We start from the raw sequence: 115,343 nt of genomic DNA, 5'->3' as shown, positions 1-115,343 counted from the left end.
TTGCGGACGGGGCTTTGTTTTCCGGGGATCAGGCGTGCGCGTGCAGTAGACATGCCCACCATCGTAGCGCTGCCCACCGGCACCACGACGGACAGGTTGCCGGTGCACCGAACTTTCCTGCGATTCCGCGTACTGACATCGTTCTTGAGCGGGGTCTAGAGGTACGGAGGAAGCATCGCCGCCGAAGCACCGTCAGACTGAGTCGGGGCAGCGTGCTCCGGAACCACTGACTCGGCCCCGGCAAGCGGGCGATTACGAACCTGCGGGCCGGGCGCATCCTTGGATGGCAGGAGCGATGGATCGTCAAGGGACCGGAAGAAGTGGTCTGTGATGGCCACCGATGTCTCCGATCCACCCCCACGGACCACGAGGGTGGCGAAGGCGATGTCATCATCACGGAATCCGGCGAACCACGCGTGCGAACCGTCGGCGGTCTCAGCTTCACCGGTTTTGCCGTGGATTGCTCCCCCAGCCTGCATCCCGCGGGCAGTACCGGTGAGGACGACCTGGCGCATCATGCGCTGAAGTCCCTCAATGGCGACTCGGGTGGGTGGATCGACGTGTTCACTGACGGTGGTTTCCCGTCCGTTGATGAGCACCGGAAGGGGGGTGCGTCCGGTGGCCGCGGTGGCCGCGACTAGTGCCATACCGAAGGGGCTGGCGAGGTCCTTGCCCTGGCCGAATCCAGCTTCGGTACGGTCGACCAGTTCATCACCATGCGGGATGGATCCGGTCACGGTACCGAGCCCCTCGATGGTGTAGTCGAGGCCGAGTCCGAACTGTTTACCGACCTGCTCAAGCTCCCCGGGTTTCAGCCGGGCGGAAATGTCCGCGAAGCTGGTGTTACAGGAGGCAGCGAATGCCCGCTCCAGCGGTACAGATCCCAGGGAGAAACCATTGTAGTTGGTGACGATACGATGTCCGATCTCCATCGCACCGGGGCACGGGACGATGCTGTCGGGTGTCAGCCCCTCATCCATCATCCCCGCGGATGCGGTGATGATCTTGAACGTCGATCCCGGCGGGTACTGCCCCATGAGAGCCACCGCACCTTCACGATCCGCCTCCGCAGTCTGGGCGATGGCCAGTATCTCACCTGTTGATGGACGCATTACCACCATCATCGCCTTCATGTCCGCACGAAGGTCAACCGCCGCCTGAGCGGCGCGCTGGGCATTGGTGTCGAGGCTTAAGCGTACCGCCGGAGCCGGTGTCGGCGCATGGGTCTCCAGAGTGTCAATCTGTGCACCGTAGGAGTTAACCACGGCGATCTGCCAACCCCGCTCACCGTCGAGGTCATCGTTGACGATTCTTTCGACCCGCGAGATGATGTCCGGCGCGAAACTCTTGTCGGTCCGAACCATCGCAGCCTCCCGGTTCACCGTGACGGCCTCAACGCCGTCGAGTGCCTCCATAACCTTCGGTCCTTCGATGGAGTTAACCAGGGACACAGAGTACATACCTTTGGCCTGGAGCAGGTGTGCAGCGAGTTCGTTCGCGTTGACGGCGGACACGCTGCGGTCCCTGTTGTGGGCCTCATCAAGTACACGGGCGACGGTCCGTGCGGTCTCATCAGGATCCCGTAGATTCTCCGTGTTGACGAGTACCCGGTAGCTCGTACCCGGCACCAGGAGCGCCACCCCGTCATTGCTTATCACCCGCGCACGCTCCGCATTGATCGCCCTGAGCTCGAGATGCTGGTTCGCTCCGAGCCTGGGGTGCAGGAGATTCGGTCGCCAGCGGACGAGCCATTTTCCCCCGACCATACTCAGGGACATCCGTGACGGATAGCTCAATTCCCGATCGCGAGGCAAGGACCAGTCGACGTTGAAGTTTACGGTGGCGGAGTTTTCTCCGGTGACGAGCTCGTTGAGCTGTACGCCCAATTGTACGGCCTGCAGGCCCTCAAAGGACTCCCGGAGCATTTCAGCGGCAACAGTGGGCGAATCGGTGAGTTCACCCGCCTCCTCGAAATCCCCGTCAGAGACCGCGCTGAAGAACGTTCTGACGGCATCATCCACAGGCGGTGGCTTCGGTGTGCAACCCACCAATCCCACGGCGCCCATCATGATCGCCGTGAACAGCGCCGATGTCTTCTTCATGGCGTTCAAGTTAGCAACCAGAAACGGGTTGCGATAGCAACCAAACGGTGCGGCGTGTCCGTACTTGCCAAGTTGTGACGGATGAGACTGATGGGACCACTGTCAGCGCCACTCCCCAGCATGCCGATACTCGGGAAAACGTCGACACGCATCGATCCCGTGTGAAGGTCAGCTCGTGACCTTCACTTCAGGGGATCCGCTGACACTACCTTCTTCGAGGCCCAACTCATCCGCAATTTTCATCGCCTCCTCAATCAGCGTCTCCACGATCTGCGACTCAGGTACAGTCTTGATGACCTCACCCTTGACGAAGATCTGCCCCTTACCATTTCCAGAGGCCACGCCGATATCCGCATCACGGGCTTCACCGGGGCCGTTGACGACACATCCCATGACCGCGACCCGTAGCGGGAACTCCATGCCGTCCAAAGCAGCGGTAACCTCCTCCGCGAGCTTGTACACGTCAACTTGGGCACGCCCACAGGAGGGACAGGACACGATCTCCAACTTGCGGGGCCGCAGATTCAGCGACTGGAGGATCATGTCACCGACCTTGATCTCCTCCTCCGGCGGCGCGGACAGCGACACCCGGATGGTGTCACCGATCCCCTCCGAAAGCAGCGCGGAAAAAGCCACCGCAGATTTGATCGTGCCCTGGAACATCGGGCCGGCCTCAGTCACACCGAGATGCAGGGGATAGTCACACTGGGCGGCAAGCTGCCGGTACGCCTCAACCGTGATGACCGGGTCGTGGTGCTTGACCGAGATCTTGATATCCCCGAAACCGTGCTCCTCGAAAAGACTGGCCTCCCAGAGTGCCGACTCGACGAGAGCCTCCGGAGTGGCTTTGCCGTATTTCTCCATGATCCGCTTGTCCAATGAACCTGCATTGACACCGATACGGATGGGAATCCCCGCGGAACCTGCGGCGAGCGCAACCTCCTTGACCCGGCCATCGAATTCCTTGATGTTACCTGGGTTCACACGGACAGCCGCACAGCCGGCATCAATCGCCGCGAAGATGTACTTGGGCTGGAAGTGGATGTCGGCGATCACAGGAATCGGAGACTTCTTCGCGATGATTGGCAGTGCTTCAGCGTCGATCGGTTTCGGGCACGCCACGCGCACAATGTCGCAGCCCGTGGCTGTGAGCTGAGCGATCTGTTGCAGGGTGGCATTGATGTCGTGGGTCTTCGTGTTCGTCATCGACTGCACCGAAATCGGATGATCCGATCCGACACCAACGCCACCGACCATAAACTGCCTGGTCTTGCGCCTCGGGGCGAGCACCGGCGGCGGTGCCTCTGGCATGCCGAGTCCGATGGGGATAGTCACAGTGAAAATACTCCTTGTCACACACCGTCTGCAGGTCGGTGCTCATGGGTCAGATAAGGGTGGGTCGTCGGGGTCGATGGTAGCACCGGCCCGGGGAGGTGTCCGACCAAGCAAATCTCACCGGGTGATCCGTCAGCCGGGCAACCGAATCGGATTGACCACGTCGGCAGCGATGACGACCATCCCAACCGTCAGCAGGACAGCCGCCACGGCATAGGTCAACGGCATCAGTCCACGGTAGTCCGCCGGCCCCCCAGGAGGGAGCCCACGAAGGCGAAGAATGCTATCTCGGAGCTTCTCCCACAGGACAACAGCGATATGCCCACCGTCAAGTGGCGGCAGGGGAACGACATTGAACAGCGCAAGGAAGAAATTCAGACTGGCGAGCATCATCAGGAATGTTGCCCATTCGCTACGTTCCGCAAGTTCACCACCAAGCCGGGTCGCCCCCACGACACTGACGGGCGAATCCTGGGCACGTTCGCCCCCCACCACGGCCGCAGCAACACCGGGGATCTTCGACGGGAATGACTTCAACCCCTCAAAGGTTCCGGAGAACATCAACCCCGCGAACCGGAGTGAAGCACCGACTCCTTCGACCGGACCGTAGCTGCGGAAAACGTTTGTCACCGGGGCACGGGAAACGCCGATGGCACCGACGGCAACGTTCTCACCGGCGGCGTTGATCCGTGTGACCTCAGCTACAGTGAGCACCACCTCACGTGTCCCCCCATCTCGCTCGACAGTGAGCTTCACCGTCTCACCGGGACGAGCCATGAGGGTCTCCCGTAACTGGATGAAGTTGTGCATACGAATACCGTCGACGGCGACGATCCGGTCGCCCGTGACGATCCCCGCCTCCGCGGCAGGCCCGGTACCAAAACAAGGCGCAAGAGTTCCGTCCGCATTCTGAGTAGGTGCGACACAGGCGGTCCCGTCAACCGTCGGGGTGAGATCCACATCCGGATCCGGGATACCCGCACTGATAGCGACGGTGTAGATGAGGATGAGCCCGACGAAGAGGTTCATCACCACACCACCGGCGAGCACGGCGATACGCTGCCATGCGGGACGCCGCCACATCGCGAGCGGTTCTTCCTCGGGTGTCAGCGAATCGTTCGCCGTCATCCCAGCGATGTCGCAGAAACCACCAAGCGGCACAGCCTTGAGACCGTAGGTGGTGTGCCCCCGCTTGAACTGAGCGATGGTCGGCCCGAAGCCGATGAAGTAGCGCCGGACCCGCATACCGAACATCCGGGCGACCCCCATGTGGCCAGCCTCGTGCAGTGCGATGGTCAACGCGATACCAAGGGCGAAAAGCATGACGCCCAGCAGATAACCCACGGTGAGGTCACTCCCCTTGCATGTCTGTCAATGTATCCCGGTTTCCGGGATGGATGGCCTGTCCGGCGGGCTCAAGTCTCGCACACCCTCGCCCGGTTCACCGTTTTTCGAGGATGAGCGCCCCCGCCAGACGCCGGGCGTGTGCCTCCACGGCGAGTACCTCGGCCACAGTGTCGGCGGGGCAGGCGAATTCTGATGCCCGGTCAAGAACCTCAGACACGGTATCGACGATCTCCGGGAAGCGAATATCGCCAGCGAGGAATGCGGCGACAGCCTCCTCATTGGCGGCGTTGTAGACAGCGGGCCAGGTCCCTGCGGCTTCAGCAACCTGCGCCGCAAGCCGGACAGCGGGGAAAGCGGCATGGTCAACCGGTTCAAAATTCCAGGAGAACGCGCCAGAGAAATCCAGCGCTACCTGCGCATGCGGCACGCGTCTGGGCCAGTCCAGAGCCATGGAGATCGGGAGCTTCATCGACGGTGGGGACGCCTGCGCGATAGTCGCCCCATCGACAAAGGTCACCATCGAGTGCACGATCGACTGCGGGTGAACGACGACGTCGATCCGGTCACCGGGAATGCCGAAAAGCAACGACGCCTCGATGAATTCGAGCCCCTTATTCACCAGAGTTGCGGAGTTCAGGGTATTCATCTGCCCCATGGACCACGTCGGATGAGCCGCCGCCTGCCGCGGGGTGACACTCATCATCCGTTCACGGGACCATCCACGGAACGGTCCTCCGGACGCGGTGAGAACGAGCCTGGACACCTCGTACCCGCTCCCCGACATCAGGCACTGCGCCATGGCGGAATGCTCGGAATCAACGGGAACAAGCTGGCCAGGTTTCGCGGCACGAAGAACGAGATCACCTCCCGCGACCAGAGATTCCTTGTTGGCCAGGGCAAGGACTGCACCGGATTCCAGTGTCGCGAGTGTCGCCGCCAACCCCATCGACCCGACGAGTGCGTTGAGAACAGTGTCCGCCTCCACATCACCAACCAGCTCCCGTGCCGCGTCCGCGCCACTGATCACCGGGCCTCCGAGTTCACGGGAAACCTCGGCAGCGGCGGTGATATCCGCCACCGCCACCCGGCCCGGGGCGAGACGCAGGTTCCGTGCCTGCGCGATGATCTGCGCGGGATCGGAACCTCCGGCGGCGATTCCAACAACCTCAAAAGCGCCGGGGTTGTCATTGATGACCTCGATGGCCTGGGTTCCGATGGAACCCGTACTTCCCAGAATAAGAACGCGTTTGCTCACCTGCCCCATTGTTCCATTGATCACGCTGATTACGCTCGGAGGGACGCCCGGGGCTCAGATATCGCCCCCCAACCTTTTACTACACCCGAAAGGGGCGATGTTGCGTGTCGCCATTCACGCAAAGTTCTCCGAAACCGCGTAGAAACCATGTTTCTGAGCCGATTTTTCCCCGTATTTGTCACTTCCCGCCGCCAGACTAGTGGGTTCAGGTCGCTGTCAGTGACACGATATGAGATGATGGCGTCAACAGAATGCGATTTCGGTACGTGTGCTTTATCCCATAAGGAGTTTGACGTGTCTGGTTCCGACCACAACGTTCCCCAGATCCACAACGGAGTGTCGACCCTCGACGAGCCCTCGGCTGCCTGGGGCTGGCACGGTCTGAGCCGTAACGCCATCCAGATCTCCGGCTGGATCTCGGTGGCTTTCCTCCTCGCCTACCACTTCGGTAATCACACCGGCCACGTCGAAACCATCTGGCTGTTCACCATCACAGGGTTGCTGGTCATCGGTCTTCTGATCAACCTGTTCCAGCCCAAACTCAACCAGGTCCGCACGGTAACCGCCCGCAACAAACCGATCGGACATGTCGAACCCGACTGGGCACACGATCAGCACAACCTCACCGGCGCTTACGCTGAGCTGACCGATTCGCAACTGCGGTCCCTGAACATCGATCCGGCTACCATCCCCGGCCGCTCCTCCGGTAGACACGCCATCGACACCTAGACGCTCTCGACGACTCTGATAAAACCGCGATCCGTAGCCCGGATCGCGGTTTTTTCGTATCCCCATATCTTTCGAAGTCGCGTGACGCTTGCACCAAATCCGCAGTACCATCAGTTTTCTACCCCCACCATTACAGCTTGATATATATCAGATAAAACCCTTTTACCTGCATATTCACGACAGTTGAGGCCTTTTTGGATGGATTGATACGATGATTTTTCACCCCCACTGCCGAACACTTGCAACGTGATGTTCACTTCCCTGTAACCGACCCTATATTGTGGCGTCAGACACACCATGACAGTCCACCACCCGATTCACCCTCTCATCGGAACAACACCCCTGCCGCCGAAACGGGTGACGTCGAACAAGGAACTCCTCACATGATCAAGTACCTGCTGAAGAAGACCGTGAGCTGGATCGGCATGATCTTCATCGCCGTCAACATCACCTACTTCCTGGCATCCGGGTTCCTGAACCCCCGATCCAACTATGCGGAACGCCGCCCCCCGGTTCCGGAAGAGCGCGTCGATGCGATCCTCACCCCGTTAAATCTCAACGACAAAACACCCATTCTGGAACGATGGTGGACGTGGCTCACCGACATCCTGCTCCACTGGAACTGGGGTTCATCCCCCATCGGAGACGCCGTCAATGAGCAGATCGCCTACCGCGTGTGGGTGTCCGCGCGTCTGATGCTGCTGGCAACCGCACTCTCGGTGATCATCGGAATCTCCATCGGCGTGTACACCGCCTCACGCCAGTACAAGACCGGTGACCGGTTCTGGCAATTCACCTCGATCTTCACGATGAACATCCATATCGTCGTCGCTTCCCTGATCGTCGTCTGGGCCGCGATCAAGATCAACCACATTGCGGGTGACAACATCTTCTACGTCACCGGTTCCTCATCAATCGGTGTGGAAGGCTTCTGGCCTTCACTCATAGATCTCGCGCAGCACCTTGTCCTCCCGACGGTCTCCCTGGTGATCATCTCCTACGCCGGCTACCACTTCCTCCAGCGCTCATTACTCCTGGACAACATCAACGCCGACTACGTCCGCACCGCACGGGCGAAAGGTCTCACCCGTGGGCAAGCAGTCCGTCGACACGCTCTGCGCACATCAATCATTCCGGTTGCAACAACCGTCGCATTCTCCATCCCGGGGATTTTCACGGGAGCCGTCATGACGGAGACGATCTTCGGATGGCAAGGCATGGGCCAGTACTTCATCCAGACGATCTCCAGAAATGACGTTCACGGCGTTGTCGCCGTCGCCGCGTTCGGCGCCGCAATGACCGCGATCGGCGCCATCCTGTCCGATGTCTTCGTGGTCTTCCTCGATCCCCGAGTGAGGGTGAGCTGATGTACAAGAAATATCGCAACAACGGAAACGACGAGACCGAGAACCTCGGTGGTAGCGTCGGCCCCACCGCTGACATGACCATCTCATCCCAACCTTTCGCTCAATCGGCGACAATCGCCGAGGCACAGGCCGACGGCGAGGAACACCATCCACGACTCAAGGGACTGGATCCCGATGTACCTGCCGGAACCACGCCCGGCAGCACTAAGCCGATGAGCAAGACCAGGCTCTACGTCCGGCGGTTCGCCCGTAACAAGATGGCCGTGATCGGACTGATCATCTTCGTCGGACTCGTGTTCCTGGCTGTCATCGGCCCCTTCACCACGAACTGGGCCTATGACGACCCAGATTTCCTCGCGCTGTCGACACCCCCCAGTTCCGAACATTGGTTCGGGACAAACTCATCGGGCAACGATCTCTATGCGATGACGGTCCACGGCCTCGGCCGCTCCCTGACCATCGCTCTCCTGGTCTCCATCGGCACAACGATCATCTCCGCGTTCGTCGGAACTGCGGCGGCGTTATTCGGTGGCAATGCAGAAAAGGCCATCCTCGGGCTGATTCACTTTCTCCTGGTCATCCCCTCTTTCCTGGTCATCGCGCTCTTGGTCTCCGGATCCGGTGGGGACTGGAAACTGCTCACCATCGTCCTGATCGCATTCGGCTGGACGTACTTCGCCCGGGTGATCTGGTCCATGGCACTGTCACTGCGTGAACGTGAATACGTCCGTGCCGCCCGCTACATGGGTGTGAGCTCGGGCCGGATCATCATCCGCCACATGATCCCGAACATCGGCTCACTCCTCATCATCAACCTCACCCTCGGTGTCGTGTCCACCGTCATGAGCGAAACCGGCCTTTCCTTCCTCGGACTCGGTGTGAAGATCCCCGATGTGTCACTCGGCACGTTACTGTCCACGGGCGCCAACGCCCTCGAATCATCTCCGTGGGAGTTCTATTTCCCAGCAGCCGTCCTCTCCATGCTCACCGTCTCCATGGCGTTCATCGCCGACGGTCTACGTGACGCCCTCGACCCCAACTCCGCCGCAGGAGGCACCGCATGAGTCAGTCCCCCGTACTCACCGTCCGCGATCTCAGCGTCTCCTTCCCCTCCGAGGCCGGAACAGTCGAGGCTGTCCGTGGCGTCGATTTCGATCTGTACCCGGGAAAAACACTCGGTATCGTCGGCGAATCAGGGTCGGGAAAGTCCGTCACCTCCATGGCGGTCATGGGACTGCTTCCGACATACGCCGCGATCAGTGGTTCCGTCCGTCTCGATGATCGGGAGATCCTGGGTCTGTCCGATGCGAAGATGTCCGAGATCCGGGGCAACGACATCGGCATGATCTTCCAGGATCCGCTCTCAGCACTAACCCCCGTCTTCGACATCGGAACTCAGATCGTCGAGGCCATCCAGGCACACCGTGACCTGCCGAGAAAGAAAGCCTGGGCGGAAGCCGTGGAACTCCTCGATCTCGTCGGAATACCTGATCCCGCTGCCCGGGCCAAAGCGTTTCCCCACGAGTTCTCCGGTGGCATGCGGCAGCGTGTGGTCATCGCCATCGCAATCGCCAACAAACCCAAGGTGCTCATCGCGGATGAGCCGACCACAGCCCTGGACGTGACGATCCAGGCTCAGATCCTTGACCTCATCAAACTCGCGCAGAAGGAAACCAACGCCGCGACAATCATGATCACCCACGACATGGGTGTCGTGGCAGGAACCGCAGATGATGTCCTCGTGATGTACGCCGGAAGACCGGTGGAAAAAACCGACGTCCACACACTCTTCTACAACCCGAAGATGCCCTACACCGTCGGCCTCCTCGGTTCCATACCGTCCCTCGTCGCCACCGAGAAGACCGCGCTGACGACTATCGAGGGCTCACCGCCAGTGGTGGTCAACCTCCCCGATGCCTGCACATTCGCACCACGCTGCCCCATCGCGATACCAGCCTGCCTCGACCGCGAACCGGTCCTCACTGAAGTAAGTCCAGGCCAGCACGCCGCCTGCATTCGCAGTTCCCACATCTCCGAACGAACCCTGGACGGAGAAACAATCTTCCCGGTGCCACCCCGCCCGGAGGAGATTCTGGGCGACGTCCCGAGGGAGGAACGAAAAACGGTTCTCGAGGTCAAGAACCTCGTCAAAACCTATCCTCTGATGAAGGGCGCACTGCTCAAGCGCCGGGTCGGCTGGGTTGAGGCCGTCAAGGGACTCACCTTCGACATCAAAGCCGGCGAATGTTTCGCGGTCGTCGGAGAATCCGGTTGCGGTAAGACCACGACACTGCTCGAGTTGATGGAACTGAACCCAAACGAAGAAACCACCATCATCCTCAACGGCACAGACACCTCAAAGATCTCCCGCCGTGAACGACGGCTCCTGCGCAAGGACATCCAGATCGTCTTCCAGGATCCGATGGGTGCCCTCGATCCACGACTCACCGTCTCCGAGATTCTCAGGGAACCCCTCGACGCCCTCGGCTGGGATGGCGACAAGGATGATCGGGTCTCCGAACTCATGTCTCTCGTCGGACTCAACCCGGAACACGTCGACCGATTCCCAGGTCACTTCTCCGGCGGCCAACGGCAACGTATCAGTCTCGCCCGGGCACTCGCGGCAAACCCCAGTCTCATCGTACTGGATGAGCCCGTCTCCGCTCTCGATGTCTCCATCCAGGCTGGCATGCTCAACCTTCTTGATGAGCTCAAAGCCCGACTCGGAATCTCCTATCTTTTCGTCGCACATGACCTGTCCGTCATCCGGCACATCTCCGACAGAGCCGCCGTGATGTACAAGGGGACCTTCGTCGAGCACGGCCCGACCGATGAACTCTTCGACAACCCCCAACACCCCTACACACAGGCGCTCATGTCGGCTATTCCCATTCCTGATCCCACAATTGAGCGCAACCGGACCCGTATCAAACTCGACGAGGCCTACTCACAGATCACCACGTAACCGGCCCCTAAATCACACAGCGAATAAAACGGGTGGCGGGGTCTCGGAGCGGAGCAACCCGCTCCACAGGCCGACCGATCTCCCACGCTACGTGTTCAGAACAGCCCTCAGCGTTCTTCCGCAGCCAACTGACCACACGCGGCGGCGATCTCCTGGCCCCGGGTATCACGGACAGTGCAGGCGACCCCCTGTGCCACGACCCGACGCACGAACTCCGCCTGCCGATCCTTCGGGGACGCGTCCCACTTCGACCCCGGGGTGGGATTCAACGGAATCAGATTCACATGGACCCTGGCCCCCAGAGCGTTGCGGAGCTTTTTTCCGAGCATGTCCGCTCGCCAGTCCTGATCGTTGATGTCCCGGATTAACGCGTACTCGATGGAAACCCGCCGTCCCGTCTGGTCCGCGTAATAACGCGCAGCATCCAAGACTTCATCGACGGACCACCGGTTGTTCACCGGAACGAGAGAGTCTCGCAGCTCATCATCTGGCGTGTGCAGGGACACGGCGAGGGTGACCGACAGTCCCTCATCCGCGAGTCTGCGGATCGCGGGAGCGAGTCCCACCGTGGACACCGTGACGTTTCGCTGGGAGATACCGAAACCGCGCGGGTTCGGTTCCGTAATTTGTTTCACCGCGTGCACCACACGCTTGTAGTTGGCCAACGGCTCCCCCATACCCATGAAAACGACGTTAGACAATCTGCGCCCCTCATCGCGCATGGTGGCGGCTGCAGCCCGTACCTGATCCACGATCTCACCGGTGGAGAGGTTGCGGTCCAGCCCTCCCTGCCCCGTGGCACAGAACGGACACGCCATACCGCATCCCGCCTGGGACGAGATGCACAACGTAGCTCGATCCGGGTAGCGCATCAGTACGGATTCGAGAAGTGTGCCGTCATGCAGTCGCCAAAGCGTTTTACTGGTCTGCCCTTCATCACAACTGATGCTCCGAATGCAGGTCATCATATCGGGGAACAACGCATCCCGGACCGTGTCACGTTGCGCTGCCGGGAGGTCCGTCATCGTACGCGGATCCGCTTCCAACCGGCCATAGTAGTGGCGGGCGAGCTGGTCGGCACGGAATCGCGGTAACCCGAGGTCGGAGAGGGCAGCGATGCGACGTTCTCCATCGAGATCAGCGAAATGGGTGGGCGGCATACCCCTTTTGGGGGCCGCGAAAACCAGGGGTAATTCCTTTGTCATAGTTCCCCCATCATTGCACGACAGACAACGATTCATGGAACCGGTGGGTTGTGTATCCCACCGTAAAGCCGTTGAATGGGGTCATGACCCGAAACACAGAGGCCTCCGACGCCGACTCCACGGAACTGACATCTGACGCTCCCACCCCAGTTACCGGATACCCGGCCAACGATGTTCCAGCAACCCAAAACACGAAAGCCCGCACGGTCGCCGGTAGCACTTGGGTCGCCTTGATCATCGGAGCACTACTGCTGATCCTGCTGCTCGTCTTCATCATGCAGAACCAGCAGCACGTCGATCTCACTCTCTTCGCCTGGGAGTTCAGTGTTCCCGCGGGTGTCGGGGTTCTACTCGCAGTGATCACCGGAGCATTGATCATGGCTCTCGTGGGAGGCATGCGGATGCTCGAACTCCGACGGGAACTGAAGAAGTACCGCTGAACAGTATCCCTGACAGATGAGGGTCCCGTTCCGGCTCTCTTGTCCGGAACGGGACCCTCTCATGCTCCTGCTTCTTCGTCTCTGGATCAGGTCTGAAGGAAACTCAGAACCAACCAGGTGACCATCGCTGACGGTAGTAAACCGTCCAGCCGGTCCATCAGGCCACCGTGTCCGGGGAGAAGAGTTGACATGTCCTTGATACCGAGTTCCCGCTTGAACTGGCTCTCCACCAGATCACCGAGTGTCGCACACACGACGAGGCCGGGCCCCAGGATCAGGCCCCGCCACCAGATATCATCGAGAAGGAAGTGCACGAGGAGAACACCGGACACCGTTCCGAGCAGCATGGAGCCAGCGAACCCCTCCCATGACTTCTTCGGACTGACGGCAGGCGCCATCGGATGAGCACCGAAGATGACTCCGAAGACGAAACCACCGATGTCCGAGGCAATCACGCACACCATGAAGGTGACGATGAACATCTGCCCCGGCACGCCTTCCCGATTGATCAGTGAAAGCATCGCCGCGAACGACGCGAACAGCGGTATCCAGGTCAGTACAAAGATCCCGAGTGAGGTATCACGGAGATAGTTCTGGGGAGCGGTATTCGGTCCATGATGGAAAAGACGCCCGAACATGAGCGCAAGTACACTCACCACGAAGCCAGCCACCAGGCCTTTCGTCCCGAACGGCCACGATAACCAGAGCATCATCTGTCCACCGGCAAAGAGAATCACCCTGGGGATGACATAACCCTTTTCCTTCAACCGGGAATGCACTTCCCAGGTGGCGACACCAACCGCAGCGGCAACGGCCGGATACCAGCCGAACGGGACGACGAAGATCATCAGCAGAACGATCGTTCCGAGTCCGACACCGACTCCGATGGCTTTCTTCAGGTCCCGCCCGGCGGAATTACGGGGTTTCGGGAGGTGGTCGAGGCCGAGGGCACGCAATGATTCAGCAACATCGGCGCTTCCTCCGCGCAGACCACCGGAGAACAGTCCGCGTACCGGGTCGTCGGAGTCGGTACTCTCCGTATCGGCAATCACAGCACCGTCGAGTACCGACGGATCGGGAAGCCCCGCGTAGTGGGCGGTCGAATCATCGCGATTCTGGGGCGTGGTGTGGTTTTCAGACATGACAGATCCGCAGCGGAGGTCTCCCGGCTAATACCTGATAAAAGCCCTCGAAGTACGCCCTCGGGGCTTCGGCACGCACGGGAAACTGTCTACCGGATTCGATGGTGGCCATCTAGACCTCCATCAACTCCTTCTCCTTCTTCTCCACAAGCTCATCGACCTGCGCAACATACTTCTGGGTCGTCTTGTCCAATTCCTTCTCTGCGGCGATCACCTCATCCTCGCCCGCATCTCCGTCCTTCTGGATCTTCTTCAGAATCTCCATATGCTTACGACGCACATTGCGGATGGCGATCTTCGCGTCCTCACCCTTCGATTTGGCCAACTTGACCATGTCCCGACGGCGTTCCTCGGTGAGCTGAGGAACAGTGACACGCAGTACCTGACCGTCATTCGTCGGATTAACACCGAGATCGGAGTTGCGGATCGCATTTTCGATCACGTTCATCACGTTCTGCTCGTAGGGGCGGATGATGAGCATCCGTGGCTCCGGCACCGAGATCGTCGCCATCTGCGTGATCGGGGTCGGTACACCGTAATACTCTGCGACGATACCGTTAAACATGCCTGGGTTAGCTCGACCTGTCCGGATGGTGGTGAGATCCTCTCGGGCGTGCTCGACAGAATTGGTCATTCGTTCCTCAGCTTCGAGGAGAGTGTCATCGATCATGATTTTTCGCTTGTTCCTTCGGACTCGGCCGACCGACGCCTCCCCCGGTACCACGTGTATCAGCGGAGCATTGTCGTGGCCAGGGCAGACAGCGGAATGGGGCTGGACTGGTTTGGTTTTCTATTTCTCCCGATTAATCTATCAGGACTGCACGAGGGTTCCGATGCCCTCGCCGGTGACGGCGCGTGCGATATTTCCCTCAGTGAGCAGATTGAACACCAAAATCGGCATATTGTTGTCCATGCACAGGGAGAACGCGGTAGCGTCCGCGACCTTCAACCCCTTCTCGATGCAGTCCCGGGGGGTGATCTGATCGAAAAGCTGGGCATCGGGATTCGTCCTGGGATCAGAATCGTAGACACCATCGACGCCCTTCGCCATAAGCAACACCTCACAGTCGATCTCCAGGGCACGCTGCGCGGCCGTCGTATCCGTCGAGAAGTAAGGCATACCCATCCCGGCACCGAAGATGACGACACGTCCCTTCTCCAGATGACGCTTTGCCCGCAGCGGAAGGTACGGCTCCGCGACCTGGGCCATGTTGATCGCGGTCTGAACACGGCAGTCAATACCGAGCTGAACGAGGAAATCCTGGAGCGCGAGGCAGTTCATCACGGTGCCGAGCATGCCCATGTAGTCCGAGCGGGCACGGTCCATGCCACGCTGCTGAAGCTGCGCGCCACGGAAGAAGTTTCCCCCACCGATGACAACCGCAACCTCGGTTCCATTGTTGACCACCGCAGCGATCTGACGGGCGACATTCTCCACCACATCCGGGTCAATGCCGACCTTGCCTCCGCCGAACATCTCCCCCCCGAGCTTCAACATCACCCGTTTGAATCCCTGGCGTTTGGTGCTCGCTTCATCGGCCATGCCGCAGTGTCCTTCCATTGTGGATCTCGTGGTTTGATCGCGGTTCTACATATCTTCGGTGTCTTCCTCTACCATCAGGCGATCTTACCCGAGTCCCGGATCACCTCCCGATGGCACAGCCAAATGGCACTGTCACTCGTGGATCTCACACGTCCTCGGCTCAGGGCTAGCGAGACAAAAGCGGGCGACCCGAGCCATAGGAAAATTTCAGCAACCCATTATTTTTTCCCAACAGAACTATCTAAGGCAAGGTTGGTCTGTACCCGACCTAAAGGAACATTGCATGAGGCCCTTATACCCACCGGGACCGGAAAGGGGACATCATCGCCGAGTTTGTCACGGACCTTCCATCTCTCCCGCCGCTACCGCCGTTGACACCGCAGTTGGTTCAGATTCTCGGCGCACTCGGAGTCGGACTGTCATAAGCCTAATCGCCATGATCTTCGGCACGGACAACCGGCGAAGAACCCGCTAACCAGACCCCGTAACCTGAACGCGGTGCAACCCGGAAACCGACGCCCAAACCCCAACCGAAACGCACGTCGAAAATCATCGCGAACGTTCGGCTCATTTCTGGACAGCAACTCACTTCAGAGAACGGCGTATATTTCGCCGCGATGTAGAGCGACGGCAATTTCGTGATCCGGCACACCAGGGATCTGGGTGACAGGAACCTAAAAAGTCGCCGGAAACGATGCGTACATGCGTATGCAGAAGGACGGGAACCTCGTGTTCTACTGCCAGTGGCAGAGCACCGTCTGCATCGAACACCGCAAACACAGTGGCCCGTATTCTGGAACGCGGCAACGACGGTGTTCTCCGGGGCAAAGGAGAGAACGGCCATGTCTTCTGGATGCATCCGGAGCACAAAACAGACACTTCCACCAAAACAAGCAAAGCGATGGACCGTCTGACCTCTCAGACACGGGGCAAGCAGGACAATCACTGCGCGAACCAGTGCGTAGCCCTCTTCAACCACTACAACGAGAACATCCTCGGACATCGTTTCATTCCCGCGTACTACGCCAGGGATCTGTACGCGGCCGCCCCCCCGGGGCGCACTGGGAGAAACTGCCTGCGAATGCGAAGCCACGCCGCGGTGATGTCGCTGTCTGGGGCCGAGGCTGGCCGTGGGCCCCAGAGGCAGGCCACGTGGCCATGGTCACCTCAGACAGTGGCTCGCATGTCAAGGTGTGGACCCAGAACCCCGGAGCCGCGCACGAAGCACAATTCACCAAATCCCATCTCATTGGCTATCTGAGGCCCAAGCTCTGATCACTGTCCTCAGGTAACCACGATGGCGGAACCACCATCTAAGTTGTTCCGCCACAGACAGAACACCGGAAGCGCCCTCCCCGTTCATGGAGAGGGCGCTTCCGGTGTTTCTATCCCGAAAAAGAGCTAGGCCTAGTGCTGGCCGACCTCGTAACGGACGAACCCGCTGAGGGTGACACCGGCCTCTTCCATGATGGCTTTGACGGTCTTCTTGTTGTCCGTCACAGAAGCCTGCTCGTTGAGGCAGACATCCTTGAAGAAACCGTTGAGACGCCCTTCGACGATCTTGGGCAGGGCCTTCTCCGGCTTGCCCTCCTCACGGGAGATGGTCTCCGCGATGTTACGCTCCTTCTCCACGATCTCGGCGGGGACGTCATCCCGGTTGAGGTAGCTTGCCTTCATCGCGGCGACCTGCATCGCTGCCACTCGGGCAGCTTCAGCAGCCTGCTCGCCTTCACCCGTGTAGGCCACGAGCACACCGACTGACGGGGGCAGGTCGGCGGCACGGTGGTGCAGGTAAACAGCGACGTTGTCACCCTCGACGGTGACTGCGCGACGCAGTTCCAACTTCTCGCCGATCTTGGCGGAGAGCTGCTGGATCGCTTCTTCGGCAGTAGCACCATCGACCGGTGCGTTCTTCAGATCCTCCGGGGAATTCGCCTTCACGGAGGCGGCCGCCTCGGCGATCTTCGCGGCAAAAGCCTTGAACTCGTCATTCTTGGCGACGAAGTCAGTCTCGGAGTTGATCTCGACCATGGTGTTCCCGGAGACGGCGATCAAGCCCTCAGCGGCGGTGCGCTCAGCGCGCTTACCGACATCCTTCGCACCCTTGATACGCAGGAACTCAATGGCCTTGTCGAAGTCGCCGTCATGCTCGGCCAGTGCCTTCTTACAGGCCATCATGCCGGAACCCGTGATATCACGGAGCTTCTTTACGTCTGCAGCAGTGTAGTTCGCCATTAGGGGGCGATCCTCCTTGTTGGGTTATTAAAACAGAAATCTGTGCGTGGGATACGTCGTCGACGAGCCTAGCCGGACAGCAAAACCGTGGGAACCGGTTGCCAGACATCCTCGACGCCCGGAATCCTCCCGGATACCGAGTGTGTCCGATCTCATCCGGGCCTGCAGGGTACCCGCAGATCCGGGGGTACCCTTGCGACACGAAACCCCCGCGCCTTGATCCTCCCCGGCCCCCATCCACTGACCGTGGATGGTTGGTGGTGTGGTGGCTGGGTCGCGGCGAGGGGGTGTGAGATCAGACGGAGGCGTTGACTACTCCGCGGCAGCGGTAGCTTCGGTGGTCTTTTCCTCGGCGGGCTGCTCTGCGGCGACCTCTTCCTTCGGAGCGGACTCAGCGACGGCCTCGGTGGCTTCGACCTTTGCGGCGACCTCGACCTTGGCGGTCTCGTCAGTGGCCTCAGCCTTGCTCTCGCCTGCGTTTTCCTTGGCTGCGGCCAGTTCGCGATCGGAGCGGGCCTTCTTGCCTGCCTCAACAGCGGAGGAGATGATACGGCTCAGAACGGAGATGGAGCGGATCGCATCATCGTTGCCGGGAATCGGGAAGTTGACGACATCGGGGTCGCAGTTCGTATCCAGCACGGCGACGACCGGGATGTTCAGCTTGTGAGCCTCACTGACGGCGATGTGCTCCTTGTTGGTGTCGACGATCCACAGTGCGGAGGGCACGCGGGTCATGTCGGAGATACCACCCAGGACGCGCTCGAGTTTGGTGCGCTCGCGGGTCAACATGAGGATTTCCTTCTTGGTGCGGCCATCATAGCCGTCCTCAGCCGCGTCCATGGCCTGCAGTTCCTTCATGCGGTGCAGGCGCTTGGAGACGGTCTGGAAGTTGGTGAGCATGCCACCCAACCAACGGTGATTGACGTACGGCATACCGACGCGGTCAGCCTCGGTGGCGACAGCTTCCTGCGCCTGCTTCTTCGTGCCGACGAAGAGGATGGTTCCACCGTGGGCGACGGTCTCCTTGACGAATTCGTAGGCCTGGTCGATGTAGGTCAGCGTCTGCTGCAGATCGATGATATAGATGCCGTTACGGTCGGTGAAAATGAAGCGCTTCATTTTCGGGTTCCAACGGCGGGTCTGGTGTCCGAAGTGGACACCGGCGTCGAGAAGCTCGCGCATGGTCACAACTGCCATGGTGATGCTCCCTTTCTGTGCTCGGAGTTTCGGTTCTTGATTGTGCGGGTTTTTATCCCGCACCCTGGCGACCAACACCCGACTTCCCACCCAGGCGACACCAACCAAACAACAGCGGTGAAATCCGGGACCACGGGAAGTCTGTTCAGGTTTCCGGAAGCGGGCCAGATCGCCCAGAATCCCCTCAAAAAGAGACCCGGCAACCAGGTGCGTCCGGCATGTGGCCGCGCGTAGTCAGCACACCCGGGAACGGGCACACTGCTAACCAGCAATTCTAGCCTCATAATCGCCGCGAAGCCAAAAGAATCTGCCATAACCATCCGGAACCGATGACCCCTGTGCATCAACGGCCACAGGCATCACAGCACTCACAGCATCCGGATGTTACGGTCCCTGGAGATCCATGCCCCGGGCACTATAAACACCCATGATTCACCGACTCCGACGCGGCAGTTGTCGCGGAACCGCTCTCATTCCCGTGCTCGGGTTCCTCATGCTCATCATCCCGTCGACGCATCCCGACACCACGACACCCGCACACGCGTGGGTGTCACCCAGTACCGGCAAAGAGAGCCCGGGCACGGTCCTCCGTCCGTTCGACCCTCCGGAGCAAGATTGGTTACCGGGACACCGGGGCGTTGATCTCGAGCTGTCTCCCGGCGCTCCGGTGCACGCCGCGGGGGGCGGCACGGTCCGATTCTCGGGTTCCGTTGCAGGCATCGGAACCGTCTCCATCGACCACCCAGACGGAACCAGAACGACCTACCAGCCTGTCGTCGCGACAGTGTCCACCGGTGACACCGTCACGGAGGGACAGATCATAGGCAGGCTGGGATCAGATCCACGCGGTTGGCCCGGGATCAGTTGGGGCGCACTACAGGAAGATTCCTCTTATATAAATCCTCTGAGCCTTCTCCCGAGGCCACTCATTCGACTCAAGCCCGTGGATGAGCCTGTCTGAACGCCTCCCCCAAACGCGCGGTCGACACATGCGTGTAGATCTGCGTGGTCTGCAGAGAGGAATGGCCAAGTAACTCCTGCACCTCCCGGATATCCGCACCACCGTCAAGCAGATGCGTCGCGGCACTGTGCCGGATCCCGTGCGGAGTGAGTCCATCCGTGCCCGCAGTCACAGCCGCAGCCTGCACGATACGACGAACCTGACGAGGGTTGATGCGACCACCGCGAACCCCGACGAACAACGCGTTTTCGGTAGCACACGCGAGATGTCCGCGTCCGGTGTCCAACCAGGCACCGACGGCAGCGGCCGCCGTCGGCCCGAAAGGAAGTACCCGCTGTTTCCCGCCTTTGCCCGTCACCCGTGCCATGCGCGTGGACAGGTCCACGTCAGACACATCGAGACCGCACAGCTCAGAGATCCGGACCGCACTGGCATACAGGAATTCGAGCATCGCCCGGTCCCGGAGCTGCTCGGGCTCTGTGTCTGCATCCACCGATTCGAGCACACACGCGGCCTCATCAATCCGTAGTACCCGAGGAAGATGGCGGGTCGTTTTCGGACTCGCGAGCCGGGCCGCGACATCGGCTGGCAAATAACCCTGCCGGACCGCCCAGGCGCTGAAGGATCGAACGGCCGCGGTACGCCGAGCGAGAGTGGCACGTGAAAGCCCGTCGCGGTGGGCGTCCGCCAGCCACGCTCGCAGCGCCGACTGAGTGAACTCACCCCATTGACCCATGGATTCAAAAAGGGGCGACAGATCACTACGGTAAGCACGAACCGTCGCAGCCGAACGGTTCTCCACCAGAAGAAGATGTTCACAGAAGTCTTCCAGCGCCTCCGGCAGAGGCCCTGCGGAAACAGGCACCTTCTCGTCAGCAGTCACATACACCACCTTCCGGCAGCGGGAGTCGGCGATGGAGCAGGAGTAAACGAAATCGAGAATCAGAGATGATCCTACTCGGACATGCGGAAGGCGGCACGATCATCCCTGACCGTGCCGCCTTCGCATCTGACTCACCCATATGCATAACCCTAGCGCCTTCATCAGCCTCATCCAGGACTTGGAGGTGCGGACACCGCCCGGTGCGTGAGAAGCTTCAGAGGCAGTTGCGACAAGGAACCAGCCCGAACCTTGAAGCAGTAACTTAGGCTTGCCTCTGTAACTTTAGGGTTGGCTCTGCAATCGTGCAACCCTTTGGTTGAAGTTTCTTCAGCCGATCGTTTCCAGCTCGCGCCGCCAGCCAGAACGGTCTCTTCGGACCAATCCCTTCTGCTGCAGGTCAACAAGGATATGAACGGTCAACGGCACTGTGATCCCGGCAGCTTCGGCGATCGCTTCTGTGACACAGGTCTCAAAAGATGTAGCATCGTAGACCTTCAGTTCCGTGTGACTGAGTAACTGAGCCGCATTGGCGGGAAAAGCCAATTCGTACTGTTCCTTCACATCGAGAGTTCCCAGAGGCTCGATCAGCTCCCTGATCTCGTCAGCAGACGTCACCATCTGGGCGTCGCCATTCCGAATCCTCTCGTGACAGCCGAGTGAAGCGCGACTCGTCACCGGGCCAGGTACAGCCATCGCCACAGAGCCCAATTTCGCCGCCCAGGTGAGAGTGTTGAGCGCTCCTGAACGCCACGCAGCCTCCACAACAACGGTGCCCTGAGCCAATGCCGCGACAAGCCTGTTTCTCGTGAGAAAGCGGTGCCGCGCCGGATGGACACCCGGTGGATACTCTGTGATGACAGCCCCGCGAACATCATCGCCCGATACCCGGTCGAACAAGGCGGCGTTGCGTGCCGGATAGCAGCGTCCCATTCCGCACGCCGCAACGACCACCGTCGGGATCCCGTTCTCCACCGCGGTCTCATGCGCAACAGTGTCAACACCGAGTGCTCCGCCAGATACAACAGTCCACTGGGATGCCGCCAGCCCTTCGACGAGCATGCGGGTCGCCTCCCACCCGTAGCGGGTGATGGCGCGGGTCCCGACCACGGCAACCGCCCTCTCCGACAATTGCGCCAGAGCATCTCCCCGCACCCACAGCGCATGCGGAGCGACGGCATCCTTCCCACCTGACCTGCCTGCGTGATCCCGTGCTGAGTCAGCGAACGCGAAAGCCCGATCAAACTGCTCCGTCGGCCACTCATCATCATCCGGGGTGATCAGCCTGGCCCCCTCCCGATCCGCAGTGATGAGATCAGCCGCAGCCCGGTCGACCAGGTATCGGCTGGCCGTCTGTTCCAGGAGCGGACCGATCCACTTTTCCCGCGCACGAATTCCAGCCGCGATCGCCTCCACGTCGTGTCCCTCCGACAGTAGATGTTGCAGGGGAGCCGATGGCCCCTCGATAACCCGTGAGAGGTAGGCCCACGCATGTCGGCGACGCGACCACCGTGAACTGAATTCAATCCGGTCAGTCATCAGCGGGCTCCATTCCACCGGAGACGGAGTATTCCAACGCGCGGGCAATGTGATCCAGATCCGGACGATTCCGCTGTTCCAGGTCAGCCAATGTCCACGCGAGACGGAGAGTCCGGTCGACCCGTCTCTGACTGATTCGTCCACGTGCCGTATGACTGGCAAGGAACGCCATGGCCGCGTCCTCCGCAGCATGATCCCGACGGAGCACAGCCCCGGAGATATCCGCGGTGAGCACCGCTTCCCCACCCGCATGCCGCCACCTGTATGACGCCCGTTCCCGGGCCACCGCCACCCGTTCAGCCATAACCACCGACGATTCCTCACTGCCCGGTGTCACCACAGCGCCACGGGCCCGTGTCGTTACGTGCAGGTCGATTCGGTCCCGCAACGGTCCGGACAGATTGGAGAGGTGACGTGCCCGTTCCCCGGAGCGACACCGGCACCGGCGTGCACTCTCCGCGGCGCAACGACAGGGATTGGCGGCGAGTACGAGCTGGAATCTGGCGGGGAACGTCACATCCCTCCGCGACCGGAGCACCCGCACCATTCCGGTGTCCAGGGGTGTGCGGAGGCTGTCGAGTGTCCCCGCAGGAATCTCACTCACCTCATCGAGGAACAACACGCCATGGTGAGCCAGGCTCACAGCCCCGGGAAGCGGCGAACCCGCCCCTCCCCCCAACAGAGCGGCACGGGTGATGCTGTGGTGGGGTGCAACGAACGGTGCCCGGAGCACCGGCCCCGTGAAGGTCCTCCCCGCAACCGAATGCACCGCAGTCACTTCCAGACGTTGCCTTTCCGACAACGACGGGAGAATACCCGGAAGCCGGGCCGCGATCATGGACTTACCGGACCCGGGAGGACCGGTCATCAGCATGTGATGACCTCCTGCGGCGGCGATCTCCGCAGCCAAACGGGCCTCGGGTTGTCCGAGTACGTCGGAGAAATCAGGGACGGCTTCCTCCAGCTTCACCCCACACGCCACCTCAGACACCGAAGCAAGCTCTCCACGACCGACAGCCCACCGAAACGCCTGATCGAGAGTGTCAACAATGAACACCGGAAAAGAAGGAACCAAGGCGGCTTCCGCCGCATTAGCCCTCGGTACGACGGCTCGACCAAGTCCCGCATCACGGGCCGCCAGCAGTGCAGGCAGTACACCGGTGACCGGGCGAACCGCACCATCAAGACCGATTTCACCGAGAATCAGTGTCGAATCCAGGACACCGACACCTTCAGACTGATCCCCCGCGGTGAGAACAGCCAAGGCCATCGCCAGATCGAAACCGGAACCAGATTTAGGCAGTGACGCCGGGGAGAGACTGACCACGATGCGCGTCCTGGGCCACGGCAGGGACGAGTTCAAACACGCGGTACGAATCCGGTCCCGTGCTTCACTGACGGCGGTATCCCCCAACCCGAGCACATGAATGCCAGGTAGTCCACGCCCCACACTGGCCTCGACATCAACGATGCTGGCGGCTATTCCCGTGACCGCCGCCGTACGTGTACTACCGAGTGCCACCGTCGAAATCCTCCCAGCACTCGATCCCCCAATTGTCCCCACGCGGCAGAATGAGAACCGCGTCAAAACGCACGGCAGGTGCCGGGTGATCCGACAACCACAATGCCGCCGCCCGTCTCATCCTGGACACCTTGCGGCACGAGACGGCCTCAATACCACCAAACGCAGCGGTGGACCGGGTCTTCACCTCGACAAAGACGACGGTTCCGTCACGGGTTTCCGCAATCAGATCGATCTCCCCCACCGGATACGAGACATTTCTGGCGAGGATACGGTGACCTGTGCTCCGGTAATGGTGTGCAGCGATATCCTCGCCGACGCGTCCGATTTCAGGCGATGTGAGGGTAGGCATGAAGATGTCTCCTAAGAATGGGCGATAAGGTTCCCCACCCCAGTCCCCGGGACACCGGTGGTGGTGACTCCACCGTCCCCCGAAACGCAAAATCGGGTGCCCGGTCCCCGCACACTCTGTGCACAACACGGCAGAATCAACAGTTGTCCACCGGTCCATCCTGTTTCCGGCCCCGCAAATGATCACTACCGATTCATCAGGTTGAACGACGCCCACAGTCCCGACCCCCGTCACCGGAGCACGGCGCTTCTGGACCTGAACGAAAAGCTGCCCACAGCGCGGCGTGGAGCCGGTTCCCGAGTCCTCCCGCAGAGCCGACCGTACGGTCACGGAGTGAAAGCACGCTGTCGAACATCCATCCTCCGAAATTGCGATTCCCTACCGCGGGGCGATGCAGCCGCAGCGACGTCACCACGCATCGAAGCAGCGGCAACGAACACATGGATGCCGCAACCGAGATTCCACCATTGAGTCGAACGAATCCCCCACAATCCCGGCCCGGGACTACGCCCACCCGGAGCACCGACAGTCATCGGCGCCGAGGCTGACCCACGCTTTTCGAGCGCCCGGCAGTCCCTCGACCCAAAAGCACCCGTGACGAGACAGCCGAAATCCGGCTCGCACTCTGCACCGCCACAGTCTTCTTCACCCACCACATGGTGTTCCGCATGCTCGGGGTGATCTTCGTCTGCAGTCCATCACGCCAGGAGCGGCGCATTTCGGTGGCCATGTCGGCGTCCTACCTCCTGACGACGGCATCGACTCTGGTGTCGGTTTTGCCCATCTCCCGACACACGGTTGCATTCCACTCACCAGTGTGGGAACACTGGGCGTTGTGACGATGAATGCAGGCACCGGACCTGACGTGCGCGACAGACCGTGCACCGGCCAGGCGGGCGGGGCACGAACCCCGGTCGAGGTCACGATTCGGTGGGATCACGCATGACGAGCAGCGTCACACTCTCTGAACTGGAACGGGTAGCACGCGCACATTTCGTCGCAGCCGACCTACCCGGAGCCGTCCTCCATGTCGTCACGTCCGACGGGCCGCTGCTCACCGTTGAACACGGTGAACTCTCGGTGAGGACCCCGGTGATGCTGGGATCGACCAGCAAGTCAATGACTGCTGCACTGCTCTTACAGCACGTCGACGAAGGACTGCTCAGGTTGGATGACCCGGCGACACGATACCTGACAGAGGCGGATCTCCCGGAGGACATCACCCTCAGCGACCTCGCCTGCCACGTCAGTGGCCTGCGCACAGACGCCACTCCCGGGCGCCTCACCCGACGACGCGAACAGAGCTTCAGCTACGCCAACCAGAACTACAACCTGCTCGGGCAGGTCCTCAGCACGGCCTCAGGGGTCCCGTTCGGACGCCTGCTGTCCGCTCGGATACTGGAGCCACTGGGGATGCGACACAGTGGGTCCGCGCCTGAGGTCATCGGCACGCGCGGCCGGACAAACGTCTTCGGAAAGAACTGCCCGGCTATGCGGGCCGACTTCGGTCCAGAATCATGGATCCAGGGGCCGTCCGGGGGCGTCGTTGCCTCATCTGAGGATGCAGGCCGGTTCCTGTCGATGATCCTGTCGGGCGGCACATTCTGCGGTCGACAGATACTCTCACAGTGCGCGATCGACACGATGCTGAATTCCGGTGTCACCGTGCGACGCAGCCCAGCAGTCAGCGACACCTTCGGTGACTCCGGCTTGTACGGCTTCGGATGGGTGAAGAAGGACATCGCGGGTCATGCCGTCTACACGCACAGTGGTAAAGTCCCGCAATCCTCGAGCGTCTTCGGCCTCGTACCTGATCTGGGCATCGCGTTCGTTCTGGTAACCAACCTCGGTGACTTCCTGGTGCGTACGCCACTGCTCGAAGACTTGGTCGGGGACATCATTCGTGTGCTGCTCAACCTGCCCATCAAGGAGCTCCCGGACAAGCGGAAGGCACGAATACGACAGAGCATCCTGAATCTGGCCTATGCCGCATTCCTGACGGTCGGAGTCTTCGGCTGGCACTCGCGCACGCGACCCCGACGACTGGAGGAATCGCTGCTGTACCACGCCGTACTACCAACGGCCCTTATGCTCGGTATCCGTCAGGCGTCCGGGACGCCGTGGCCGTGGCTGTTCCGCTTCGCCCCCGACGCAATCGGCGTCCTGACGGTCGGCTGCCTCAGCATGCTCACCAGTGGACTGGTACGCATGGCGACCGCAAAGCGAAAGCACGGCCCGCCCGGCACCGCGTGATAGACCCGGCGATCAACCGACTCACCTTGATTCTCATTCACAAGACTCGGAACCGAACCCGGGACAGTTCAGCCGGGGTTCCATGACACACCTCTCGCGTCGAGGGCTCGCGCTGACGAGGCGAAATCGTCACCGAATGAAACCACCCTCACTGTTGATCACCTGACCGGTGACCCACCTGCCATCGTCCGACACCAGCCAGTCGATCAGGCGCGCCGGATCATCAGGCTCGCCCCACCGACCGAACGGGAAGCGATCAGCCAGCATCTGGCGGAGTTCTTCGGTCACATAGGAGTCCGTATCGACCGGTCCCGGATTGACACAATTGACCGTGATACCGCGCGGAGCGAGCTCGTGCGCCACGGTCGCGAGAATGCCAACCAAGGCAGCTTTGGCGGCCCCGTAGGCAACCTCGCCGGGCATGGGCCCGAGGTTCTGGCCTGATGTCATCATGACGATTCGACCGCCCGGACGACCGTCGTGCTGGGCCGCGAACTCCTTGCAGAGCAGAAGAACGGAACGGGCGTTGACGGCCCAATGTTCATCCAGGGACGCAGACGTTTGCTCAAGCAGGGGACCATCGCCGCCGGAGCGAGCATGGTTGGCGACCAGGACGTCGACATGACCAAATGCGGTCCGCGCCTCGCCGACCAGACGAGCTGGCGCATCGGGTTCAGCAAGATCGCCACCGAACGCCTCAACTCGCCGCCCGGGCTCCAGCCGATCGCGAATGGCTGACACCACTGCGTCAACATCATCCGCACCCCACGGTTGATCGGCATCGTGCGGCGCGTGATGGGCGAGAACAAGATCGAACCCACGCGCCGCCAATCGTGAAGCAACGGCGAAGCCTATTCCACCACGCCGAGAGACACCGGTGATGAGGGCGACCCTTGACTGGTCCATACCTCATTGAACCACACCCATGGGCAGATCCTGCCTCGTGACCACGAGTCGGACACCGGTCGAGCGCGGGCAGCCCACGCCCGGTCCTCACCTCCACATCAATGACGGCGGCCGTGACACCCCTGACCGCTGCGGTGCGGGTCCTACCGAGCGCCACGGTCGATGTCCTCCCAGCACTCGACCGACCAGTGACCCGCGTGCGGGGCCACCAGAACCGCATCAAAACGCACCGAATGCCCGGGATACTCCGCTAACCAGACAGCCACAGTCCTCCTGATCATGGAGGACTTGCGGGGCGAGATCGCCTCGATCCCACCGAAACTAGGCGTGGAGCGGGTCTTCACCTCGACGAAGACGACGGTTCCGTCAGCAGCCTCGACGATCAGGTCAATCTCCCCGTGAGGGCAGGACATATTCCTGACGAGGATGCGGTCGCCCTTGGACGTGTAGTGCCGGGCGGCGGCTTCCTCACCGGCACGACCTAGTTCAGCAGGTGTGGGAATGGGCATTCGGGTAACTCCCGGAGGATCGATGATGTGGTTTCCTCCCCCGTCTTATACAACGTCGGTGGATGACCTCACCGTCCTCGAAACACGTGCGTCGGACATTCCTCATGGCCAGTCGCTGTGCACAACACGCCGGAACCGGTGGTTGTCCACCGGTGTTCGGGAACCACCTGAAAGGCCCGATGCCGGGATGGGTACATCCGCAATGACTAGCCCGGTGGAGTTGGTTGGAAGGGGCGGCGTGCCCGGTCTCTACGTGGCGGCTAGATAAAAGACCATTTCGGCTCTATCTTGGCATCGGTCTTTTTTGATATCGATGCGGCTTAGGTTCAGTATGCATTTCCTGTGGTGATCACCTGTTTTTGCGATTCACGGCCTCGCCAGAGCAGGTACCCTATGGGCCCCGCAACCGGAACGTAAAGCACGATGAGTCCAAAGAAAATGGTGTGGATAAGATCCCGGCGATCGCGAAGGAGAATTATAAGGATACGAGGTGGGCGGCGATCATGGTGAATGCCAAAGCACCCATGATTCCATCAATCAACGAAGGTGCTAACGGTGACTGCCCGTCCAGGTACATACTGGTATACCTCCTGATTGCGTGTGCGGTGACTGTCGTCCACAGTAGTGAGCGTCGGATGCAGGGGCAGGTGACACTCGACACGGCTAGCCCCTGTGACCCGCGTTTACCCATCGCCTACCCAGGTACCGGACACGGGAAACCGAGAGTACTTCAGAGCGAATGCGCGAGAATCTGGTCAGCCTTGACGTCCAACTCGATCCAACTTCACTGAGAAGGTCGGGCACCTCCACTATCACGGCCTCCACCTAACGCCAATGGCTCAGCTCCGGACGTGAGTAATTAACCGGCACCGGTCCATCTGATTAGCTACCAGAGACGGTGTCCCACGAGCTGCACGCGGACGGTTCCCTTTGGCGAGTTAATCACCGGAAACCCGATCACGCGGTCTGGTAACCGCCACCGGTTCCCAGATCAGAACCGAACGATGACCGGATACAACGCGTGGGGACGAAGCAAAGAGATTCGTGACCGTGCAACGAATATCCGCTATCGGAGTCGGGAAACAAAACGACGTTCCGGCTCCCTGAAAAGAGCCGACCCGACGGGTACCACGGTACGAAGTCACCGACGAACCTGTCGGGATGTGATTTGGATGCCGAAACCTCGCGGGGCACGGCCCCCCGAAGTCGCTGTACCCCCGAATCACTCCGGGATGATCATCTCCGGTTTGTCGAGTTCCTCGATGTTGACGTCCTTGAAGGTGATCACCCGGACGAAGCGCACGAAACGCGCGGAGCGGTACATGTCCCAGACCCAGGCGTCGGACATGCGTACCTCGTAGTACACCTCGCCGTTGGCGTTGCGTGGGATGAGTTCCACGGCGTTGGCGAGGTAGAAACGGCGCTCGGTCTCGACGACGTAAGAGAACTGGCTGACGATGTCCCGGTACTCGCGGTACAGCGACAGTTCAACCTCTGCCTCGTAGTTCTCCAGTTCCTCGGCGCTCATTTGTGCCAGACCTCCTCGGGGCCGCATGTGACGGGTGCTGCCGCCCCGGCACACCACTGTCGGTGTGCCGTGGCCACATTGGCGTAAGTGTAGCGGTGGACGGGGCTTGCGCCGTGGCGGCGCACCGCGTCCATGTGCGCGGAAGTTCCGTATCCCTTGTGTGCGGCGAAGCCGTATCCGGGGTGTGTGCGGTCGAGTTCGACCATGATCTCGTCGCGGGTCTGTTTCGCCAGGACGCTGGCTGCGGCGATGCACCGGGCTGCGGCGTCGCCGCCGATGATGGGCAGGCTGGGTGTGCCGAAGCCGGGGACCCGCATGGCGTCGGTGAGGACGTATCCGGGCGGGGTGCCGAGCTGGGCTACCGCGCGGCGCATTCCGGAGATGTTGGCGTGCTGGATGCCCCAGCGGTCGATGTCGTCGGCGTCGATGAGCACGACCGACCACGCGAGTGCGGTGTCCTTGATCAGGGGTGCGAGGCGGGCGCGGAGCGCGGGGCTGAGCTTCTTCGAGTCGGTGAGGCGTTCCAGCTCCGGGATGGGCCGGTCCGGGAGCATGCAGGCCGCGATGGAGATCGGTCCGGCGCAGGCGCCCCGCCCGGCTTCATCGACTCCGGCGACGGGGCCGAGGCCGTGTTTGTCGAGGGCATGTTCGAGGGTCCGGGCATGGGGCATCCGCCGGACCCGGACTTGGCGCACGACGTTCGCCATCACGGTGGTCAGTTCTGGATGTCGGGATCGTCGACGAGGCCGATGCGGCTGATCGGCAGGATGATGGCCTGTACCTTGCCACGGATGTTCTCCTCGGGGATGGTGCCCTGGAACTGGTCACCCAGGTGGTAGCGGGAGTCCGCGGAGTTGGTGCGGTTGTCGCCCATCACGAAGATGTTTCCTTCAGGGACGGTGATGGGGCCGAAATATGTACCGCCGCATTCGACGGATCCGGTGCGTTCGTCGACGGGGTAGGTCGGGGGTTGCTGGATGAAGGAGTCGTCGACCTTTTTGCCGTCGACCATGACACCGGGGTCGCCCGCCTGGCATTCGATGGTTTGCCCACCGGTGGCGATGATCCGTTTGACCAGTGTGTTCTCGTCGGGTGCGACGAGCCCGACGTAGGAGCCGAGGTTCTGCAGACCACGGATGGCGGGGTTTGCGGAGCGGTGCGTGGTGAACTGGGCGTTCCAGGAGTCGGTTCCCTTGAACACGACGACGTCGCCGGCTTTCGGTTCGCTGAAACGGTAGGTCAGCTTGTCGACGGCGATCCGGTCACCGGTACACCCCTCGCATCCGTGCAGGGTTGGTTCCATGGATTGCGAGGGGATGAGGTAGATCCGCCCGACGAAAAGCTGCATGATGGCCACCATGATCAGTGTGAGCACCACGACGACGGGGATTTCGACGTACCACGGGTAGGAACCCTTCTTGTCCTCACGGGATTCTTCGCTGGAGTTTCGTTCAAGAGGCACCGATCCGGTGCCCCGGGCCTCGTTGGGGGCCCGGTCTGCTGCGGGGCTTGGATTCGTCGATTCACTCACGCCCGCTCACGTTACCAGCAGTCGTATCCCTGTCACCGCCGCAGCGAACCATGCACGGGATCAACCCCGGCACAAGAAAACCACCCTGCTCCCCGGCCTGTGGCGAGGGAGCAGGGTGGTCACCGGAGTGCCTGTTCCGTCAACGGGTGCGAAAACACCCGCTGGGGTGGGATCAGCGCTTCTCCTTGATCTTGGCTGCCTTGCCGCGCAGGTTGCGCAGGTAGTACAGCTTGGCACGACGCACGTCACCGCGGGTCAGTACCTCGATGTGGTCGATGTTCGGGGAGTGGACCGGGAAGGTACGCTCCACACCGATACCGAAGGAGACCTTGCGGACGGTGAAGGTCTCGCGGATGCCACCGTTCTGGCGGCGGATGACGACGCCCTTGAAGACCTGGATACGGGACTTTTCGCCCTCGATGACCTTGACGTGCACGTTGACCGTGTCGCCGGCGCGGAATGCCGGGACGTCGTCGCGCAACTGTGCTGCATCGACCTTGTCGAGAATGTTCATGTGTTGATTCCTTAGATTCTGGTGCATGGACAGAGGACCCTGGCGGCGTCTCCCGGTGTCGGGCGCTCGGCCGGTTCGTGCCCGGTACATGTGCGTCGCCCCCGGACTTGGCCCGATATGACAACTGCTCAAGTATGCCACCGGGAAAACCAGGACACAAGCCATCTCCCGTTCTGGAGGACTTGCATCGTGCACTCTCCTCCGTGGACCGATTCCCGGAGCGGCGCTACCCTTCAGACAGAGGGATCGTGCATTATCTGTATCCATGAAGAAGATCACGTGTTTCCTGTCCCTCAGTATGATCCTCCTGGCATCCTGCGCCGGAGATACCGACGATTCCGGGGCAACCATCTCGGGGAGTGAAACTACTGTCACCGCAACCACAGGTACGGAAACCTCCACAACCCCCATCACCGAGGCCGAAGGGGGTGACGATTCCACCAGTTCGGTCCCGAAGACGCCCTCGGAGGTCCCCGAGTTCGACGGGTCCCATGTCTCTCCTGCCGAGTTCGCTGCGGCGATCAACAATGGTGCGATGGTTCTTGATGTGGGTACCGCAGATGAATACCGGGAGAGCCACATCCCGGGCGCCGTTCTCCTCGATGTCACCGCAGATGACTTCGACGCACTCGCCGGACATCTGAACAAAAGCCGGAACTACGCCGTCTACTGCCGCAGCGACGATAGTCGCTCCGAGGAGGCTATCGAGCGTCTACGGGAAGCTGGAATTGATTCCGCCGTTGGACTCGACGGCGGAATCTCGGCATGGGAAGGAGACGTGACTGGGGAGAAGAGCTAGAACTCTACCCACCTCACTTCCCGAAGCCGGCCTTTTTCAGCGCGTCCGCGAGTGACCCACCGGGGGCGGGCCTGCCGTTGGCATTGCTGCGGGTGCCGTCTCCCCCGCCGCGTCCCTTCCGGCCGCCACGGTTGCCACCACTTCGGTTGCCGCTACCCGCACCGCCACGCTGTGGTTTCGGGGCGGGTGCACCTGGTTCGTCGTCGAGCCGCAGGGAGAGCCCGATGCGTTTGCGGTCGACATCGGCCTCTATCACCTTGACCTTGACGACCTGTCCGGAGCGGACGACGGTGTGCGGGTCCTCGACGAACTTTGTGGACATGGCGGAGACGTGGACGAGTCCATCCTGGTGGACGCCGACGTCGACGAATGCGCCGAAGGCCGCGACGTTGGTGACGGTGCCCTCGAGGATCATGCCCGGGGTCAGGTCGGAGATCTTCTCCACGCCCTCCTTGAATGTCGCCGTGGTGAACTCGGGCCGGGGGTCGCGGCCCGGTTTGTCGAGTTCGGCGATGATGTCGGTGACGGTGGGCAGGCCGAACTTCTCGTCGGTGAAGTCGGCCGGGTTCAGGGTGCCGAGGACCCGGGAGTTACCGATGAGGTCGGCGACGCCGAGTCCGGTCGCTTTCGCGATGCGACGGACGACGGGGTAGGCCTCGGGGTGGACGGCGGAGGCGTCGAGGGGGTCCTCGCCACCGGTGATGCGGAGGAAGCCGGCGCACTGCTGGAAGGCCTTGGGGCCAAGCCTGGGCACGTCCTTGAGGGCGCGGCGGGAGGGGAAGCGGCCGTGCTCGTCGCGCCAGCCGACGATGTTGTCGGCCAGCGTGGAGCTGATTCCGGCGACGCGGGTGAGCAGCGGCGCGGAGGCGGTGTTGAGGTCCACGCCGACGGCGTTGACGGCGTCCTCGACGACTCCGTCGAGGGTGCGGGCGAGCTGCGTCTGGTTGACGTCGTGCTGGTACTGGCCGACACCGATGGATTTGGGGTCGATCTTGACGAGCTCGGCGAGCGGGTCCTGGAGCCTGCGGGCGATCGACACCGCGCCACGCAGGGAGACGTCCATGTCGGGGAACTCGGCGGCGGCGAGGCTGCTCGCGGAGTAGACGGAGGCGCCTGATTCGCTGACGACGACGGTGGTGGGTTTGCGCCCACCGGCCCTGGACAGGAGGTCCGCGACCTGGTGGGAGAGTTTCTCGGTCTCCCGGCTGGCGGTGCCGTTGCCGACGGCGATGAGTTCGACGCCGTGGGTGGCGCACAGGTCGGCAAGTTCGCGCACGGCGCTGTCCCACCGGTTCTGTGGCTGGTGCGGGTGGATAATGGTGGTGGCCAGGACCTTTCCGGTGGGGTCCACGACAGCGGTCTTCACACCGTTGCGGTAGCCTGGGTCGAGGCCGAGGGTGGCGCGTTGGCCGGCGGGCGCGGCGAGCAGGACGTCGCGGAGGTTGATGGCGAAGACGTCGAGGGCCCCAGCTTCGGCGTGCTCCTTGAGGCGCATGCGGACGTCGAGTCCGGAGGAGACGTAGAGCTTGGTGCGCCAGCCCCAGCGGACGGCATCGGCGAGCCAGGTGGAGGCGGTGACGTCGAGATCGAAGCGGTCGGCGATGAGTCCCTGGTAGAACTCGTCGTCGCCGGCGTCGAGGTCGAGGTGCAGCACGCCCTCCTTCTCCCCGCGCAGCAGGGCGAGGATCCGGTGGCTGGGCAGCCGGGTGAAGGGTTCGGAGAACTCGAAGTAGTCCTTGAACTTCGCTCCCTCCTGTTCCTTGCCCTCGACGACGGTGGCGGACATGCGTCCGCGGCGGTACATCTCCTCGCGGACCTCGCCGACGAGGTCGGCGTCGGTGGCGAACCTGTCGATGAGGATGGCGCGCGCCCCGTCGAGCACTTTCTTCGTGTCCTCGAAGCCCTCACAGATGTAGCCGGCGGCGGCTGTCTCGACGTCGGTGCCCTGTTCGGTGGTGAGCGTGTCGACGAGGGGTCCGAGGCCGGCTTCCCGCGCGGTGTCGGCCTTGGTCTTGCGGCGCTTCTTGAACGGCAGGTAGAGGTCCTCGAGGCGGGCCTTGGATTCGCAGGCGGTGATGAGCGCCCGGAGGTCGTCGGTGAGTTTCCCCTGCTCCTCGATGGCGGCGAGGATGGCGGCCTTGCGGTCCTCAAGCTCGCGCAGGTAGCCGAGCCGCTCCTCCAGTTGCCGGAGCTGGGTGTCGTCCAGGCCGCCGGTGGCCTCCTTCCGGTAGCGGGCGATGAAGGGGACGGTGTTGCCTTCGTCGAGGAGGACGACGGTGGCCCGGACGTGGGCCTCCGGGACTCCGAGTTCACGGGCGATGGTGGAGATGATCATTCGCCTCAGTCTAGTGGCCGGCGCCGGGCCCCTTGACACCCCGTCACATAATGCTAGTTTAATTAGCACTATCAATTCTTTACCATTCGGGAGGTCCCCGTGCTGATCACCCTCGACACCTCGTCACCGGTGCCCGTCTACACCCAGCTCGTCGCGGCACTGACCCGGTCGATCACCGACGGGGAGACACCCGCGGGTGCAAGGCTGCCGTCGGCCGGGGAGCTCGCCGAGGCACTCGATCTCAACCGGAACACGGTGCTGCGCGCCTACCGCCAGCTCCGCGACCAGGGACTGGTGGAGCTGCGCCGGGGAAAGGGCGCCACGGTGCTCCGGCCACCCGAACGGACCACCGCCGTGGAGAACACCCTGGACACTCTCGCCCGCCTCGCCCGGGAATCGGGGATCTCCCTCGACCAGCTCACCGCGTCCCTCGCCGCACGCGGCGTCACCGGATGACCCTGAAACGGAGCCCATCCATGAAGCCAACGACACGCTTCCGTACCCTGGCCCTCGGAATACCGCTGCTCATCGCCGTCGCCCTCACCGGGGTCGCCGCCGTCATGGTGCGGGGACACCGGGGCGAACTCGCTACGCACTTCGCCCTCGATGGAACCCCCGACGGCTTCGACTCCCCCACCGCGTTCCTCCTAGTCGTCGGCGGCATGGCCATCGGAACCACAGCGCTGATGGGCGCCCTGGCCGGAACCCGCCAGCGGTTCCTCGCGGGCTGCGCGGGCTTCGCCGCGACCTTCCTGGGCGCACTGGAGATCTGGACCGTCCACGTCAATCTCGTGGCCCCCTCACCTCAGGATGTCCGACTGCGCACGGTCTCGGTCCTGCTTTTCCTGGCACTGTCTGTGGCGGTCGGGGCGCTGCTGGCCCGGGCGGCGACGCCCGTGCCGAAGGAATCCGACGGGGAGCGGGTTGCCGCGGTGGTGCCGGTCTCCGCGTCCCGGCGCGCCGTGTGGTTCGGGCACGCGACAGCCCGCCCGTGGCTGATCGCGGTGACGGTGGGCATCGGCGCCGTGTTCACCGCCATCGGCCTGCTGTTCCCGGACGACACCGGTGGCGCGGACCGGGTGATGATCGGCTCAGGCCTCGTTCTCGCCGTCGTCGGACTGATGTTCACCCGGGTCCGGGTGCGCGTCGACAACCGTGGCCTAACCTGGTCCCTGTGGCCGGGACTCATCCGTTCCACGATCCCCCACGAGAAGATCACCGGGGTCCGCGCGATCGACCTCGACCCTCGTGAATGGGGCGGCTGGGGCTGGCGCCTGAGCGCACGCGGTACCGCCCTCGTCCTGCGCGGTGGGCCGGCGATCGTGCTCTCCCGCCGGAACGCTACCGATTTCGCCGTCACCGTCGATGACGCCGACACCGGGGCGGGGCTCGTCCAGGGATACCTCGACGCTCTCCGGGATGAGGGGAAGAGCTAGGGCCTCCAGGCGCAGGCGGCACCCGAGCCGGGCTCGGTGTGTCCCTCCTTGGAAGTCCCGTACCAGTAGCTACCTTCCGGTAGTTGGGCGATGACGGCCTTCGTGACGGCCCGGAGATCGAGGGCCGAGACCCCGTTGACGATCACGCGGTGCAGCACCTCGGAGGTCGGTGCATGCCCCTCGGCCTGCATGAACTGGGCGACTAGCATGTTCTCCGGCTCGCAGGACAGCGAGATCTCCTCGGCGTGCACGGTGGCTTCGAGATACCCGGCGCGCTCCAGTCCGCGACCCAGCTTCTTCGAAATCTTCCGCCATTCACCGGGAGTGATCAGCAGGTTCAGGTCAGTGGACACGGCGCGTGGGGTGGCGTCCGCGAGGATCTTCTCGTCGTTGGTGCTCAAAGCGTTCTCCAGTCGTAGTTTTTCGATGAGTTCGGGACGTCGCGCAGCGGTACGGAGCAGTGACTGTTCCCTCCGCCAGGCGTCGATGTGGGCGTGGTTGCCGCTGATCAGCACCTCCGGGACCTCGAAGCCGCGCCACTCGCGGGGTTTCGTGTAGCTCGGGCCCTCGAGCAGCCCGTCGGAGAAGCTGTCGTCCACGTGGCTCGCTGCGTTGCCGAGGACCCCGGGGATCAGCCGGACGATGGCCTCCGCGATGACGAGGACCGCGACCTCACCGCCGATGAGCACGTAGTCACCGATGGAGACCTCGCGCACCCGGTAGCGGTGGGCGGCATCGTCGACCACGCGCTGGTCTATGCCCTCGTACCTGCCGCAGGCGAAGACGATGTGGTCCTCGTGGGACCAGGCGCGAGCCATCTCCTGCGTGAAGGGCACACCGGCCGGGGTTGGGACGATGAGCAGCGGGGCGCTCCCGTCCTCCTCAGCGCGGATGTCGCGCCGGGTGTCGTATCCGGCAAAGCCCGCACCCGCCAGATCGTCGTGCCGGGGGCGATCGACGTGGGGCTGTGCCGAGTCGAGTCTGTCGGCGACCGCGGCAGGGCCGGTTCCGGCCGAAATGTCGTCGAGTGCCGGACCCCACACAGTGGGTTTCATCACCATTCCGGGGCCACCGCCGTAGGGCGGGCCGTCGACCGAGCGGTGCACGTCCGTGGCCCAGTCACGCAGATCGTGGACACCGACGGAGAGAATGCCACGCTCGATGGCCTTCCCAAGCAGGGCGTGCCGCAGTGGATCAAGGTACGCGGGGAAAATCGTCGCGACGTCGATGCGCAGCCCGCTCACAGGTCCAGCAGTCCTTCCGGCGGGGTGATCGTGGCGGTACCCGCCCCGAGGTCGATATCGGGGACGATGGCGTGGACGAAGGGGATGAGCACATCCTTCCCGGTGTCCAGGCGGACCTCGAGTGTCTCCCCGGCCGGCCCGTGCAGAACGCCGGTGACCTCTCCAATCTCAGTACCGTCCTGCACGATGCGCAGGCCCTCGAGCTCGTGATCGTAGAAGCCCTCCTCCCCGGGCTCCGATTCTCGAGGTTCCCCGAAGAACCGGGTACCGCGCAGGGAATCGGCGGCGTTCCGGTCGGCGATCTCCGCAAACTTGATCAGCAACCGGTTCTGGTGCCCGCGCACCGAGTCGATGGTCAGGTTGTGCTCGCGCCCACCCTGACGCCCGGTGAGCACCTCACCAACAACGAAGCGGGCCTCGGGTTCATCGGTGGTCACCTCCACCGAGACCTCACCCCTGATTCCGTGGGACTTCACCACACGGCCGACCAACAACTCCACATTCTCCATGGGACCGATCCTAATCGACAACGTATCGACGTCCGTGTCCACAAGAAATCCAATGTTCTTTGATTAGGCTTGGTTGTGTACGCCCCCTTTCGATCATCAGGAGAACGCCATGTCCCAGAAGCCGCAGAATTCGCATCCTCTCCCAGCCAGCGACCGGGAACCCGGCAAAGCCCCCGGGCACTGGTTACTCGCCCGGGTTGGGAAGAAGGTTCTGCGCCCCGGTGGACGGGAAACCACGGAATGGGTGATCAACCACCTGCCCGTCGAGGGCCACGCGGTCGTGGAGTTTGCCCCGGGCCTCGGGGTAACGGCCGCTGAGCTGCTGGCCAGGAAGCCGTCGAGTTATATCGGTGTCGACGCGGACGCTGAGGCCTGCGCTATCACCGGGGCCAAGCTCCCGCAGAATAACCCCAACTTCCGGATGCAGCTCGGTTCCGCGAAGGAGACAAACCTCGACGACGAGTCGGCCGATGTCGTCATCGGCGAAGCGATGCTGACGATGCAGACCGACAAGCACAAGCTGGAGATCATGCGGGAGGCGCACCGGATCCTCCGCCCCGGTGGACGCTACGGTATCCACGAGCTCGGGCTGCACCCGGACAACCTGGATCCGGTGATCAAGAACCGCATCCAGAAGGACCTCGCCCGCGCCATCAAGGTCAACGCCCGGCCCCTGACGACGGCGGAGTGGACCGAGCTGGCGGAGGAGGCCGGCTTCCGCGTCGTGGACGTCTACCACGCGCCGATGGCACTGCTCGAACCGAAGCGTATGGTCGCTGATGAGGGCCTGCCACGGACCCTGAAGATCATCTTCAACGTGCTCCGGCAGCCCGAGATCCGTAAGCGGGTGATGACGATGCGCCGCACGTTCACCACCTACGCCGACAACCTGAACGCCATCGGTATGGTGCTCGAGAGGAAGTGACAGGAACATGGAGATCCCGGTCAACCAGCCGGACACCTTCGGTAAGCCCGAGCGCGAGTCAACCGGAACGATGACCGTGCTGGACCTCATCGGGGAGGCCGCGGACGCCAATCCGGACCGCAGAGTCCCGGCCGTGAAGCGGATTCTCGAGGGCAACGGGGCGAACATCATCACCTTCAGCTTCGCCCCGGGTCAGCGACTCAATGACCATAAGGCCGCACATCCCATTACCGTGCAATGTCTCCGTGGAACCCTGGACTTCATCTGCGAGGACACCACGGTCCGCATGACTCCGGGGACAGTCCTCCATCTTGACCCCTATGTGATGCACCGAGTGCAGTGTCCGGACGATACCGCGGAGGAACAGTCGATCCTTCTCCTTCACATGCTCACCGGAGAAACCCCCTAACCTAGCCATCCTCCGTAACCTGACCGGCGGCGACGGTGAGTACTCGCGTCGCCCGGAAACCATCGCGCATCCGTCGATCATGTGTCACCAGTAGCACAGTACCGCTGAACCGATCCGTGGCTTCCTCCAATTGTTCGATGGCAGGCAGATCCAAATGATTGGTGGGTTCGTCAAGAACCAATACATTTGTTCCTCGTACCTGCAAAAGCGCTAACGCGGCACGCGTGCGCTCCCCCGGCGACAGTGCGGCACATGGTCGGGTCACGTGATCGTCGCGGAGACCGAACTTCGCCACCACGGTACGCAACTCGGAGGGAGAAAGATCGGGCAGTTCGGAGCTGAGCGCGTCGAGAAGCGTCCGCTCCCCGCTCACCACCGCGCGTGCTTGATCGACTTCCCCCACACGCACGCCAGCCCCCAGATTGTCCGGGTCCAGCATGAGACGTAGCAGCATCGATTTTCCTGCACCATTTGCCCCGTTGATCAGCACCCGGTCCCCGTAGTTGATCTGTAGCGTCACCGGACCGAGCTGAAAGTCACCGGCACATACCACCGCGTCACGCACACTGGATACCACTGTGCCGGAACGGGGTGCCGCCGCAATATCCATCTGCAATATCCATTCCTTACGCGGCTCAGCCACCTCCTCCACGCGTTTCATAGCGCGCTGCGACTGCGCGATCTTTGCCGCTTGTTTTTCACTGCGTTGCCCAGCCCGGTGCCGAATGTGTTTGTCATTATCCGGGACGCGTCGAATAGCGTTCTTTGTCCCCCGATCCAACCACGTCTTTTGGGTCTGCACGCGCTCCTTTAACCCGGCGATCTTCGCGGCGTATTCCTCATAGTCGGCTCGTGCCTGTGCCCGCGCACGAGCGCGCTCAACCAAATAAGATTCCCATCCGCCTTCATACACAGTGATCTGTTGCTGTGCAGAATCAAGTTCCACCACCCCGGTGACCGTGCACGCCAGAAACTCACGATCATGGCTCACGATCATCATGGGCCGATGATCGGACAGAACAAACGCTTCAAGGATCTCCAGTCCTTCAAGGTCAAGATCATTAGTTGGTTCATCCAAAAGCAATACGTCATGACTCGACAGCAAAATGACAGCAAGATTGACACGAGCGGCCTGTCCACCGGACAACGCACTCATCGGCAGTGCCTCATCCACCGTCAGCCCCAGTCGCGCGGCAACGTGAGCATAGCGCTCTTCAAAGTCCGCGCCGCCGAGCGCCAACCAGGTATTCAGCGCATCGCTATAAGCGTCATCCACGGTGTCGTCCCCCGCCGCCATCGCGGCCGCATACCGTTCCATATCGTGTTGTGCGGCGGCCACCCCAGTACGACGCGCGATGAACTCACTGACGCTTTCCACACGGCGTTGAATCTCCTGATGGAGGAACCCCACTGTCATATCGTGCGGTGAGCGCCGTATCGTACCGCGTATTTCCGCGGCACCGGGCACCCCCGCTAACGCCGAGAGAACAGTGGATTTTCCCGCGCCATTCGGTCCAGTCAAACCCCAACGATGCCCCGAATCTATCACCAGATTTAGGCCATCAAATAAGGTGCGCGCCCCATAGTGGGCACTCAACGAGGTGACCGTGATCGTACTCATGCCGCGATAGTACCCGCGGTATTTTTAATGCCCAATAATGCAGAAATAGCACACCTGCTTTGTGGTGTCCGACACATTCCATAACTTTGTCGGAACAAAATCTTTCCCCCGCCAGCCACGTGAACATAGGATAGCCTCACCTTAAGCGTGTCGTGTATCTATTATTTCCTTACGCGCTCATGGTTCCCCATTCAATAAACACATATGGAGACTTCCATGGCTTTGCCTTCTCGTTCCACCCGCGCCGGTCGGCACGCTCTCGCAGCGCTTGCATCTACGGCCCTTATCTTCGCGATCGTCCCTGCGGTAGCACCCACCGCCTACGCCCAAACCACGCACAACGACGCAGCAAGCGACACCGCCACGGCACCGACCGCAGCGGTCACGAGTTCGTACACCTACGTGACGAGCTTCGGCCGCATTGATGCCGGTTACTTCGTCACGGTCACCGGACTTACCCCCGGAGTGCCCCTCACCGCAACCGTTGACGGCAAGCCCGTTAGTTTTTGGTTTGAAGGGGACGAACTGAAGCCGACCAGGACCATCGACTCCGCGGAGAGCGCTTCTGTGGAAATCACCGGCAAGGCCGGCGAGATCTTCGGTGGTATCGAGCACACCATCGCAATCACCGACGGCACGCACACGGCTACGACCACCGCAATGCTCGACCCGCTATTTAATCTGGGCAGCCCTGATGCCCCTACCTTGGCAAACACCGCTATCGGCACCACGAACTTGCAAGTCAAGGTGCAGAACCTCGCCGCGGGCAGCAAGATCACCGCAGTCGGTGTCGATGGTGCCAACTGGCTTACCCCCAACGCCACGTACGTCACCGATTCGGCGGGCAATCTCACCATCCCCGACGTACACATCCCCAACGATCCATCGCTGATCAATAAGACCGTCAAGGTGTCTTATCTCGCCCCCGGCGAAACCACGCCCCGTGAGTACGACACTGACGAGGAGATCCAACCGCCGTCGCCGGTGCTCAACCCCGGCGCCAACGAGATCGTGTCCACCGTATTGGGTCGTGGTCTCTATCAGAGCGCCTACGCACCGACGATGAACAAGCTGTTTGTCACCCGCGCATCCCGCGATAGCGACAATGCGGGCACCATCTACGTCATTAACCCCGACACGCTTGCGTTGGAAAAGAGCTTCGATACTATCGACCGCAACGGAAAGAAGAACACCACCGAATCACAGCCGCACGGCATTGCTATCGATGAGGTGCACAACAATATCTGGGTGAGCAACAGCCACGGCGACTCCGTGAGTATCTACGACGCCACCACGGGTGCACTCAAGCACATCAGCGCTCCGGGTGAGGTCAATCACCCGCGTAGCTTCGCCATCGACACCGCCGCCAACCGCGTGTACGTGTCCGAGCCGCTCCAGCACGACCAGGAGAGCATCTCCGTTTTCGATGCAACGACCTTCGCCAAGCTCGATTCCCTGCCGACACCGGGTTACGCCGGCACGATGCAGTTCGTCTTGGATCCAGCGACGCATAGCCTCTACACCAACAACTGGAAGGGGACGAGCGCCGCACGGATCAACACGGAAACCGGAAAGATGGACCTCTTTACGCTGCCGGGTGATGGTGAATCACGACGCGGCTATTCAGCTCTTGACCTGAAGCGCAACCGTCTCTACGTTGCCAGCCAGTTCCCGTCCGCTGTGTACGCGATCGATCTGAACACCGGGGCCGTTGTCAATAGCGTCGAGGTCGGCGGGCAAACCCTTGGTGTCGCATATGACCCGTCCATCGACACGATCGGTGTGGTCAGTCGAACATCGGGTACATTCACCACCATCAACCCCGACACCTTCGCCATCGAATCCAACCAGGCCGTAGGCCCTTTGGCTAACGATGTCTCCACCGATGGTGCAGGGCACTTCTTTGTCACCACTGCCCCCAGCCGTGCCCAACTCCAGGGCGGCGACACGCTGCTGCGTATCAGCCCGAAGAAGACTCAGGATAACGGCAGCACCCCCGGCTCGACATCGAGCAGCGCCGGACTCCTTGGTATCTTTGCCGCTATCGCAGCTCTCTTGGGCGGCCTGGCGTGGATCTTCCATTACCCCGCACAGCAGTTGCTGGGTGCTATCCACCTTCCGCAGCTCCCCCAGCTCCCCCGTTTCTAATCTCGGGTGAGTTATAGCAGCGCCACGCTGGGCCCCTGACGGGTCGTCCAACGCGGCGCTGCTTGAACCTTAAAGCAAAAGACGTAAGCAACAATAAACCCCAGGACGCTCATGCGTACCTGGGGTTTATTGTGTGCACCGGATAACCGGAATCACTGATACTGACTACTCAGCAGCGGCTTCCTCGGAAGCGGCAGCCTCTTCAGCAGCGTCCTCAGCCTTGACCTCGTCCGCGGCGTCCTTCTTTGCTGCCTCTTCCTTCTCGGCGCGGGACTTGCGCGTCTTCTCCGTGATGGCCTCGGCGGAGGGGCCCTCGTTGGCCTCGGCGAGCGCGGCGTTGAACAGGCCCAGCTTGCTGGGCTTCGGCTCGGCGACGCGCAGGATGCCCCTGGGCCCCTGCAGGCCCTTGAACTTCTGCCAGTCGCCGGTCACGTTGGTTCCGCGCACCTGCAGCAGTGCGCGAGGGCGGCGCGGGTCCGCTCCCCCGGTGAGAGGGAGTCGCAGACGCGGTGGACGTGGTCCCCGGTGAAACCGAACTCACGAGCAGGGGCCGTAGCTCCACGGTGGCGAGATCGGGTTTCTCCGCACCGAACACGTCGACGAGCGGTTCGGAACCATGGAATACCTCGCGTGCCTGGTCGATGCGCCCGAGACGGACACCGGACCCCAGAACCGAAGGATCGGTCAGCATTCCGAGAAGCGTGGATTTACCGGAACCGTTGACACCGATGACCCAAATCCCCATCACCCCTTCAAATTACCCCCAAAGGTAGCATCTGAGAGATTTTTTAGTGCTGAACTCCGACGTTTTTACCGAGGTAAAAGGGGCCCACTCAATCAATATCGTGATGGGAATTACGGCGTCGGGTGACTGACATCACCCGAAATCCAAACGTGTGATGAAAAACGGGTTAAGCTACGGGAAATTTCGGCGTCTGGGATCAGCCGGTCCCTGTATGCCACCCCGCTCACTCAGAGAAGGACCTCGCATACCGTGAAACCCAACAAGTTCGTCCTCCAACTGACGGCCGCCCTCGCCGCCGGCGCCCTCATGCTCGCCGGTTGCTCGGGAGACAGTGGTTCGTCGAGTTCCTCCAAGTCCGGTTCCGCGTCGAGTACTGACGCCGTCAAGGTCGCTGCCTCAGACTACGCACCAACGGAACGCGACGACATCAAGGACGGTGGTGAACTGGTCACCTCCATCTACGAGATCCCCGAGCAGCAGAACCGATTCCACGCTGACGCCTCCGCACCCGTCGTGACGCTCTGGAACTGGTACAACCCCCAGATCGCCCTGTTCGACGGCGAGGGCAACTACACCGCGAACCCGAGCTACATTTCCGAGGTCACGGACGAACTCGTCGACGGCAACACCATCGTCACGTTCACCATCGTCGATGACGCGAAGTGGAACGACGGCTCCGACATCGACTGGTCCGCCTTTGAGACGACCTGGAAGATCAATAACGGCGAGTCCGACGACTACACCCCGAGTGCAACCGACGGCTACGAGCGCATCACTTCCGTGAAAGCGGGCGACACCCCGAAACAGGCCGTCATCACCTTCGACGGTGTGTACCCATGGTGGGAGGGTCTGTTCAACCAGATCGCCCACCCCGCACTCGCTGACCCGGCGAACTACAACTCCTACCTGAAGGAAGTTCACCCGGAGTGGGGTGCAGGTCCCTACACCGTCGAGAACATCGACTTCAACAAGGGTGAGGCGGTCTTCGTGCGCAATGACAAGTGGTGGGGGCCGAAGGGGAAACTTGATCGCCGCATCTACCGCCAGATGGAAAACCAGGCCTCGATCAACGCCTTCAAGAACGGTGAAATCGATGTAGTCGGCGCCAGCAGCCGCGAGAGCTATGCAACCGTCGAGAACATGGACGGCATCGATCTTCGCATGGCGACCCGCACCGCCAATGCACTCATCACCCTCAACTCCGAAGCCGGCGCACTTGGTGACATCAAGGTCCGTGAAGCCATCGCACGCGGCCTCGACCGCGAGCTGCTGGGGCAGATCCGCTTCAACGGAACCCCGTACTCGGAGACCCCTCCCGGCTCTCTGACCATCTACCCGTTCCAGGAGAATTACCAGGACAACTTCTCCGAGGCGGCAACCTTTGATCCCGAAGCCGCCAAGGCACTTCTGGAAGAGGCGGGATGGACCGAAGGATCCTCCGGAATCCGGGAGAAGGACGGCGAGAGCCTGCACCTGACGTACACCCTCATCGGCGACAATGAGGCATCGAAGGCACAGGCCACAGCCACGCAGAAGATGATGAAGGACATCGGCATCGATCTCGAGATCAAGCAGCGGCCGTCCTCGGAGTTCTCCGATGTCTACACCAACCGGGATTTCGAGATCTTCCCGATGGGATTCAACTCCTCAGATCCCTACGGAGTCGCCTACTTCGGCCAGACCTATCTGTCGAACTCTCAACTGAATCTGTCCGGTACCGGTACTCCCGAGCTGGATGAGAAGATCAAGGAACTGCAGGAACTACCGACCGCCAAGGAACAGATCAAGCGCGCGAATGAACTCGAAGTCGATGCGTTCAAACGTTATGGCCTGATTCCGACCAGCAACGGTGCGGACATCTACGCTGTCAAGGATGGTCTGGTCAACACTGGTGCTCTCGGCTTCGCGGTCCTCCCCGTCGAGAACATCGGCTGGAAAAAGGACTGACAGCCATCCCTCATGACCCGGATGGTTCACGGACCAGTGCGTAACCGGGCCTGAGTAGACACACCGAGGCATCCTCTCGTGGACGGGAACCAACAACCTGTCCCGAGAGGATGTCTCTTGTTGTCCTGACAGCCGGATGATCCGTTCGACGGCACGACGCCGAAGACAGCCGGACGCGTCTCTCGCGCAAACATCGAACCGCCGATGCCCTGAGAGAAGCAGAGTGTGCTCACCTCACCGATGGGAAAATCGCGGATGCCGTTCCCCCTCATATCGGAAGACCATCCCGATCCCGGTATCCAGTTCAATCAGAAATGCTGGGGATTACTCAACGGAGCTGAATACGAAAAAGCCCGTGGCGCACCGTATAGGGTGTACCACGGGCTTTGTGTCTACCCGCCCCGGAGAGAGTGAAGCGGACAACCACGGCAGATTTATTCTGCGGCCTTCTCTTCAGCCTCGTCCTCGGCCTTGACCTCGTCAGCGGCAGCCTTCTTGGCGGCCTCTTCCTTCTCAGCGCGGGACTTGCGCTTCTTCTCGGTAATGGCCTCAGCGCTCGGGCCTTCGTTCGCCTCGGCCAGAGCCTTGTTGAACAGGTCAAGCTTGCTGGGCTTCTCCTCAGCGACACGCAAGGTACCCTCGGCACCCGGCAGGCCCTTGAACTTCTGCCAGTCTCCGGTCACCTTGAGCAGGGCGAGAACCGGATCGGTCGGCTGTGCACCGACGGACAGCCAGTGCTGTGCGCGCTCGGAATCGATCTTGATGACGGACGGATCGGCCTTCGGCTCATAGATACCGATGTTCTCGATAACCTTGCCGGAGCGGCGGGTGCGGGCGTCGGCGACGACGATACGGTAGTGCGGGGTACGGATCTTACCGAGACGCTGAAGCTTGATCTTGACGGCCATGTGGGGCTCCTTCTTGTTGAACGGTCACTGGGCAGTACGGACACCCGCCGGATCGGCGAGCCGGTTCAGCCCTTGGATTTAACCTGCGCGTGACCACCGTTCGACCGGGGTCGGGGACGGTGTAACGCAGGAAAGTCAGTTGTCGGTTGCCATGCTCATTCCCAAATCTGCCCATTATGCACGGGTAGGGGGAGCAAACTGCGAACACCAAGATATGATGCTGCGACAACCTTTGACATGATACCAGTTACTGGAAGCTAGTGCCAACGCCGCTGCCCGTGTGCGTGCCTTTCCCGAAGTGGCACAGCACTCTGGCAGAGTTGAGCCACATGAACACAAGTGAACGTGTGGCTCGGGATCTGCTGCGGGTTCAGCGAGCCAGCATAGAAGAAGCCGAAGCCAGAGAACGTCTCCGGAACGCCGTCACCAGAGCATCTGCTTCGGGCGCAACCTGGGCGCAGATCGCCACCCACCTGGGGGTCACTGAGCGGGCAGCGAGACGCCGTTTCGGTTCTCCGCCCACACCGGAAGGTCAGACCACCTTGTTCTGACCTTCATGGGGTTGACGCCCTATTTCTTCCCACCCTGGCCGAAATCCAGGTTGTCCAGGTCGATGTTCTCCATCCCCTTGGGCATCTTCGGCATACCAGGGAGTTTACCCAGCCCGCCGAGCCCGGGTAGCTTCCCACCGCCGCCCATCTGCTCCTGGAGTGCCTGCAGCTCCTCCATACTCGGCATGCCTGCGCCACCCATCCCGGGCATTCCCGGCATGCCACCGGGCATACCGCCCGGCATCTGCGGCTGCGAGGGTCCCTTCTTCGGGGGCTTGCGCTTGCCGTTCTTCTTCCTCCGGCCCTTGGGCTTCTTCTTCGTCGCCTTCCGACTCATCCCAGGCATACCGAACTGGCCAGCCATCTGCCCCATCATCTTCTTGGCCTCGAAAAATCGCTCGACCAACTGATTCACATCAGAAACGGTGACACCGGAACCAGCGGCGATACGCTTGCGTCGTGAGGCATTGAGAATCTTGGGATCGGCCCGCTCCGCCGGAGTCATACCCCGGATAATGGCCTGAATACGGTCGAGCTGCTTCTCATCGACCATGTCGGCCATCTCGTTCATCTGCTTGCCGCCGGGCAGCATCTTCAGCAGATTGCCGATTGGCCCCATGCGACGGATCATCAGCATTTGGTCGAGGAAGTCCTCCAGGGTAAGTTCCCCGGACCCGAGCTTCGCGGCCGTGGCCTCCGCCTTGGAGTGGTCGAGCATGGACTCGGCCTGCTCGATGAGGGTGAGCATGTCACCCATACCGAGGATTCGGCTCGCCATGCGCTCGGGGTGGAAGACATCGAAGTCCTCCAGCTTCTCACCCGTGGAGGCGAACATGATGGGCTTGCCGGTGACCTCACGGATGGAGAGCGCCGCACCGCCACGCGCATCACCGTCGAGCTTCGTGAGCACGACACCGGTGAAGTCCACCCCGTCACGGAACGCCTCCGCGGTCTGGACGGCATCCTGACCGATCATTGAGTCAATGACGAAGAGAACCTCATCCGGATCTACGGCGTCCCGGATGTTCCGTGCCTGGGTCATCAACGTGTCATCGATACCCAGACGTCCGGCGGTGTCCACGATCACGACGTCGTGCTGCTTCGCCCGTGCTTCCTCGATACCGCGGCGGGCAACATCGACGGGATCACCGTGGGAGGTGCCCATCTCATGATCGGAGGAATCCACGGCGGTCCCGGGATCCGGTGCGAAGCACGGCACCCCGGCCCGCTCGGCGACGATCTGAAGCTGTTGGACGGCACCCGGCCGCTGCAGGTCACAGGCGACGAGCATCGGGGTATGTCCCTGCTTGCCCAAATGATGGGCTAACTTACCAGCGAGCGTGGTCTTACCCGCGCCCTGAAGGCCCGCCAGCATGATAACGGTCGGCGGAGTCTTCGCCAGTCGGATACGACGGGTCTCCCCGCCGAGGATACCGACGAGTTCCTCGTTGACGATCTTGATGACCTGTTGCGCAGGATTAAGTGCCTCGGAAACCTCCGCACCCGCTGCACGCTCCTTGATGCGCTTGACGAAACCACGTACGACGGGCAGGGAGACGTCAGCCTCAAGCAGAGCCAGCCGGATCTCGCGCGCGGTAGCGGCGATGTCGGCTTCGCTCAGTTTGCCCTTGCCCCGCAAGCCCTTCAGGGCTCCGGTCAACCGGTCAGACAGAGACTCAAACACGTTCCACTCCCCTATTGGGCGGCTCGACAACACTGGTAATTCCACCATGGTATCCCACCGAGGCACAGCACCCTATCTGCAGGTGGCCGACACTCCCGCCACGCTAAGCAGCGTTGAGTACCCGATTGACATCCCGTTCGATACGCGCACGATCCGCAGTTCCGCCCCGCAACCGGAACCGGGCGACCATCGTGGCTCCGGGCGTAGCTGCCTCCATCCAGTCGATCTCGGGCAAAACGCTCATCACCGCTCCGATGACCCCAGGACGGTCGACAGTACGGACTTCCAGCGTACGGCCAGTCCAGGCCGTCGCTGTGGCCGCTGGACGGACCTCCGGAAGCGTAGAGAACACGCCTGACGCGTAGGCCTGGATAAACGCCCCCTCATCAATGTCCGCCGGGCGCTTCACAGCACGCGGTCGAACGTCGAACTCCGCCCGACAACTTCCGTCAGCGGGATCACTCACCATCCGTGATCCCTGAATGTTCCACCCCTTTGCCGCGATGAGGGCGAGGATACGGACGATTTCACGCTGATAGCCGCCCCGCCAGTGCACCCGGAGTTCTCCGTTCTCCCGGGGCATCAGTCCGAGGGGCGTGGGAGCTGTGACGAACGGGCGGGTGGCTACAACAGCGGTAAGCGCCCGCCTGGCTCCCTCAGCGAGACAGTTCACAGCTTGTGCCACGCGGGGCGTCCATACCCCTGGACCCGTCGAGAGGGCATCCGCACGGGTGAGCTGCTGCAGCAGGTCGAGGGTCAGGAGGTCGTAGCCGACGGCGTCGAGAAGCGCGCGGACCGTCTCCGGATCCGTCGGATCCCTGCGCAACGCGAACGCCATCAGCGTTGTGTGCTGTGCAACAAGGTTCTGGGCACAGCAGCGATCCCGAAATCCGAGCCCCATGCGCGCCGTCATCCGGGCGATGATCTCCGCCCCCACCTGAGAATGTGGTCGCCGCGTTCCTTTACCGATGTCATGGAGCAGTGCGGCGAGGAGCAGCAGGTCCGGGCGGGCCACCGTCACCGTGGTTTCCGCGCAGCTACGGACGGTGGCAATCAGATGGCGGTCAATGGTGTGCACGTGACTGCGTTCGCGGGGCATGAGTCCACGGATCCGGGACCATTCGGGCACCAGGGGTGTCCAGAGGCCATGCCTGTCCATCCCATCAATGATCGTCTCGGTGTGCTCCGGGGATGCCAGTAGCGCCACGAAATCGTCAGCCGCATGAGCCGGCCACGGGTCGGGAAGTGCGGGAACACGGGTCAATCGCTGCCAGACCGCGTCGGGTACCTGAAGCCCCGTCCGTGCGGCTGCTGCTGCAACTCTCAGCACGAGGCACGGGTCATCCATGTCAGGATCACGGGACAGTGTGATGTATCCGCCCCCGTCAACGACGTCGACGTCGAGAGGACGCCGGGGGGTACGCCGGATACCGCCCGGCGTCGGGAGGATCGAACGTGCGGTAGCCAACGCCGAGGTCAGGGCGTCATCGGTCGCCCGAGCTGCGCGGGCAATCGCACGGGCGAGCTCGTAGCGGTCCGGATAGCCGAGTCGTAGGGCTATGTCGTGGGCGAACTCAGGGTCGAGAACATCCCGGGGACGGCGAGCCTCGTCATGCAGCAGGGTCCGGATGTCAAGCAGCAGGCCACGCTGTTCCGCAAGTGGTGGCGCGTCGCACAGATTCCCCAGAGCAAGTGCATTGATCAGTTCCCCGTCCCGAAGTCCACCTCGGCCATGTTTGAGATCGGGGTGGGTCATCGCGACGACGGACCCTGATCTGCGCCACCTCTCGATAGCTGTGTCGGTGATGTGGTTGAAACGTTTGGGTAGTGTGCGCCGCCACTGGTTCAGAACCCGGTGGCGGGCGTCGGCGAGGAGATCCTCATCCCCGGCGAGATGACACAAATCCAGTAACCCGAGCGCCGCGGTGGTGTCCTCGGCAACGATACTCACGCAGTCATCCGGAGTCCGTACCGAATGATCGAGCCGGATGTGGGCATCCCACACCGGATACCAAATCTCCGCAGCTTCAGGTGGCGGAGAGCCGGTGTGCAGGAGCATCAGGTCGATATCCGACTGTGGCGTAAGCTCTCCACGGGCCAAAGATCCGGTGGCCGCCAGGGCACAACCGGCTGGAACATCGATGTTTCCGATGATTCCCAGCGCCCGGGTGAACGCCTTTTCCCGGAGCTCCGGCGCGCTGGGTTGCACCGGACGTTCCACAGGCATGTCCTGCACCACTGCTTCCTAGATCGCGTCAGTTCCGCGTTCACCCGTACGGACGCGGATGATCTCATCGACCGGAGTGACCCAGACCTTTCCGTCACCGATTTTACCGGTCCGGGCAGCTTCAACGATGGCCGTGACGGCATCCTCGGTGCGGTCCTCGGTGGTGACGATCTCAATTCGGATCTTCGGTACGAAGTCAACGGCGTATTCCGCTCCACGGTAGACCTCAGTATGCCCCTTCTGCTGGCCGAAGCCCTGCGTCTCGGTCACGGTCATTCCGTGGACGCCGATCTGTTCGAGAGCGTTCTTGATGTCATTGAGTGTGAAGGGTTTGACAATGGCGGTGACGAGTTTCATCTGATTCTCCTGGGGAAATCGCTGTGGGAAGCGTTGCTGGAGGTCCGGGCGCTGGTTCTCCCGGACACTCTACCGCCCGTGGCAGGCGGGTCGGACAGACTCAGCGGACGTGTCCACCGGCCTGCTCATACGCGGATTCGCCATGGAGGGCGAAGTCGATGCCGTTATGCTCATCCTCCGGGTCGATACGCCAACCGATGGTGGCCTTGATAGCGACGGCGATGACTACCGTGACGAGCCCGGAGAGCACCATCGCAGCGAGCGCAACGAGGATCTGGATGATGAACAACTGGAATCCTGCCCATCCGCCTCCGGTAAACCAGCCGACATCGGTAGCGAGGAGACCGACACCAACCGTCCCCCAGAGACCTGCAACGAGGTGGACACCGACGACATCAAGTGAGTCATCGAACTTGAAGCGGTACTTGAGCCCGACCCCGAGTGCGGCCAGTCCGCCGCCCACGACCCCCAGGATCAGTGAAGTCACCGGGGTGAGAGCACCAGCAGCCGGAGTGATGGCAACCAACCCGGCAACGACACCCGAAGCGGCTCCGAGGGAGGTCGCCCGACCATCCCGAATGCGCTCCACAATCAACCAGCCACCGATACCGGCCGCTGCAGCGGCCGTGGTGTTGAGCCAGGCCAGACCCGCTGTACCGTCTGCGGCAAAAGCGGATCCCGCGTTAAATCCGAACCAGCCGAACCACAGAAGGCCTGCACCCATCATCACCATGGGTAGGTTGTGAGGACGCTGCACACTCTTCAGGAAGGTGCGCCGGTGTCCGACGATGATCGCAAGTACCAGCGCTGCGGTACCTGCCGAAATGTGGACGACGGTGCCCCCCGCGAAGTCGATGGGGGCAATTCGGGCGATCTTCTCACCGTCGTCAATAACGGTTCCGAAGAGTCGGGCGGACAGGCTGCCGTCATGGTGACTGAGCAGGCCGCCACCCCACACCATGTGAGCGAGTGGGAAGTAGGCGAAGGTTGCCCACAACGCGGTGAAGATCAGCCACGGGGTGAACTTCACGCGATCAGCCAATGCACCGGAGATGAGGGCACAGGAGATTACGGCGAAGGTGAGCTGGAATCCGATATCAAGCACGTTCGCATATCCATTGGCGCCCTCAATGTAGCTTCCATCAGGGGTGACGATCGAATCCTTCAGACCGAAGTACTGGAACGGATTCGCGACGAAACCACCAAGCGACTGGGTTCCGTAGGACATCGACCACCCGATGAGGACGTACATGACGGTGACTACCGCGAGCGAACCGAAGGACATCATCATCATGTTGAGCACGGACTTCTGGCTTGACATGCCACCGTAAAACAGTGACAGGGCCGGGGTCATGAGCAAGACGAGAGACGCGGAGATAAGGATCCACGAGGCATTTCCTGATGCTGCCATTGTCATGTCTGGGGTCACGGGGGCCTCCTGGTCAGACGCGGGTCGGCATGGCGGTACCGACCCCTGCGTGTAGTCGATTGTGACGGCGGACATCCGCGGCACAACCCTAACTATAGCTCGACAGGTTTAGCTTTCTATAACTGGACAGGTTTTACCCCCGTCCGACCGGTCGGCCCCCGTGCGACACAGGAAACATGACATCGACAGGCCCAACCCCTCCCACAAAGGTTGCCGCACACTTGCAACAACACAGTGGTGGAATTACCTTGACTTAAGTTAGGTGAGGCTCTGTACATCACTTGCCTGCAGCATGTCCGTTCATTTCCTACCTCTGGAGTCCCCCTTGGCCCACACACTGAACCACACCACGCTCGGACGTCGTGCCATCGCGGCGCTCGCAACCGCCGCGCTCCTCTCCACCGGCATCACCACAGTCACCGCGCCGCAGGTCATCGCGGCAGAAACCGACGCTTCCACGGCTGCGGTAACAATTAGGTATTCCTACACCTACCCCGCCGGAAACATCACCGCCGCCGTCTTCGAGGTCACCGCGACGAACCTCACCCCCGGTGCCACGCTGACAGCGCTGATCGACGGTGAACCCGTCGGGTTCCACGCGGGTGGCCTGAATATCGCACCCACCGCAACAGTCAACGAGGACGGTACCTACACCGGCCGCGTCGTCGGAATGGCGCCCGCTGTCGCAGGTGGCGTCCAGCACACGGTCACTCTCTCTGACGGCACGAACACGGTCAGCGCGGATGAACAGCTCGACCCACAGATCACCTTCGGTAGCACAGAAGCCCCCGAAGTGGAGAACACCGCCATCGGTACCACGGATCTCGCCATCCACATTCTCAACCTCAAGCCCGGTTCCGTCATCACCCGCGTCAGCGCCGGCGATCTCAACCTGCTCGCCGACGGTGTCACACACACCGTCGATGACAGCGGCAACCTCACGATCCCCGGGCTCTCCATCCCGAATGACCCCGCGCTGATCGGGCAGGAATTGTCCGTCACAGCCAGAGTCTCCGGGTCCGAGACGGAGACCACCTTCGATGACACCGCGACGATCTCCCCCGCTTCCCCACTGAAAAACACCGACGGATTCGCCGTCACCTCAAAGGAACTGGGCCCCGGCCTCTATCAGGTCGCCTACTCCGCCAAACAGAACGCACTGTTCGTCACCCGCTCCCAGTTCTTCGGATCAGAGAATCCCACCTCGATCTACAAGGTCAACGCCGACACCCTCGACATCGAGGCCACTTACACCCCAGTCACCGCCGACGGCACAACGGGAACGGATGCCGCCAAGGTCTTCGGACTCGCCATCGATGACGCTCGCGACATCCTCTGGGTGACCAACACCCTCAACGACTCCGTCAGCGCATACTCCGCCACTTCCGGTGAACTACTGAAGGAATTCCCCGCGGGATCCGTACCCCATCCGCGCGCCATCGCCGTTGACGAAGCCACCGGACGTGCATACGTCTCCACCCCAACCTCCTCCGAGGAATCTATCGCGGTATTCGATGGAAACACCCTCACTCAGATGGATTCCCTCGCGACCCCCGGATTCTCAGGAGCGATGGAACTGCGCTTCGACTCCGAGGCGCAGGTTATCTACACGGTCGGATTCAAGAACGGCAAGGCCGCCCGCATCTCGATCTCTGACGGCGCCACCACCGTCTACGATCTCCCCGGCGATGACACCCCCAGAGGCGGCGGAGTCGCCTTAGACACCAAACGCAACCACCTGTTCGTCGCCAACCAGAACCCCTCCACCGTCGATGTCATCGACCTTTCCGACGGTTCCGTCATCTCTACCATCGTCACCGGCGCAAACCCTCTCGACGCCATCTACGATCCCGCCAGCGACCGTGTCTTCGTAGTCAACCGCGGCAGCGGCACCGTCACTGTCCTCAATGCAGAAACCTTGGAGATCACCGGAAATCTGGACGTCGGCTTCTATCCGAATGATCTCGCGACCAACGATAAGGGCACCATCTACGGGGTGAACAAGCCGACCAGCGGCAACTACGGCACTGCTGACTCCATCTTCAAGATCGAACCGATCACCGAAACCCCGATCCCCGGAAGCACCGGTAGTTCCACGCCAGCGGGCTCCATGGCCGGATCCGTCGCCGGATCCACCGCAGGATCGACAGTGGGCGTCATCGCGATCCTGGGAGCCCTTGCCGCAGTCCTCGGCAGCTTGTTCCATCTCATCACCTCAGCCACCCTCCCCACCGAGATCACCAACCTCATTCCCTGGCTGAAGAAGTAATCGCCACGCCCGACCGCTAGCACGAACCAGCACCGACGGGCGGGTGTACACATCCCATCACCTCCCTCCTCCAGCACCACCGGAGGAGGGAGGTTTCACCATGTCAGAAACACCCAGACCGAACACGGGAGGGACAAGAGAGAGCAGCCACGGTTGTCCCCAGTTCCGAGGCATTGCCAGACCGGGGGAAGAACGCTACATTTCCCCTAACGTCTTTAGATAGGGATGCCTTCCCTAAATTAGACAGTCATTTATCCTTACCCCCTCGAGCCTTGGAGTTATCTGTGTCCCTATCCACCCACCGTCTCATCGGCCGCCGCAGCATCGCGGCGATCACCACCGCCGCACTGCTCTCCGCAGGCATGGCGGTCGTAACCCCGAATGCACTGGCCCAGGAGGCGGAATCCACTCCCACCAGTGAAGCCGTCAACGAGTCACGTGCAGCCGCAGAAGAGAATCCGGCACCGGCGAACCTGGAAACCACAGCGGAGGCTGCCGTTTCTGTTTCCCGTACCTTTATCACCGCCCGGAACGGAATCGTCGCCAGTGTCTTCGAGGTCAAGGCGACCGGATTCGCCCCCGGTGCGACGCTGACCGCCGGGATCGACGACACCGAGGCCGGATTCCACGCGGGCGGTTCCACGGTGGTCTCAACCGCCACCGCAGATGAGAATGGTGAATATAAGGGCCGCGTTGTGGGCCCCGCAGACACGTTCTTCGGTGGAACCGAGCATACGGTGACCCTCACCGCTGGAGAAACGAAAGCTGCAGCCTCCGCGTACCTCGAACCGGCTGTTTCCTTCGGCAGTACAGACGCCCCTGATGTGGAAAACCTCTCCGTGGGGGCCACGGACCTCGCAGTCACGGTCCGCACCCTGAAGCCCGGCTCCACCATCACCGCCATCGGAGTCGACGGCGCCAACTGGCTTCCCGCAGGAACTACCTTCACCGTTCCGGAAAGCGGCACGATCACCGTTCCCGACCTGAGCATCCCCGCAGATGATTCACTCATCGGCAAGAAGATCGCGGTGACCGTCCGCGTCGCCGGGTCCGACGCTGACGTCACACTGGCCAAGACCGGGACCATCGCCCCCGGACTAGGACTGTTTGGTTCCGACCAGTACAACGTCTCCTCCCGCGAACTCGGCCCCGGCCTCTACCAGATGGCCTACTCCGCAAAGCAGCATGCCGTGTTCGTTACCCGCAACAACTTCGGCGACCAGACCTCCTCCATCTTCAAGGTCAATCCTGAAACCCTGGAGCCCGAGAAGGAATTCGCCACCGTCGATGCGCAGGGTATGAGCTCCCCCGCGGCAGGTGTGTTCGGCGTCGCAGTCGATGATGTGCGTGATCGCCTGTGGGTCACCAACACCCTCAATGACTCGGTCTCCGTGTACTCCACCGTCACAGGTGAACTACTCAAGGCATTCGATAAAGGCCTCGCCCCCCACCCGCGCGCCGTCGCCGTCGATGAGAGCACCGGCTACGCATACGTATCCATTCCCACCAGCGGTAAAGAAGAGATCGTCGTATTCGGCGGCGACTCACTGGACGTTCGCAGCCCGCTGCAGACTCCCGGATTCTCCGGTCACATGGAACTGCGCTTCGATGCCGCAACCAAATCCATCTACACCGTGAGCTTCAAGACGGGCAAGGCCGCCAAGATCAGCGTCGAAACCGGCCAGGCCGACATCGTCAACCTCCCGAACGCCGAGGCCTATCGTGGTGGCGGCGTGGGCCTCGACACCAGGCGTGGTCATCTGTTCGTCGCCAGCCAGATCCCGTCCTCCGTCGATGTCTTCGACATCAACACCGGCGCACTGTTGAAGACCATCCGCACCGGCGCAGGCTCTCTGGACGCACTCTACGACGCGGTGACTGACCGCGTCTACGTGATCAACCGGGGCAGCCGGAGCGCGACCGTCATCAATGCCAAGACCTTTGAGGTCGTCGCCAACCTGGATGTTGGTTTTAATCCGAACCATCTGGCGACCGACGGCAAGGGCACCGTCTATGTCGTGAACAAGCCCGCCATCGGCAACGCAGCCGACAAGGACTCCATCGTCAAACTCACCCCGAAGAACCTCATCCACATCCCGCCGATGTCCGGTGGCGAGACCAGCTCCGGTAAATCGGACGGGTCAACGATCTTCTCGGGTTCCACGTCCACCGGTTCGACGTTCACGGGAATCTTCTCCTTCCTCGGCGTCATGGTGACCATCTTCGGCAGCTTGTTCCACTTCCTCACCTCCACGGTTCTTCCGCCGCAGATCGCCAAGTTGATCCCCGGTGGTTCCTCCGCCCGCTGATCAACCCCCACATCAACCGTGTGCTAGCGCGGTTTGAGTGCAAGACGCCCCGGGAAGCAGGTGCTTCCCGGGGCGTCTCTCTACCCCATCATTCAACTCTGTCCCGAGTTGCCCATGCGCTTCTAGCCGAGCAGGGCGTCGACGAAGCTCTCCGGCTCGAACGGCGCCAGGTGGTCCGCGCCCTCACCGAGTCCGACGAGCTTGACCGGAACACCGAGTTCCTCCTGGACCTGGAACACGATGCCGCCCTTGGCGGTACCGTCCAGCTTCGTCAGAACCACACCGGTAATGTCGACGACGTCGCGGAAAATACGGGCCTGGGTCAGGCCGTTCTGCCCGACCGTCGCGTCCAGCACGAGCAGGACCTCGTCGACGTGGGTCTTCTTCTCCACGACGCGCTTGACCTTGCCGAGCTGGTCCATCAGACCGGTGGAGGTGTGCAGGCGACCGGCCGTGTCGATGAGCACCACGTCGACGCCCTCATCGACGCCACGGGCGACGGCGTCGAAGGCGACGGACGCCGGGTCCGCGCCTTCCTTACCGCGCACCGTCTGCGCGCCAACCCGGCGACCCCAAGTCTCGAGCTGGTCGGCGGCGGCGGCACGGAAGGTATCGGCGGCGCCGAGCAGCACGTTGTGCCCCATCGACACGAGCACCCGGGCGAGCTTGCCGGTCGTGGTGGTCTTACCCGTGCCGTTGACGCCGACGACGAGAACCACGGCGGGCTTGCCGTCTGCCGGCATCGCACGGATCGAGCGGTCCAGTTCGGGCTTACATGCCTTGATTAGGGTCTCACGCAGCATGGCACGGGCCTCCGCCTCGCTGGACACACCGCGCGCTGCGATCTTGTCCCGGAGCTGGTCGACGACCCGCATCGTCGTCGGCGTGCCGAGGTCCGCCATGAGCAGCGTGTCCTCGATCTCCTCCCACGCGTCCTCATCCAGGTCACCGGCAGAGAGGATGCCGAGCACGCCCTGACCGATGACGTTCTGCGACCGGGCCAGCTTTCCCCGCAACTTGCCGAGCCTGCCCTCCGCGGGGGCTATCTCGTCGATGTTGCGCTGCGTGGCGGCATCCACCGATTCCGGCTGTGCGGGTTCTACGGGGGCGGGCGTCTCGACGAGCGCGGCCTCCGCAGCCTCGGCGGCGGCCTGCGCGGACTCGGCCGCTGCGGCGGCCTCGATCACGCGCGGATCGTCGTCGGTGGCTTCCTCGACGCTCTCCGGTTCCTCCGCGGTGTCGGCTTTGTCGTCCTCGTCGGCGAAGGTGTCGGCGTCGACCGCCTCGGTGTCATCTGCGAGATCCCTGAAGATCAGGGCTGCGGGTTCAGCGTCGGACGGCTCGTCGGTGGTGTCGGCTTTTCGCTCGATCGTCTCGTTCTGAGCCGGGGCCGGAATTGGCGTCACTGACTCACCGGATGCCAACCGGTGGACCGGGATCTCCCCCGCTTCAGAGGACTGTCCCGGGACCTGGGGATCAGAGACGGGTGCCGCGTCCGTCGGCGGTGCCGGGGTGCGCTGCGGTTCGGAGTGCTGCTGTGGTTCAGGTGCGGGCTCCGGCTCGGGTTCACACACCGGCTGTGCTTCCGGGGATGGGGCGGGAATCGGCGTGACCTGCGGTGCTTGTTCCTCGGCTACCGGGTTCGACGGGGCCGGAGTCTGTTCGCGATCCCGATCCGGAAGGGGCGCGGCGGCCTCAGCCTGCGACGTAGCAGGCTTCTCCGGCGTCGCGGCGCTACTGCGCTGCACCGGCTGCGGCTCCGCCTTCTTCTCCTTCACCGCAGGGGCGAAGTTGAAGCCGCCCTGCGGGGTGTAGTTACCCGATTTCTCCGCCTGGGTGAGCTCCTTCGGCTCCTCGGCCTCCTCCTCACCGAAGCTGATCGTCTTGGCTTTCTTGCGTTTCAGGCCCCAGACGATGAGAAGTATGAGGATGAGCAGCACCAGCACGACGCCGGCGATGATCTGGTAGGTCGGGTTCGTGGCGAACTGATCCATCACGTTCTGCAGGTTGTCCATGCGTACATGGTTTCACATCCGGGAGACGTGCGCTCGTGACGCCTCGCCGGAGAGATGTCGACCGATCACAGTCGCCGATCATCTGATTCTGCGGATGGGTGGGAACGGCCCCTCCCGAATGCTTCAAACATCTCCCCGAAAGCACGTTCACAGCTCTATACTCTGCAAGGTGAGTACACATGTACCCAGCAGGGGCGACATTTACGACGCACTGCGAACGGGCAAAGCGCTGATCTGTACACCCGGCGAGAAACCCGATGTTGGGGCCTGGCTCGACTTCACCACAGCCCTGCTCGAGGTGCTCCGCGATCCCGACATCACACCCCACCCCGATGGGTTGACGATCCAGGGCGCCTATTTCGCAGGCGGGCTGAAGCTGAACAACTACACGATAAACCATGACGTCAGGTTCGAGGACTGCACGTTTCCACTCCCCGTGGAGGCGGAGTACGCGAACTTCCATTCCCTTTATTTCAGCGAATGCACAGCACCATCAATCAGCCTGGAACTTTCCTGCATCGATGGTTCATTCATCATTGAGAAAACCAACATCAATAGCGCAATCGAACCAGCACTCAATTTGGCTGGCGCGAAGATAACAAAAGGACTACGCGCTTCAAATCTTCATATCTCCGGCGGGTTTCTTGCATACCGGGCCGAAATTGACTGCTTTTTTATTGTCAAGCACTCAACATTAAGCAACCCATTGTGGCGCGCCCTCACACTCGACGGCGCCACCATCACCGGCGGCCTATTCGCCAGAAAGCTCAAAGCCGAAGGCGAAGTCCGCGCCCCTGACGCCACCATCAACGGACAACTCAACCTCACCGACACAACACTAACCAACCCACACGGCCACGCCCTCACACTCGACGGCGCCACCATCACTGGCAGCCTGTTCGCTGAAAAGCTCGAAGCCAAAGGCGAAGTCCGCGCCCCAAGCGCCACCATCAACGGACAACTCAACCTCACCGACACAACACTGACAAACCCCGAAGGCCTCGCCCTCACACTCAACGGCGCCACCATCACCGATCTGCTCGCCAGAAAGCTCGAAGCCGAAGGCGAAGTCCGCGCCCTTGGCGCCACCATCAACGGACAACTCGTCCTCACCGACGCAACACTGACAAACCCCGAAGGCCCAGCCCTCACACTCGACAGCGCCACCATCACCGGCAACCTGTTCGCTGAGAAACTCGAAGCCGAAGGCGAAGTCCGCGCCCTTGGCGCCACCATCAACGGACAACTCGACCTCACCGACGCAACACTGACAAACCCCGAAGGCCCAGCCCTCACACTCGACAGCGCCACCATCACCGGCAACCTGTTCGCTGAGAAACTCGAAGCCGAAGGCGAAGTCTGCGCCCTTGGCGCCACCATCAACGGACAACTCGACCTCACCGACGCAACACTGACAAACCCCGAAGGCCCAGCCCTCACACTCGACAGCGCCACCATCACCGATCTGCTCGCCGAAAAGCTCGAAGCCGAAGGCGAAGTCCGCGCCCTTGGCGCCACCATCAACGGACAACTCGACCTCACCGACGCAACACTGACAAACCCCGAAGGCCACGCCCTCACACTCGACAGCGCCACCATCACCGGCGGCCTATTCGCCAGAAAGCTCGAAGCCGAAGGCGAAGTCCGCGCCCCAAGCGCCACCATCAACGGACAACTCAACCTCACCGACGCAACACTGACAAACCCCGAAGGCCCAGCCCTCACACTCGACAGCGCCACCATCACCGATCTGCTCGCCAAAAATCTCGAAGCCAAAGGCGAAGTCCGCGCCCCTGACGCCACCATCAACGGACAACTCAACCTCACCGACACAACACTAACCAACCCACACGGCCACGCCCTCACACTCAACGGCGCCACCATCACCGATCTGCTCGCCAAAAATCTCGAAGCCAAAGGCGAAGTCCGCGCCCTTGGCGCCACCATCAACGGACAACTCAACCTCACCGATGCAACACTGACAAACCCCGAAGGCCACGCCCTCACACTCGACAGCGCCACCATCACCCATCTATTCCTTAACTACAAGACCGTTGATCGGAAAATCAGCCTGGCGAATACCAGGATTTCATACCTTCGAACCCCAGACGTGATTGAACCCAGGCATGGAAAAATTCTGGCGACCGGCTGGAAGGTGAATTCAATAGAAGGATCTCTACACTCTAATCCGGAGACCGCCAAGAAGTGGCTCGCCACAACACCGGACAATGAGTTCTCCCCCCAACCGTTCATGGAGTTGGCGCGGTATTTCGATCGTGTTGGTCTCCCCCATCATTCGCGTCATCTTCGGGTGTATTCGCACAGTCAGGTGACGAACAATATGCCGCTCAAGTCCCGGCCGGGGCGGTGGATGCTGCATGTGACGAGTGGATACGGCGAACGTCCCTGGTACGCACTGGTATGGATCGTGCTTCTGTTCGGGTTGACGTGGCTACTGACGCGGTGGCAGGCCGACCACTTGGAGGCTGCGGATCAGGTGTGGGACGTCTGCCGGGACGGATGGCGGATCACCGAATACGCGGGAAAGAACGCGATCCCGAGTTTCCCCGGGGCGACAACCAAATGTTCGCTGGCTGATGACACCCCGATCTGGCTGCGCCTGAGTCTTGCGTTCACCGCCGGGCTTTCCTGGATCTTGCTCACGATCTTCCTGGCCGGTGTCGCGGGCATCCTGCGCAAACCGGCGGATTCTTCCACGTCCTGACCGTGCACGAAGTGGTGGCGGTCAACCATCGACCGCCACCACCGACGCAGATGGACCTCCCTCCCCTAGTCCCCGATCCCGGGGTTCGTGACGGCGAGGACCATCGCCTCGGCGGCGATGAGGTCGCCGGTGACGAGGTCCGGGGTGAGGTCGGCGAGGCGGCTCCATCCGGGGGTCGCCGCGGTGAGTAGTTTGGATTTACCCATCAGCCCGTGGGCGTGCATGCGGGCGGCGAGTGCGAAGACGAGGGACACGACGGGGGCGAGTGCCCAGGTGTTCGCGCCGGAGTCGGTGTCCACGCCCTCCAGTTTGTCGAAGCGCACCCGGGCCGAGGAGTACAGACGCCGGTTCGCACCTCGCATCGCCTTCATCAGGGCCGCGGCGGAGGTGACCATCTCACGGTCGGCGAGCAAGGCGTTGAGTTCGTGGCGTTTGTTGAACGTCTCGAACACGGCGAGGAGCCGGGCGCTGTCGTCCATGATGGGGCCGGGGACGATCTCGGCCTGGGCGAAGAACATCTTGAGCAGTGATTCCTGCTGGGCCTCGTCCATCTGGGCGATCTGGACGGTGGACTGGTCGATGCACGCGGTGTCGAGGGTGGCGTCGCGTCCCGTGGACAGGGTCTCCACGAGCCGCTTTCCGGCGACCTCCGCCAGCCGGTCGAGCAGGGCGCGGAGTCGGGCACGCGGTTCGCCCTCTTCGACTGCGGTGTGGACGGCGGGGAGCTGCGCCAGGAGTTCGAGGGTTCCGATCCACGCGGTTCGGTGGATGGCGACGTCCGTGTCCTGCGCATCGTCTGCGTCGGCGTCGGCTGCGTCGGCATCCGTGCCATCGTCTGCGTCGGCGTCGGCTGCGTCGGCATCCGTGCCATCGTCTGCGTCGGCGGCGGGTGCTGCGAAGGGGCCGTGGACGAGCCCGGAGACGACGACCTTTCCGGGTTGCGCTTCGCTGGGAACGAGGGATGCGGAGAGTCCGGCGAGCGCGGCCGCCGGGTTCGCCGCGAGTGCGGTGCTGACCGCCCTGCGGAGTTGGATGGCTGCGTTTGCCGCTTCGTTTTCCGGATCGGTGGGCGCCGTGACCTCGGGTGTAAATCCGGCGAGGAAGTCCCAGAGTACGGGCATGACGGAGGTGTCGGTGGGGGCTGTGTCGGAGTCTCCGGAGAGGAACGCGGAGAGTTCGTTCAGTGGTTCGCTGCTTCCCGTGTAGTGCCCGGACTGGGCCACGGTGAATGCGGTGGATCCGGGGACGATGGGCGCGCGGAGAACGGAGAACGGGTCGGCGGAGTGGAGTTGGACGGTGAGATCGCCCGCGTCCACGAGGTCAGCCGGTAGTTCGGTGCGCTGGCCGGTGACGGGGATGGTGCGGCCGAACACCCACGGCGCGGCTGCCGGCCACACCCAGGCCGCGAGATTCCGGTCGCGGGCGAGCCCCTCGAACACCAGGTGACCGTCCTCCACCGTGACGCCGGTGGCGTGCGGGGTGGAATCGATGAGGGCGAGGTTGACGGAGACCCGCCGGTCGCTGCGGGGGTCGGTCCACTCGAACTCCATGCGCCCGCCGGGTAGAACGGCGGTAGACGCGGCGAGCTGCGTCATGGGCGCGGTGTAGGTGCGACCGTCCTCTGCGGTGAGCCGCACGGTGCGCAGTGGTGCGCCGTGGTGGTTGCGGACGGTGACCTTCGGATCGCCGAGTTCCCCGGTGGCCCGGATTCGGAGGGTACCGTCTGCGTCGAACTGGCGGGCACCACAGATGAGGCGGGTGGTGCGCCACATCGGCGGCTGGGTGGTCAGGGGCACCTCGAAAGTCAGGCGGGGCGGGGTGAACCGCAGGGGCATCGCATCGCCTTCGTCGGTGGTGATGACGGTGCCGCCGCCGGCTTCCTCCGGGTCGACGTGGATGGTGCGGGGCTGCGCGGTGAACGGTTTGGCCCCTGCGCGGACGGTGCAGCTCGCTTCGCTGAGGCCTCCCGCGGCCGGGATGCGGACGGAACGGCAGGCTCCGTGGATGTCGGTGGAGGCGTTCAGGCCTTCCACGATGGCGTATTCATGGCGGAAGGATTCATTGCGGGGGCCGCGTAGTCGGACGAGGTATTCCCCGACCCAGGGTGCGTCGTAGAGTTCGGGGTCGAAGATGTCGAAGACGCCACCTTCGGCGGGGATGATGAGCGGTTCGGCGGGTGCGACCTCATCGCCGGCGTGCCCGGTTCCCGCGTATGCGGAGATGGACAGCCACCAGGTTTCCTCGGCCCCGGAAACCGTGGGCGGGAACTCGGCGAGGAGTGACGCGGAGTGGATGGGCAGTCCGCCGAGGCTGCGGAGGTCGGCCACCGGTGCGGCGGGGTCGCGGAACATGACCCGCTGACGGGGGTCGACGCAGCGCACGTTGTGCATCGGTGAGGGGGTCTGGCCCGGCCGTAGCACCTGGAGTGACGCGGCCTGGGAGGTGTCCACGCGGCGCGCGGTCCAGCCGGCCCAGCCGTCGACGGTCCCGGATGAGATGACCGGGATGTCGTCGCCGGTGACGACATCGACGAGTCGGGAGTCATCGGGGGTGACGACGATGAGTTCGGGGTGGTGCAGGGAGGCGAGTTCGGTGAGGTTCTGTCCCTTCACCGAGAACACGAGGACGGGATCCTCGGAGTCGACGACCGGCACGACCCAGGTCGTCTCGTTGGTGATGTCCGCCACGGTGAGTTCACGGAGCTGACGTTCAACGTGGAGATCGAGCAGCTCGGAGTATCCTCCGGTTTCGCCCCAGCTTCGGCCGGTCCGGTAGATCCGGGTCGTGCCGTCGACCGATACGCGCCACTGGACCTCGGCGTCCTGTCCTTCAGGCAGCGCCTGCTCCGGAAGCCGGAGACACACCTTGCCGCGTACTGCGTCGAAGATGATGCGGGGGGTGTGTTCGCGGGTGGCCACGCCGACGGCGGACCCCCGGTTCTCCGTCCCGACGGGGCGTTCCCGAAGCTCTGCGGCGAGCGCTCCCCGCAGGAGGACGGGGAGTGATCCGTTGTTCCGGCTGTCCCGCCCGGTGTCCAGCGCACGCCATCCGAGGGGATCGGTCCGGGTCAGTTCGCGCAGGTCGATGACCCGGGTGATGACATCGGTGAGCATCTCGGGTGCCGCTGCGGCGACACCGGCGGTGACCGGAAGAAGCTCCCCGTCGGATTCCTCGTCCTCGGCGGGCAAGGATTCCACGTAACTGCCGTCCGCGAGCATGTCCACGATGCCTGCACCGGTGAGTTCATGCCCTGCGTCCTGCAGGACGTCGAGAAGCTCCAGCAGCCCCGGAACCTCATTACCCGTGATCCCGGCGTGCGCGGAGAGCAGCAGCACCGGGTCATCCAGCTTCTCGGGAACCACCAGCCCGACCCTGCGGACAAGGTCAATCGTCATTCCCGAGAGCTCTTCGTCGAGTCCGTTCGCCGGGGCGAGCCCGAGACCGTGGAGGTACTCGGCGAAGAAATTGGTCTGGTCGGTCATCCGTGCCGCCCGGGAAACGAGCGTGACGACGGCGACTGTCGGAGTGACATCCATCAGGGCGTCGAGTGTCGCACCCGCCGCCATCTGCCGCGACAGGAACGTGCCGTAGAAGCGTTCGATGCACTCGATGTCATCGGACTTCAGCCCTGTTCCGGTGACCCGGTCCCGGTCAGCGAGGACCTGTGCAAGTTTCAGTTCGGTCTGGGAGGCCCAGCCGAGGAGGGAATCGTTCAGGTCCGCGATCGGATTGGCGCTGCCGCTCATAACGTGGTGTGTGCCCCTTGGAATGTGTGGCGGTTGATGTGTGCCTGCGGCGAGCAGGCCAGTTGATTCTAGCGCCCGCGTCCATGTCGCGTGCGGGCACCATCGAAACCGCGGATCAACTGCACTGATCGGCTGGTTTTGTTGCTCAGGTGGAGGTGTCGGCGGGTTCGGTGGCGCCGTCCCGTGCACGCGTGGTGGGCGACATGCGCTGGCTGATCACCCGCGTCACTCCGTCGCCGCGCATGGTCACCCCGTAGAGCACGTTGGCGACATCCATCGTGGGCTTCTGGTGGGTGATCACGATGAGCTGGCTGGATTCACGCAGTTCCTCGAAGAGGTTGATCAGGCGGCGCAGGTTCACGTCGTCGAGGGCGGCCTCGACCTCGTCCATCACGTAGAAGGGACTGGGCCGGGCGCGGAAGATCGCGACGAGCATCGCCAGCGCAGTGAGGGACTTCTCCCCGCCGGACAGCAGAGAGAGGCGTTTGACCCGTTTCCCGGGTGGTCGGGCCTCCACCTCGATGCCGGTGGTGAGCATGTCGTCGGGGTCGGTGAGCACCAGCCGCCCCTCCCCGCCGGGGAAGAGAGTTGCGAAGACGCGGGGGAACTCGTCCTCAACGTCGCGCCAGGCGTCGGTGAACAGTTGGAGGATCTTGGCGTCCACCTCCTCGATCACACCGGTCAGGTCACGGCGAGCCTGTTCGACATCGGAGAGTTGCGTGGAGAGGTACTCGTAGCGTTCCTCCAGGGCCTTGAACTCCTCGAGGGCGAGCGGGTTGACCTTGCCGAGGGACGCCAGATCCTTCTCCGCCTGTTTGAGCCGTTTCTGTTCGGCGGCGCGGTCGAAGTCCTCCCCCGGGGTGTAGTCGGCAAGGATCACGTCGACGGTGAGGCCGAGCTGCCCGGTGATCTGTTCCTCGGCCTGTTCCATGCGCACCTGCGCCTGGCTGCGGGCGATGTCGGAGGCGTGCGCGGTGTCGGTGAGCCGGTTGAGGTGCATCCGGGCGGCGTTGACCTCGTCCTTGGCCCGGGCGAGGCGTGTGCTGATACCCGCCCGCGCCGAGTTGAGCTCATCCCGCTGGGCTGCAGCCCGCGCGGTGGCGTCCGCGGTGCGGTCCGCGACCTCACGGGCACCGCGTTCCACGGCGGCAGCGAGTTCGGCCGCCGCCCGGCGGGCAGCCATCGCCTTCTCGTGACGGGCCTTCGCCTGCCGTTCGTGCTCCGCCTGACGGCGCAGCGCATCGCCTTTCCCGCGCACCTGCCCGGTGCGTTCCTCGGCGGTGCGGAGCGCGAGACGGGCCTCGACCTCCATCGCCTTGATCTGGGCGAGGGCGGATGCCGCCTCGTCGCGGGCTGCGGTGGAGGGTTCGTCGGGTTCGTCGGTGTCCTCGACGCGGGCCAGGCGGTCGAGGGTTTCCTCGAGCTGTTCGGCGAGTTCGTTCCGGCGGAGTTCTGCTGCGGTGACGCGCGAGGCCATGCGCTGGTGTTCGGCCCGAGCCGCGTCGTGGCTCTTGGCCAGTCGTGCCGCATCCCGGTTGAGGGTCTCGAGGTCCCGGTCGTGTTCGCGGAGGGCGGCTTTCGCGGCGGCCGCGTCGACGCGGGCCTCCTCCGCGGCTGTTGCGGCGCCGGAGAGTGTCCCGGCGAGTTCAGCGAGTTCGGCCTCGGCGGTGGCGAGTTCCGCGCGGGCGGCATCGATCTGCGCGGTGATCTCCACGGCGGTTCCGGTTCCCTGGCCGAGGGTCAGCCAGCCGTGTCCGCGGAGTGTTCCGTCACGGGTGACGGCCTTCAGTCTGGGGTCGTCGCTGATCGCCTGCCGTGCCGCCACCTCATCATCGGTGAGCACGACGTCAACGAGGAGCCTCACGACGGCTGCGCGGACACCGGGATCGAGTTCCAGGTGGTCGAGGAGCCAGGAGCATCCGGGCGGCAGATCGGTGTCGAGGCGCCAATCCCCGCTTCCGGTGCCGGTCGTGTCGATGAGCGTGGTCCGGGGGATGTTCGCGTCGGACAGGCGGCGGAGGACGCTCTCTTCGAGGTCTCCGGCGACGGCTTCGGCAACGGTCCCGAGGGCCGCGGCGACGGCTTTCTCCGTTCCCGCAGCCGGGTGGATGAGGGCGGCGAGGGGTGCGAAGCCGTCACCGAGTAGCTCGGCTGCGTCGACGGTGGGCACGGTGGATTCGAGGGTGTCGATCCGGGAGGTCAGCGAGGACACCCGACGTTCCAGGGTGCGTTCGGCGTCCCGTAACTGGTTGAGGCGCGCGTCGGCGGCCTGTGCCTCTGCGGACGCTCGGGTGTGCGCCTGTTCCAGTGGTTCGCGGTCGCCGGTCGTCTCGTTGATGCGGGACGCGATCGCCTCGGCCTCGGCCCGGGCTGCATCGGCCCGCCCGAGGGTCTCCTCGAGTTGCTCGGTGAGCCGCTCGATGTCGGCATCGGCAGCCTCGATCTGGCTGCGCTGGGATTCCTCGGCGGCGAGGAGCCTGACCACGCCCTCACGACGATCCGCGATGGCCCGCATCTGCGCGAGGTGCTCGCGTTCGAGTTCCCGGGCGGTCTGTTCGCGTTCCTCGACCTCCCCGCGGATGGATTCGAGGCGCTCGGTGGCCATCTCGACGGCCTCCTCGAGACCAGCGAGTTCCTCATCGGCGCGGTCCGCGCGCCGGGCGAGATCATCGGGGTCCGGGCCGGAGTAGCTGATGTCCGAAACCTGGTTCGCGGCGCGGTCGGCGGCGATGCGTACCGTCGCGGACACCCGTTCGGCCAGCGCGGACAGGGTGAACCACAGGTTCTGGGCGGCCTCGACCTCGGGCGTGATGCGGGCGAGTTCCTCGTCCAGCTCGAGCTGCCTGCCGGTGGCTTCCTCAAGCTGTTCGGTGACGCTGCGGACCTGGGCGGCGAGCAGCTCCGCCTTTGCCTCGGCATCCTCGGCGTCGGCGCGCAACCGCACCAGGCGGTCACCGGCGAGCCGGAGCCGGGCGTCACGGAGTTCGGCCTGCACCGTCGCAGCGCGCTTCGCGGCCTCGGCCTGCCTGGCCAGCGGCTTCAACTGACGTTTGAGCTCACCGGTGAGATCGGTGAGCCGGTCGAGGTTCGCCTGCATGCCGACGAGTTTCCGGTGCGCCTTCTCTTTACGTCTCCGGTGCTTGAGCACACCGGCGGCTTCCTCGATGAAGGCGCGCCGCTCCTCCGGTTTGGCTTCGAGGATCTGGGCGAGGCGCCCCTGCCCGACGATAACGTGCATCTCCCGGCCGATGCCCGAGTCGGACAGCAGCTCCTGGATGTCCATCAGTCGGGCTTTCGTCCCGTTGATCTCGTACTCGCTCGCGCCGTCGCGGAACATCCGGCGGGTGACTGAGACCTCGGAGTAGTCGATGTCGAGGGCACCGTCGGCGTTGTCTATGGTGAGGGTGACCTCGGCGCGGCCCAACGGTTTACGGTCGCCAGCCCCGGCGAAAATGACGTCCTCCATCTTCCCGCCGCGCAGGGTTTTCGCGCCCTGCTCCCCCATAACCCACGCCAGCGCGTCGACGACGTTGGATTTACCCGACCCGTTCGGGCCGACGACGGCGCAGATGCCCGGTTCGAATTTCAGGGTCGTCGCAGACGCGAAGGACTTGAATCCCTTGAGCGTCAGCGATTTCAGATGCACCGGAAAATAGTAGCACCGGCCCCGGTCAGCGGTTTCGGGTGAGTTCCCCCGGTTCCAGCTCGTCGAGGAGCACGATCTCCCGGTCCCCCAGATCACGGGAGAGCGGGACATCGACGGCGGCGAAGCGCGCCTCCTCGGTACAGGGGCCGTCCGTACCCGGAAGGGTTCCGGCGACGAGCGCGAGCCGAACCTCGTTGTCGGTCTCGTCCACGACGGGTCGGACTCCGAAACACCGCGCGGTGCCCGTCATCCCGGCGATCCGGATGGTCCGCTGATCGATGACCGCATGGTCCTCGATGCGGGCGATGTGTTCATCGCGCATCCTGTCGGGTGCCCTGTCCACCGGATACTCTGCGAGGGGCACCACACCGGTTCCCGCATCATCGCCTTCGTCCGGGATCTCCGCAGTTGAAGCGGTCGATGATACGGGTCGTGCTGGATCGGTGTCAGCACCCTGCGGCGAGCATCCCGCGAGCATCGCGACAACCGCAACCGAAGCGAGAATCAGCGGGCGCATCAGTATCCTCATCGTTCGGTGAATCCCGATTCGCCCCGGGGCTCGGACCACTGGTCGATCACCTTGTCGACCCGCCCGGGGCGTCGGGTGGTGCTGGGCTGCTCGGCGAGCCGATCGAGGAGCGCGACGCACGCCCGCTCATCCCCTTCCGCGACGACGAGCACACGCCCGTCCGGATAGTTGGTCGCGGAACCGGCGAGCCCGAGTTCCTTCGCCTGGCAGCGGGTCCACCAACGGAACCCGACCCCTTGGACGTGTCCGTGCACCCATGCCGTGAGCCTCGTCGTATCCCCTGCACCCATCGTTTCCAGTCCTCCGTGATCATCAGCGTGGTGAAGATCTGTCCTGCCGTTCACTGTACCGAGGAATAGACACGCGGAACGGGGCACCACCCGGCATACCGGATGGTGCCCCGTTGACGGAGATCGCTGCGCCTACTTCACACGGCGCGAGACCTCGTCGTAACGCTCATCACGCTGGAGGATGGCATCGGTGCCGTCCCAGCACTCCATGTTCTCCCAGCCACGGAGCTTGGGCAGATCGTCCCGGTGGAACACGGGATTGAGGCCTTTCGCCCGCTGCTCCGAGAAGTGCCTGAGCAGCGCAACGGCCACGCCACCCAGCGGGATGATGGCGATGAGGTTAGCTGTGGCCATCAGGCCGGAGAAGGTGTCGGCCAGTGCCCAGACGAGCGGGACGGAACCGAGCGCGCCCGCGAAGACGCAGAGAACCACGAGGCCACGGAAACCGTTGAGGACCGACTTGGACCCGGTCAGGAACTCGATGTTGGCCTCGCCGTAGTAGTAGTTGCCGATCACGGAAGAGAACGCGAGGAAAATGATGATCACGGTGAGGAAGTGGATTCCCCACGTGCCGACGCTGTCCGCGAGAGCGTTCTGCGTGAGTTCCATGCCGCCGTGTCCCTCGCCGTACTCGGGCTTGGACAGCAGGATGATGAACGCGGTGACGGAGCAGACGACGACGGTGTCGAAGTAGACACCCAGTGTCTGGATGAGGCCCTGCTTCGCCGGGTGCGAGACCGTTGCGGTCGCCGCAGCGTTAGGAACGGAACCCATACCGGCTTCGTTGGAGAACAGGCCCCGGCGGACGCCGTTCATGATGACGGTGCCGATCGCGGCACCGGAGACCGACCGGAAGCCGAAGGCCTCGGCCCAGATGTTGCCGATCATCGCCGGAACCTCGCCGATGTGGATGAAGACCACGATGAATCCGACGATGATGTAGGCCACCGCCATGATGGGAACGATGATCTGGGTGACGGCACCGATCCGCTGGATACCACCGAAGATCACGGCTGCGGTGACCAGAGCGAGGACGGCGCCGACGATGACCTTGACGACGGTCGGGTTGGACGCCTCGAAGGAGGTGCTCATCGACGCGGCGATGGAGTTCGACTGCACGGCGTTGAATACGAAGCCATAGGTGAGGGTGATCAGCACCGCGAAGGTGACGGCCAACCAGCGCCAACCGAGCGCCTTGGTGATGTAGTAGGCGGGGCCACCACGGAACGAGTCCTTGTCCCGCACCTTGTACACCTGGGCGAGCGTTGACTCCACGAATGAGGTCGCACCGCCGATGACAGCGAGCATCCACATCCAGAACACCGCTCCGGGACCACCCACGGCGATGGCGATGGCGACACCGGCGACGTTGCCGGTACCGACACGGGACGCCGCCGAGACGGTGAACGCCTTGAAGGCCGAGATATTCTTCTGCCCCTTCTCAGCGGGGGCCCGCTCGACGATCGAACGGAACATGTCCGGGATGAACCGCAGTTGGACCACGAGGGTGGTCCAACAGAAGTAGAGCCCCGCGCCGACGAGCAGAACGAGGACCAGTTGCCAGTATGTGTCGTTGAACTTGCCGATGAAGTTCTGAAGTTGTTCCATGCGGAGAAACGTTAACCTAAAACTAGGCAAAAAGTCAGTATCTTCGTTGACAATTTCCGCAGAAATGACTGGACCGGTTCATGAACTGCTCACGAGTCACGGGAAAACCGCAGCGCACACAGTCCCTCCCGGTTCTACCGTAGACATTGAGCGAACGGTCAAAATATCCTGAGTCACCGTTCACGTTCACGTACAGGGCATCAAACGACGTCCCACCCTGCCGGAGTGCATCACGCATCACGTCAGCCCCCGCCGTCAACAGGTGTGTGATCCGCGTCAGAGACATGCGGGAGGTGCGCTGTCTGGGATGTATCCGCGCCCGCCACAGCATCTCGTCGGCGTAGATGTTCCCGATCCCTGAGACGATCTCCTGCGTCAGCAGCAGCCGCTTGACCTCAGTATCCCTCGATTTGAGGACGCCCGAAACGGCCGTGAGATCAAGATCCGGTTCCAGCAGATCAGGCGCGATGTGGGCCACACGCTGCGGCACCTTTCTCGGCACGGTTCCGGCGACAGTCACACGTCCGTCGACGAGTGGCCCCACACACCAGTATCCGAAGGTCCGTTGATCGACGAACCAGACCTCCCGGCCGTCATCCAGAATCGCCTGAGCACGCAGATGTCTCCGGACCGGATCAGATCGACCGGTTCCCGGATCTTTGATGAGCATCTGTCCGCTCATACCGAGGTGCACCAGAAGCGCGGAACCTCCCGGGGAGAGCACGATCCAGAGGAATTTTCCTCGACGCTCCACAGACATGACCGTGCGGCCCCGGAGAACCTCGGATACCTCTTCGGGGCCACCCTGGTTGTTCCGCGCGGCACGCGGATGGAACACCTCGACGTGATCGAACCGGGCACCGGTGATCTGGCCGGCGAGCCCGGAACGGACGGTCTCGACTTCGGGAAGTTCAGGCATCGTCCCGGATCAGGATCGCTTGCGGCCCGATGCAATGTCCCGCGCGATCGTCTCCGCGGAATCGGGACCGAAGTCAAGTTCATCACGCAGCCGGTCGTAAGCTACCGCCGCGGCATCCTGTTCCGCGGTCTTCTTACTCGTCCCGCGACCTGTCCCCAATTCACGTCCCGCGACAGTCACCGTCGCAGTGAACTGCCGGTCATGATCCGGCCCCTCAGAGGTGACGGAATACTCGGGCATCGGCAGTTTCCGCTCTGCGAGCCGCTCCTGGAGTGACGTCTTCCAGTCATTGTGCATACCTGTCGCGGCAGCGGTTTCGATGAGATGTGAGAAGAGCCGGAGCACCACCGCACGCGCCACCTCGAAACCGTGCTCCAGGTAGATCGCCCCGAGCAGAGCCTCGGTGGTGTCCGCAAGGATGGAATCTTTGTCACTGCCGCCGCTACTGGTCTCCCCCTTACCCAGGAGGATATATCGACCGAGACCGATGTCCCGGGCAACTTCAGCGAGACCGTAACGGCTCACGATGGAGGCACGCATCTTCGAGATGTCACTCTCCGAGCGTGTGGGGTGCAACTGATAGAGCCGCGCGGCAACCGAGAGGCCGAGTACCGAGTCCCCCAGGAACTCGAGGCGCTCATTGTTCGGCAGGTGCCCGTTCTCATTGGCGAATGAGCGGTGGGTCAACGCGAGACGCAGCAGATCAGTCGGCAGCTCGACACCGAAACTGGCGAGCAGCGGAGCGTGTTCGATGGAATCGAAAGCCTTGGTGAGCGCCACCATACCTGTAGGACGTTGTTTCCGGGCGCTCACAGGAACTTCTCCAGACCGGCCCACCGAGGATCAGGAAGCTTCTTCTCATCTTCTCCCGAAACACCGTCCGGCGCCGGGGTCTGCTCCGAATCACATGCTCCTAACCCGAAATAGGCGCAGGTCGGGGAGAACGGCAGGGCCAGTCCAACGGCATCAATCAACACCTGCTGAATGTCCAGTTCGGTGCCCTCGATGCGTGGTGGGTTCTCGTCGGCCTCGTCGTCTGCGGCATCACCGTGGATGAAGTCATCGGAGGCGGCGAACACCTCATGAACCTGGAAGGGGTGCTCAACATCGAGGGGACGCAGGCAACGGGCACATTCACCGGAGAGTGTGGCGGTGACGGTCGCATCCACGAGCACTGCATCCCCCAGAGGCGAGAGGAAGGCATCAACCGTGACAGGAGCACCTTCCTCGATCGCGACCAGCGGGAGACCGATCCTCAATGGACTGGGGCCTGTCTGGGTGCACTGGGTAGGGGTTGCCGAGGAGCGCAACAGGGCTGAGACATCAAATACAAATGGTGAGTTCATGACGCTCCACAGCCTACCCTCTGGCACGGTCACCGCCCAGACAGCGGAATCCGGGCCGACATCAACCGCCGAACCTAGTCCGCGTAACCGCGAGCGGAATAGCGGGTTCCTCGCTCGGGGCGATCCCTTAGTTCCGCGCGTTCAATACGATCACCGCGACCGGCGGCCCCTGCGCCACGGCGGAGCGCCGCACGATCCTTGGAGACGCTGCGCAGCGTCGAGGACAACGACTCCTCAAACTCCGCAAGCTTGGAATCAACGAAAGCATCACACTCACTGCGGAGCCGATTGGAATCGGCGTGTGCGGCATCGACGATCCGATGCGCCTCCTCATCCGCGCGTCGGACAACCTCGGAATCACTGACGAGGCGGTGCTGCTCGGCGAGCCCCTCATCGACACTCCGCTGGTAGGTCTCATTGCCCTTGGCAACGAGCCGTTCGGCCTCGGCGGTGGCGCGATTCACCGTGGATTCTGCTTCACGGCGCGCCTCGGAGACGAGGCGCTCGGCCTCCTCCTCAGCACGCGCGACAAGAAGATTCGCGTGGTTCTCCGCGTCAGCCACCATCGCATCGGCGTCGGAACGTGCGGTGGACACGATTGCGGAGGCCTCGTTCTCGGCTTCAGTGACCAGATATTCAGCCTGCTCCTCCGCTCCGCGGATTAATTCATCCCGCTTATCCAGGACATCCTGGGCATCGTCCATCTCCTGGGGCAGAGCTTCCCGGAGATCATCGAGGAGCCGGAGCATGTCCGTCCGGGGAACGAGGCAGTTCGAGGACATCGGAACACCGTAGGCCTGCTCGACGGTTGCGTTGAGCTCATCAAGGGATTCAAATACGCGGTACATGCCCTTTACGGTACCCAACAAAGACGGCTCCGTGGTGAGGACACAGTACTGAATCTGCAGCATGGGCCAGATGTGACACAACAACGACCCCGTTTCCGGACTCCGCACCAGCAAGGTGACGGGGGGAAACGGGGTCGTCGATTCAGTCACGTGAGTGACGGTGACACAGCTCAGACTAGATGACGCCCTGAGCGATCATCGCGTCGGCAACCTTCTTGAAGCCGGCGATGTTGGCGCCGATGACATAGTCGCCCTCATGGCCGTACTCGCGTGCGGTGTCATCACAGATCTTGAAAATGTTGCTCATGATCTCATGCAGACGCTTGTCGGTGTACTCAAAGGTCCAGGAGTCACGGCAGGCGTTCTGCTGCATCTCCAGTGCCGAGGTGGCGACACCACCAGCGTTGGCCGCCTTACCGGGACCGAAGTGGACACCGCGCTCGCGGTAGACCTCGACGGCGTCCGCGGTGGAGGGCATGTTGGCACCCTCAGCAACGAACTTACAGCCGTTGTCCGCCAGCTTCTTGGCGTGCTCACCATCGAGCTCATTCTGGGTGGCGCAGGGAAGAGCCACGTCACAGGAAAGATCCCAGATGGAACCGTCGGTGTGCAGGGTTGCGCCCTCGACCTCATCGACGTAGGCGGAGATACGCTCGCGACGAACTTCCTTGACATCCTTCAACTTAGCGACATCGACACCGTTGGGGGTCTCGACCCAGCCGGAGGAATCCGAGAACGCAATAACGGTCGCGCCGAGCTCCTGAGCCTTCTCGATGGCGTAGATGGCGACATTTCCGGAACCGGAGACGATGACCTTCTTACCGTCGAAGGTCTCACCGTGGGCGGCGAGCATCTCCTTGGTGAAGTAGACCAAGCCGTAGCCGGTGGCCTCGGTACGAACGAGCGAACCGCCCCAGGTCAGCCCCTTGCCGGTGAGGACACCGGACTCGTGCTGGTTCGCGAGACGACGGTACTGGCCGAAGAGGTAACCGATCTCGCGGCCACCGACTCCGATGTCACCGGCGGGAACGTCGCGGTACTCGCCGATGTGGCGGTGCAGCTCGGTCATGAACGACTGACAGAAGCGCATGATCTCAGCGTCCGACTTACCCTTGGGATCGAAATCCGAGCCACCCTTGCCGCCACCGATAGGCAGACCCGTCAGGGAGTTCTTGAAGATCTGCTCGAAGCCGAGGAACTTGATGATGCCGACGTTAACCGACGGATGGAAACGCAGGCCACCCTTGTACGGGCCGAGTGCGGAGTTGAACTGGACACGGAAACCGCGGTTGACACGGACCTTGCCCTCGTCATCGGTCCACGGCACCCGGAAGATGAGCTGACGCTCGGGCTCGCAGAGCCGCTCGATGAGACCTTCCGCAGCGTAGTGCGGATCCTTCTCGAGGATGATCTTCAGCGAGTCGAGCACCTCGGCGACGGCCTGGTGGAACTCGGCCTCGCCGGGGTTCCGGTTGAGCACCGTGTTGTAGTACTGGGAGACCTTTTCGTCAACATTCATGTGGCTTAGATTCCTTGTCTCCGCGACCCGGCTACGACGCGGGACGAACTGTGTCGTCCCGAGACCGGCAACCCAGTTCCGCACTGGACGGACCGGGAAATCTCCGGGACCCCGTGGGCCGCGGTGGGTGCGATGGGGTTTACCCCAGTCTTGACCGGTAATACCTGTCGCGCAACTCAAAATTAGGTGACGTAGATCACACCCAGACGTTCAGGTGGCCTACCCTGCAGTTTTCCGATGTTCGTCTCCACAACGACAGGCCCGATCGCCGCACCCAACGGCATCGAAACACAGTGAACCTCCCCCTCCCCACCCCCGGCCTGCCAATCGACCAACAGGTATTTGATGAGTTCCACCACCGTGGGGTTGTAGGGCATCAACATGTGTCCACCGAGATTCACGGGGCAGATGTCCTGCAGCACAATGTTGCGTACCCGGTCCCCGTGAATCGGCTCCAGGTCCCGTCGCCAGTTCATCTCGTCGAATCTCGTTGAGACCGTTACGTAAGCCGGCCCCGGGACGGTCTCACCCACAGAATTCAACGCCTCCAAAAACCGCGACCCCACCAACAGATCCTGCAATGCAGGCGAGAGCAGCCTTTCCCGAAGCGGCGGTGGCACCAGTTCAAGTAGCCCGACGAGACCATCGGGACCGCCTCCCCGCGTCGGGGAGGCAAGCCCGATCCAGGTCGCGGTGTGCACACCACGATCGATGATGTTCGTCCAATACCGTGCGACGGTCGCGCCCTGGGAGAACCCGACCAGGGACACCTGCCGGGCCCCTGACGAACGCAACGCCGCACGGACAGTGACGTCCATCTCCGCAGCAGAATCCGCCACCGGACGCCATCCGAATCCATCATCTGGCTCCGGGCCCCGGCCATAGTCCATCCCGAATACACACCACCCCTCCCTGACCAGTTCCGCGCCGAGCAGAGAATAGTCGGCGTAAAGCGTCGAATCCGTGCCGTGCACGAGGACCACGGCCTGCTCCCGCCCCGGACGCACCCGGCACCCCGGATCATTGACCCCCTGGGGAACCAGTGGCCGATATCCCATCATGCGTTCCACCTTCCGGGCCCCGGACAGATCGGTGTTCGGCGGCCCGGGGATATCGTCGCCGACGAACCCGGCAGTAGCCGTGGATGCATCGCCCGGCACCGCACCCACTACACTGATCACACCAGCAGCCACCGCAGCAATGACGCGAGACACAGGTTTTCCCCAACCGATTCGCATGGGCCCCACAGTAGCGTCCGGTAGCTCCGGCCCGGACCGACCCGAAAAGGAAGAGACCGTGACCAATCCGAACACCGCCGCCGGTTCCACCCTCGCCGCACCAACAGTGGTTCTGGCACCGGACTCCTTCAAGGGCACCGCCACCGGAATGCAGGCCGCAGAATGGATCGGGTCCGGGTTCACCGACGTCTGCCCCGACGCGACCGTCATCCTGGTTCCGATGGCCGACGGCGGTGAAGGCACCGCATCCTGTTTTAGCGGCGAAATCTGTACTCTCCCCACAGTCACCGCTGCGGGTCGGCTCACCGAAGCCTCTTATGTATTCGACCGCACCGGCGGAGGAACCGGGGTACCACAGGCGTACATCGATGTCGCTGCGGCATCCGGACTTCCGGCAGTAGCCGACACACCGGTACCCGGATCGGGTGACACCTTCGGCACCGGAGTACTCATCGCCGATGCGGTCTCTCGCGGGGCGGTACGCATAATCCTCGGACTCGGCGGATCGGCGACAGTGGACGGCGGCACCGGCATCCTCATCGCTCTCGGAGCTCAACCCGTGGACCACGCCGGCCACGCACTCCCACAAGGAGGCCAACACCTCACCGAACTAGCGGACATCGACACCGCACAACTCAACGTGCGGGCCGCCGCAGTCGAATGGACCCTACTCGCCGACGTCACAGCCCCAGTCACCGGCCCGACGGGAGCCGCCGCAGAATTCGGACCCCAGAAAGGCGCCGACCCAGAACTCATCACACACCTTGACGCCGGACTGGGTAGACTCTGCGAGTTCACCGGAATCGACCCCACCACACCTGGCTACGGTGCTGCGGGAGCAGTGCCCGTGGGGATTCACTGGTTGAGTTCGATCATCACTGGGGGAGAACCCCGGCTACGGTTGCTTCCCGGAGCCCGCACCGTCGCAGACGCCGTAGGACTCGCCGATTTCATTGCCGATGCCGATCTCGTCGTCACCGGTGAGGGCCGACTCGACGAACAGAGCTTCACCGGCAAGGTCGTGGGAACTGTCATCGATCTCGCCAGGGATGCCGAAAAACCGGCAGCCGTTGTCGCGGGTGCCATAAAAACTGTACTTCCCCACGGTGTCACAGGAGTGGAACTCGACGGCGACGCCCCCATCGGAGATCCACGGCGGACCGAAGCCCAGTTACGGGAGGCAGGACGTCAACTCGCGGAACGCTACCTGAAGACCTGCACCGACCAGGGGTAGGTGGCCGGAAGTTCGAAGAGGGCCTCCTGCTCCAGCAACACCCGGTCGCGTGGTAGCCGGGCGGGTGGCGTCAACAGTCGAGACAAGGTCATCGCCAGTTGATTCACCGACCCCCGCACCCCGTTCACACGGATCCGGTACCGGCACACCGATGCGTCGTTCATGTCGAGATCGGCGTGCTCCAGCCGGTAGATCCGCCGGAGCTCGACCTCCAGATCCGGATCCACACGCGGAGACATGTCAAAGGTGACGCTGGCGTCCTCCACCTCACCCGAATCGACGAGCTCATCTGTGACCCGGTTGAAACGCTCGGACAAACCTTCAGCTTCCGCATCGGGAACCAGACAATCAAAAACTATCGTGGGCATGCCGCCACCCTAGCGAATAATCTGGATAATTATGACCCCCTCATTTCCCACCCGACCGATACCGCTCACGACAATGGCGGACGGAACGATCAAGCAGGTCAACCCATTCACCGGAACGGAGGTGTGGACAGTTCCGGGCCGCGGCAACCGGCCACTGTCGGCCCCCGCCACAACCACAACCCCCCTGTCTGAGATCGACACCGAGCACCACTGCGCGTTCTGCCCCGGCAACCTCCTGCTCACTCCCCCGGAGAAGTCCCGGATGATCCGCACCGGGGGTGCGGAGAATGCCAGCGACGGATGGGAGATCCGCACCGGGTTACTTCCTCACCAACTGCACGAAACGCGCGCAGCATTCCGTCGAGTACCCAATCTCTTCGAAATCGTGTCCTACGATTACTGGCGTGCAAACTACGGATTCATCATGGATTCCGAGACCTCCTCCCGAATGGCCGCCTACATCGCGGACCCCGACGGCAGAGAACACGTCAGACGCACCGTCGAAACGCGCCTCCGCGCATCCGGCACCCTCGCAGCCGACGAGGTCGCCGACCTCACGGAATCCGACCTCCTCGAACGGGCCGGGGGTTTCTTCGCAGGAGGACACGACGTCATCATCGCCCGTAACCACTTCGCCCCCGGGGCCACCGACTCCGGCCAGCTCGCGTCCTCCGGGACTCTCACCCCGGAAGAACACGCCGCACTGATCCGCTTCACCATCGCGTCCACCGCAGACCTCTACGGACGAAACCGTTACACACCGTATGTGGCGGTATTCCAGAACTGGCTGAAGCCCGCCGGAGCCTCATTTGATCATCTGCACAAGCAACTCGTCGCCATCGACGAGCGCGGGGTACAAGCAGACACCGAGATAGCGCAGCTCCGGGCGAATCCGAACATGTACAACGAGTTGGCGGTGGACTACGCTGCTTACCACAACTTGACCATCGCCGAGAACGACCATGCGATCTGCTTCGCGGGAATCGGACACCGGTACCCGACTCTGGAAATCTACTCGAAGTCCGCCACACCGGAGCCCTGGCTACAGTCTCCTGACGAGGTGCGCGGCATGAGCGATCTGATCCACGCCTGTCACGCCGCGGCTGGACCTGACGTTCCGTGTAACGAAGAGTGGCACCACAAACCCGTCGACCTCGACATGCCGATGCCCTGGCGCGTCGTCATCAAATGGCGGGTTTCCACGCTCGCGGGCTTCGAGGGAGGCACGAAAATCTATCTCAACACCATCTCCCCCCAGTCCATCAGAGACCGCATGGTAGCGGCGATGTACGCGTTGCGTGACGACGGAGCGATCTCCGCCAATCTACGTATCGCCACGGAATGTCACCTCGAACGAAACAGTCTCCGATACAACCCTTTCCTGCACGGCCGCTGAATGACTCCCGGGCAAGCCCGGCTACAGTGGAATCGGTCCCTCGAGCGTTTCCGATCAAGACACTGTACCGTCAAATCCCCGTCACGGACCGGCCGCTCCGGTATATCTGGAATCAGCAGGTAGATCCTCCACTCAGCATGGTTGCCCCGGCCACCATTTCCAGTTCTGGTGACACCTGAAACCCAGATGCGGACATCACCACCTAGACAAGTCACCGGCATATTTTCGATAGGAGCCCTCCACACATGGCGGAGAACACGGAGACAGACTTACACACCACCACAGCAGCCCCATCCTCGGTGGTAGCGCTCCTCGCCTCCCACAGCAGCGATCTGTCCTGGCAGTGGGACTTCTACCGGGAGATGCACGCCCATCCCGAGCTATCCGGTCACGAGAAAGAGAGCGCGGAACGCATTGTCGCTCAACTCGCCCGCTTCGATGCACAGGTAACCACCCACATCGGTGGATACGGGATCGTGGCGGTGTTCACCAACGGCGAAGGCCCCTGTGTACTCATGCGCGCCGACTTCGACGGCCTTCCCGTCAAAGAGGAGACCGGGGTTGACTTCGCGTCCACGGACATCCACACTCAGGACAACGGTTATGTCAGCCCGGTCATGCACGCCTGCGGGCATGACATGCATACCACGGCGCTGCTTGGGGCATGCCAGATCCTCGATGAACACCGTGACGCATGGCGCGGCACGTTCATCGCACTGTTCCAACCCGCTGAGGAGAACTCTGACGGCGCCATTGCCATGGTGAACGACGGGTTGATGGACAAGATCCCCCAGCCGGAGGTGTGCCTGGGACAACATGTCGTTCCAGGCCCAGCAGGAACCGTCATGTCGATGCCCGGTGCCGCGCTCGCAGCATGTGACACCATCACAGTAACCGTCCACGGTCGCAGCGCACACGGTTCAATGCCGCACAACGCAATCGATCCAACATTCATCGCGGCGATGATCGTCGTGCGACTCCAGGGCATCGTCGGCAGAGAGGTCTCCCCGGAGGACTTCGCGGTGATCACGGTCGGGACTCTGAGCGCCGGGCACACGAACAACACGATTCCAGGTACCGCCACTCTGGTCCTCAACTGCCGCTTCTACGACAACGACGTGAAGCACCGGGTCTACCGGGCCATCGAACGGGTGGTGCGGGCGGAATGCATCGCGAGCGGTTGTGAGAGAGAACCGGATTTCGCGTACTCGGCGCACGGAGATCTCACCGACAATGACCCGGGAGTATTCCGACAGGTGAGAGCGACATTCGATGCGGTATTCGGCGATGATTCCGTCGATGCACGACGGTGGACCGCATCCGAGGACTTCTGTGACATCCCGAATGCATTCAAGGTTCCCTACCTGTTCTGGACCGTGGGGGTCACACCACGTGAACAATGGGCGGCAGCGGAAGCTGCTGGTCGAATCAGCCGAGACATACCGACGAACCACTCCGGTACATTTCTCCCGGATTACGTTCCCTCCGTTGACGCCTCAACCAAGGCCGCGGCGGCCGCGGTACTCAGCTACCTCGGCCGCTGATCCAGAAAGGGGAAAGGAACGTCCTTTCCCCCGCACAACACGCCGACAACGCCCCACGAACCTCCCGGATGACCGGGCGGCGCGTGGGGCGTCGTTCGTTGTTCGGTGACGATGGTCACGCCACCGAACGGATCAGGAGTGGTAGCTGATCAAGCCGAGTTCCGCCGGGCTCACCAGAAGCGGATGCGAGGGAATGACACGGGCAGTAACACCGATGTCACCCGGGCGGTCGCTGGGCAGCGTGACAGTGTAACCGTCATCGGAACGTGCCATCTCGAACACCTCCGTGTTCTCCAAGGTTCCGTCTGTGGTCCGATGTCCAGTGATGAGCTGAACCGTGACATCCTCCGGAGTAAGACCACCGAGATCGGCTGCAACGGTGAACGTCATCGATTCTCCCGCCAGAACCTGCCCGGTGGACCGGGCCGGAACACCGTTGACCTTGAGGTCATGCACATGCACTGCATCCCAGTTTCCGCGGAGCCGGTTGATCCACTCCACGAACTCCGCAGCGTCACCGGCGTGCTCCATGATGCGGCGTGCCGATGCATCCGTCGGACGGTAGTACTCGTCCGTGTAGTCCCGCACCATACGGAACGAGGTCACCATCGGCGACAGCGTCGTCAGGGAGCGGCGGACCATCTCGAGCCAGCGGCGCGGGATTCCTTCGCCGTCGCGATCGTAGAACAGTGGGGCGATCTCGTATTCAAGGAGATCATAGAGCGCCTGAGCCTCGAGATTATCGCGGTAATCGGTGTCGAGGGTATCCACCGTCGGGATTGTCCAACCGTAGCCATCCTGCGGCATCTCATCCCACCAGCCATCGGATACCGACAGAGTCAGGCAACCATTCATGACCGCCTTCATACCGGAGGTTCCGGAGGCCTCCTGCGGACGGACGGGGTTGTTCAACCAGATGTCCGCGCCGGAGATCAGGTATCCGGCGAGACCGATGTCGTAATCGGGAAGGAAGATGAACTTGTCCCGTAGCCCCGCATCATCCGCGAACTGGATGATCTGCTGCATGAGCTGTTTACCACCCTCGTCATGCGGGTGTGCCTTGCCAGCGATAACGAACTGGACGGGGCGGTCCGGGTTGGTCAGAATCCGGCGCAGGCGCTCCGGATTACGCAGCATCAGGGTCAGGCGCTTGTAAGTGGAGACACGGCGGGCGAAGCCGACCGTGAGCACATCCGGATCGAGGACATTCCGGGTCCAGTACAACTGTGCCTCATGCTGCCCACGGATCAGGCAGGAGGAATGGACCGATTCGCGGGCCACCGCAACGAGATCATGGCGCAGACCGTTGCGTGCGTTCCACAATTCATCATCGCTCACAGCATCCGGATGCTCCCAGACGTCCGTGGAGGTGAGATCTGCGCCACCGGAGATCTTCTCGATGATCTCCGCCATCTCAGGCTTCACCCAGGTGGGAAGATGCACACCGTTCGTGACGGAGCCAATCGGAACCTCATCGCCGACCCAACCCGGGTACAGCGAGGCGAACATACCGCGGGAAACTTCACCGTGGAGCTTGGCCACACCATTCGCGTGCTGCGAAAGCCGCAGACCGAGGTGGGCCATGTTGAATGTCCCCGGGGCATCCTCGGCACCGAGTTCGAGAGCACGGCCGATCGGGACTCCTGGGCAGAGGTGTCTGCTGGGATCCTGTCCATCACCCAGGTACCGGCGCACGAGATCGACCGAGAAGCGGTCAATACCGGCGGGAACCGGGGTGTGCGTGGTGAAGATGTTGGCGGCACGAACCTGAGCGAGTGCGGCATCGAAACTCACACCCTCATCCATGCGTTCACGAATCCGCTCCAAGCCGAGGAATCCGGCATGGCCCTCATTCAGGTGCGCAACCTGCGGTCGCTTCAAACCGCGGGAATCACAGAATGCATTGACGGCCCGCACGCCACCAACGCCGAGGACAAGCTCCTGCTTGATCCGGTGTTCACTGTCACCGCCATACAGTCGATCCGTGACCTCCTGCATCCCGGGAGGATTGTCGTCGATATTAGTGTCCAGCAACAGGAGCGGGATACGCCCGACCTGCGCCACCCACAGTGCGATAACGATGTCACGGCCATCCGGGTATGCAACGGAGACCTTGATCTGCTCACCGTTGGCGTCGGTGACACGCTCGATTGGGAGATCTTCCGGATGGTGGTACTCGTAGCGCTCCTGCTGCCAACCATCGGCGGACAGCGACTGCGTGAAGTAGCCGAAGGAGTAGAGCAGACCCACACCAATCAACGGCACACCGAGATCGGAGGCGGATTTCATGTGGTCACCGGCAAGGACACCCAGTCCACCCGAGTAGATCGGGAGTGACGGATGGATACCGAACTCCATGGAGAAGTAGGCTGCCACCGGATCCGTGGAACCTGCCGCGGCATCAGCGGAATGTGTCTTCTGATACCAGAAGTTATCCGCCAGGTAGGCGTCTAGATCCTCGACCTCTGACTTCATCCGCTGGATGAAGTCCTTGTCCTCGGCGAGCTGCCGCAACCGGGAATTATCCACGCGGTGCAGCATCATCTTCGGGTTCTCGCCCAGTTCCGCCCAGAGGACGGGATCGATCGACTCGAAGAGATCACGGGTTGAATCACGCCATGACCAGCGCAAATTCAAAGCGAGACGGCGCAGGGGCAGCAGCGGCGTCGGGGTGTTGTGGGAAATATGGACGTTTGCTGAAGAAATCACTCGTTCAACCTTACGTTAGCGATTGTGGTTTCATGGCCGATCGGATCGGTAGGGGTGCAGCCGTGGCGAATTTTCTACCCCTCATCCACACGAAGACCCGGCACCGCGAATGCGGGCCAGGCCATCGTGGTCGAGCGTTGGTTTTCGTTGTGGATCAGGATTCCGCGGAAGCTGTCTCAGTGGTCGAGACCGCAGTGGGTGCCGCCTCGGCGGGTGCCGCACCGATGGTCGTCGACTCCGTGGTCGAATTCTCACCGAGCAGATGTACCTGAATCATGTTGGTATTACCACGGATCCCGGGCGGGGTTCCCGCGACAACGACCATCATGTCATCACGTTTGTACTCGGGCATAGCCAGCAACGCCTTGTCGACCTCCCGCATCATGCCATCGGTATCCTCAACCCGGGGACAGAGGAAGGTTTCCGCACCCCAGGTGAGAGCGAGCTGCGAGCGAACAGCCGGATCGGGGGTAAACACCAGCAGCGGAAGCTGTGAGTGCAGACGGGCAACCCGCTTCGCGGTGTCCCCCGAGGAGGTGAATGCGACGAGCGCTTTCGCATTGAGTCGCTCCGCGATGTCGCGGGCGGAGTAGCTGATCACACCACGCTTGGTACGCGGGATATGACTGAGCGGTGGGACATTGCCCGCTGACTCCGCTGTACGAACGATGCGCGCCATGGTGCGCACCGTGTTCTGCGGGTCACGCCCGACCGAGGTCTCACCGGAAAGCATGACTGCGTCCGCGCCATCAAGAACAGCGTTAGCGACGTCGGAGGCTTCCGCACGGGTCGGACGGGAGTTCTCGATCATCGAGTCAAGCATCTGGGTGGCCACAATGACGGGCTTGGCGTTCTCCCGGGCAATCTGGATGGCACGCTTCTGCATGAGCGGAACCTGCTCCAGTGGAACCTCAACTCCGAGATCACCACGGGCAACCATGATCGCATCAAATGCGAGGATGATCGATTCGAGGGCGTCGATTGCCTCAGGCTTCTCCAGCTTCGCGATGACCGGGACGCGGCGTCCGACCTCATCCATCACCTCGTGCACGAGTTCGATGTCCGCCGGTGAACGGACGAACGAAAGCGCGATGAAGTCGACGCCGAGTTTCAGCGCGAACTTCAGGTCAGCGATGTCCTTCACAGAAAGAGCCGGAACGGAGATGTCCATACCGGGTAGCGAGACGCCCTTGTTGTTTGAGACCTCACCGCCTTCGGTGACTTCACAGATGACGTCGTTGCCTTCGACACCGATACAGACGAGGCCAACCTTTCCGTCATCCACCAACAACCGGTCACCGGGTTGGGCATCCTTGGCCAGATTCTTGTAGGTGGTGGAAACGCGGTCATGGGTGCCGACTACATCGTCAACGGTGATGCGCACGGTTTCGCCGGTGGCCCACATCTGCGGCCCATCAGCGAAACGGCCGAGACGAATCTTCGGCCCCTGCAGGTCGGCCAGGATACCGATGGCGCGCCCGGAGGTGTCAGTGGCCTCACGTACCCACTTGTAGTTTTGTTCATGATCAGGGTAGTCGCCGTGCGAGAAGTTGAGTCGGGCAACATCCATGCCCGCTTCAACGAGGGATTCGATGCCCTCCTTGCTCGCAACGGCAGGTCCGAGGGTGCATACAATCTTGGTTCGTCTTTCCACGCCTTCGACTGTAGTCCCCCATCCCCGACTGTGCCGCCACGGAAGCGGTGTGATAAGGCACCTTCGCACGTCACCTCACCCGTGTGACACCCAACACAGGCCCAGGTCACTGGCTGTAAAAATCCTCCAACCAGGCACAAGCGGACATGTTCAGACACAAACAGTCATGGGGAAACGTGTTCCGCACCGCACGCGCGATACTGCTCACACCGTGCCGTGATCCGGATTTTCACCGGAAATTATCCGCAGTGTCACCGCTTGTACCGTCGTCGTTCCGCTCGACGTCTGCCCTCCGGGCAGTGTGTCCTGTACAACCCACGGAGTTCTCCGCATTCGCTGGGACGTCGGGATCGCCCGCACCGTCACCGAACGGATCCACGTCTTCCGGGTTCTCCCGCTTTCCCCGCACAAGGATGAGGAAGGCAACAGCACCGAGGAACAGTAGTGTCGACGTCACGGTGTTCACCCGGAAACCGAGGATGTGGTTCGCGGGGTCCGCGCGCATGAGTTCCACCCAGAACCGCCCCGCCGCGTACGCCGCCACATAGAGCGCGAATACCCGCCCATGTCCCATCCGGAAGCGCCGATCCGCCCAGAGCAACAACACAACAACCCCGAGGTTCCACAGCAGCTCATACAGGAACGTCGGATGCACCACCGCGAGTATCTCCCCCGTGGAATGGCCGGTGAGCGGTGCAACGGCACCTGTCTCGTCGACCCGGCGGTAGATCTTGAGTCCCCACGGAACATCGGTTGGCCTGCCATAGAGCTCCTGATTGAACCAGTTACCCAGCCTGCCGATGGCCTGGGCGAGAATGATGCCCGGGGCGGCCGCATCGGCCAGCGGAGCGAAGGGTAGCCCCTTGCGCCGCATCATGACCCAAACCCCGAGCACCCCGAGCGTGACCGCCCCGATGATTCCGAGACCACCGTTGGTGACCTTGAATACGTCGACGGGGTTGCAGTCCGAGCAGAAGTAAGAGTCATAGTCGGTAATGACATGGTAAAGCCGACCGCCGATAATCCCGAGGATCACCGAGAGAACAGCCGCATCCAGGACAGTCTCCCTGTTTCCTCCCCGAGCGGTGTATCGGGCCCGGGTCAGAAAGATGGCCGCGACGATTCCCACGACGATACACAGAGCGTAAGCCCTGACTGGGAGGTACCAGACTCCCTGCGGAGGCGAGGGGATGGCGGCAAGAAGTGTGGTGGTCACGAGAGAAGAACCTGTCGTCCGGTGTGAGAGGGGCACGGCGGGGATGACCAAACGGTCGCCCTCGCCGGGTTGACCAGACTAGTGTGCCCTATTTCCCCGCGACTGCCCAACAAAGTGCCTCCCACCAGCGACATGGTGACGCCCCGGTCCTCTCCTGAACCGGGGCGTCACCAAACGGAGGTTACTGTTCCTGAGTGGTGGCCTGCTGTTCCTGGCGCGCGACCAGTTCATCGAGGGTAGCGGTGTTCGGTGGCGGTACCATCCGAACCACCCGCGCTGAAGCGGTACCCGATTCCAGCGCGGCGTCGATCAGCTCGTAGAGGTTGTCCTCATTGGGGTCCTCTGCCATCTTCTCCGCGGCGTCGGCCGCCGCCCGGTAGTATTTCGCGAGTTTCGGCTGGTGCCACAACAGCGGTTCAAGTGCCCGGCGTTCAGCATCGGTAGCGTCCGCGGGAATAGCCCACTTCTCGAATCCCTCCGCGATCTCACCGATTGACTCCGCGATGACACGGTAGTCGTCGGAATCAAGATCCGGGAGGTCTGACCCCGGGGCAGGAGGATTCTCCAGTGGGAGACGGTCCACCGCATTCCCAAACGCCTCGTTGTCACGGACGCTTTCCCCCTGCGAAAGCTCCATGAAGTCTATGAATGCAGTAACAACCTTGCTTTCCTCCACATCCCGGGGTTCGGTGAAACCAGCGCACACCGGGGCTGCATCGAACTGTTCACGCTGTTCCCCGTCGAGTGATTCGACGAACGTGAAGAATCCCTGGACCCCCTCAGCCGCTCCCTCGAACGCAACCGGCTGCATGTCACGGTCACCGTTCGCGGAGTACTGCTTGACGGTCAGGTCCGGGGTATTTTCGACGGCTTTGTCGATGAGCTTCTTCGCGGTGTCGTACTGCTCTGCGGCGTCCCCCTCGGCCTCACCTTCGACAGCGCCTAGTCTTTCCTGGGCGGTGACCAGATAACCGTGGGTTCCGGCCAGGAGCGGGCCGGAACCCACGTCAGCCTGAGCCGCCGCAACACTGTAGAAGGCATTGCACAGGGCACCCATCACAGTGGTGTCGGAGGTCTCCTCACGGGCAGTGGTCGTGCTCGTGCCTTCCTCCATCACACCGGTATCGGAATTCGGGTTCGTGCAAGCAGCGAGTAGCAACGCCGAGGCGGACAGCGTCGCAACGGAGACACGGAGCACCGTCGCCTGTCGACGCCGGAGAATGCTGGGGAGTTCAGGTGAGATCGTCATGCGTTCCAGTGTGTCCTTACACCGGGCCTGCGGCAAGTGACGCCCACCCTCAAAACCACCGGTTGGAGGGGCAGGCTGGATGTTGCCCGGCGGTGACCAGCTTGCGGCACATACCCGCCGGGTCCGCTGCTGTGACGAGTTCCTCACCGATGACCACAGCGTCTGCCCCGGAACCGGCATAACTCATCAGATCCCGCGTCGTCCGGACCCCGGACAACGCGACCCGGATGGTTCCACACGGAAGACCTGGGGCTATCTCCGCGAAAGCCTCCCTGTTGATGGTGAGTGTGTTGAGATCCCGGGCATTGACACCAATGACCCGCGCACCGGCCTGAATGGCCCGGGACGCCTCCTCAGGAGTTCGAACCTCTACCATCGCAGTCATCCCCAAGGACTGAACACGATCAAGCAGCGCTTCCAGATGTGCCTGCTCCAAAGCCCTGACCTGCAACGGGACCATATCCGCGCCATAGTACCGGGCTTCGTGTATCTGGTAAGGATCGACCATGAAGTCACGGCACATCACGGGAACTGTCACCGCTCTGCGAACGGCACGGACATCCTCTAGTGAACCATGGAATCGTCTCCGCTCCGTCTGACAGCCGATCATCCGGGCACCCCCCGCTTCAAAGGCGCACGCCAACTCCGAGGGGGATTCTATGAGTGCAATCGGACCGCCGACTGGGTTCGCCCGCTTCAGTTCGGCAATCACCCCACAGCCGGGCTTCATCAGAGCCGCGATGGCGTCTCGGGCGGGTTCTGCATCACGAGAGCGTGCCTTCATCTCCCGGAACGGCACGACAGCCTCCCGCGCGGCGACGTCCTCGACGACTCCTGCGATGATCTGATCGAAAACCGTGGTCATGTCTGATCCGTCCGATCCATCTTCCTGCGGTGCATCCGGTGGACCGGGTCACCCGTGTTCAGTATCAAGGCTAACGGCTGGCCTGGTGTCCGGTGAAATTGGCTACCTCCGAACAGACAGGAAACACCCCTCCCGTCACCCAATCTCTGGAACGGAGATCACAAGATCATCGCCGTGAGTCACCCCCGGTACCATCGGTGTGTCCATCAGTGGGATCGATATCGGCATCAAGGGCATCCCACAAAACCCTCCCAGACTCCGGAGACCTCTCCAGATCCTCCGCCAAGCGCTCCTGACGTGCCCCCGGGGTGACGTAACGGCTCGAACCGGCCGTTACCGAACCACCGGGACGGAGGACGAGGATCACTCCCCCGACCAGCGCGAATGCACACCCCACGAATGCGACGGTCGGCCCCGCCACGTGGACATCAAGCGACTGAACCGCAGCCCATTGACTCAACGTCACGGGGGAATCCGCTTTCTGCGTGGCGACACCCGAGGTCAGGAGAATCCGCGCCCGCTCCGCATCCGGGGTCCCCGCAAACAGCGACAGAGGTGCCCAACTGGCCCCGACAGCAGCAAAGGCCGTCAGGACCCCGATGACCCGACGTGCGGTACGACGAAGCGCACATGCAGCGACAGTCCCCGCGAGAAGGACGAGTGCGATCACGGTGACCTCCGACGCCCAAACCGCACCGGGAAGGTTCCGGACAGCATCCCCGGATTTGTCGTCGTACGCGGTCACCGTGACCCACCGCAACCGCGAAGAGAACCAAAGTAGAACCGCCCCTACACCGAGAGTGAGGGTAGCCAACCGGGTCATCGCCCCAGCCTTCACAGCAGTTCGTCCGCGTCGAAGCAAGTGCGGTCTCCGGTATGGCAGGCGCCACCTGTCTGCCGGACAGTGAGCAGAATAGTGTCCCCGTCGCAGTCCAGACGGACACCCGTGACCTCCTGGACGTGGCCGGAGGTGAGCCCCTTGATCCAGTACTCACGGCGGGAACGGGAGTAGTAGGTGCCGCGGCGGGTGGCCAGGGTATAGGCCAACGCATGAGTGTCCATCCACGCCAGCATCAGAACGGCACCGGAATTAGCGTCCTGAACGACGGCGGGCACGAGGCCTGCTTCATTCAGCTTCAACCGCTCCGTGACCGAGGGATCGAGATCGTACCGGGACGGGTCCTCACACCGCCCGGTGTCCGTCGTACCGTTCACACTCATCGTCTGACCTCGAATCCCGCATCGGCGAGTGCCTCCTTGACTTCCCCGATGGTGAGCTCCCGGAAATGGAAGATCGTAGCGGCGAGGACGGCATCGGCTCCCGCTGCGACCGCCGGCGGGAAATGCTCCTTCGCACCCGCACCACCCGATGCGATCACCGGTACCGACACCGCTGCGCGAACCGCCTCCAACAGCTCCAGATCGAAACCGTCCCGGGTGCCATCGCCATCCATCGAGTTGAGGAGGATCTCCCCCACCCCGAGTTCTTCTCCACGACGGGCCCAGTCGATCGCATCGATACCCGCCGACCGTGAACCACCATGCGTGGTCACCTCGAACCCGGACGGCTGGGGCATTCCCCCCTCAGGAACCCTGCGGGCATCGACGGACAACACGATGCACTGCGCACCGAACCGCTCCGAGAGCTCGCGAAGGAGCTCCGGACGGGCAATGGCGGAGGTGTTCACACTGACCTTGTCCGCTCCCGCACGCAACAACTGATCAACATCCTCCGCTGAACGGACACCACCGCCGACAGTCAACGGGATGAACACCTGTTCCGCCGTACGCCGAACAACATCAAGCATCGTCCCCCGCCCATCCTTGGACGCGGAGACATCGAGAAACGTCAGTTCATCAGCTCCCTCGGCGTCGTAGCGCGCGGCGAGTTCAACGGGGTCGCCGGCATCACGCAGGTTTGTGAAGTTAACGCCTTTGACGACACGGCCGTCGGCCACATCTAGGCACGGAATGATACGGACAGCTACGGACACGTTCCGTCAGCCTCCTTCTCAGATCGGGTGGAACTGTTCAACGGTCGGAACCGAGGGTCTCACTGATCGTACCGAGGATCACGTCGTGCACACTCTTCGCCCCGGCCACGACCCCGAAGGAATCCGGCTGCCACTCCGCCCCGAACAGATCGGTCACCACACCTCCGGCCGCTCGGACGAGCAGTACACCCGCTGCATTGTCCCACACGTGCGGGCTGAACGTGACGGCACCACCGAAGATCCCTGCCGCGGTGAAAGCGAGATCAAGCCCCACCGATCCAGTCACCCGGAGCCGCGGATGCTTGGCACCGAGTCTGTCCAGGAGTTCATGGCGGGCGGAAGTCGGGTACGAGGACTGGACGGGAGAGATGATTGACCCGAATCCGATGTGACTCAACCAGGGATCCCGCTCACTGATCGGGCGCTGTGGTTTCCCGTTCACCATGAGCGGTGAACCGGAGTAGGCGGTGAAACGCTGACCTGTCGCAGGTTGAGAAGTCAGAGCGCACACCGGCTGCCCGTCGACGAGAAGACTGAGCAGAAACGCACACATGGGATTTCCCACCGCAAAATTGGAGGTACCGTCCACGGGATCAACCACCCAGACGGCACCGCAATCCGGGTCACCACCCGCTTCCTCACCAAAGACGGGAATCCCGGTCAACAGCGTGAGCTGCCTCCTGACAGTGGCTTCCACCGCGAGATCAACCTCGGTGGCTACGTCCCCCTCCCCCTTCTCCATGATGCGGGCAATCCCCAGGGAAGAACGGATCGACCGCTCCGCATCATCGGCGACGGCTTCCGCGACCGCCAGCAGGCCACGGGCATCCAGACCACCGGACACGATCAGTGACGGCTATTCTGCTCGTCGGAGAACCGAACATCGGCACCAGCCACCGCGTCAAGTGCCTCACGGAGGGTGAAGCGGCCCTCATACAGTGCCTTACCGATGATCACAGAGTCGATTCCCTCTGCCACGTACGGCATAAGACCCGTGACATCGGAGAGCTCCGCAATCCCCCCGGAGGCCGTCACGGGAGCATCCGTGGCCGCCGCGACATCGCGGAGAAGATCAATGTTCGGACCCGTGAGAGTTCCGTCCCGGGAAACATCCGTAACCACGAAGCGCTGGCAACCCGCCTGGTCCAGACGCTCAAGAACCTCCCAGAGATCTCCACCGTCGGAAACCCAACCCCGGCCGCGGGTACGCCACTCACCATCAATGAGCCGAACATCGAGCCCGACCGCGACTCGATCTCCGTGAGCTCCGATGATCCTCGCGGCCCACTCGGGATTCTCCAGGGCAGCGGTCCCGATATTGACGCGCCGGGCACCGGTGGAGAGCGCCCGTTCGAGAGATTCATCGTCCCGGATCCCCCCGGTCAGCTCAACATCGATGTCGAGGGCCCCGACAACCTCAGCCATCATCACATGGTTGGAGCCACGCCCGAATGCGGCATCCAGATCAACAAAGTGCAGCCACCGGGCTCCCTGAGACTGCCAGTTCAAAGCTGCATCGAGTGGGCTACCGTAACTCTTTTCACTGCCTGCCTCTCCCTGATGCAGGCGGACGGCCTTACCATCCACGACGTCGACTGCGGGCAGAAGTGTGAGAGTCATGGAGCCAATCCTAGCGGTGGCTGAAACGATTGCGTCACCCCACCTGGAGCCACCCCTCAGAGAGTGTCCAACCAGTTGCGCAAAAGTTCGGCTCCGGCGTCTCCAGACTTCTCCGGATGGAACTGCGTCGCCCACAGCGGCCCGTTCTCGACCGCCGCGAGGAAACGGTCACCGCCGTGCTCAGCCCAGCTCAGGGTCGGGGGTGCCAGCATACCGTCAGCAGGCATCGCCCACTCACGGACTCCGTAGGAGTGCACGAAATAGAAACGTTCGTCCCGGATCCCCCGGAACATCCGGGATTCCTCCGGGGCATCCACGGTATTCCAGCCCATGTGCGGCAGGATTTCAGCCCGGAGTCTCTCTACCGTTCCTGGCCATTCCCCGCATCCTTCAGCGCTGGTGCCGTGCTCGACCCCACGCTCGAAGAGGATCTGCATGCCGACGCAGATACCCAGCACAGGACGTGAGCCGGCTAGCCGTTCACCGATGAGACGTGCTCCCTGAATGTTCCCGAGTCCCGCCATACATGCTGCGAAAGCACCTACACCGGGGACGAGGAGTCCATCTGCGGCGAGAACGGTCGCCGGATCGCTCGTCACCGTGACGTCGGCACCCACCCGTTCAATGGCTCGGTGAGCGGAACGCAGGTTGCCCGAGCCGTAGTCGAGCAAGGCGACGGTGGGGGTGTGTCGTGCAGTCATCTGGTGCTCCCGGTGGTGTCGGTGTCAGTGGTGTGGTCGTGGCTCCGCCTGTCGGCGCCCATCTCCCGCATATCGTCCGCTCCTGGCGGGGGATCTGTCCGGGGATCAAGGTCGACGGGTGTGATCGATGTTTTTCTCGCCGCCCGCAACTGCGTGGTCGAGCCTGAATGCCCCGGTTTCCGGAGCTCCGCGAGACGACGCCGCTCCATCTCGCGGGCCTCTTCGCGGGCACGTTCGATGTGTGCCTGAGCTTCCTTCCGCGCGCGCTCCACGTGCGCGCGCGCATCGGCCCGAATCTCTCGGACCTGTAGCTTGTATTCACGCTGGCCGGAACGACGTTCGGCTTTCTGCGCCCGGCGCTCGGCGGCCTCGGCACGGAGTTCGGCGTTGAATTCCTCCCGAGTCATGCCCTCGGGGCGTCGACGAACGTGTGGCCGGGGGGTGCTCTTGGCGAGCAGTTCCGCGACGTGCACCGGCTTCATGCCTGCACGACCGATGGCACGGGCGCTGCGAACCGCTGTACGGGCCATCGGAACCCGGCGGAGAGTTGCCCGAGTGTTGTTGTATTCGGTTATCCGGTGGCGGCCGATGGTCCGATCCACGAGAACGATGACGAGACCGAAGGTGACCAGTCCGGCGGCAGTCCCGAAGGAACCGGAGTAGGCGGCACGGGCGGCGACGACGCCGAGTACGACGGACCCGAGCCCGGTCCCGGAATCGAAGGCGATGTTCCACATCGCCGAGGCCTCGGTGACCCGTGACCTGGGCAGCCGGGCGAACATCATCAACAGGGCCTCATTCTGCACGGCACCGAAACCAGCGCCGAAGAGTAGAGCGGAGAAGAGCAGAAGCCACGGACTGAGCCCGAGCCCGAGAACAAGTGTGGCCAGAACGAGCCCAGCGATACCCGCAGCCAGTGAAGGAATCACCAGGCGCCCTGCTTCCCCCCTCCGATCCGCGATGATTCCCGCTCCGTAACGACTGAGCATCTGTGACCCACCGACGAGTGCGAGAACGAGACCACCGATTGCGGCACCCCCAGCAGGATCGAGTTCCTTGACCGCAGCGGGCAGGAAGGAGGAAATAGCACCGTAGCCCATAGCAATCGTCGAGATAGCCAGGGCAGGAACGGTGATGAGTTTCCAGGTGGCGACCGAATACCCGGTCTCGGTGACCGAACCGGTGGCACGCAGGGACTCCCGCTTCTCCGGGGACAGCCTGGGAAGCGACCAGCACAGAGCCGTGGCACCGATCCCGATCACTGAGGCGATGAGGTAGACGGCAGTAAAACCGACTGTCTCCGCGAGGTAGAGCCCAGCGGGAAGAAAAATCATCTGCAACAGGCCTACGACAAGTCCGAGAGCTCCAGAAGCCTTACCCAGGAATCTGCGGGCCACAAGTTCCGCCATGAGGGCGGACTGGGCGACAGTCAGGGCACCGAAACCGACGCCACGGACAGCGGACACCGACAGCACGGGGATCGCATCGACGGACAATGCGTAGAACGCGGAGGGCACGCACAGGAGAAACGCGGAAACGACCATCACCGGGATGTATCCGAACTTCCGTAGCGCCTTCGGAGTGAACATCTGAGTGAGGACAGTCGCCGCCATGAACACGCCCGTGACCGCACCGGCAAGGCTGTCGGACCCCCCCGAACTGATAACCGCCAGCGGCACCACCGGCAACATCAACGACCAAGAGGCGAAAGCTGCGGCGACGGCGACGAGTGCCGTCTTCAGCGCCGGACTGCTCCACATGTTGTCGAGCTTCTCGAGTTCATCGCGTGACAGCAGCCGCGCCGAAGTCTTCACCTATCTAACCCACCTCTCCCAGTAACCACAGCAACGCTGCGGCAAATGCCACAGCCGCCGCGAGAGCGCCAATGAATGTCATGACCCGGTTCTCCGCCTGGTAAGCAGCCCAGGTCCCACCGACCAAGAGGCCGGCAATGACGAACAACAGGTAGACGACCCAGTGTGCGGATCCATCCGTCTGTCCGGCTGCCACTCTAACAAGCTCCGACATTGGTTACAGCGACCCCTTGGTCGAGGGAATCCCGGTGACCCGGGGATCCGGTTCCGTGGCTGCCCTCAGTGCGCGGGCTACAGCCTTGTACTCGGCCTCGGTGATGTGGTGCGGGTCGCGGCCGTAGTGGCAGCGCAGGTGCAGGGCAATCTGAGCATGGAACGCCAGGGTCTCGAAGAAGTGACGATTGATCACGGTTGCATAGTGCCCACCGATCACGGAGGTGATCATCTGTTCAGGTTCTCCGTCCATGACGAAGTACGGACGCCCCGAAACATCGACGATCGCTTCACACAGGGTCTCGTCCATCGGGAGCTGGCAGGACCCGAAACGCCGGATCCCGGACTTATCTCCCAATGCCTCGCGTATCGCACCGCCCAGAACGATTGCGGTGTCCTCCACGGTGTGGTGCGCATCAACCTCGATGTCGCCCGAAGCATGCACGGTCAGGTCGAAGCTACCGTGGGTTCCGAATGCCGTAAGCATGTGGTCGAAGAACGGCAGGCCGGTGACAATCTCGCACCGGCCGGTGCCGTCAAGGTCAATCTCCACCGCAATCGTCGACTCCCGGGTGGCACGCTCCACACGGGTGCGGCGGTTTTTCCCGGAGCCGGAGGGTCCATCGGTGGTGATGTGGTTCAGATCTGCCATGGGTGAGTTCTCATTCCTCGTGACCAGTGTTGCCGGATGATTGTGTTACGGAGTGGTTGTGGAAGCGGCATCGCCGATACCGGTTGCGGCCGCGATATCGCGGGCCGCGGCGATGAACGCGTCATTTTCCGAGTCAAGGCCGATCGTGGCACGGAGCCGGTGCGGGACCCCGACGTCACGGATGAGCACCCCCGCGTCGAGGAATGCTCGCCACGCCGCGCCCGCGTCATCGAAGTGCCCGAAGAAGATGAAGTTCGACCGGCTCGGCACGACATCGTAGCCAATCTGCTCTAGTGCAGCGACCACGCGGTCACGTTCCGCCGCGATCCTCGCGACCGTCGCCAGGGTGTCCCCCGAATGCTTGAGTGCCACGATCGCCGCAGCCTGAGACAGAGTGGAGAGGTGGTACGGGAGACGCACGAGCATGACCGCATCGATGAAGGCCGGAGCCGCAACGAAGTATCCGAGACGACCACCTGCGAAGTCGAAGGCCTTGCTCATCGTCCGGGATACCACCAGTCGGGAGGGGAATTCCTCGATGAGTTCCACTGCGGAGGGCCCGTCATTGAACTCGGCGTATGCCTCATCAACGATGACGATGCCCGGCGCGGTTGCTGCGATCCGGCGAATGTCGTCGAGGGAGGTCACGTCACCGGTGGGATTGTTCGGGGTGGTCACGAACACGACGTTAGGCTGGAGACGCCTGATCTCGGACAGCGCTGCATCCATGTCTATTCGGAAATCGGCACCGCGTTCACAGCGTAGAAACTCGGTATGCGTGCTTGCGGACAGGATCGGGTGCATGGAATAGCTGGGAACGAATCCGAGAGCCGTACGGCCGGGGCCGCCGAAGGCCTGGAGCAGTTGCTGGAGAACCTCGTTGGATCCGTTGGCGGCCCACAGGTTTTCCCGGGTCACGGTGATGCCGGTCTGCTCGGTGATGTAGGCCGCGAGATGATCGCGAAGCTCAACACAGTCACGTTCGGGATACCGGTTCAGCTCTCCCGCGAGGCGTTGGATGGTGTCCACCAGATCCTCGATCAACGCATCGGACGGCGGATAGGGGTTTTCGTTGGTGTTCAGCCGCACGGGGACGTCAAGCTGCGGCGCGCCGTAGGCGTGTTCGCCGCGCAGCGCTTCCCGGAGCGGCAGGTCCGCGAGGGTGGTGGACGCGGCGAGCGGTGTGGTGACGTCGGTCATCGATTGTCCTCAGTGGTTGATGCTGCGGTTGTCTCGGTGGGCAGATTCTCGAAGCGGGCGCGTATCGCTTCTCCATGGGCGGGCAGATCCTCGGCGTCGGCGAGCGCCACGACGGTACCCGCTATGTTCTTGAGCGCGGATTCGTCGTAGTTGATGAGGTGCACGGCCTTGAGGAAGGTCCGGGTGTTCAGACCGGATGAATGGCGTGCGGTTCCGGAGGTCGGCAGGACGTGGTTGGACCCCGCGGAATAGTCACCGAGTGGCACCGGTGCGTAGGGGCCGACGAAGATGGCGCCCGCATTGCGAATCCGGCGGGCCACGTCTGCGGCGTTCTCTGTGTGAATCTCCAGGTGCTCCGCGCCGTAAGCGTCAACGACACGGATACCGGTGTCAAGGTCATCGACGAGGATGATGCCGGATTGAGGTCCGGTCAACGCCTGAGCTACCCGTTCGGCGTTGCGGGTGACACCATAACGGGCGGTGACCTCCCGATCAACGGCCTCTGCAAGTTCCCGGGAATCGGTGACCAGGACACTCGCCGCCATGACATCGTGTTCCGCCTGGCTGATCAGGTCATAGGCGACGTGTACCGGATCTGCGGTGTTATCCGCAAGGATGGCGATCTCCGTCGGCCCGGCTTCGGAGTCGATGCCGACCACGGAACGGCAGAGCCGTTTCGCTGCGGTAACAAAGATGTTGCCCGGGCCGGTGATCATGTCGACGGGCACCAGCTCAGCTCCCTCCTCATCGCCGTAGGCGAGCAGCGCGATCGCCTGCGCCCCGCCGATGGCCCACACCTCGTCGACACCGAGCAGCGCGCAGGCGGCGAGGATGGTGGGGTGGGGCCAGCCACCGTGTGCGGCCTGCGGGGGCGAGGCGACCACGAGCGTGTCGACGCCTGCCTCCTGTGCGGGGATGACGTTCATGATCACGCTTGACGGGTAAACGGCGTTGCCACCGGGCACGTAGAGACCGACGCGCTCGACGGGGATGAAGCGTTCCTCGACGATACCGCCAGGACTGAGCTCAACCGTGTGTCCCTCTGGAATCTGTGCCCGGTGGACCTGTCGTACCCGGTCGATGGATTCCTCGAGAGCCCCACGAACCTCCGGGTCGAGGGTGTCCACTGCACGGGCGATGACGTCGGCTGGCACCCGGACACTCTCCGGGGTGATTCCGTCAAACTTCTGGCCGTATGCGAGGGCTGCGATGGCTCCGTTGTCCCGGACATCGGCGACCAACGGTGCGACCACCCCGAGGACGGAGTCGACGTCGGTGCCGCCTCGGGGCAGAGTCCTCCGCAGATGACTGTTGGTCGGGTTCTGTCCGGTGAGATCGGTGAGCGTGAGCATGGGCATTGACTGCATCATCCCGTCGTGTGTCTGCGGTGAAAGGTCACACCCCGGTGCCCCCGGATGCGGTGCGGGGGCCGTGGTGCTTTCAGCGGTCATTGTATTCTCTCCCGACAGCGCAACGACCATGGGGACACCGGATGAGGACGGTGCCGACGCATCGCCGCGTATATTGGCGGAGAGGTCTACGAGGTCACACGGTGAGGAGTGGAGCAGATCATGAGCGACCGCGCCGGGGGCCAGCCGGGCCCCACGAACATCGGCATGGAGGACGTGATCGCAGCCGTCAGGGCGTGTGACTACCGTTTCCGCACCGGGGACGGGCGTCTACTACTGCCTTGGGCGGATCACCGGGTTCTCCTCTACATCGGTAGAGTCGAGGCGCGGGTACTCATTGCGGAGGGGGAACTGCGCCGCACGCTTGATCTCTCCGACATCAATGCAGTAGCGCGCACCATCAACTCGTGGAATGCGGAACGGATCAATCCGACAGCCCTGCTGCACATCACCGATGACGGTGCGGTGTCCATCCGTTTCCGAATATCACTGCCCATCGACGCTGGTGCCACCGATGAGCAGTTGCGTACCTTCATCCGTACGGCGATGCAGGTCATAGAACTAGCTGTTGACCGGCTGTTGACCGAATTTCCGCAGATCAAGGCCACAGGCGATGAACCGACATCACCGAGTGCACAGGATTCCGGTGCACTCCACGGAACACTACCGTTTCAGACCGGTCCAGGTACCAGCGCAGAAGAAAAGAGGGAATCGCCCGTGCAGGAACCAGAGTATCCGGAGGAAGATCACGACATCAGCGACGGGATCAACGGGAACGCCACCGGAGGTAACGGTCTTCCCGATCCTGAGTCGCCCACACCGGTTGATCTCCCCAGACTGGAATCGACACTCAATGAACTGGGGATCCACGGAATGCACCGCGGCGAGAGTTGGCTCGCCACGACGGTCAATCGGGTGCTCGTCGGGTTGCACCTGGACAACGGCCCGTCCCTGATACTTCGGGGACTGTGGGATCCGGGCCTTGATCCGGACCGGGACTTCATGCGGCTCTTCCTCTGCTGTAACACCTGGAATGAAAAATCTGCGCTGACGAAAGCGTACTGCCACACCGACGACGACGGACTTCAGGTCCGGGTCGAGATGTCGGTCCCCACGGCAGCGGGACTGACCTCCGCACAACTCCGGCACACGCTTTCTCTGGGGCTGCGACGGGTACTGTTCGCGGTCGGTTCCATCAGCGAGGATGTCACGGGATCCTCGGTGGTGGAGTGGCCGGAAGATTGAACCCGTGACTTCTCCTTCCGCCGACGGCGACTCCTCCCTCCCGAGCATCCCGGGGGATGCATCCGCGCTGTTCTCCGACGGGTATGACACGGTGTTCTCCCGGCAGACACCCCCCGGCAAGCTCAATCGTGGATTGCGTCGGACACTGCTCCGGATACTCGGACCTGCGCCGTTCCGGGCTGTGCGCAGACTCCGGAACCAGACACCGGAACCCGTTCGTCCCCTGAGCGTCGATACCCTCACCGGGGTACTTGACGCACTCGGGATCCGTCATACAGTGATGCCGGACCGTATCCTGATAGCCTGGCCGACAGTCCGGAGTGAGCTTCTCCTACTCAGTGACAACGGTGGTCTGCATCTCGTACTGAGGGGACGGCTCCGCGGACGGACCGGCGTGGAGCAGCTACCCCTGCTTCAGGACGCACTGTCTCTGGGAGATGAGCGTTCCCTGTTGGTCTGCTTCTACCCGGCCGTCGCCGCAGACGCCACCCTCAGCGTGCGCTTCCACACGTCCCTGTGCGTGGAAGCCGGTATCAGCAGAACCCAACTGCGGACCTTCCTCGAGCGTGCTCTGGTCCTGGTGATCACCGGATGCCTGACCCTTCTCGACGAGTTACCCGTCCTCGCGGGTCCCCGCGTGGATGCATCGGAACTCCTTCGTTCCGATTCCGTTGAAGCCACGCAGCCGGTCGAGGGAATCGTGATTCCGCCCCGCGTCTCAAAGCCGGTTGAACTCTCTCTCCCGGAGCCTCTGGACTTGTACCGTCTCCGGCTCATCCTCGAGGAAGTCCGTGGTGATGCCGAACCCCATCCCCACTACCGTGCTCTGGCGCTGCGGATCAACGACGTGGACATCCATGTCACGGTGAACACGACCACCGCCGCAGGCCCCGGTGACGTCATCATCATCGCCCGCTGGACGGTCCGCTGGGATGGTCCGCCGACCGATGCGTTCGGTGAAGCTGCGATGGCATGTGCCGCTTTCGACCGACGCTGTCCAACGGTCAACGTCCGGGCCGCTCTCGTCGGTGCGCCGAACACCGAGCCAACCAGCCGGGACACCGAACGGGTCATCGTGTGCGCGGTGGCGCTGTTCCCTGCATCCAGCGGGGCCACCGATGCCCAGCTCAAATCAGCACTCGAATGCGGTATCACGGGTGTCGTCGAAGCTGTCACCGTGATCCGGAAGGTGCTCTCCGACCCGATCTAGGACTAGGAGAATCTCATCCGTCTCCGTGATCGCGTGGCTGACCCGGACGGACGAGCACCGTGGCTGACCAGTAACTCAGCAACGCCAGATAGGGGGAGATAATCGCCCCCCAATCGAGGTCGACACGGGGCACCAACTCATAGTCCTGCCCAATCTCCAAGGCATCCGGTGCAGGGGGCTGATGCACCAGATGAGCGACGACGTCGCTGATACCAACGAGAGTGAACGCCCCGAGGAGAGAACAGAGCGTCACCCACGCCAGCATTTTCGGTCCGAGTAGCTCGGGTGCCCGGAAGAACGCGACCAGCGCCACGATGATCCCGAGGATCGAACTGCCCGTGATCATCCCCAACCACGTGTCGAACTCCTGTGATCCGGGAGACACGAGAATGATGTTCGCGTCCTCTGCGATCCGCGCCGTATAGACCGGACGGAACACCCCCGAGAGAACTCCCGCCACAAGAGACAGAATGAGGGCCAACGCGAGGATCCCCGCGTAGGAACCGGTCGCCCGACTCACGCGGGGCAACAGATGCCTGACCTGACTCCGGCGCGCGGGTTTCCCACGCTCCGGAGTCAGGAACTCGGTACCGTCCGGGGTGTCCTTCAATCCGTCGGAGGAATGGGGAAGGTTCATGGACGTCCAATCTACGCGGAAAAGGGCATCACCCCGTAACCCCCGGACACCGCCCCGGTTGCGGTCAACGTCGACCGAGGTACGCGGAGTCGACACGACCGTGCCTGGAACAGGCGGCGTCCCAGCCATCAGGTCGAATCTGAACGACCATCCGCCGACCACAAAGCTGACAGTACCGCGGGGCCTCGAGACCAGCGCGCGCGGAGGGCGACAAGCGAATCTCTTCTCCCTCGGCAATGCACTGGCCGGTGTTCGGATGATAGACAGGTGAAGCTCCCGTAATCAGGGCCTCAAGAAGATCATTGTTGTCCGCGACACGGGCCATGTTCCATTCCCTTTCGGTATTCGCTGTCGGACTCGCTAACAGGTGGAGTTCAGCGCCTTGATGGGCAGTCGGAGTTTGCCCATCATCTCAAGATCCTGCTCCTGTGGACGCCCGAGTGTGGTGAGGTAGTTACCCACGATAATGGCGTTGATGCCACCGAGTAGCCCCTGCTCCGCCCCGAGATCCCCGAGTGTGAGCTCACGGCCACCCGCGAACCGTAGGATCGTCTTCGGTAGCGCGAGTCGGAAGGCACCGATGGCACGCAGTGCGTCCTGGGCCGGCATGACCTCGTAATCCGCGAACGGGGTTCCGGGGCGCGGATCAAGGAAGTTCATCGGAACCTCTGTCGGATCAAGCTTCGCGAGATCCTGCGCGAACTCGGCGCGCTGCTCGAGGGTTTCCCCCATTCCGAGGATTCCACCGCAACAGACCTCCATACCCGCTTCCTTGACCATCCGGAGTGTGTCCCGGCGGGTCTCCCACGAGTGGGTGGTGACAACCTGGGGGAAGAATGATCTGGCGGTCTCGAGATTGTGGTTATACCGGTGCACACCGGCGGCTGCGAGGCGATCGACCTGCTCCTGCGTCAGGATTCCCACGGACGCCGCGACCTCGATCTCAACCTCGGATTTGATCGCCGCGACAGCCTGCTCCAACTGTGATAGCAATCGCTCGTCCGGCCCCTTCACCGCTGCGACGATGCAGAACTCGGTGGCCCCGGTCTTCTGTGTCTGCTTCGCTGCTTCCACAAGGGCCGGAATATCCAGCCATGCTGACCGCACCGGGGACTCGAACAAACCCGATTGCGAACAGAAGTGGCAGTCTTCCGGACACCCTCCCGTTTTGAGGGAGATGATGCCCTCCATCTCGACTTCCTCACCACACCACTTCAGTCGGACCTCATGCGCGAGTTCAAGCAGTTCGGACAGTCGATCATCAGGAAGCTGCAGTACTGCGAGAGTCTCGTCCTTGTTCAACCCCATTCCACCTTCGAGAACCTTCTTCCGCGCGACCGCGAGAATGTCACCCTGCGCATGCTCGGGTGCATCGTTGTCGATGGTTGCCTTGGTCATCTTTGGGCCCTCCTGGGTGTATGGACTAACTTCGTTCACCAGATACTCGTCAAGATTGAGCTGGTGGCCGCTCAAAATTCAAGGGTACCGGCTCCCTTGAACACTGTTCAAGAAATAGCCCGTCACCTTACACGGATGACCCGATCCGGGGGGAACTCTCATCATCCCCATAACATGAAAACAACCCCCTACCGGAACCACCAGGGTTCGTGCAGGGGGTTGTTATGGAAGAGCCAAAGGCACCTTTGCGGGCGTCAGGTCACTCAGTCACACAGCTTCCAGGCACCGTCCTCTTTCAGGAACCGCATCGTTCCCGACTCAACATGCCCCCCCGTGGCAGTGGTGACCGTCGCGGAGGCTGTATTTCCGTCCACCTTGACATCCTTCACGCTCTGCACTTCAGCCTTGCGGCCCTGCAACTCAGGAATGGCCTCCATCGGAATATCCGGGATCTGGTTCAGATCGAATGCCTCGCGACCGCCCTGCGCCTGGAGAACGGACCGGCAGGTGTTATCGAGGATACCCCCGAGGTAGCTCTTCAAAGTGGGACCCCATGCAACGCTCCGGGCCAGAGATTCGATCTCTTGGGTCTCCTCCGGAGTAGCGGGGCGCCCTCCCTCAACCGGTGCGGCCGGCTTCGGAGACGGCAGAGCCGCCGCCGCAGCAGCAACAGCGGCAGCGGCCTCCTGCTCCTGCGCAGGAGCAGGAGCAGGCTCCTTCCCTGAAGATGTCCCTTCCGGCTTCGACATCTCCTCGGACTCGGTACTGCTGCTCGTGGTTGAGGTGGAGGTCTCGGTCGACGTCGTAGTGGATGCCGACGTGGAGGTCGACGTCATCGATCCCTCCGCATCATCTCCGTTCGAGCTGCATGCCACCATGCTCATGGAAAGCGGAGCGATCAGTGCGGCTGCTGCAATGGTCTTCTTTGCGAGACTGAGACTCGGCACGGGTGGTTCTCCTGACTAGTTCATTCGGACGGCACGGAGAATATCCGCGCCCTGATCTGATGTTTCACAAGATCTAGCATTCCCACCCTAACAACCTGACCCCAGATTGCCAGTTGTTTTTCCTTAAACTTGAGCAATCTTTGACTGACTGTCAGATGTGCGGCACCGATCTGCGAAACCCAATGACATAGATCCACTGGAACCACCCCGGACAGACCACCTTCTCGTCCCCGGGAACCCCCTGCTACCCAATCCGCCTCAACGAACCTGTGGACGGCTATCGTGGCAGTGTGCAGTTGACCCGTGAGTCCATCATCTCCGCCAGCCTCGAGATCGCAGACACCTATGGCCTAGCGGACATGACCATGCGCCGGGTGGCCCGACAGCTCGAGGTCGCCCCAGGCGCCCTCTACTGGCACTTTCCCAGCAAACAAGCACTCATCGCGGCCATCGGGCAGGCTATTTGTGCTCCGGTTCTCGAAAGCACCCCCAATGTCATCGCCGACACATGGCCGCAAGCAACCCACGACATCTGCGCCCGCCTCCGGTCCGTACTCCTGGATCACCGCGACGGAGCGGAAATCGTCTCCGCAGCACTTCCCGATCCAACTCTCCGCACCGCCCTCATCAACACCATTTCTGCAGCTCTGAACGTTGGAAGTGAACTCGGTCCGAAAGCCTGTGAAACCGGAGCCACGACTCTTCTCCACTTCATCATGGGCGTGACACTCCACGAACAATCCGTGATGGCACTGCGACTGGCCACCGGATCCGACCCGCACAGTGAACAACATTCTCCCTGTGACCTAGCTGAAGAAGAAGCTTTCCGGCGGGGTGTGTCAGTTGTGCTGAAGGGACTTGGCGCACCGTGCGATATATGATTGCTGACCATGACTAGTTCCACCGCAGACGCCCACCAGGTTTGGCCCGGCGACGCCTATCCGCTCGGCTCCACATACGACGGAGCCGGCACCAATTTCGCTCTTTTCTCCGACGTCGCGGAAAAGGTCGAGCTGTGCCTGCTCGATGAGGACGACAACGAAACCCGTATCCCGATTGAGGAAGTCGATGCCCACACATGGCACTGCTACCTCCCCGGTGTACAGCCAGGACAGCGCTACGGCTACCGCGTTTACGGCCCCTACGATCCGGCCAACGGACACAGGTGTGATCCCAACAAGCTGCTCGTCGATCCCTACGCCAAAGCCTTCGACGGTGAGTTCGACGGTCACCCATCGTTGTTCTCCTACGACATCACTGATCCGGAGGACCTCAGCAAGCGGAACACTGAGGATTCCCTCGGGCACACGATGACCTCTGTCGTCATCAATCCCTTCTTCGATTGGGCGAATGACCGAGCCCCGAAAACGCCCTACCACGAGACGGTCATCTACGAGGCCCACGTCAAGGGCATGACAATGACCCATCCCGATGTCCCGGAGAATCTCCGTGGCACGTACGCCGGACTGGCCCACCCCTCGATCATCGAGTACCTGCAGGATCTCGGTGTGACCGCTATCGAGCTGATGCCCGTCCACCAGTTCCTACAGGATGACCGGCTCCGCGAGCTCGGACTGCGCAACTACTGGGGATACAACACCTTCGGTTTCCTCGCGCCACATCAGGATTACGCGGCCGCCACGAAGCCCGGTGGTGCTGTCAGCGAGTTCAAGGGAATGGTCCGGGCATTCCACGATGCCGGTATCGAGGTCATCCTCGACGTGGTCTACAACCACACTGCCGAGGGCAATCACATGGGCCCGACCATCGTGTTCCGCGGCATCGACAACGCCGCCTACTATCGGCTCGTCGAAGACGACAAACGGCACTACATGGACTACACCGGTACCGGAAACAGCCTGAATGTCCGTCATCCGCACACTCTGCAGTTGATCATGGATTCGCTGCGCTATTGGGTCACAGAGATGCACGTCGACGGCTTCCGCTTCGACCTCGCTTCGACCCTCGCCCGCGAACTCCACGATGTGGACCGGCTCTCCGCATTCTTCGACCTCGTTCAGCAGGATCCGGTGGTCAGTCAGGTGAAGCTCATCGCTGAGCCCTGGGACATCGGCGAGGGCGGCTATCAGGTGGGCAACTTCCCACCGCTCTGGACTGAGTGGAACGGAAAGTATCGGGATACCGTTCGTGACTTCTGGCGTGGTGAGCCCGCGACCCTCGGTGAATTCGCCTCGCGGCTAACGGGATCCTCAGACCTCTACGCCAACAACGGCCGACGCCCCACCGCGTCGATCAACTTCGTCACCGCCCATGACGGCTTCACCCTCAACGATCTGGTGAGCTACAACGAGAAGCACAATGACGCCAACGGCGAAGACGGACGCGATGGGGAGAGCCACAATCGCTCCTGGAACTGCGGAGTCGAGGGTCCATCTTCAGATTCTGAGGTGCTGCAGCTCCGTGCACAGCAACGCCGGAACTTCCTGACGACGCTGCTGCTCAGCCAGGGCACCCCGATGATCGCCCACGGTGACGAGATGGGCCGCACCCAGGAGGGTAACAACAACGTCTACTGCCAGGACTCCGAACTGTCCTGGATCGACTGGGAACAAGCCGAGGACAACAAATCCCTGGTGAACTTCACTCGCAGACTGCTGCGGATCCGGGCTAATCATCCAGTGTTCCGTCGGCGCCGCTTCCTCGCCGGTGGCCCACTCGGTGATGACGATCTCCGTCAGCGTGACATCGCATGGCTCGTACCATCCGGAAAACTCATGACGCAGGCTGACTGGGACTTCACCTTCGGTAAGTCTCTGATGGTCTACCTCAACGGCGACGCTATAGCGGAGCCCGGCGAACGAGGCGAGCGGATCACCGATGATTCCTTCATCATGTGTTTCAACGCGTACCACGAACCATTGGAGTTCACTCTCCCGGGTAAGCGCTTCGGAGTCCGCTGGCGCCTGATCGTCGACACCGTCGAAGAAACTGGCTACCCGCTGGAGGAGGAAGTCATTGAAGCCGGTGGAAAGATCACCGTGTCTGCACGTTCCACGATGATCCTCAAGCAGATGGTCCCACCGGAAACAGATACGGAGCTGGAGGAGGACGCCCACACGCCGAACGCATCTCCGGGCTGCGTGCACGGAACGGACGATGATATGCCGGAGTCGAAGCCGAGTAATCTCGGAACCCGCCGGACCGTATCTTCCGAGGATGACTACCGCGATCGAACCGGGGACTACGTCTGATCCCGTCCCACATCATCAGCATCGAGAGGTGAACCCACGTGATCGCAGCCCACGGATGTTCGGTCATCGTCACCGGTCAACGGGTGACCGTACACAATGATCCACTGCTGACGGCCCTCCGTGGTCCCGGGCCCGAGATCCCGCTGGCGTCGATCACCGATGTCACCGTCATCCCGGGTGACTCCGTCACCTGCGCCAGGGTTCTCCTCGAAGGCTCCGGTGCTGAGATCGTCTTCAGTCCGAACCAGACAACGGAACTGCAGCGGTTCGTCGATGCCCTCGCAGCCGCGGGGAGCGGCGACCTACCGGATGTCGAGATTCCCGGTCTGGATTTCTCAGCGATCCACGTCAAACATGACATATCCTGGGACGGGATCAGTGGAATTGGTGTAGCCAGCGTCCGAAACGGTGTGGTCGTTGATTCCACCGAGTGGACTTCCACAGGAACAACCGGATCTGCTGCGGAAGCTCTCATCGCCGCACTCGGAGAGTACCTCACAGACAGTCCCGGGCCTCTCGTCGCTCATAACGCCTACCGGCAGGCGACGGCTCTCATCCGTACTCTCCGTTCCACCGGAGCCTCATCAGTGTTATCGGGGTGCCCGCTCGGTTGTACCCTGGCTATCGCACGTGAGGTGCGCCCCGATGACACTGACCATTCTCTCGGTGGCCTGTGCACGACATTCGGGATCCCGGAACCTGATTCAGCCGCCGCTGCCGCGGAAGCCACAGCTCGGATTCTCGTCCTCCTTCGCGATAGTCGCGGAGGGACAGCCTCGGGTACCACCGTGGATGAGATACACACTGGAGCTGGATTCACCCTCGGGCGTGTTGAGGATGAACGGGTCTGGCCTGTTCTGGTCACCGCACCCGGGAAGGCGCCCCGTACCGCGTCATCCCACTCCGGCCGTAGCGAAAAGGAAAGGGGTTCCAGGGCGGTGCCTTGGGCGAAGGTAGCAGTACCTGACACCATCCCCGAACCGAATCCGGACGCGGACCACGAGGGGCTGCTCTTCGGCCAGAACGTGACCCTTTCCGGCGATTTCGGAGCCTTTGACAAGGGGCGACTCTGGCAGGAAATCGCGGAGGCAGGCGCGACAGTGGGTAAGAACGTGACTAGGAAGACCACGATTCTCGTCTGCGGTGAATGGGGAAAACCGACGTCAAAACAGAAGAGAGCCGAAGAACTCATCTCCAAAGGCCAGGAAATCGCACTCTGGTCGGCGGAACAGCTCTACACGACCCTCGGCCTTGACCCCGCGGAAGAAGAAGACCTACAGCCCCCGTTCTGACGTTTGGGAGGAACCTCGTACCCGTTCTCAACCGGGTCTGCCCACCTCCCGCTCCCATCAACAGGTTGCGCGGCCAAGATTCCGGCCTGGGTGTCCTACCTCGACCCGATCCATCGAGATGACGGTTTCCTGTCTCCCTTGAGTACGATCCGTGGGACTTTCCGTGATGTCACCATGTTTCCTTCCACGCCGTGCTTACTCGCCTCGCTTCGCGGGCTACAGTGGTGGACGCATGCGCCCCGGTGCCCGTACCAATCCCCCATCCAGGAGAATCATGACCCGCCGTCCCATCACTGCCACCTATCGCCTGCAGCTTCGAGGCCCCGATGCTGATCCCTCCGGGCGGTCCTTCGGTTTCGCCGACGCCGAGGCGGTGGTTCCGTATCTGGCACGACTGGGGGTCAGTCACCTCTATCTTTCCCCCATACTCACCGCTCCTGCGGATTCCGCGCACTCCTACGATGTCATCGATCCGACCGAGGTTAATCCGGCATTCGGCGGTATAACCGGTCTGCGTAGTCTCGCGGAAACCGCCCGGGAACACGGGCTCGGGCTCATCATCGACATCGTCCCAAATCACCTGGGCGTCGACGATCCCCGTCAGAACACCTGGTGGTGGGATGTGCTGAAACTCGGTCGCGACAGCGAGTATGAGAGCTACTTCGACATTGACTGGCATAACGACAATGGTGCGGGTGGGAAACTCGGATTGCCGGTTCTCGGTGCCGAGGATGACGCCGAGAAACTCACCCTGGATGAGATCGACGGTGAACCCGTTCTCCGCTACTACGACAACGTCTTCCCGGTCCGTCCAGGCACGGAGAATGCCGGTGATCCTGTCGCAGTCCATGACGCCCAGAGCTACCGTCTGATGTACTGGAAGTCCGGGATCATCGGTTACCGCCGTTTCTTCTCTGTCAACGGGCTCGCCGGGGTCCGCCAGGAGGATCCGGTGGTATTCGAGCACACCCACCGTGTCCTGTCCCGGCTGATTGCGGAAGACCTCATCGACGGTGTCCGGGTCGACCACCCTGACGGATTGTCCGACCCCTTCTCTTATCTGGGACGCCTGCGGGCCTTGATCGGCGAGGACCGCTGGCTCGTCGTCGAAAAGATCCTCGGTGTCGATGAACCCCTCGATCCTCGCCTCGATGTCGACGGAACGACCGGGTACGACGCATTGCGCGAGCTGGACGGCGTCTTCATCTCCCGCGATGCGGAAGACACACTCTCGATGCTGGCGATGCAACAATCTGGCTCCGCATGGGACGAAGCCGCGGTAACCGCCACGGAACACGCACTCAAGCGGTCCGTGGCCGCCGATGAACTGGCCGCGGAGATCCGCCGGTTGGCCCGGGCAGTTCGCCGCGACAACTTCTCAACCGCCGGCGACGGAGTGAGTGAGGGGGTACTCACGGACACGATTATGGAACTTGTTGCCGCGATGCCCGTCTACCGCGCCGACTACATCTCATTGTCCAGGGTCACCGCGACCGTCGTGGCGGAGATGACCCGCCGGTTCCCCTCCCGTCGGGATGCTCTCGACCTGATCACCGCCGGCCTGCTCGCGGATGGGGAAGCTGCCGTCCGCTTCGCGCAGGTGTGTGGTGCAGTGATGGCCAAAGGCGTCGAAGACACCACCTTCTACCGGGCCTGCCGTCTCGTCGCTCTGCAGGAAGTCGGCGGCGCACCTGGGCGCTTTGGAGTCGGCCCCGCGGAGTTCCACTTGCTCCAGCAGGAACGCAGTGTGCTCTGGCCCCGGACGATGACCACATTGTCAACCCATGACACGAAACGTGGCGAAGACGTGCGCGCCCGGATCATCGAGATGACGGACATCCCCGGTGACTTCGCTGAACTCGTCCGCGAGGTCACCGCCATCACACCACCGCCGGACGGCGCAACGGGGCATTTCCTCCTGCAAAACCTCATCGGGGTGTGGCCCGCAGACGGCGAGATGACAGATTCCGTCCGTGAACGTTTCCAGGCGTACGCCACTAAGGCGATCCGCGAGGCTGGGGTCCACACCACATGGACCGAGGTCAACGAGAGTTTCGAACAATCGGTCTCAGACTGGATCGACGCGCTCTGTTCCGGACCTGCGACCGACCGAATAGCGAGCTACGCCCAACCGCTCGCAGCAGCGGCCGTCCAGATCACCCTCGGAAGAAAGCTCCTGCAACTGATCGGCCCGGGTATCCCCGACGTCTACCAGGGAACCGAGTTCCTGGATGATTCCCTGGTGGACCCCGATAACCGGCGATTCGTCGATTACACGGCGCGAAGTCAGACCCTGGATCTCCTCACCACGGCGAACAGTCCCGTCACCGCGGTCTGTGATTCCGCGGTGTCCGCCGGTGTCTCCGTTCCAACCTCGCGCACTGACAGTGGGAGTCTCGCGCTCACCCCGGAGGAGGCCGAGGACACATATCCGCATCTCCGGGTCCGGGCGAGCATGGCGAAACAGGCTGTCGTCCAGGCAGCACTGGAGGTCCGCCGCGACCATCCCGACTGTTTCGTCGGCGGTGATTACCAGGCGGTCTTCGCGGTCGGCCCCGCCGAATCACACGTCGTCGGTATCGCCCGCGGTCCGGAAGAACGGGATGTCCAGGTCATCGCCCTCGCGGTCCGTCGTCCCCTGCGTCTCGCCACCGCCGGTGGTTGGCACGGAACCACGGTAACCCTTCCCGAGGGAACCTGGACCGACCGCCTGACCGGGAGGACGTTCACCGGCGTGCAGGCTGCCACGGATCTGTTCACCCTTCTTCCAGCAGCTCTTCTGGTCAGGGAGCCCGGAGAGCGCTGATGGGAGGACGTGCCAAGAGAATCTCCGAACTTGGCCAGCGCTACGCGGACTGGGTCCGTGCCCACCCGCGTGCTGCGGCTGAGTTCCGGGACGTGATCGAGGACCTTCTCGCGGAGTCCGGTGTCACCTATGACCGTGTCTCCGTACGGGTCAAAGAATGGCGTTCACTGAAGGCCAAGGCCTACAAGACAGACGGCGTTGGTAAACCTATCTACCCCGACCCGTGGGCAGACATCCACGACATCCTCGGTGTCCGGGTCACGGTGTACCACTCCACGGAGATCCCCCAGGTGATCAGTGTTCTGCGGGAGGCGTTCACCGTCCACCGATCGGTGGACAAGACAGCGGAAACCAGGGTATCCGGTTCCTTCGGATACGGCTCCCACCATCTCATCGTCAGCGTCGATGGAACAAGCGATACGGCATCCGAACTCACCGACTACGCGGGACTCCGGTTCGAGGTTCAGGTGCGTACCGTCCTGCAGCATGCGTGGGCGGAATTCGAGCACGATATTCGGTACAAGGGCGGGGGGCAGAGCCTCGATCCACGTGTCGACCGGGCGTTCACGCTGACAGCGGGCCTGATCGAACTGGCAGACCAGCAGTTCGACCTCATCGCCTCAATCCAGGGTGACGCACCCGGGTCCACCGGTGACGTGGAGCTATCCGCCGAGACTCTCCCCGGAGTACTCGCGGTTCTCGTGGGAAACCGTTTCCCCAGGTCCAAATTCGAGTACTACGTATGGTTGGAGGAGATCCTCGCCGCGAACGGAATCACCACCGTCGGAGAACTACGGCATCTTCTCGATGAGACGGACATCGACGCGGTGCAGAAGTGCATGCGCTACCGGTTCACCCCCGGCCAGGTGCGGATCATCGATGATCTGCTACTGCGTCGTTTCGGCAAGGAACACATCGAACGAACAAAAAAGACAGGTACCCGCGCGGCGAGCCGGGCCGCTCGGCTCAGGCAACGCCTTAAGGTAATGGAAGCTGATCACATCATCGGCTGACTGAACGGACACACTGCAACGACACCGCAGTACATCTGCGGCATCGGATACAAGGAGTAGATGAATAACATGAGTTCCATCCAGAATTTCCCCGACCTCGCCGACGCCATCCACGTGTGGGCATTGTCCGTAGCGGACTTCTTCCGCGGGTTCGGCGCCAACTTCCCGCCCGCAGGCTCCAGCATGTGAGCTGCGATGTGAGACGGTCAGGGAGCTCTACCGAGCAACCGGTCCGTCTCCCGTCGTTCCCGCTTCGTCGGGCGCCCGGCTCCCCGGTCACGTCGCGGCACCGAAGCGAATACCTCCTTCGGCGGTGGCGGCGGCGAGTGGTCAATGTAGCAGGTCCTGGCAACCGCGGCACCGACACGTTTCCGGATGGTGCGAGTCACCTCGACCTCATACAGTCGATGGTTCACCCACACCCTGACACGATCACCCGGAACAATCTGCTGGGCGGGTTTCACCGCTCCACCGTTGACCTTCACATGTCCCGCCTTGCAGGCTTGACCGGCAGCCTGACGGGTTTTCAGTAGCCGGACCGCCCAGACCCACGCATCAACGCGAACCGGCCCGGTCTCTTCCACGGATTGCGTGCCACCGGCCATCGTCAGTAGTCATCCCGATGGCTTGTGATCGCCTGGATGCGTCGCCAGTTGTAGAACCCCCCGACGACCGCGACGATGAGCCCCAGGATCAACCAGAACCAGCTCGACGCGACGAGCGCCAGGACAATGCCTCCGACGACGCCACCACCGACACACACCACACCGGCCCGCGCGTGTTTCCGGACCGCGTGTTTCCGCTGTTCAATCGGGTTCCTCGGATATTTTTCAATGCTCATGGGAAACAAGTCTATCGGTCACTCCGTCAAGGGAGTTCAATCCACTCCGTGCCCAACCGTTCCGGCGCCACGGTTCCCTGTGTCACGGACGCCAGGGTTCCGGTCAGCACCTCTCCGCCCCCGGGTTCCACCGCGAGGTGGATTGTCGCCTGCGCCCCGTAGTCGGTACCGGTCACATCGATCCCCCGGTTACGCAGTTCTGATTCCAGACGGCCCGCGTCAGCATGACCTACAGTCACCGCGTACAACTCACGCCGCGCCCGGGTCACCACCGGAACTCGCTCCAGCACACCGGACACCGCGTCCGAGTAGGCGCGTACCAGCCCACCTGTTCCGAGCTTGACGCCGCCGAAATAACGGACGACGACCACCGCGACGTCGAGAAGACCCGATCCACGGAGTACCTCCAGCATCGGCGCACCAGCGGTTCCCGACGGTTCCCCGTCATCACTCGAGCGCTCGACCGGATTCGCACCATCCACGTGGTGGATGTAGGCGCTACAGTGATGGCGAGCATCCGGGTACATGCCACGGACCTCGGCGATGAACGCCCGTGCCCGTTCCTCATCCGCAGCCCTGGTGATCAGGGTAATGAACCGGGACCGTTTGATCTCGAGTTCGGTGGTGGTGACCACATCAGGAGCGGGAAGGCGGTACATGAACTCCATTGTGCCGGAACTAGCAGACTCGCCTAGCCTTGGGTGCATGCGAAACTTCTCAGTCTGGGCCCCCTACGCCGACGACCTCCAGCTCATCGTCGACGACACCACCCACCCGATGCGGCAGATCGATGACGGCTGGTGGACACCGGAGACACCCCTGATCCCGGAACCAGGTATGCGTTACGGGTACCGGGTCTACAAGGACAACGAATGGTCCGGTCCGTGGCCCGATCCCAGGTCCACCGAGCAACCGGACGGTATCCACGGACTTTCCCGCGTCCCGGAGGACACCTACCCGTGGTCCGACAGAGACTGGACGGGCCGTGATCTCCCCGGCCAGGTGATCTACGAACTCCACGTGGGCACCTTCTCCCCCACCGGCGATTTCGCAGGTGTAGTAGACAAACTCGACCACCTCGTCGATCTGGGTGTGACCACCATCGAACTCATGCCGGTTCAGCCTTTCGGCGGCAACCGGAACTGGGGTTACGACGGCGTGCTGTGGCACGCGGTCCATGCGGGCTACGGCGGTCCCGAAGGACTGAAGAAACTCGTGGACACCGCTCACAATCGGGGTATCGCAGTGATGCTCGACGTGGTTTAC

At 62.4% G+C, this 115,343-nt stretch carries 95 protein-coding genes and 2 pseudogenes (2 of these 97 only partly in view); 30 read left to right on the top strand and 67 right to left on the bottom strand.

Annotation, left to right across the window (positions count from 1 at the left end; all coding sequences use genetic code 11):
• The 5 genes from map to dxr all read right to left on the bottom strand — a co-directional run.
• On the bottom strand, nt 1-62 hold the 5' end (the start) of the coding sequence (gene map / locus QWU44_RS01475) for a type I methionyl aminopeptidase (protein WP_370914290.1). Its footprint begins 844 nt before the window's first position; only the first 62 of its 906 coding nucleotides appear in the window; it begins with the start codon at nt 60-62; the stop codon falls past the left edge of the window.
• A gap of 93 nt (nt 63-155) precedes the next feature.
• The gene (locus QWU44_RS01470) at nt 156-2,102 is read right to left on the bottom strand and encodes a penicillin-binding transpeptidase domain-containing protein (RefSeq protein ID WP_370913931.1); all 1,947 of its coding nucleotides are present in this window, start codon (nt 2,100-2,102) and stop codon (nt 156-158) included.
• 168 nt (nt 2,103-2,270) lie between these two features.
• Nucleotides 2,271-3,413 (bottom strand): flavodoxin-dependent (E)-4-hydroxy-3-methylbut-2-enyl-diphosphate synthase, encoded by a 1,143-nt coding sequence (gene ispG / locus QWU44_RS01465; RefSeq protein ID WP_370914289.1) that lies wholly within the window; start codon nt 3,411-3,413, stop codon nt 2,271-2,273.
• A gap of 156 nt (nt 3,414-3,569) precedes the next feature.
• A complete protein-coding gene (locus tag QWU44_RS01460) occupies nt 3,570-4,760 on the bottom strand; it encodes an RIP metalloprotease (RefSeq protein ID WP_370914288.1) in 1,191 nt (396 codons plus the stop codon).
• 118 nt (nt 4,761-4,878) lie between these two features.
• Nucleotides 4,879-6,048, bottom strand: coding sequence for a 1-deoxy-D-xylulose-5-phosphate reductoisomerase (dxr, locus tag QWU44_RS01455; RefSeq protein ID WP_370914287.1), 1,170 nt, complete (start codon nt 6,046-6,048; stop codon nt 4,879-4,881).
• Nucleotides 6,049-6,333: 285 nt separating this feature from the next.
• Here dxr and QWU44_RS01450 point away from each other — a divergent pair, with 285 nt between their 5' ends.
• The 4 genes from QWU44_RS01450 to QWU44_RS01435 all read left to right on the top strand — a co-directional run bounded on the left by QWU44_RS01450 (nt 6,334) and on the right by QWU44_RS01435 (nt 11,100).
• Nucleotides 6,334-6,768: a DUF2631 domain-containing protein gene (locus QWU44_RS01450; RefSeq protein WP_370913930.1), complete on the top strand. Its 435-nt coding sequence runs from the start codon at nt 6,334-6,336 to the stop codon at nt 6,766-6,768.
• A 383-nt stretch (nt 6,769-7,151) separates the two neighbouring features.
• Nucleotides 7,152-8,135 carry an ABC transporter permease gene (locus tag QWU44_RS01445; protein ID WP_370913929.1) on the top strand — a complete coding sequence of 328 codons (984 nt, stop codon included), beginning with the start codon at nt 7,152-7,154 and terminating at the stop codon, nt 8,133-8,135.
• On the top strand, nt 8,135-9,199 hold the full coding sequence (locus tag QWU44_RS01440; RefSeq protein ID WP_370913928.1) for an ABC transporter permease: 1,065 nt from the start codon (nt 8,135-8,137) through the stop codon (nt 9,197-9,199). Before QWU44_RS01445 ends, QWU44_RS01440 begins: the two co-directional genes overlap by 1 nt.
• Complete coding sequence (locus QWU44_RS01435; RefSeq protein WP_370913927.1) at nt 9,196-11,100, top strand: ABC transporter ATP-binding protein; 1,905 nt, start codon at nt 9,196-9,198, stop codon at nt 11,098-11,100. Before QWU44_RS01440 ends, QWU44_RS01435 begins: the two co-directional genes overlap by 4 nt.
• Before the next feature lie 107 nt (nt 11,101-11,207).
• Here the strand turns inward: QWU44_RS01435 and rlmN are convergent, their stop codons facing one another.
• Nucleotides 11,208-12,305: a 23S rRNA (adenine(2503)-C(2))-methyltransferase RlmN gene (rlmN, locus tag QWU44_RS01430; protein WP_370913926.1), complete on the bottom strand. Its 1,098-nt coding sequence runs from the start codon at nt 12,303-12,305 to the stop codon at nt 11,208-11,210.
• Nucleotides 12,306-12,388: 83 nt separating this feature from the next.
• Between rlmN and QWU44_RS01425 the strand changes: the two genes are divergently transcribed.
• The gene (locus QWU44_RS01425) at nt 12,389-12,745 is read left to right on the top strand and encodes a lipopolysaccharide assembly LapA domain-containing protein (RefSeq protein WP_370913925.1); all 357 of its coding nucleotides are present in this window, start codon (nt 12,389-12,391) and stop codon (nt 12,743-12,745) included.
• A gap of 86 nt (nt 12,746-12,831) precedes the next feature.
• Here QWU44_RS01425 and QWU44_RS01420 read toward each other — a convergent pair whose 3' ends face one another.
• The 5 genes from QWU44_RS01420 to rpsB form a co-directional block, all read right to left on the bottom strand.
• Nucleotides 12,832-13,887, bottom strand: a complete 1,056-nt coding sequence (locus QWU44_RS01420) for a phosphatidate cytidylyltransferase (RefSeq protein WP_370913924.1) — start codon at nt 13,885-13,887, stop codon at nt 12,832-12,834.
• A gap of 112 nt (nt 13,888-13,999) precedes the next feature.
• Nucleotides 14,000-14,557, bottom strand: coding sequence for a ribosome recycling factor (gene frr, locus QWU44_RS01415; protein ID WP_370913923.1), 558 nt, complete (start codon nt 14,555-14,557; stop codon nt 14,000-14,002).
• Between the two features lie 141 nt (nt 14,558-14,698).
• Complete coding sequence (gene pyrH, locus QWU44_RS01410; RefSeq protein WP_370913922.1) at nt 14,699-15,430, bottom strand: UMP kinase; 732 nt, start codon at nt 15,428-15,430, stop codon at nt 14,699-14,701.
• Between the two features lie 1,407 nt (nt 15,431-16,837).
• Entirely contained in the window at nt 16,838-17,665 is an 828-nt protein-coding gene (gene tsf, locus QWU44_RS01405) for a translation elongation factor Ts (RefSeq protein ID WP_370913921.1), read from the bottom strand.
• Between the two features lie 312 nt (nt 17,666-17,977).
• On the bottom strand, nt 17,978-18,862 hold the full coding sequence (gene rpsB, locus QWU44_RS01400; RefSeq protein ID WP_370913920.1) for a 30S ribosomal protein S2: 885 nt from the start codon (nt 18,860-18,862) through the stop codon (nt 17,978-17,980).
• A 493-nt stretch (nt 18,863-19,355) separates the two neighbouring features.
• Here rpsB and QWU44_RS01395 point away from each other — a divergent pair, with 493 nt between their 5' ends.
• Nucleotides 19,356-19,823, top strand: coding sequence for a murein hydrolase activator EnvC (locus QWU44_RS01395; RefSeq protein ID WP_370914286.1), 468 nt, complete (start codon nt 19,356-19,358; stop codon nt 19,821-19,823).
• Here the strand turns inward: QWU44_RS01395 and QWU44_RS01390 are convergent.
• The 4 genes from QWU44_RS01390 to QWU44_RS01375 all read right to left on the bottom strand — a co-directional run bounded on the left by QWU44_RS01390 (nt 19,798) and on the right by QWU44_RS01375 (nt 24,116).
• Entirely contained in the window at nt 19,798-20,706 is a 909-nt protein-coding gene (locus QWU44_RS01390; protein WP_370913919.1) for a tyrosine recombinase XerC, read from the bottom strand. The two genes, QWU44_RS01395 and QWU44_RS01390, sit on opposite strands and share 26 nt — an antisense overlap.
• Before the next feature lie 327 nt (nt 20,707-21,033).
• Nucleotides 21,034-22,242 carry a DNA-processing protein DprA gene (gene dprA, locus QWU44_RS01385; RefSeq protein ID WP_370913918.1) on the bottom strand — a complete coding sequence of 403 codons (1,209 nt, stop codon included), beginning with the start codon at nt 22,240-22,242 and terminating at the stop codon, nt 21,034-21,036.
• On the bottom strand, nt 22,235-23,764 hold the full coding sequence (locus QWU44_RS01380) for a YifB family Mg chelatase-like AAA ATPase (RefSeq protein ID WP_370913917.1): 1,530 nt from the start codon (nt 23,762-23,764) through the stop codon (nt 22,235-22,237). The genes dprA and QWU44_RS01380 overlap by 8 nt, the downstream gene beginning before the upstream one ends.
• Nucleotides 23,751-24,116, bottom strand: coding sequence for a YraN family protein (locus QWU44_RS01375; RefSeq protein WP_370913916.1), 366 nt, complete (start codon nt 24,114-24,116; stop codon nt 23,751-23,753). Before QWU44_RS01375 ends, QWU44_RS01380 begins: the two co-directional genes overlap by 14 nt.
• 942 nt (nt 24,117-25,058) lie before the next feature.
• Here QWU44_RS01375 and QWU44_RS01370 point away from each other — a divergent pair.
• Nucleotides 25,059-26,369, top strand: a complete 1,311-nt coding sequence (locus QWU44_RS01370) for a serine hydrolase domain-containing protein (RefSeq protein WP_370913915.1) — start codon at nt 25,059-25,061, stop codon at nt 26,367-26,369.
• Nucleotides 26,370-26,498: 129 nt separating this feature from the next.
• On the opposite strand, the gene QWU44_RS01365 is transcribed toward QWU44_RS01370, so the two are convergent.
• From QWU44_RS01365 to rplS, 6 genes are all read right to left on the bottom strand, one after another.
• Entirely contained in the window at nt 26,499-27,275 is a 777-nt protein-coding gene (locus QWU44_RS01365; RefSeq protein ID WP_370913914.1) for an SDR family oxidoreductase, read from the bottom strand.
• A 143-nt stretch (nt 27,276-27,418) separates the two neighbouring features.
• Nucleotides 27,419-27,784, bottom strand: a complete 366-nt coding sequence (locus QWU44_RS01360) for a YraN family protein (RefSeq protein ID WP_370913913.1) — start codon at nt 27,782-27,784, stop codon at nt 27,419-27,421.
• Nucleotides 27,785-29,006: 1,222 nt separating this feature from the next.
• Complete coding sequence (locus tag QWU44_RS01355; RefSeq protein ID WP_248167112.1) at nt 29,007-29,312, bottom strand: DUF2469 domain-containing protein; 306 nt, start codon at nt 29,310-29,312, stop codon at nt 29,007-29,009.
• On the bottom strand, nt 29,309-29,983 hold the full coding sequence (locus QWU44_RS01350) for a ribonuclease HII (RefSeq protein ID WP_370914285.1): 675 nt from the start codon (nt 29,981-29,983) through the stop codon (nt 29,309-29,311). The genes QWU44_RS01355 and QWU44_RS01350 overlap by 4 nt, the downstream gene beginning before the upstream one ends.
• Nucleotides 29,984-30,027: 44 nt before the next feature.
• Nucleotides 30,028-30,774, bottom strand: a complete 747-nt coding sequence (gene lepB, locus QWU44_RS01345; protein ID WP_370914284.1) for a signal peptidase I — start codon at nt 30,772-30,774, stop codon at nt 30,028-30,030.
• Nucleotides 30,775-31,015: 241 nt separating this feature from the next.
• Nucleotides 31,016-31,357: a 50S ribosomal protein L19 gene (gene rplS / locus QWU44_RS01340; RefSeq protein ID WP_370913912.1), complete on the bottom strand. Its 342-nt coding sequence runs from the start codon at nt 31,355-31,357 to the stop codon at nt 31,016-31,018.
• Nucleotides 31,358-31,622: 265 nt separating this feature from the next.
• Here rplS and QWU44_RS01335 point away from each other — a divergent pair, with 265 nt between their 5' ends.
• Nucleotides 31,623-32,156 (top strand): rhodanese-like domain-containing protein, encoded by a 534-nt coding sequence (locus QWU44_RS01335; RefSeq protein ID WP_370913911.1) that lies wholly within the window; start codon nt 31,623-31,625, stop codon nt 32,154-32,156.
• Between the two features lie 13 nt (nt 32,157-32,169).
• On the opposite strand, the gene QWU44_RS01330 is transcribed toward QWU44_RS01335, so the two are convergent.
• A complete protein-coding gene (locus QWU44_RS01330; protein WP_370913910.1) occupies nt 32,170-34,491 on the bottom strand; it encodes a Tex family protein in 2,322 nt (773 codons plus the stop codon).
• Nucleotides 34,492-34,590: 99 nt separating this feature from the next.
• Between QWU44_RS01330 and QWU44_RS01325 the strand changes: the two genes are divergently transcribed.
• Nucleotides 34,591-34,947, top strand: coding sequence for a GntR family transcriptional regulator (locus QWU44_RS01325; RefSeq protein WP_370913909.1), 357 nt, complete (start codon nt 34,591-34,593; stop codon nt 34,945-34,947).
• A 20-nt stretch (nt 34,948-34,967) separates the two neighbouring features.
• Nucleotides 34,968-35,927 carry a hypothetical protein gene (locus tag QWU44_RS01320; RefSeq protein ID WP_370913908.1) on the top strand — a complete coding sequence of 320 codons (960 nt, stop codon included), beginning with the start codon at nt 34,968-34,970 and terminating at the stop codon, nt 35,925-35,927.
• Here QWU44_RS01320 and trmD read toward each other — a convergent pair.
• Both trmD and rimM read right to left on the bottom strand, forming a co-directional pair.
• The gene (gene trmD, locus QWU44_RS01315; protein WP_370914283.1) at nt 35,924-37,162 is read right to left on the bottom strand and encodes a tRNA (guanosine(37)-N1)-methyltransferase TrmD; all 1,239 of its coding nucleotides are present in this window, start codon (nt 37,160-37,162) and stop codon (nt 35,924-35,926) included. The genes QWU44_RS01320 and trmD overlap by 4 nt on opposite strands.
• A 5-nt stretch (nt 37,163-37,167) precedes the next feature.
• Nucleotides 37,168-37,680 (bottom strand): ribosome maturation factor RimM, encoded by a 513-nt coding sequence (rimM, locus tag QWU44_RS01310; RefSeq protein WP_370913907.1) that lies wholly within the window; start codon nt 37,678-37,680, stop codon nt 37,168-37,170.
• Nucleotides 37,681-37,789: 109 nt separating this feature from the next.
• Here rimM and QWU44_RS01305 point away from each other — a divergent pair, with 109 nt between their 5' ends.
• Together QWU44_RS01305 and QWU44_RS01300 are read left to right on the top strand one after the other, a co-directional pair.
• Nucleotides 37,790-38,605, top strand: coding sequence for a class I SAM-dependent methyltransferase (locus tag QWU44_RS01305; protein WP_370913906.1), 816 nt, complete (start codon nt 37,790-37,792; stop codon nt 38,603-38,605).
• A 7-nt stretch (nt 38,606-38,612) separates the two neighbouring features.
• Nucleotides 38,613-39,014 (top strand): cupin domain-containing protein, encoded by a 402-nt coding sequence (locus tag QWU44_RS01300; RefSeq protein WP_370913905.1) that lies wholly within the window; start codon nt 38,613-38,615, stop codon nt 39,012-39,014.
• A gap of 1 nt (nt 39,015) precedes the next feature.
• Here QWU44_RS01300 and QWU44_RS01295 read toward each other — a convergent pair whose 3' ends face one another.
• Entirely contained in the window at nt 39,016-40,635 is a 1,620-nt protein-coding gene (locus tag QWU44_RS01295; RefSeq protein ID WP_370913904.1) for an ABC-F family ATP-binding cassette domain-containing protein, read from the bottom strand.
• Between the two features lie 216 nt (nt 40,636-40,851).
• On the opposite strand from QWU44_RS01295, the gene QWU44_RS01290 reads away from it, so the two are divergent.
• Nucleotides 40,852-42,783, top strand: coding sequence for a hypothetical protein (locus QWU44_RS01290; RefSeq protein ID WP_370913903.1), 1,932 nt, complete (start codon nt 40,852-40,854; stop codon nt 42,781-42,783).
• Between the two features lie 165 nt (nt 42,784-42,948).
• On the opposite strand, the pseudogene QWU44_RS01285 reads toward QWU44_RS01290, so the two are convergent.
• Nucleotides 42,949-43,275, bottom strand: a pseudogene (locus tag QWU44_RS01285) (30S ribosomal protein S16); the annotation flags it as partial.
• 559 nt (nt 43,276-43,834) lie between these two features.
• On the opposite strand from QWU44_RS01285, the gene QWU44_RS01280 reads away from it, so the two are divergent.
• On the top strand, nt 43,835-45,475 hold the full coding sequence (locus QWU44_RS01280; RefSeq protein WP_370914282.1) for an ABC transporter family substrate-binding protein: 1,641 nt from the start codon (nt 43,835-43,837) through the stop codon (nt 45,473-45,475).
• 434 nt (nt 45,476-45,909) lie between these two features.
• Here the strand turns inward: QWU44_RS01280 and rpsP are convergent, their stop codons facing one another.
• Nucleotides 45,910-46,383, bottom strand: a complete 474-nt coding sequence (gene rpsP, locus QWU44_RS01275) for a 30S ribosomal protein S16 (RefSeq protein ID WP_370913902.1) — start codon at nt 46,381-46,383, stop codon at nt 45,910-45,912.
• Nucleotides 46,384-46,712: 329 nt separating this feature from the next.
• On the opposite strand from rpsP, the gene QWU44_RS01270 reads away from it, so the two are divergent.
• Nucleotides 46,713-46,934, top strand: a complete 222-nt coding sequence (locus QWU44_RS01270; RefSeq protein WP_370913901.1) for a hypothetical protein — start codon at nt 46,713-46,715, stop codon at nt 46,932-46,934.
• Nucleotides 46,935-46,953: 19 nt separating this feature from the next.
• Here the strand turns inward: QWU44_RS01270 and ffh are convergent, their stop codons facing one another.
• The 4 genes from ffh to QWU44_RS01250 all read right to left on the bottom strand — a co-directional run bounded on the left by ffh (nt 46,954) and on the right by QWU44_RS01250 (nt 52,619).
• Complete coding sequence (gene ffh, locus QWU44_RS01265) at nt 46,954-48,618, bottom strand: signal recognition particle protein (protein WP_370913900.1); 1,665 nt, start codon at nt 48,616-48,618, stop codon at nt 46,954-46,956.
• Between the two features lie 103 nt (nt 48,619-48,721).
• On the bottom strand, nt 48,722-50,845 hold the full coding sequence (locus QWU44_RS01260; RefSeq protein WP_370913899.1) for a [protein-PII] uridylyltransferase: 2,124 nt from the start codon (nt 50,843-50,845) through the stop codon (nt 48,722-48,724).
• Between the two features lie 18 nt (nt 50,846-50,863).
• Nucleotides 50,864-51,202, bottom strand: coding sequence for a P-II family nitrogen regulator (locus QWU44_RS01255; RefSeq protein ID WP_370913898.1), 339 nt, complete (start codon nt 51,200-51,202; stop codon nt 50,864-50,866).
• A 100-nt stretch (nt 51,203-51,302) separates the two neighbouring features.
• Nucleotides 51,303-52,619, bottom strand: coding sequence for an ammonium transporter (locus QWU44_RS01250; protein ID WP_370914281.1), 1,317 nt, complete (start codon nt 52,617-52,619; stop codon nt 51,303-51,305).
• Between the two features lie 337 nt (nt 52,620-52,956).
• Between QWU44_RS01250 and QWU44_RS01245 the strand changes: the two genes are divergently transcribed.
• Both QWU44_RS01245 and QWU44_RS01240 read left to right on the top strand, forming a co-directional pair.
• A complete protein-coding gene (locus tag QWU44_RS01245; protein WP_370913897.1) occupies nt 52,957-54,900 on the top strand; it encodes a hypothetical protein in 1,944 nt (647 codons plus the stop codon).
• A 284-nt stretch (nt 54,901-55,184) separates the two neighbouring features.
• The gene (locus QWU44_RS01240) at nt 55,185-57,209 is read left to right on the top strand and encodes a YncE family protein (RefSeq protein WP_370913896.1); all 2,025 of its coding nucleotides are present in this window, start codon (nt 55,185-55,187) and stop codon (nt 57,207-57,209) included.
• Nucleotides 57,210-57,331: 122 nt separating this feature from the next.
• On the opposite strand, the gene ftsY is transcribed toward QWU44_RS01240, so the two are convergent.
• The gene (ftsY, locus tag QWU44_RS01235) at nt 57,332-59,224 is read right to left on the bottom strand and encodes a signal recognition particle-docking protein FtsY (RefSeq protein WP_370913895.1); all 1,893 of its coding nucleotides are present in this window, start codon (nt 59,222-59,224) and stop codon (nt 57,332-57,334) included.
• Between the two features lie 169 nt (nt 59,225-59,393).
• Here ftsY and QWU44_RS01230 point away from each other — a divergent pair, with 169 nt between their 5' ends.
• Nucleotides 59,394-61,949 (top strand): hypothetical protein, encoded by a 2,556-nt coding sequence (locus tag QWU44_RS01230; RefSeq protein WP_370913894.1) that lies wholly within the window; start codon nt 59,394-59,396, stop codon nt 61,947-61,949.
• Nucleotides 61,950-62,014: 65 nt separating this feature from the next.
• Here the strand turns inward: QWU44_RS01230 and QWU44_RS01225 are convergent, their stop codons facing one another.
• The 11 genes from QWU44_RS01225 to QWU44_RS01175 form a co-directional block, all read right to left on the bottom strand.
• On the bottom strand, nt 62,015-65,695 hold the full coding sequence (locus QWU44_RS01225) for a hypothetical protein (RefSeq protein ID WP_370913893.1): 3,681 nt from the start codon (nt 65,693-65,695) through the stop codon (nt 62,015-62,017).
• Between the two features lie 145 nt (nt 65,696-65,840).
• Entirely contained in the window at nt 65,841-69,341 is a 3,501-nt protein-coding gene (smc, locus tag QWU44_RS01220; protein WP_370913892.1) for a chromosome segregation protein SMC, read from the bottom strand.
• 25 nt (nt 69,342-69,366) lie between these two features.
• Nucleotides 69,367-69,858, bottom strand: coding sequence for a hypothetical protein (locus QWU44_RS01215; RefSeq protein WP_370913891.1), 492 nt, complete (start codon nt 69,856-69,858; stop codon nt 69,367-69,369).
• Between the two features lie 8 nt (nt 69,859-69,866).
• Entirely contained in the window at nt 69,867-70,160 is a 294-nt protein-coding gene (locus QWU44_RS01210; protein ID WP_198736203.1) for an acylphosphatase, read from the bottom strand.
• A 132-nt stretch (nt 70,161-70,292) separates the two neighbouring features.
• Nucleotides 70,293-71,768, bottom strand: coding sequence for a sodium:alanine symporter family protein (locus QWU44_RS01205; RefSeq protein ID WP_198736204.1), 1,476 nt, complete (start codon nt 71,766-71,768; stop codon nt 70,293-70,295).
• A 34-nt stretch (nt 71,769-71,802) separates the two neighbouring features.
• Nucleotides 71,803-72,687: a bifunctional DNA-formamidopyrimidine glycosylase/DNA-(apurinic or apyrimidinic site) lyase gene (gene mutM, locus QWU44_RS01200; protein WP_370913890.1), complete on the bottom strand. Its 885-nt coding sequence runs from the start codon at nt 72,685-72,687 to the stop codon at nt 71,803-71,805.
• A gap of 9 nt (nt 72,688-72,696) precedes the next feature.
• A complete protein-coding gene (rnc, locus tag QWU44_RS01195; RefSeq protein ID WP_370913889.1) occupies nt 72,697-73,500 on the bottom strand; it encodes a ribonuclease III in 804 nt (267 codons plus the stop codon).
• The gene (locus tag QWU44_RS01190) at nt 73,497-74,033 is read right to left on the bottom strand and encodes a DUF177 domain-containing protein (RefSeq protein WP_370913888.1); all 537 of its coding nucleotides are present in this window, start codon (nt 74,031-74,033) and stop codon (nt 73,497-73,499) included. The genes rnc and QWU44_RS01190 overlap by 4 nt, the downstream gene beginning before the upstream one ends.
• Before the next feature lie 74 nt (nt 74,034-74,107).
• Entirely contained in the window at nt 74,108-74,881 is a 774-nt protein-coding gene (locus QWU44_RS01185; RefSeq protein ID WP_370913887.1) for a DivIVA domain-containing protein, read from the bottom strand.
• 175 nt (nt 74,882-75,056) lie between these two features.
• A complete protein-coding gene (gdhA, locus tag QWU44_RS01180) occupies nt 75,057-76,400 on the bottom strand; it encodes an NADP-specific glutamate dehydrogenase (RefSeq protein WP_370913886.1) in 1,344 nt (447 codons plus the stop codon).
• A gap of 182 nt (nt 76,401-76,582) precedes the next feature.
• Nucleotides 76,583-77,614: an esterase/lipase family protein gene (locus tag QWU44_RS01175; protein ID WP_370913885.1), complete on the bottom strand. Its 1,032-nt coding sequence runs from the start codon at nt 77,612-77,614 to the stop codon at nt 76,583-76,585.
• Between the two features lie 82 nt (nt 77,615-77,696).
• On the opposite strand from QWU44_RS01175, the gene QWU44_RS01170 reads away from it, so the two are divergent.
• A complete protein-coding gene (locus QWU44_RS01170; protein ID WP_370913884.1) occupies nt 77,697-78,872 on the top strand; it encodes a glycerate kinase in 1,176 nt (391 codons plus the stop codon).
• On the opposite strand, the gene QWU44_RS01165 is transcribed toward QWU44_RS01170, so the two are convergent.
• Nucleotides 78,842-79,240 (bottom strand): hypothetical protein, encoded by a 399-nt coding sequence (locus QWU44_RS01165; protein ID WP_370913883.1) that lies wholly within the window; start codon nt 79,238-79,240, stop codon nt 78,842-78,844. The genes QWU44_RS01170 and QWU44_RS01165 overlap by 31 nt on opposite strands.
• 31 nt (nt 79,241-79,271) lie before the next feature.
• Between QWU44_RS01165 and QWU44_RS01160 the strand changes: the two genes are divergently transcribed.
• Entirely contained in the window at nt 79,272-80,636 is a 1,365-nt protein-coding gene (locus tag QWU44_RS01160; protein ID WP_370913882.1) for a DUF4921 family protein, read from the top strand.
• A gap of 245 nt (nt 80,637-80,881) precedes the next feature.
• Nucleotides 80,882-82,180 (top strand): amidohydrolase, encoded by a 1,299-nt coding sequence (locus tag QWU44_RS01155; protein WP_370913881.1) that lies wholly within the window; start codon nt 80,882-80,884, stop codon nt 82,178-82,180.
• A 132-nt stretch (nt 82,181-82,312) separates the two neighbouring features.
• Here the strand turns inward: QWU44_RS01155 and glgP are convergent, their stop codons facing one another.
• The 16 genes and pseudogenes from glgP to hisD all read right to left on the bottom strand — a co-directional run bounded on the left by glgP (nt 82,313) and on the right by hisD (nt 99,419).
• Nucleotides 82,313-84,886, bottom strand: a complete 2,574-nt coding sequence (gene glgP / locus QWU44_RS01150) for an alpha-glucan family phosphorylase (RefSeq protein ID WP_370914280.1) — start codon at nt 84,884-84,886, stop codon at nt 82,313-82,315.
• A 157-nt stretch (nt 84,887-85,043) separates the two neighbouring features.
• Complete coding sequence (gene pyk, locus QWU44_RS01145) at nt 85,044-86,543, bottom strand: pyruvate kinase (protein ID WP_370913880.1); 1,500 nt, start codon at nt 86,541-86,543, stop codon at nt 85,044-85,046.
• 229 nt (nt 86,544-86,772) lie between these two features.
• The gene (gene lgt, locus QWU44_RS01140; RefSeq protein WP_370913879.1) at nt 86,773-87,759 is read right to left on the bottom strand and encodes a prolipoprotein diacylglyceryl transferase; all 987 of its coding nucleotides are present in this window, start codon (nt 87,757-87,759) and stop codon (nt 86,773-86,775) included.
• Nucleotides 87,760-87,940: 181 nt separating this feature from the next.
• The gene (locus tag QWU44_RS01135) at nt 87,941-89,008 is read right to left on the bottom strand and encodes a hypothetical protein (protein ID WP_370913878.1); all 1,068 of its coding nucleotides are present in this window, start codon (nt 89,006-89,008) and stop codon (nt 87,941-87,943) included.
• A 49-nt stretch (nt 89,009-89,057) separates the two neighbouring features.
• A complete protein-coding gene (trpC, locus tag QWU44_RS01130) occupies nt 89,058-89,873 on the bottom strand; it encodes an indole-3-glycerol phosphate synthase TrpC (RefSeq protein WP_370913877.1) in 816 nt (271 codons plus the stop codon).
• Nucleotides 89,874-90,039: 166 nt separating this feature from the next.
• Nucleotides 90,040-90,696 (bottom strand): TIGR02234 family membrane protein, encoded by a 657-nt coding sequence (locus QWU44_RS01125; RefSeq protein ID WP_370913876.1) that lies wholly within the window; start codon nt 90,694-90,696, stop codon nt 90,040-90,042.
• Nucleotides 90,697-90,707: 11 nt separating this feature from the next.
• Nucleotides 90,708-91,094, bottom strand: coding sequence for a phosphoribosyl-AMP cyclohydrolase (gene hisI, locus QWU44_RS01120; RefSeq protein WP_370913875.1), 387 nt, complete (start codon nt 91,092-91,094; stop codon nt 90,708-90,710).
• A complete protein-coding gene (gene hisF, locus QWU44_RS01115; protein ID WP_370913874.1) occupies nt 91,091-91,867 on the bottom strand; it encodes an imidazole glycerol phosphate synthase subunit HisF in 777 nt (258 codons plus the stop codon). Before hisF ends, hisI begins: the two co-directional genes overlap by 4 nt.
• Nucleotides 91,868-91,904: 37 nt before the next feature.
• Nucleotides 91,905-92,699: an inositol monophosphatase gene (locus QWU44_RS01110; protein ID WP_370914279.1), complete on the bottom strand. Its 795-nt coding sequence runs from the start codon at nt 92,697-92,699 to the stop codon at nt 91,905-91,907.
• Nucleotides 92,700-92,713: 14 nt separating this feature from the next.
• Nucleotides 92,714-93,487: a bifunctional 1-(5-phosphoribosyl)-5-((5-phosphoribosylamino)methylideneamino)imidazole-4-carboxamide isomerase/phosphoribosylanthranilate isomerase PriA gene (gene priA / locus QWU44_RS01105; protein WP_370913873.1), complete on the bottom strand. Its 774-nt coding sequence runs from the start codon at nt 93,485-93,487 to the stop codon at nt 92,714-92,716.
• Between the two features lie 56 nt (nt 93,488-93,543).
• Nucleotides 93,544-94,188, bottom strand: a complete 645-nt coding sequence (gene hisH, locus QWU44_RS01100) for an imidazole glycerol phosphate synthase subunit HisH (RefSeq protein WP_370913872.1) — start codon at nt 94,186-94,188, stop codon at nt 93,544-93,546.
• Between the two features lie 500 nt (nt 94,189-94,688).
• Nucleotides 94,689-95,948 (bottom strand): annotated as a pseudogene (locus QWU44_RS01095) (MFS transporter); the annotation flags it as partial.
• 58 nt (nt 95,949-96,006) lie between these two features.
• Nucleotides 96,007-96,198, bottom strand: coding sequence for a hypothetical protein (locus tag QWU44_RS01090; protein ID WP_370913871.1), 192 nt, complete (start codon nt 96,196-96,198; stop codon nt 96,007-96,009).
• 21 nt (nt 96,199-96,219) lie between these two features.
• Nucleotides 96,220-96,867 (bottom strand): imidazoleglycerol-phosphate dehydratase HisB, encoded by a 648-nt coding sequence (gene hisB / locus QWU44_RS01085; protein WP_370913870.1) that lies wholly within the window; start codon nt 96,865-96,867, stop codon nt 96,220-96,222.
• 45 nt (nt 96,868-96,912) lie between these two features.
• The gene (locus QWU44_RS01080) at nt 96,913-98,067 is read right to left on the bottom strand and encodes a histidinol-phosphate transaminase (protein ID WP_370913869.1); all 1,155 of its coding nucleotides are present in this window, start codon (nt 98,065-98,067) and stop codon (nt 96,913-96,915) included.
• On the bottom strand, nt 98,064-99,419 hold the full coding sequence (hisD, locus tag QWU44_RS01075; protein ID WP_370914278.1) for a histidinol dehydrogenase: 1,356 nt from the start codon (nt 99,417-99,419) through the stop codon (nt 98,064-98,066). Before hisD ends, QWU44_RS01080 begins: the two co-directional genes overlap by 4 nt.
• A gap of 219 nt (nt 99,420-99,638) precedes the next feature.
• Here hisD and QWU44_RS01070 point away from each other — a divergent pair, with 219 nt between their 5' ends.
• Together QWU44_RS01070 and QWU44_RS01065 are read left to right on the top strand one after the other, a co-directional pair.
• A complete protein-coding gene (locus QWU44_RS01070) occupies nt 99,639-100,721 on the top strand; it encodes a YbjN domain-containing protein (RefSeq protein ID WP_370913868.1) in 1,083 nt (360 codons plus the stop codon).
• 4 nt (nt 100,722-100,725) lie between these two features.
• On the top strand, nt 100,726-101,931 hold the full coding sequence (locus tag QWU44_RS01065; RefSeq protein ID WP_370913867.1) for a hypothetical protein: 1,206 nt from the start codon (nt 100,726-100,728) through the stop codon (nt 101,929-101,931).
• Nucleotides 101,932-101,944: 13 nt separating this feature from the next.
• On the opposite strand, the gene QWU44_RS01060 is transcribed toward QWU44_RS01065, so the two are convergent.
• The 4 genes from QWU44_RS01060 to QWU44_RS01045 all read right to left on the bottom strand — a co-directional run bounded on the left by QWU44_RS01060 (nt 101,945) and on the right by QWU44_RS01045 (nt 104,913).
• Nucleotides 101,945-102,568, bottom strand: coding sequence for a hypothetical protein (locus tag QWU44_RS01060; protein ID WP_370913866.1), 624 nt, complete (start codon nt 102,566-102,568; stop codon nt 101,945-101,947).
• A 64-nt stretch (nt 102,569-102,632) separates the two neighbouring features.
• Nucleotides 102,633-102,893 carry a hypothetical protein gene (locus tag QWU44_RS01055; RefSeq protein WP_370913865.1) on the bottom strand — a complete coding sequence of 87 codons (261 nt, stop codon included), beginning with the start codon at nt 102,891-102,893 and terminating at the stop codon, nt 102,633-102,635.
• A 35-nt stretch (nt 102,894-102,928) separates the two neighbouring features.
• On the bottom strand, nt 102,929-103,966 hold the full coding sequence (bioB, locus tag QWU44_RS01050; RefSeq protein ID WP_370913864.1) for a biotin synthase BioB: 1,038 nt from the start codon (nt 103,964-103,966) through the stop codon (nt 102,929-102,931).
• Nucleotides 103,967-104,229: 263 nt separating this feature from the next.
• Nucleotides 104,230-104,913: a hypothetical protein gene (locus QWU44_RS01045; RefSeq protein ID WP_370913863.1), complete on the bottom strand. Its 684-nt coding sequence runs from the start codon at nt 104,911-104,913 to the stop codon at nt 104,230-104,232.
• 290 nt (nt 104,914-105,203) lie between these two features.
• Here QWU44_RS01045 and QWU44_RS01040 point away from each other — a divergent pair, with 290 nt between their 5' ends.
• The 6 genes from QWU44_RS01040 (at nt 105,204) to QWU44_RS01015 (ending at nt 113,425) form a co-directional block, all read left to right on the top strand.
• The gene (locus QWU44_RS01040; RefSeq protein ID WP_370913862.1) at nt 105,204-105,794 is read left to right on the top strand and encodes a TetR/AcrR family transcriptional regulator; all 591 of its coding nucleotides are present in this window, start codon (nt 105,204-105,206) and stop codon (nt 105,792-105,794) included.
• Nucleotides 105,795-105,803: 9 nt separating this feature from the next.
• Nucleotides 105,804-108,125 carry a glycogen debranching protein GlgX gene (gene glgX / locus QWU44_RS01035; RefSeq protein ID WP_370913861.1) on the top strand — a complete coding sequence of 774 codons (2,322 nt, stop codon included), beginning with the start codon at nt 105,804-105,806 and terminating at the stop codon, nt 108,123-108,125.
• Between the two features lie 38 nt (nt 108,126-108,163).
• Nucleotides 108,164-109,417, top strand: coding sequence for a hypothetical protein (locus tag QWU44_RS01030; RefSeq protein WP_370913860.1), 1,254 nt, complete (start codon nt 108,164-108,166; stop codon nt 109,415-109,417).
• A 274-nt stretch (nt 109,418-109,691) separates the two neighbouring features.
• Nucleotides 109,692-112,223 carry a malto-oligosyltrehalose synthase gene (gene treY, locus QWU44_RS01025; protein ID WP_370913859.1) on the top strand — a complete coding sequence of 844 codons (2,532 nt, stop codon included), beginning with the start codon at nt 109,692-109,694 and terminating at the stop codon, nt 112,221-112,223.
• Complete coding sequence (locus tag QWU44_RS01020) at nt 112,223-113,236, top strand: GTP pyrophosphokinase family protein (RefSeq protein WP_370913858.1); 1,014 nt, start codon at nt 112,223-112,225, stop codon at nt 113,234-113,236. The genes treY and QWU44_RS01020 overlap by 1 nt, the downstream gene beginning before the upstream one ends.
• Before the next feature lie 60 nt (nt 113,237-113,296).
• Complete coding sequence (locus QWU44_RS01015; RefSeq protein ID WP_370914313.1) at nt 113,297-113,425, top strand: hypothetical protein; 129 nt, start codon at nt 113,297-113,299, stop codon at nt 113,423-113,425.
• A 17-nt stretch (nt 113,426-113,442) separates the two neighbouring features.
• Here the strand turns inward: QWU44_RS01015 and QWU44_RS01010 are convergent, their stop codons facing one another.
• Genes QWU44_RS01010 through QWU44_RS01000 form a run of 3 tightly spaced genes read right to left on the bottom strand, consistent with a single transcriptional unit; the run spans nt 113,443 to nt 114,745 of the window.
• Nucleotides 113,443-113,841: an RNA-binding S4 domain-containing protein gene (locus tag QWU44_RS01010; RefSeq protein WP_370913857.1), complete on the bottom strand. Its 399-nt coding sequence runs from the start codon at nt 113,839-113,841 to the stop codon at nt 113,443-113,445.
• A gap of 2 nt (nt 113,842-113,843) precedes the next feature.
• Nucleotides 113,844-114,077 (bottom strand): hypothetical protein, encoded by a 234-nt coding sequence (locus QWU44_RS01005; RefSeq protein ID WP_370913856.1) that lies wholly within the window; start codon nt 114,075-114,077, stop codon nt 113,844-113,846.
• A 26-nt stretch (nt 114,078-114,103) separates the two neighbouring features.
• Nucleotides 114,104-114,745, bottom strand: a complete 642-nt coding sequence (locus tag QWU44_RS01000; RefSeq protein WP_370913855.1) for a YigZ family protein — start codon at nt 114,743-114,745, stop codon at nt 114,104-114,106.
• A gap of 37 nt (nt 114,746-114,782) precedes the next feature.
• Between QWU44_RS01000 and treZ the strand changes: the two genes are divergently transcribed.
• On the top strand, nt 114,783-115,343 hold the 5' end (the start) of the coding sequence (gene treZ, locus QWU44_RS00995; protein ID WP_370913854.1) for a malto-oligosyltrehalose trehalohydrolase. It continues 1,158 nt past the right edge of the window; the window shows 561 of its 1,719 coding nt (coding positions 1-561); it begins with the start codon at nt 114,783-114,785; its stop codon lies beyond the right edge, outside the window.

This window comes from Corynebacterium sp. CCM 9203 (genome assembly GCF_041357675.1).
Taxonomy (GTDB): Bacteria; Actinomycetota; Actinomycetes; order Mycobacteriales; family Mycobacteriaceae; genus Corynebacterium.
The sequence above is the reverse complement of the archived record's forward strand: the minus strand, read 5'-3'. Positions and strand labels throughout refer to the sequence as shown.

What these genes read in the sequence shown, in the direction of transcription:
- QWU44_RS01470 (WP_370913931.1), bottom strand. Translation starts at nt 2,102, where the DNA reads ATGAAGAAGACATCGGCGCTGTTCACGGCGATCATGATGGGCGCCGTG.
- ispG (WP_370914289.1), bottom strand. Translation starts at nt 3,413, where the DNA reads ATGCCAGAGGCACCGCCGCCGGTGCTCGCCCCGAGGCGCAAGACCAGG.
- QWU44_RS01460 (WP_370914288.1), bottom strand. Translation starts at nt 4,760, where the DNA reads ATGCTTTTCGCCCTTGGTATCGCGTTGACCATCGCACTGCACGAGGCT.
- dxr (WP_370914287.1), bottom strand. Translation starts at nt 6,048, where the DNA reads ATGGGGCAGGTGAGCAAACGCGTTCTTATTCTGGGAAGTACGGGTTCC.
- QWU44_RS01445 (WP_370913929.1), top strand. Translation starts at nt 7,152, where the DNA reads ATGATCAAGTACCTGCTGAAGAAGACCGTGAGCTGGATCGGCATGATC.
- QWU44_RS01440 (WP_370913928.1), top strand. Translation starts at nt 8,135, where the DNA reads ATGTACAAGAAATATCGCAACAACGGAAACGACGAGACCGAGAACCTC.
- QWU44_RS01435 (WP_370913927.1), top strand. Translation starts at nt 9,196, where the DNA reads ATGAGTCAGTCCCCCGTACTCACCGTCCGCGATCTCAGCGTCTCCTTC.
- rlmN (WP_370913926.1), bottom strand. Translation starts at nt 12,305, where the DNA reads ATGACAAAGGAATTACCCCTGGTTTTCGCGGCCCCCAAAAGGGGTATG.
- QWU44_RS01425 (WP_370913925.1), top strand. Translation starts at nt 12,389, where the DNA reads ATGACCCGAAACACAGAGGCCTCCGACGCCGACTCCACGGAACTGACA.
- QWU44_RS01420 (WP_370913924.1), bottom strand. Translation starts at nt 13,887, where the DNA reads ATGTCTGAAAACCACACCACGCCCCAGAATCGCGATGATTCGACCGCC.
- frr (WP_370913923.1), bottom strand. Translation starts at nt 14,557, where the DNA reads ATGATCGATGACACTCTCCTCGAAGCTGAGGAACGAATGACCAATTCT.
- pyrH (WP_370913922.1), bottom strand. Translation starts at nt 15,430, where the DNA reads ATGGCCGATGAAGCGAGCACCAAACGCCAGGGATTCAAACGGGTGATG.
- tsf (WP_370913921.1), bottom strand. Translation starts at nt 17,665, where the DNA reads ATGGCGAACTACACTGCTGCAGACGTAAAGAAGCTCCGTGATATCACG.
- rpsB (WP_370913920.1), bottom strand. Translation starts at nt 18,862, where the DNA reads ATGGCAGTTGTGACCATGCGCGAGCTTCTCGACGCCGGTGTCCACTTC.
- QWU44_RS01395 (WP_370914286.1), top strand. Translation starts at nt 19,356, where the DNA reads ATGCTCATCATCCCGTCGACGCATCCCGACACCACGACACCCGCACAC.
- dprA (WP_370913918.1), bottom strand. Translation starts at nt 22,242, where the DNA reads ATGACTGACCGGATTGAATTCAGTTCACGGTGGTCGCGTCGCCGACAT.
- QWU44_RS01375 (WP_370913916.1), bottom strand. Translation starts at nt 24,116, where the DNA reads ATGCCTACCCTCACATCGCCTGAAATCGGACGCGTCGGCGAGGATATC.
- QWU44_RS01370 (WP_370913915.1), top strand. Translation starts at nt 25,059, where the DNA reads ATGACGAGCAGCGTCACACTCTCTGAACTGGAACGGGTAGCACGCGCA.
- QWU44_RS01365 (WP_370913914.1), bottom strand. Translation starts at nt 27,275, where the DNA reads ATGGACCAGTCAAGGGTCGCCCTCATCACCGGTGTCTCTCGGCGTGGT.
- QWU44_RS01360 (WP_370913913.1), bottom strand. Translation starts at nt 27,784, where the DNA reads ATGCCCATTCCCACACCTGCTGAACTAGGTCGTGCCGGTGAGGAAGCC.
- QWU44_RS01355 (WP_248167112.1), bottom strand. Translation starts at nt 29,312, where the DNA reads ATGAGCGCCGAGGAACTGGAGAACTACGAGGCAGAGGTTGAACTGTCG.
- QWU44_RS01350 (WP_370914285.1), bottom strand. Translation starts at nt 29,983, where the DNA reads ATGCCCCATGCCCGGACCCTCGAACATGCCCTCGACAAACACGGCCTC.
- rplS (WP_370913912.1), bottom strand. Translation starts at nt 31,357, where the DNA reads ATGAACATTCTCGACAAGGTCGATGCAGCACAGTTGCGCGACGACGTC.
- QWU44_RS01335 (WP_370913911.1), top strand. Translation starts at nt 31,623, where the DNA reads ATGAAGAAGATCACGTGTTTCCTGTCCCTCAGTATGATCCTCCTGGCA.
- QWU44_RS01330 (WP_370913910.1), bottom strand. Translation starts at nt 34,491, where the DNA reads ATGATCATCTCCACCATCGCCCGTGAACTCGGAGTCCCGGAGGCCCAC.
- QWU44_RS01320 (WP_370913908.1), top strand. Translation starts at nt 34,968, where the DNA reads ATGAAGCCAACGACACGCTTCCGTACCCTGGCCCTCGGAATACCGCTG.
- rimM (WP_370913907.1), bottom strand. Translation starts at nt 37,680, where the DNA reads ATGGAGAATGTGGAGTTGTTGGTCGGCCGTGTGGTGAAGTCCCACGGA.
- QWU44_RS01305 (WP_370913906.1), top strand. Translation starts at nt 37,790, where the DNA reads ATGTCCCAGAAGCCGCAGAATTCGCATCCTCTCCCAGCCAGCGACCGG.
- QWU44_RS01300 (WP_370913905.1), top strand. Translation starts at nt 38,613, where the DNA reads ATGGAGATCCCGGTCAACCAGCCGGACACCTTCGGTAAGCCCGAGCGC.
- QWU44_RS01295 (WP_370913904.1), bottom strand. Translation starts at nt 40,635, where the DNA reads ATGAGTACGATCACGGTCACCTCGTTGAGTGCCCACTATGGGGCGCGC.
- QWU44_RS01290 (WP_370913903.1), top strand. Translation starts at nt 40,852, where the DNA reads ATGGCTTTGCCTTCTCGTTCCACCCGCGCCGGTCGGCACGCTCTCGCA.
- QWU44_RS01280 (WP_370914282.1), top strand. Translation starts at nt 43,835, where the DNA reads ATGCTCGCCGGTTGCTCGGGAGACAGTGGTTCGTCGAGTTCCTCCAAG.
- rpsP (WP_370913902.1), bottom strand. Translation starts at nt 46,383, where the DNA reads ATGGCCGTCAAGATCAAGCTTCAGCGTCTCGGTAAGATCCGTACCCCG.
- QWU44_RS01270 (WP_370913901.1), top strand. Translation starts at nt 46,713, where the DNA reads ATGAACACAAGTGAACGTGTGGCTCGGGATCTGCTGCGGGTTCAGCGA.
- QWU44_RS01260 (WP_370913899.1), bottom strand. Translation starts at nt 50,845, where the DNA reads ATGCCTGTGGAACGTCCGGTGCAACCCAGCGCGCCGGAGCTCCGGGAA.
- QWU44_RS01255 (WP_370913898.1), bottom strand. Translation starts at nt 51,202, where the DNA reads ATGAAACTCGTCACCGCCATTGTCAAACCCTTCACACTCAATGACATC.
- QWU44_RS01250 (WP_370914281.1), bottom strand. Translation starts at nt 52,619, where the DNA reads ATGACAATGGCAGCATCAGGAAATGCCTCGTGGATCCTTATCTCCGCG.
- ftsY (WP_370913895.1), bottom strand. Translation starts at nt 59,224, where the DNA reads ATGGACAACCTGCAGAACGTGATGGATCAGTTCGCCACGAACCCGACC.
- QWU44_RS01225 (WP_370913893.1), bottom strand. Translation starts at nt 65,695, where the DNA reads ATGAGCGGCAGCGCCAATCCGATCGCGGACCTGAACGATTCCCTCCTC.
- QWU44_RS01215 (WP_370913891.1), bottom strand. Translation starts at nt 69,858, where the DNA reads ATGCGCCCGCTGATTCTCGCTTCGGTTGCGGTTGTCGCGATGCTCGCG.
- QWU44_RS01210 (WP_198736203.1), bottom strand. Translation starts at nt 70,160, where the DNA reads ATGGGTGCAGGGGATACGACGAGGCTCACGGCATGGGTGCACGGACAC.
- QWU44_RS01205 (WP_198736204.1), bottom strand. Translation starts at nt 71,768, where the DNA reads ATGGAACAACTTCAGAACTTCATCGGCAAGTTCAACGACACATACTGG.
- mutM (WP_370913890.1), bottom strand. Translation starts at nt 72,687, where the DNA reads ATGCCTGAACTTCCCGAAGTCGAGACCGTCCGTTCCGGGCTCGCCGGC.
- QWU44_RS01190 (WP_370913888.1), bottom strand. Translation starts at nt 74,033, where the DNA reads ATGAACTCACCATTTGTATTTGATGTCTCAGCCCTGTTGCGCTCCTCG.
- QWU44_RS01185 (WP_370913887.1), bottom strand. Translation starts at nt 74,881, where the DNA reads ATGTACCGCGTATTTGAATCCCTTGATGAGCTCAACGCAACCGTCGAG.
- gdhA (WP_370913886.1), bottom strand. Translation starts at nt 76,400, where the DNA reads ATGAATGTTGACGAAAAGGTCTCCCAGTACTACAACACGGTGCTCAAC.
- QWU44_RS01165 (WP_370913883.1), bottom strand. Translation starts at nt 79,240, where the DNA reads ATGCCCACGATAGTTTTTGATTGTCTGGTTCCCGATGCGGAAGCTGAA.
- QWU44_RS01160 (WP_370913882.1), top strand. Translation starts at nt 79,272, where the DNA reads ATGACCCCCTCATTTCCCACCCGACCGATACCGCTCACGACAATGGCG.
- QWU44_RS01155 (WP_370913881.1), top strand. Translation starts at nt 80,882, where the DNA reads ATGGCGGAGAACACGGAGACAGACTTACACACCACCACAGCAGCCCCA.
- QWU44_RS01135 (WP_370913878.1), bottom strand. Translation starts at nt 89,008, where the DNA reads ATGACGATCTCACCTGAACTCCCCAGCATTCTCCGGCGTCGACAGGCG.
- trpC (WP_370913877.1), bottom strand. Translation starts at nt 89,873, where the DNA reads ATGACCACGGTTTTCGATCAGATCATCGCAGGAGTCGTCGAGGACGTC.
- QWU44_RS01125 (WP_370913876.1), bottom strand. Translation starts at nt 90,696, where the DNA reads ATGACCCGGTTGGCTACCCTCACTCTCGGTGTAGGGGCGGTTCTACTT.
- hisI (WP_370913875.1), bottom strand. Translation starts at nt 91,094, where the DNA reads ATGAGTGTGAACGGTACGACGGACACCGGGCGGTGTGAGGACCCGTCC.
- priA (WP_370913873.1), bottom strand. Translation starts at nt 93,487, where the DNA reads ATGACTCTCACACTTCTGCCCGCAGTCGACGTCGTGGATGGTAAGGCC.
- hisH (WP_370913872.1), bottom strand. Translation starts at nt 94,188, where the DNA reads ATGACTGCACGACACACCCCCACCGTCGCCTTGCTCGACTACGGCTCG.
- hisB (WP_370913870.1), bottom strand. Translation starts at nt 96,867, where the DNA reads ATGGCAGATCTGAACCACATCACCACCGATGGACCCTCCGGCTCCGGG.
- QWU44_RS01080 (WP_370913869.1), bottom strand. Translation starts at nt 98,067, where the DNA reads ATGACCGACGTCACCACACCGCTCGCCGCGTCCACCACCCTCGCGGAC.
- hisD (WP_370914278.1), bottom strand. Translation starts at nt 99,419, where the DNA reads ATGCTCACGCTCACCGATCTCACCGGACAGAACCCGACCAACAGTCAT.
- QWU44_RS01070 (WP_370913868.1), top strand. Translation starts at nt 99,639, where the DNA reads ATGAGCGACCGCGCCGGGGGCCAGCCGGGCCCCACGAACATCGGCATG.
- QWU44_RS01060 (WP_370913866.1), bottom strand. Translation starts at nt 102,568, where the DNA reads ATGAACCTTCCCCATTCCTCCGACGGATTGAAGGACACCCCGGACGGT.
- QWU44_RS01055 (WP_370913865.1), bottom strand. Translation starts at nt 102,893, where the DNA reads ATGGCCCGTGTCGCGGACAACAATGATCTTCTTGAGGCCCTGATTACG.
- bioB (WP_370913864.1), bottom strand. Translation starts at nt 103,966, where the DNA reads ATGACCAAGGCAACCATCGACAACGATGCACCCGAGCATGCGCAGGGT.
- glgX (WP_370913861.1), top strand. Translation starts at nt 105,804, where the DNA reads ATGACTAGTTCCACCGCAGACGCCCACCAGGTTTGGCCCGGCGACGCC.
- treY (WP_370913859.1), top strand. Translation starts at nt 109,692, where the DNA reads ATGACCCGCCGTCCCATCACTGCCACCTATCGCCTGCAGCTTCGAGGC.
- QWU44_RS01020 (WP_370913858.1), top strand. Translation starts at nt 112,223, where the DNA reads ATGGGAGGACGTGCCAAGAGAATCTCCGAACTTGGCCAGCGCTACGCG.
- QWU44_RS01015 (WP_370914313.1), top strand. Translation starts at nt 113,297, where the DNA reads ATGAATAACATGAGTTCCATCCAGAATTTCCCCGACCTCGCCGACGCC.
- QWU44_RS01010 (WP_370913857.1), bottom strand. Translation starts at nt 113,841, where the DNA reads ATGGCCGGTGGCACGCAATCCGTGGAAGAGACCGGGCCGGTTCGCGTT.
- QWU44_RS01005 (WP_370913856.1), bottom strand. Translation starts at nt 114,077, where the DNA reads ATGAGCATTGAAAAATATCCGAGGAACCCGATTGAACAGCGGAAACAC.
- QWU44_RS01000 (WP_370913855.1), bottom strand. Translation starts at nt 114,745, where the DNA reads ATGGAGTTCATGTACCGCCTTCCCGCTCCTGATGTGGTCACCACCACC.